The organism is Thermosyntropha tengcongensis, assembly GCF_055381335.1.
Genome location: NZ_AP042437.1, coordinates 2,104,273 through 2,219,615, shown reverse-complemented (window position 1 = coordinate 2,219,615; position 115,343 = coordinate 2,104,273). Strand labels below are relative to the sequence as shown.

At 45.1% G+C, this 115,343-nt stretch carries 103 protein-coding genes, 3 tRNA genes and 1 riboswitch (2 of these 107 only partly in view); of the genes, 85 read left to right on the top strand and 21 right to left on the bottom strand.

The window, feature by feature from the left end; all coding sequences use genetic code 11:
- On the top strand, positions 1 to 450 hold the 3' portion of the coding sequence (locus ACZ42E_RS10805) for a ParB/RepB/Spo0J family partition protein (protein ID WP_464892325.1). 399 nt of this gene lie to the left of the window's left edge; the window shows 450 of its 849 coding nt (coding positions 400-849); the start codon falls outside the window, past its left edge; the stop codon is at positions 448 to 450.
- Between the two features lie 29 nt (positions 451 to 479).
- Here ACZ42E_RS10805 and ACZ42E_RS10800 read toward each other — a convergent pair whose 3' ends face one another.
- The 4 genes from ACZ42E_RS10800 to ACZ42E_RS10785 all read right to left on the bottom strand — a co-directional run bounded on the left by ACZ42E_RS10800 (position 480) and on the right by ACZ42E_RS10785 (position 4,537).
- Positions 480 to 1,262: a CoA-transferase subunit beta gene (locus ACZ42E_RS10800; RefSeq protein WP_464892324.1), complete on the bottom strand. Its 783-nt coding sequence runs from the start codon at positions 1,260 to 1,262 to the stop codon at positions 480 to 482.
- Positions 1,263 to 1,274: 12 nt separating this feature from the next.
- Entirely contained in the window at positions 1,275 to 2,324 is a 1,050-nt protein-coding gene (locus tag ACZ42E_RS10795; protein ID WP_464892323.1) for a CoA transferase subunit A, read from the bottom strand.
- Positions 2,325 to 2,636: 312 nt separating this feature from the next.
- Positions 2,637 to 3,422 (bottom strand): CoA-transferase subunit beta, encoded by a 786-nt coding sequence (locus tag ACZ42E_RS10790; RefSeq protein ID WP_464892322.1) that lies wholly within the window; start codon positions 3,420 to 3,422, stop codon positions 2,637 to 2,639.
- A 14-nt stretch (positions 3,423 to 3,436) separates the two neighbouring features.
- Positions 3,437 to 4,537, bottom strand: a complete 1,101-nt coding sequence (locus tag ACZ42E_RS10785) for a CoA transferase subunit A (protein WP_464892321.1) — start codon at positions 4,535 to 4,537, stop codon at positions 3,437 to 3,439.
- Between the two features lie 348 nt (positions 4,538 to 4,885).
- On the opposite strand from ACZ42E_RS10785, the gene ACZ42E_RS10780 reads away from it, so the two are divergent.
- From ACZ42E_RS10780 to ACZ42E_RS10765, 4 genes are all read left to right on the top strand, one after another.
- Entirely contained in the window at positions 4,886 to 6,394 is a 1,509-nt protein-coding gene (locus ACZ42E_RS10780; RefSeq protein ID WP_464892320.1) for a M14 family zinc carboxypeptidase, read from the top strand.
- A 36-nt stretch (positions 6,395 to 6,430) separates the two neighbouring features.
- Positions 6,431 to 7,114 (top strand): copper amine oxidase N-terminal domain-containing protein, encoded by a 684-nt coding sequence (locus ACZ42E_RS10775; protein ID WP_464892319.1) that lies wholly within the window; start codon positions 6,431 to 6,433, stop codon positions 7,112 to 7,114.
- Between the two features lie 155 nt (positions 7,115 to 7,269).
- Positions 7,270 to 8,052 (top strand): ParA family protein, encoded by a 783-nt coding sequence (locus tag ACZ42E_RS10770; protein WP_464893533.1) that lies wholly within the window; start codon positions 7,270 to 7,272, stop codon positions 8,050 to 8,052.
- On the top strand, positions 8,024 to 8,863 hold the full coding sequence (locus ACZ42E_RS10765) for a ParB/RepB/Spo0J family partition protein (RefSeq protein WP_464892318.1): 840 nt from the start codon (positions 8,024 to 8,026) through the stop codon (positions 8,861 to 8,863). The genes ACZ42E_RS10770 and ACZ42E_RS10765 overlap by 29 nt, the downstream gene beginning before the upstream one ends.
- Positions 8,864 to 9,104: 241 nt before the next feature.
- Here ACZ42E_RS10765 and ACZ42E_RS10760 read toward each other — a convergent pair whose 3' ends face one another.
- The 3 genes from ACZ42E_RS10760 to ACZ42E_RS10750 are packed head-to-tail and all read right to left on the bottom strand — an operon-like array spanning position 9,105 to position 11,250.
- A complete protein-coding gene (locus tag ACZ42E_RS10760; protein ID WP_464892317.1) occupies positions 9,105 to 9,887 on the bottom strand; it encodes a hypothetical protein in 783 nt (260 codons plus the stop codon).
- Between the two features lie 51 nt (positions 9,888 to 9,938).
- On the bottom strand, positions 9,939 to 10,169 hold the full coding sequence (locus ACZ42E_RS10755) for a hypothetical protein (RefSeq protein WP_464892316.1): 231 nt from the start codon (positions 10,167 to 10,169) through the stop codon (positions 9,939 to 9,941).
- 37 nt (positions 10,170 to 10,206) lie between these two features.
- Positions 10,207 to 11,250: a copper amine oxidase N-terminal domain-containing protein gene (locus ACZ42E_RS10750; protein WP_464892315.1), complete on the bottom strand. Its 1,044-nt coding sequence runs from the start codon at positions 11,248 to 11,250 to the stop codon at positions 10,207 to 10,209.
- A gap of 409 nt (positions 11,251 to 11,659) precedes the next feature.
- Between ACZ42E_RS10750 and ACZ42E_RS10745 the strand changes: the two genes are divergently transcribed.
- Both ACZ42E_RS10745 and ACZ42E_RS10740 read left to right on the top strand, forming a co-directional pair.
- A complete protein-coding gene (locus ACZ42E_RS10745; RefSeq protein WP_464892314.1) occupies positions 11,660 to 13,222 on the top strand; it encodes an ATP-dependent DNA helicase in 1,563 nt (520 codons plus the stop codon).
- A gap of 59 nt (positions 13,223 to 13,281) precedes the next feature.
- Positions 13,282 to 14,031 carry a hypothetical protein gene (locus ACZ42E_RS10740; protein ID WP_464892313.1) on the top strand — a complete coding sequence of 250 codons (750 nt, stop codon included), beginning with the start codon at positions 13,282 to 13,284 and terminating at the stop codon, positions 14,029 to 14,031.
- Between the two features lie 102 nt (positions 14,032 to 14,133).
- Here ACZ42E_RS10740 and ACZ42E_RS10735 read toward each other — a convergent pair whose 3' ends face one another.
- Positions 14,134 to 14,355, bottom strand: a complete 222-nt coding sequence (locus ACZ42E_RS10735; RefSeq protein WP_464892312.1) for a hypothetical protein — start codon at positions 14,353 to 14,355, stop codon at positions 14,134 to 14,136.
- 447 nt (positions 14,356 to 14,802) lie between these two features.
- Here ACZ42E_RS10735 and ACZ42E_RS10730 point away from each other — a divergent pair, with 447 nt between their 5' ends.
- Together ACZ42E_RS10730 and ACZ42E_RS10725 are read left to right on the top strand one after the other, a co-directional pair.
- Positions 14,803 to 15,735, top strand: a complete 933-nt coding sequence (locus ACZ42E_RS10730) for a peptidoglycan DD-metalloendopeptidase family protein (RefSeq protein ID WP_464892311.1) — start codon at positions 14,803 to 14,805, stop codon at positions 15,733 to 15,735.
- 23 nt (positions 15,736 to 15,758) lie between these two features.
- Complete coding sequence (locus ACZ42E_RS10725) at positions 15,759 to 16,148, top strand: bactofilin family protein (protein ID WP_464892310.1); 390 nt, start codon at positions 15,759 to 15,761, stop codon at positions 16,146 to 16,148.
- Positions 16,149 to 16,205: 57 nt separating this feature from the next.
- Here ACZ42E_RS10725 and yyaC read toward each other — a convergent pair whose 3' ends face one another.
- Positions 16,206 to 16,811 (bottom strand): spore protease YyaC, encoded by a 606-nt coding sequence (gene yyaC, locus ACZ42E_RS10720; protein WP_464892309.1) that lies wholly within the window; start codon positions 16,809 to 16,811, stop codon positions 16,206 to 16,208.
- A 98-nt stretch (positions 16,812 to 16,909) separates the two neighbouring features.
- Here yyaC and ACZ42E_RS10715 point away from each other — a divergent pair, with 98 nt between their 5' ends.
- The 13 genes from ACZ42E_RS10715 to ACZ42E_RS10655 all read left to right on the top strand — a co-directional run bounded on the left by ACZ42E_RS10715 (position 16,910) and on the right by ACZ42E_RS10655 (position 29,894).
- Positions 16,910 to 17,950, top strand: coding sequence for a YkvI family membrane protein (locus ACZ42E_RS10715; protein WP_464892308.1), 1,041 nt, complete (start codon positions 16,910 to 16,912; stop codon positions 17,948 to 17,950).
- Between the two features lie 24 nt (positions 17,951 to 17,974).
- Complete coding sequence (selA, locus tag ACZ42E_RS10710) at positions 17,975 to 19,378, top strand: L-seryl-tRNA(Sec) selenium transferase (protein ID WP_464892307.1); 1,404 nt, start codon at positions 17,975 to 17,977, stop codon at positions 19,376 to 19,378.
- A 34-nt stretch (positions 19,379 to 19,412) separates the two neighbouring features.
- Positions 19,413 to 21,311 (top strand): selenocysteine-specific translation elongation factor, encoded by a 1,899-nt coding sequence (gene selB / locus ACZ42E_RS10705; RefSeq protein ID WP_464892306.1) that lies wholly within the window; start codon positions 19,413 to 19,415, stop codon positions 21,309 to 21,311.
- A 43-nt stretch (positions 21,312 to 21,354) separates the two neighbouring features.
- The gene (locus ACZ42E_RS10700; protein WP_464892305.1) at positions 21,355 to 22,347 is read left to right on the top strand and encodes an acyl-CoA dehydratase activase-related protein; all 993 of its coding nucleotides are present in this window, start codon (positions 21,355 to 21,357) and stop codon (positions 22,345 to 22,347) included.
- Positions 22,344 to 23,441, top strand: a complete 1,098-nt coding sequence (locus ACZ42E_RS10695; protein WP_464892304.1) for a CoA protein activase — start codon at positions 22,344 to 22,346, stop codon at positions 23,439 to 23,441. Before ACZ42E_RS10700 ends, ACZ42E_RS10695 begins: the two co-directional genes overlap by 4 nt.
- Entirely contained in the window at positions 23,438 to 24,400 is a 963-nt protein-coding gene (locus ACZ42E_RS10690; protein WP_464892303.1) for an acyl-CoA dehydratase activase, read from the top strand. Before ACZ42E_RS10695 ends, ACZ42E_RS10690 begins: the two co-directional genes overlap by 4 nt.
- Before the next feature lie 55 nt (positions 24,401 to 24,455).
- Positions 24,456 to 25,634, top strand: coding sequence for an ABC transporter substrate-binding protein (locus tag ACZ42E_RS10685; RefSeq protein WP_464892302.1), 1,179 nt, complete (start codon positions 24,456 to 24,458; stop codon positions 25,632 to 25,634).
- A 69-nt stretch (positions 25,635 to 25,703) separates the two neighbouring features.
- Positions 25,704 to 26,585: a branched-chain amino acid ABC transporter permease gene (locus ACZ42E_RS10680; RefSeq protein ID WP_464892301.1), complete on the top strand. Its 882-nt coding sequence runs from the start codon at positions 25,704 to 25,706 to the stop codon at positions 26,583 to 26,585.
- Between the two features lie 12 nt (positions 26,586 to 26,597).
- Positions 26,598 to 27,548, top strand: coding sequence for a branched-chain amino acid ABC transporter permease (locus tag ACZ42E_RS10675; protein WP_464892300.1), 951 nt, complete (start codon positions 26,598 to 26,600; stop codon positions 27,546 to 27,548).
- The gene (locus ACZ42E_RS10670) at positions 27,545 to 28,309 is read left to right on the top strand and encodes an ABC transporter ATP-binding protein (protein WP_464892299.1); all 765 of its coding nucleotides are present in this window, start codon (positions 27,545 to 27,547) and stop codon (positions 28,307 to 28,309) included. The genes ACZ42E_RS10675 and ACZ42E_RS10670 overlap by 4 nt, the downstream gene beginning before the upstream one ends.
- A gap of 2 nt (positions 28,310 to 28,311) precedes the next feature.
- Positions 28,312 to 29,016, top strand: a complete 705-nt coding sequence (locus tag ACZ42E_RS10665; RefSeq protein ID WP_464892298.1) for an ABC transporter ATP-binding protein — start codon at positions 28,312 to 28,314, stop codon at positions 29,014 to 29,016.
- Positions 29,017 to 29,091: 75 nt separating this feature from the next.
- Positions 29,092 to 29,748, top strand: a complete 657-nt coding sequence (locus tag ACZ42E_RS10660) for a CBS and ACT domain-containing protein (protein ID WP_464892297.1) — start codon at positions 29,092 to 29,094, stop codon at positions 29,746 to 29,748.
- 48 nt (positions 29,749 to 29,796) lie between these two features.
- Positions 29,797 to 29,894, top strand: a tRNA-Sec gene (locus tag ACZ42E_RS10655).
- Positions 29,895 to 29,955: 61 nt separating this feature from the next.
- On the opposite strand, the gene ACZ42E_RS10650 is transcribed toward ACZ42E_RS10655, so the two are convergent.
- A complete protein-coding gene (locus ACZ42E_RS10650; RefSeq protein WP_464893532.1) occupies positions 29,956 to 30,555 on the bottom strand; it encodes a TVP38/TMEM64 family protein in 600 nt (199 codons plus the stop codon).
- Positions 30,556 to 30,898: 343 nt separating this feature from the next.
- Between ACZ42E_RS10650 and ACZ42E_RS10645 the strand changes: the two genes are divergently transcribed.
- From ACZ42E_RS10645 to rlmH, 21 genes are all read left to right on the top strand, one after another.
- Positions 30,899 to 31,534 carry a CvpA family protein gene (locus ACZ42E_RS10645; RefSeq protein ID WP_464892296.1) on the top strand — a complete coding sequence of 212 codons (636 nt, stop codon included), beginning with the start codon at positions 30,899 to 30,901 and terminating at the stop codon, positions 31,532 to 31,534.
- 40 nt (positions 31,535 to 31,574) lie between these two features.
- A complete protein-coding gene (locus ACZ42E_RS10640; RefSeq protein WP_464892295.1) occupies positions 31,575 to 32,951 on the top strand; it encodes an aminopeptidase in 1,377 nt (458 codons plus the stop codon).
- 36 nt (positions 32,952 to 32,987) lie between these two features.
- A complete protein-coding gene (gene selD / locus ACZ42E_RS10635; RefSeq protein ID WP_464892294.1) occupies positions 32,988 to 34,025 on the top strand; it encodes a selenide, water dikinase SelD in 1,038 nt (345 codons plus the stop codon).
- A 31-nt stretch (positions 34,026 to 34,056) separates the two neighbouring features.
- Entirely contained in the window at positions 34,057 to 34,257 is a 201-nt protein-coding gene (locus ACZ42E_RS10630) for a DUF951 domain-containing protein (protein WP_464892293.1), read from the top strand.
- Positions 34,258 to 34,404: 147 nt separating this feature from the next.
- A complete protein-coding gene (locus ACZ42E_RS10625) occupies positions 34,405 to 34,620 on the top strand; it encodes a hypothetical protein (RefSeq protein WP_464892292.1) in 216 nt (71 codons plus the stop codon).
- A 128-nt stretch (positions 34,621 to 34,748) separates the two neighbouring features.
- A complete protein-coding gene (gene rpsF / locus ACZ42E_RS10620) occupies positions 34,749 to 35,045 on the top strand; it encodes a 30S ribosomal protein S6 (protein ID WP_464892291.1) in 297 nt (98 codons plus the stop codon).
- A gap of 30 nt (positions 35,046 to 35,075) precedes the next feature.
- Positions 35,076 to 35,513: a single-stranded DNA-binding protein gene (locus tag ACZ42E_RS10615; RefSeq protein ID WP_464892290.1), complete on the top strand. Its 438-nt coding sequence runs from the start codon at positions 35,076 to 35,078 to the stop codon at positions 35,511 to 35,513.
- A 24-nt stretch (positions 35,514 to 35,537) separates the two neighbouring features.
- Entirely contained in the window at positions 35,538 to 35,762 is a 225-nt protein-coding gene (gene rpsR / locus ACZ42E_RS10610) for a 30S ribosomal protein S18 (RefSeq protein WP_464892289.1), read from the top strand.
- A gap of 89 nt (positions 35,763 to 35,851) precedes the next feature.
- Complete coding sequence (locus tag ACZ42E_RS10605) at positions 35,852 to 36,832, top strand: DUF2232 domain-containing protein (RefSeq protein ID WP_464892288.1); 981 nt, start codon at positions 35,852 to 35,854, stop codon at positions 36,830 to 36,832.
- A complete protein-coding gene (gene rplI, locus ACZ42E_RS10600; RefSeq protein ID WP_464892287.1) occupies positions 36,829 to 37,275 on the top strand; it encodes a 50S ribosomal protein L9 in 447 nt (148 codons plus the stop codon). Before ACZ42E_RS10605 ends, rplI begins: the two co-directional genes overlap by 4 nt.
- A gap of 160 nt (positions 37,276 to 37,435) precedes the next feature.
- Positions 37,436 to 38,719, top strand: coding sequence for an adenylosuccinate synthase (locus ACZ42E_RS10595; RefSeq protein ID WP_464892286.1), 1,284 nt, complete (start codon positions 37,436 to 37,438; stop codon positions 38,717 to 38,719).
- A gap of 80 nt (positions 38,720 to 38,799) precedes the next feature.
- Positions 38,800 to 38,875, top strand: a tRNA-Asp gene (locus tag ACZ42E_RS10590).
- A 24-nt stretch (positions 38,876 to 38,899) separates the two neighbouring features.
- Positions 38,900 to 38,974: transfer RNA gene (locus ACZ42E_RS10585), tRNA-Gly, on the top strand.
- Between the two features lie 99 nt (positions 38,975 to 39,073).
- Positions 39,074 to 39,217 (top strand): six-cysteine ranthipeptide SCIFF, encoded by a 144-nt coding sequence (gene scfA / locus ACZ42E_RS10580; protein WP_464892285.1) that lies wholly within the window; start codon positions 39,074 to 39,076, stop codon positions 39,215 to 39,217.
- Between the two features lie 86 nt (positions 39,218 to 39,303).
- Positions 39,304 to 40,710, top strand: coding sequence for a thioether cross-link-forming SCIFF peptide maturase (gene scfB, locus ACZ42E_RS10575; RefSeq protein WP_464892284.1), 1,407 nt, complete (start codon positions 39,304 to 39,306; stop codon positions 40,708 to 40,710).
- Between the two features lie 71 nt (positions 40,711 to 40,781).
- Positions 40,782 to 42,164, top strand: a complete 1,383-nt coding sequence (locus tag ACZ42E_RS10570) for a peptidoglycan DD-metalloendopeptidase family protein (protein WP_464892283.1) — start codon at positions 40,782 to 40,784, stop codon at positions 42,162 to 42,164.
- Between the two features lie 81 nt (positions 42,165 to 42,245).
- The gene (gene trxB / locus ACZ42E_RS10565; protein WP_464892282.1) at positions 42,246 to 43,151 is read left to right on the top strand and encodes a thioredoxin-disulfide reductase; all 906 of its coding nucleotides are present in this window, start codon (positions 42,246 to 42,248) and stop codon (positions 43,149 to 43,151) included.
- Positions 43,152 to 43,220: 69 nt separating this feature from the next.
- Positions 43,221 to 44,060 (top strand): peptidase MA family metallohydrolase, encoded by an 840-nt coding sequence (locus tag ACZ42E_RS10560; RefSeq protein ID WP_464892281.1) that lies wholly within the window; start codon positions 43,221 to 43,223, stop codon positions 44,058 to 44,060.
- A gap of 17 nt (positions 44,061 to 44,077) precedes the next feature.
- Complete coding sequence (gene murA, locus ACZ42E_RS10555) at positions 44,078 to 45,334, top strand: UDP-N-acetylglucosamine 1-carboxyvinyltransferase (protein WP_464892280.1); 1,257 nt, start codon at positions 44,078 to 44,080, stop codon at positions 45,332 to 45,334.
- Between the two features lie 112 nt (positions 45,335 to 45,446).
- Positions 45,447 to 46,526: a S1C family serine protease gene (locus ACZ42E_RS10550; RefSeq protein ID WP_464892279.1), complete on the top strand. Its 1,080-nt coding sequence runs from the start codon at positions 45,447 to 45,449 to the stop codon at positions 46,524 to 46,526.
- A gap of 18 nt (positions 46,527 to 46,544) precedes the next feature.
- Complete coding sequence (gene rlmH, locus ACZ42E_RS10545) at positions 46,545 to 47,024, top strand: 23S rRNA (pseudouridine(1915)-N(3))-methyltransferase RlmH (RefSeq protein WP_464892278.1); 480 nt, start codon at positions 46,545 to 46,547, stop codon at positions 47,022 to 47,024.
- A gap of 62 nt (positions 47,025 to 47,086) precedes the next feature.
- Here the strand turns inward: rlmH and ACZ42E_RS10540 are convergent, their stop codons facing one another.
- From ACZ42E_RS10540 to ACZ42E_RS10525, 4 genes are all read right to left on the bottom strand, one after another.
- Complete coding sequence (locus ACZ42E_RS10540) at positions 47,087 to 49,084, bottom strand: methyl-accepting chemotaxis protein (protein ID WP_464892277.1); 1,998 nt, start codon at positions 49,082 to 49,084, stop codon at positions 47,087 to 47,089.
- A 299-nt stretch (positions 49,085 to 49,383) separates the two neighbouring features.
- Positions 49,384 to 51,351 carry a methyl-accepting chemotaxis protein gene (locus ACZ42E_RS10535; RefSeq protein WP_464892276.1) on the bottom strand — a complete coding sequence of 656 codons (1,968 nt, stop codon included), beginning with the start codon at positions 51,349 to 51,351 and terminating at the stop codon, positions 49,384 to 49,386.
- Positions 51,352 to 51,608: 257 nt separating this feature from the next.
- Positions 51,609 to 53,309, bottom strand: a complete 1,701-nt coding sequence (locus tag ACZ42E_RS10530) for a methyl-accepting chemotaxis protein (protein WP_464892275.1) — start codon at positions 53,307 to 53,309, stop codon at positions 51,609 to 51,611.
- Positions 53,310 to 53,596: 287 nt separating this feature from the next.
- A complete protein-coding gene (locus ACZ42E_RS10525; RefSeq protein WP_464892274.1) occupies positions 53,597 to 53,809 on the bottom strand; it encodes a hypothetical protein in 213 nt (70 codons plus the stop codon).
- A 483-nt stretch (positions 53,810 to 54,292) separates the two neighbouring features.
- Between ACZ42E_RS10525 and ACZ42E_RS10520 the strand changes: the two genes are divergently transcribed.
- Positions 54,293 to 55,033, top strand: coding sequence for an MCP four helix bundle domain-containing protein (locus ACZ42E_RS10520; RefSeq protein WP_464892273.1), 741 nt, complete (start codon positions 54,293 to 54,295; stop codon positions 55,031 to 55,033).
- 88 nt (positions 55,034 to 55,121) lie between these two features.
- Here ACZ42E_RS10520 and ACZ42E_RS10515 read toward each other — a convergent pair whose 3' ends face one another.
- Positions 55,122 to 55,880 carry a histone deacetylase family protein gene (locus tag ACZ42E_RS10515; protein WP_464892272.1) on the bottom strand — a complete coding sequence of 253 codons (759 nt, stop codon included), beginning with the start codon at positions 55,878 to 55,880 and terminating at the stop codon, positions 55,122 to 55,124.
- A gap of 117 nt (positions 55,881 to 55,997) precedes the next feature.
- Positions 55,998 to 56,843, bottom strand: coding sequence for a YitT family protein (locus ACZ42E_RS10510; protein WP_464892271.1), 846 nt, complete (start codon positions 56,841 to 56,843; stop codon positions 55,998 to 56,000).
- A 133-nt stretch (positions 56,844 to 56,976) separates the two neighbouring features.
- Here ACZ42E_RS10510 and ACZ42E_RS10505 point away from each other — a divergent pair, with 133 nt between their 5' ends.
- The 7 genes from ACZ42E_RS10505 (at position 56,977) to metA (ending at position 65,777) form a co-directional block, all read left to right on the top strand.
- A complete protein-coding gene (locus tag ACZ42E_RS10505) occupies positions 56,977 to 57,645 on the top strand; it encodes an HDIG domain-containing metalloprotein (protein WP_464892270.1) in 669 nt (222 codons plus the stop codon).
- A gap of 64 nt (positions 57,646 to 57,709) precedes the next feature.
- Positions 57,710 to 59,443: a glutamine--tRNA ligase/YqeY domain fusion protein gene (locus ACZ42E_RS10500; protein WP_464892269.1), complete on the top strand. Its 1,734-nt coding sequence runs from the start codon at positions 57,710 to 57,712 to the stop codon at positions 59,441 to 59,443.
- A 424-nt stretch (positions 59,444 to 59,867) separates the two neighbouring features.
- Positions 59,868 to 60,470, top strand: coding sequence for a TetR/AcrR family transcriptional regulator (locus ACZ42E_RS10495; RefSeq protein ID WP_464892268.1), 603 nt, complete (start codon positions 59,868 to 59,870; stop codon positions 60,468 to 60,470).
- On the top strand, positions 60,445 to 62,004 hold the full coding sequence (locus ACZ42E_RS10490; RefSeq protein ID WP_464892267.1) for an aldehyde dehydrogenase family protein: 1,560 nt from the start codon (positions 60,445 to 60,447) through the stop codon (positions 62,002 to 62,004). Before ACZ42E_RS10495 ends, ACZ42E_RS10490 begins: the two co-directional genes overlap by 26 nt.
- Before the next feature lie 16 nt (positions 62,005 to 62,020).
- Positions 62,021 to 63,223, top strand: a complete 1,203-nt coding sequence (locus ACZ42E_RS10485; RefSeq protein ID WP_464892266.1) for an iron-containing alcohol dehydrogenase — start codon at positions 62,021 to 62,023, stop codon at positions 63,221 to 63,223.
- A 114-nt stretch (positions 63,224 to 63,337) separates the two neighbouring features.
- A riboswitch (SAM riboswitch) is annotated at positions 63,338 to 63,442 on the top strand.
- An 85-nt stretch (positions 63,443 to 63,527) separates the two neighbouring features.
- On the top strand, positions 63,528 to 64,808 hold the full coding sequence (locus ACZ42E_RS10480) for an O-acetylhomoserine aminocarboxypropyltransferase/cysteine synthase family protein (protein ID WP_464892265.1): 1,281 nt from the start codon (positions 63,528 to 63,530) through the stop codon (positions 64,806 to 64,808).
- 45 nt (positions 64,809 to 64,853) lie between these two features.
- Entirely contained in the window at positions 64,854 to 65,777 is a 924-nt protein-coding gene (gene metA, locus ACZ42E_RS10475; RefSeq protein WP_464892264.1) for a homoserine O-acetyltransferase MetA, read from the top strand.
- A gap of 39 nt (positions 65,778 to 65,816) precedes the next feature.
- Here metA and ACZ42E_RS10470 read toward each other — a convergent pair whose 3' ends face one another.
- The gene (locus ACZ42E_RS10470; RefSeq protein ID WP_464892263.1) at positions 65,817 to 68,465 is read right to left on the bottom strand and encodes an S-layer homology domain-containing protein; all 2,649 of its coding nucleotides are present in this window, start codon (positions 68,463 to 68,465) and stop codon (positions 65,817 to 65,819) included.
- Positions 68,466 to 68,665: 200 nt separating this feature from the next.
- On the opposite strand from ACZ42E_RS10470, the gene ACZ42E_RS10465 reads away from it, so the two are divergent.
- Both ACZ42E_RS10465 and ACZ42E_RS10460 read left to right on the top strand, forming a co-directional pair.
- Positions 68,666 to 69,679 carry a serine hydrolase gene (locus ACZ42E_RS10465; protein ID WP_464892262.1) on the top strand — a complete coding sequence of 338 codons (1,014 nt, stop codon included), beginning with the start codon at positions 68,666 to 68,668 and terminating at the stop codon, positions 69,677 to 69,679.
- A gap of 15 nt (positions 69,680 to 69,694) precedes the next feature.
- Positions 69,695 to 69,991 carry a DUF503 domain-containing protein gene (locus ACZ42E_RS10460; RefSeq protein ID WP_464892261.1) on the top strand — a complete coding sequence of 99 codons (297 nt, stop codon included), beginning with the start codon at positions 69,695 to 69,697 and terminating at the stop codon, positions 69,989 to 69,991.
- A gap of 28 nt (positions 69,992 to 70,019) precedes the next feature.
- Here ACZ42E_RS10460 and ACZ42E_RS10455 read toward each other — a convergent pair whose 3' ends face one another.
- The gene (locus tag ACZ42E_RS10455; protein WP_464892260.1) at positions 70,020 to 71,408 is read right to left on the bottom strand and encodes a radical SAM/SPASM domain-containing protein; all 1,389 of its coding nucleotides are present in this window, start codon (positions 71,406 to 71,408) and stop codon (positions 70,020 to 70,022) included.
- Between the two features lie 79 nt (positions 71,409 to 71,487).
- Positions 71,488 to 71,832, bottom strand: a complete 345-nt coding sequence (locus ACZ42E_RS10450; RefSeq protein WP_464892259.1) for an ArsR/SmtB family transcription factor — start codon at positions 71,830 to 71,832, stop codon at positions 71,488 to 71,490.
- A 433-nt stretch (positions 71,833 to 72,265) separates the two neighbouring features.
- Here ACZ42E_RS10450 and ACZ42E_RS10445 point away from each other — a divergent pair, with 433 nt between their 5' ends.
- From ACZ42E_RS10445 to ACZ42E_RS10400, 10 genes are all read left to right on the top strand, one after another.
- Positions 72,266 to 74,101, top strand: coding sequence for an adenine deaminase (locus ACZ42E_RS10445; RefSeq protein WP_464892258.1), 1,836 nt, complete (start codon positions 72,266 to 72,268; stop codon positions 74,099 to 74,101).
- Between the two features lie 35 nt (positions 74,102 to 74,136).
- Positions 74,137 to 75,633 carry a purine-cytosine permease family protein gene (locus ACZ42E_RS10440; RefSeq protein WP_464892257.1) on the top strand — a complete coding sequence of 499 codons (1,497 nt, stop codon included), beginning with the start codon at positions 74,137 to 74,139 and terminating at the stop codon, positions 75,631 to 75,633.
- A gap of 64 nt (positions 75,634 to 75,697) precedes the next feature.
- Positions 75,698 to 76,441 carry a cyclase family protein gene (locus ACZ42E_RS10435; RefSeq protein WP_464892256.1) on the top strand — a complete coding sequence of 248 codons (744 nt, stop codon included), beginning with the start codon at positions 75,698 to 75,700 and terminating at the stop codon, positions 76,439 to 76,441.
- 168 nt (positions 76,442 to 76,609) lie between these two features.
- A complete protein-coding gene (ftcD, locus tag ACZ42E_RS10430; RefSeq protein ID WP_464892255.1) occupies positions 76,610 to 77,512 on the top strand; it encodes a glutamate formimidoyltransferase in 903 nt (300 codons plus the stop codon).
- A 141-nt stretch (positions 77,513 to 77,653) separates the two neighbouring features.
- The gene (locus ACZ42E_RS10425) at positions 77,654 to 78,790 is read left to right on the top strand and encodes an HD-GYP domain-containing protein (protein WP_464892254.1); all 1,137 of its coding nucleotides are present in this window, start codon (positions 77,654 to 77,656) and stop codon (positions 78,788 to 78,790) included.
- Positions 78,791 to 78,853: 63 nt separating this feature from the next.
- On the top strand, positions 78,854 to 81,724 hold the full coding sequence (locus ACZ42E_RS10420; RefSeq protein ID WP_464892253.1) for a hypothetical protein: 2,871 nt from the start codon (positions 78,854 to 78,856) through the stop codon (positions 81,722 to 81,724).
- A 16-nt stretch (positions 81,725 to 81,740) separates the two neighbouring features.
- A complete protein-coding gene (locus ACZ42E_RS10415; protein ID WP_464892252.1) occupies positions 81,741 to 87,956 on the top strand; it encodes an IPT/TIG domain-containing protein in 6,216 nt (2,071 codons plus the stop codon).
- A gap of 4 nt (positions 87,957 to 87,960) precedes the next feature.
- Positions 87,961 to 89,658, top strand: coding sequence for a hypothetical protein (locus ACZ42E_RS10410; protein ID WP_464892251.1), 1,698 nt, complete (start codon positions 87,961 to 87,963; stop codon positions 89,656 to 89,658).
- A 19-nt stretch (positions 89,659 to 89,677) separates the two neighbouring features.
- Positions 89,678 to 91,186, top strand: coding sequence for an S-layer homology domain-containing protein (locus ACZ42E_RS10405; RefSeq protein ID WP_464892250.1), 1,509 nt, complete (start codon positions 89,678 to 89,680; stop codon positions 91,184 to 91,186).
- A 39-nt stretch (positions 91,187 to 91,225) separates the two neighbouring features.
- Positions 91,226 to 92,728, top strand: coding sequence for a M1 family metallopeptidase (locus tag ACZ42E_RS10400; protein WP_464892249.1), 1,503 nt, complete (start codon positions 91,226 to 91,228; stop codon positions 92,726 to 92,728).
- A 2-nt stretch (positions 92,729 to 92,730) separates the two neighbouring features.
- Here ACZ42E_RS10400 and ACZ42E_RS10395 read toward each other — a convergent pair whose 3' ends face one another.
- Positions 92,731 to 93,087: a hypothetical protein gene (locus tag ACZ42E_RS10395; RefSeq protein WP_464892248.1), complete on the bottom strand. Its 357-nt coding sequence runs from the start codon at positions 93,085 to 93,087 to the stop codon at positions 92,731 to 92,733.
- A gap of 122 nt (positions 93,088 to 93,209) precedes the next feature.
- On the opposite strand from ACZ42E_RS10395, the gene argS reads away from it, so the two are divergent.
- From argS to ACZ42E_RS10375, 4 genes are all read left to right on the top strand, one after another.
- On the top strand, positions 93,210 to 94,895 hold the full coding sequence (gene argS / locus ACZ42E_RS10390) for an arginine--tRNA ligase (RefSeq protein WP_464892247.1): 1,686 nt from the start codon (positions 93,210 to 93,212) through the stop codon (positions 94,893 to 94,895).
- 12 nt (positions 94,896 to 94,907) lie between these two features.
- The gene (gene rpoE, locus ACZ42E_RS10385) at positions 94,908 to 95,141 is read left to right on the top strand and encodes a DNA-directed RNA polymerase subunit delta (protein WP_464892246.1); all 234 of its coding nucleotides are present in this window, start codon (positions 94,908 to 94,910) and stop codon (positions 95,139 to 95,141) included.
- 3 nt (positions 95,142 to 95,144) lie between these two features.
- Positions 95,145 to 95,780, top strand: coding sequence for an MBL fold metallo-hydrolase (locus ACZ42E_RS10380; RefSeq protein WP_464892245.1), 636 nt, complete (start codon positions 95,145 to 95,147; stop codon positions 95,778 to 95,780).
- A gap of 64 nt (positions 95,781 to 95,844) precedes the next feature.
- Positions 95,845 to 97,461 (top strand): CTP synthase, encoded by a 1,617-nt coding sequence (locus ACZ42E_RS10375; RefSeq protein ID WP_464892244.1) that lies wholly within the window; start codon positions 95,845 to 95,847, stop codon positions 97,459 to 97,461.
- A gap of 20 nt (positions 97,462 to 97,481) precedes the next feature.
- Here the strand turns inward: ACZ42E_RS10375 and ACZ42E_RS10370 are convergent, their stop codons facing one another.
- Positions 97,482 to 98,849, bottom strand: a complete 1,368-nt coding sequence (locus ACZ42E_RS10370) for an acetyl-CoA hydrolase/transferase family protein (protein ID WP_464892243.1) — start codon at positions 98,847 to 98,849, stop codon at positions 97,482 to 97,484.
- 255 nt (positions 98,850 to 99,104) lie between these two features.
- On the opposite strand from ACZ42E_RS10370, the gene ACZ42E_RS10365 reads away from it, so the two are divergent.
- The 18 genes from ACZ42E_RS10365 to prfA all read left to right on the top strand — a co-directional run.
- A complete protein-coding gene (locus ACZ42E_RS10365; RefSeq protein ID WP_464892242.1) occupies positions 99,105 to 100,190 on the top strand; it encodes a lipid II:glycine glycyltransferase FemX in 1,086 nt (361 codons plus the stop codon).
- A gap of 4 nt (positions 100,191 to 100,194) precedes the next feature.
- Positions 100,195 to 101,379 carry an alanine racemase gene (gene alr / locus ACZ42E_RS10360; RefSeq protein WP_464892241.1) on the top strand — a complete coding sequence of 395 codons (1,185 nt, stop codon included), beginning with the start codon at positions 100,195 to 100,197 and terminating at the stop codon, positions 101,377 to 101,379.
- A 3-nt stretch (positions 101,380 to 101,382) separates the two neighbouring features.
- Positions 101,383 to 102,279 (top strand): signal peptide peptidase SppA, encoded by an 897-nt coding sequence (sppA, locus tag ACZ42E_RS10355; protein WP_464892240.1) that lies wholly within the window; start codon positions 101,383 to 101,385, stop codon positions 102,277 to 102,279.
- 21 nt (positions 102,280 to 102,300) lie between these two features.
- Complete coding sequence (locus ACZ42E_RS10350) at positions 102,301 to 102,936, top strand: Yip1 family protein (RefSeq protein ID WP_464892239.1); 636 nt, start codon at positions 102,301 to 102,303, stop codon at positions 102,934 to 102,936.
- A 68-nt stretch (positions 102,937 to 103,004) separates the two neighbouring features.
- Positions 103,005 to 103,394, top strand: coding sequence for a response regulator (locus ACZ42E_RS10345; RefSeq protein WP_464892238.1), 390 nt, complete (start codon positions 103,005 to 103,007; stop codon positions 103,392 to 103,394).
- Between the two features lie 12 nt (positions 103,395 to 103,406).
- Positions 103,407 to 104,261: a class II fructose-1,6-bisphosphate aldolase gene (locus tag ACZ42E_RS10340; protein ID WP_464892237.1), complete on the top strand. Its 855-nt coding sequence runs from the start codon at positions 103,407 to 103,409 to the stop codon at positions 104,259 to 104,261.
- Between the two features lie 107 nt (positions 104,262 to 104,368).
- Positions 104,369 to 105,010 (top strand): fructose-6-phosphate aldolase, encoded by a 642-nt coding sequence (gene fsa / locus ACZ42E_RS10335; RefSeq protein ID WP_464892236.1) that lies wholly within the window; start codon positions 104,369 to 104,371, stop codon positions 105,008 to 105,010.
- 27 nt (positions 105,011 to 105,037) lie between these two features.
- On the top strand, positions 105,038 to 106,027 hold the full coding sequence (gene glpX, locus ACZ42E_RS10330; protein WP_464892235.1) for a class II fructose-bisphosphatase: 990 nt from the start codon (positions 105,038 to 105,040) through the stop codon (positions 106,025 to 106,027).
- Positions 106,028 to 106,087: 60 nt separating this feature from the next.
- Positions 106,088 to 107,362: a transcription termination factor Rho gene (rho, locus tag ACZ42E_RS10325; protein ID WP_464892234.1), complete on the top strand. Its 1,275-nt coding sequence runs from the start codon at positions 106,088 to 106,090 to the stop codon at positions 107,360 to 107,362.
- An 87-nt stretch (positions 107,363 to 107,449) separates the two neighbouring features.
- Positions 107,450 to 108,313, top strand: a complete 864-nt coding sequence (locus ACZ42E_RS10320) for a LysM peptidoglycan-binding domain-containing M23 family metallopeptidase (RefSeq protein ID WP_464892233.1) — start codon at positions 107,450 to 107,452, stop codon at positions 108,311 to 108,313.
- 155 nt (positions 108,314 to 108,468) lie between these two features.
- On the top strand, positions 108,469 to 109,401 hold the full coding sequence (locus tag ACZ42E_RS10315) for an Rpn family recombination-promoting nuclease/putative transposase (protein ID WP_464892232.1): 933 nt from the start codon (positions 108,469 to 108,471) through the stop codon (positions 109,399 to 109,401).
- A 390-nt stretch (positions 109,402 to 109,791) separates the two neighbouring features.
- A complete protein-coding gene (locus tag ACZ42E_RS10310) occupies positions 109,792 to 110,805 on the top strand; it encodes a copper amine oxidase N-terminal domain-containing protein (RefSeq protein WP_464892231.1) in 1,014 nt (337 codons plus the stop codon).
- A 44-nt stretch (positions 110,806 to 110,849) separates the two neighbouring features.
- A complete protein-coding gene (locus ACZ42E_RS10305) occupies positions 110,850 to 111,125 on the top strand; it encodes a hypothetical protein (protein ID WP_464892230.1) in 276 nt (91 codons plus the stop codon).
- Positions 111,126 to 111,322: 197 nt separating this feature from the next.
- Positions 111,323 to 112,570, top strand: a complete 1,248-nt coding sequence (locus ACZ42E_RS10300; protein WP_464892229.1) for a radical SAM family protein — start codon at positions 111,323 to 111,325, stop codon at positions 112,568 to 112,570.
- 23 nt (positions 112,571 to 112,593) lie between these two features.
- On the top strand, positions 112,594 to 113,559 hold the full coding sequence (locus ACZ42E_RS10295; protein ID WP_464892228.1) for a 3'-5' exoribonuclease YhaM family protein: 966 nt from the start codon (positions 112,594 to 112,596) through the stop codon (positions 113,557 to 113,559).
- Between the two features lie 144 nt (positions 113,560 to 113,703).
- On the top strand, positions 113,704 to 113,904 hold the full coding sequence (rpmE, locus tag ACZ42E_RS10290; protein ID WP_464892227.1) for a 50S ribosomal protein L31: 201 nt from the start codon (positions 113,704 to 113,706) through the stop codon (positions 113,902 to 113,904).
- A 100-nt stretch (positions 113,905 to 114,004) separates the two neighbouring features.
- A complete protein-coding gene (locus ACZ42E_RS10285; protein ID WP_464892226.1) occupies positions 114,005 to 114,892 on the top strand; it encodes a DUF1385 domain-containing protein in 888 nt (295 codons plus the stop codon).
- Positions 114,893 to 114,945: 53 nt separating this feature from the next.
- A protein-coding gene (prfA, locus tag ACZ42E_RS10280) for a peptide chain release factor 1 (protein WP_464892225.1) crosses the window boundary here: on the top strand, positions 114,946 to 115,343 show its 5' end (the start). Its footprint extends 670 nt past the window's final position; only the first 398 of its 1,068 coding nucleotides appear in the window; the start codon lies at positions 114,946 to 114,948; the stop codon falls past the right edge of the window.

Below are 115,343 nucleotides of genomic sequence, written 5' to 3'. Positions count from 1 at the left end.
GATGAAATAGGAAGAAAGGTTGGAAAAAAAGGGAAAAGGGTAGCTGATATGCTGCAGCTTCTCAAGCTTTCCCCGGAAGTGCAGAAAAAGATAGTGCAAAATGGGATTGGCAAGCCGTATGTCCGGGTTTTGATGAAGTTAAATTCACCCCTGCTGCAGATGGATGTAATAGATGAGATAACTGCCAAAAACCTTGCGGTTCGAGAAACCGAAGAACTGGTGGAAAAATTGCTGAAGATTTCTCCTCTGCGGGGAAATCGGGATAGGTACGGGGAATCAGTTATTATCAGAGATGAGCGCATATTTTTAAACACTATAAAAGAAACGGTAAAAAGAGCAAGGCAAACCGGAATTGATATATGTATGGATGAAAACGATACAGACGAGGGCTATCAAATAGTTATAAAAATTTCCAAAAACCGGCCTTTTTTAAGAGAAATTGTAGGATAAAAAAAACCGGGGATTTATCCCCGGTTTTTTTATCTGGCAGGCATTTTGATAAATACCCCTCTTGGATCTACCTCTTTGCGCAGTATTTCAAGTACTTCGTCACTGGGTGGCTCTACGAAAGGCACTTCCTCAGGGACCAGAAGCTCAAATCCTGTGCAGGCCTGGGCAATTTCTACCGTCATGCCGGGATTCAGGGCTTTTATGCGCATGCGTTTGGTCACCGGCTCAAAATCATATACCCCTACCTGGGTGATTACTGCGATAGGACCTCCCATAAGCCCTGCTTTTTCCCGCGAATCTCCGCCGTCCAGGTAGCCGGGGGTAGTTATAAAGTCAACTCTGGCCGGGAAGCGGTCGGGGGTTTGCAGGCCTACCAGAACAGATTTCTGGGTCAGTGAGCCTATGTCGTTTCCTCCCCCGCTGCCGGGCAGGATGGATTTAAGATTTTCGTAGGATCCTATTACAGAAGTATTTACATTGCCGTACATATCGATCTGGGCGCCGCCCTGAAAAGCAATGTCTACATATCCTAATGCACACTGGCCGAAAGATACGGACATTTCCAGAGTCATGGGAGATTTGCGGTAAGTAAAGGGACATCCTACCGACCAGGGCATCTGGCCTTCCAGCGGATCCTGCCCGCCGCTTTCATAGACCAGGGTTATGTTGGGAGCATGGGTTTTTTTGGCCAGGATGGCTCCTACCATGGGAAGTCCGGTACCGACATATACTATCTGGTTGTCTTCAATCATCCTTGATATATTGTAAGCCAGCATTTCCAGCGGGTTAGGCGGTGCTACTTTACTCATCATATCCCCTCCTTTTTAGTCCCATTTGGGAATTACTTCCTGATAGTCGAAGCTTACCAGTGAATCATCTATGTTAGCCTGTGCAGCTTCCATGAGGCGGGTAGCCTGGTCGATGAAGCGTATGCCGCCCAGTTTTTCAATAAAGTCAAACTGGTCTTTGCATTCAAATACCCAGTACCTCATAACGTCTTCAACATTTTCTTTTTTGGGCGTACCGATTCTTACCAGCCACTCCCACCATTCACGGGCCCAGTAGTAGCATCCGGGACAACAGCCAGGAAGGGCTCCATAAGGCAGTTCAACTACTGCATCTACATACCAGAAAGGTATGCAGGCATTGCCTAACTCACGGATAGTCATTTCGGGAACTATTTTTTCGGCGGTGATTATTACTTTGCGGCAGGCAGCGGCTAAAGCTATGTCATTTACAGCGGGGCCTTCGATAACTGCATTGCCGTAGCGGTCAGCTTTCTGGACATGGATTATGCACACATCGGGGAAAAGGGCAGGGATCATGACTACTGGCTCACTTTTGTCCAATCCTACGGGGTTTTCAATAACTTTTACATAAGGATTGTATTTCAGCATGTCTGAACCTAAAAGCTGTTTGGAACCTATAAAGGGAGCTCCCAGCTGGGCAGCTTTAAATCCCAGAGCCATACTGCCGTGGCTCCATATGGATAATATTTCCGCCTGTTTTGTCTTTATAACACGGGCAAAGTTTTTGTCATTACCTCTCATTTCTACTCCTATGTAGGAAAGATGGATGGCATAGACACATCCCATAGACATTAAATACGATGTATTGGACATCGGGGACCCTATGCTGACCATATTTTTTTTGCCCTGTCTTATTATTTCAAAATAAGCCTGAATAGGAGACCTTACATAGGAAAAGCCAGTTTCGGCCAGGATGTCGCCGTCTTTTACGAATTCGGCTATCGCTTCGCTTAGAGACATGCGTTTGTCCCTTTTCCTGCGGTCTTTGCTCAGGTGGTATTCACGTGCCCCTTTAAAGTCAATCAAGCGGTTAAACTGTTCTTCAGTTGCATACATAAATCCCATTTATCCCGCCTCCTTATTTTTTAGTTTAATTTATAGGATTATTAATTATCACCCCCGTTTGAAAGGATGAGATAGCTTCAAAATTTAAGCATAAAACATATTTATTACGAAATAATATATATTTATGTGATATTTATATTATATAGTCATAAAGATTGCAGGACAATATCAAATTTGAAATATTTTTTGAGAAAAAATCAGCTTTAAAAAATTTTTTTAATATTCCTTACAAATCACAACTTGTTAAAAAATTGTGGAATAAAAAAGGCCGTCTTTTAAGACGGCCTTTTTTATGGTTTTTTGTATTTTTTATTATTGTGGCGGGAAAGCGATGAACATTTTCTGCGGATCGACCTCTTTGCGCAGGATTTCTAAAACATCAGGGGGAGGAGTTTCGGTTACCGGGATTTCTCCTTCCGGAACCAGAAGCTCAAATCCTGTGCAGGCCTGGGCAATTTCCACGGTTATTCCGGGATGCAGGCTCTTTATCCGCATCCGTTTGGTTACCGGTTCAAAATCATATACCCCTATCTGGGTTATAACGGCTACCGGCCCATTACCCAGAAGGCCAGCTTCTTTACGGGAGTTCCCTCCATAAAGGTGGCCCGGGCTGGTTATAAAGTCCAGCTTGGCCGGGAATTTTTCCGGGGTTTGCAGCCCTACAATTATGGTGTTTTCCGTAAGGGAAATGAGGTCATTTCCCCCTCCACTGCCAGTTAAACGGGCTTTGGGGTTTAAAAAGTCATCGCCTATTATATGCGTGTTGAGGTTGCCGTACATGTCAACCTGGGCAGCTCCCTGGAAGGCAACATCAACATATCCATTGGCTGCCTGGGCAAAGGATAGTGCCATTTCCATAGTTATGGGAGATTTTCTCCAGGTAACCGGGTCCGCTACTGACCAGGGCATGGGCCCCTCAATCGGATCCTGTCCGCCGCTTTCATAAACCAGGGTTATGTTAGGGGCATGGGTTTTTTTGGCCAGGATGGCTCCTACCATAGGCAGCCCGGTCCCTACATAGACTATTTGTTTGTCTTTTATATGTTTGGATACTACATAAGCCAGCATTTCAAGCGGGTTAGCAGGTGCAACTGACATTATGGACCACCTCCTTATTCTTCATCCCATTTGGGGATTACGCTTTGATAGCTTAAATCTATGCCGTCATCTTCATTTATTCCATTCAGGGCTCTTTCAATTACCTGGTGTTTATTCAGCCAGCGCACTCCGCCCAGTTTTTCCAGGAAGTCAAACTGGTCTTTACAGCTGAATACCCAGTAGTCCCAGAAGCTTTCCAGATATTTGTCATCCCGTCCGGATAAGGCGATTCTTATTCCCCATTCCCAGAATTCGCGAGCCCAGTAGTAGTAGCCGGGACAGTTGCCGGGCAGTGCCCCGTAAGGCAGGTGTACTACGGCATCAACAAACATGAAGGGGATGACATTGGTATTGGTAGTATTGCGCAGGTCAGATTCGGGAACGATTTCTTCAGCCGTGATTATTACCTTGCGGCAGGCAGCTGCCAGGGCTATATCGTTTACGGCAGGGCCATAAATGCGGGCATTGCCGTATTTATCCGCCCACTGTACATGTATGAAAACTACATCCGGATAAAGCGCAGGTACCAGACATACGGGGTCTTTTTCTTTCTTGAAAGGATTGTCTACCACTTTTACATAAGGGTTATATTTTACCATATCACTGCCTATCATTGATTTACAGGCCAGATAGGGAGCACCAAGCTGGGCAGCCTTGAATCCCAGAGCCATAGCTCCATGGCTCCATTCCGAAAGGATTTTTACTTTCTTCTGTTTGACTGCTTTGCTGTAGCTGCGGTCAGTACCGCGCATTTCTGCCCCTAGATACGAGTTGTGGGAATAGGTGAAAGTTCCATAATGGATGCCGTAGCTGTGGTTGGTGTTGGGCGAACCTATACCCTGCAGATTTTTCTTCCCCTGGCGCATTACTTCAAAAAGTGCCTGCAGAGGGGTGCGCACATAGCTGAAGCCGCTGTCTGCATAAATATCCCCATCTTTTACAAATTCCTGAACAGCTTCTTTAAGAGACATGCGCTTATCTACCTTGCCGCGCTCTTTTTTAAGATGGGCTTCTCTGGCAGATTCGCCGTCGATGAGGCGGTCCAGGATGCTGGGGTCATCAATCTGCAGGTTTTTGAGCGCTTCCTGGTTGTACTCAAACTTGGTTGCCATCATAATCCCCCTTACCCTCTCCAATTTTAGTTAATAATTCGAAACAGAATAATTATGAGGCTAAGTGTTCAAATATAGTAGGATGTGTAATATTAAGACGAATTATAGTGTATTGTGACATAATTATAATATAAAAAAATATATTATTACATATGAAATTAAAAAAAAGTAAATTCAATATATTTGATTAATTTGATATATGCGAAAATTAAAATAATTGGAAAATCGTAAAATAAACTTAATTTTGCAACTCATTTTGACAGAGAAGGGAAAAATTTTTTTATGTAGAAATTTTTTGTTGTTCTTATACTGGTTTACAATTTTTACTTAAAAAGGAGGGGAGACAGGTTTTTGTTTTGCAGAAGGAAAGGGATTATATTGTTTTGTTTATTGCTTTGCAACCTGGTTTTTACATCTGCAGTGCTGGCTGCTGGTGATATTGTAAATGACAGGCAGATGTATACCTATGATATCATGAAGCAGGATATTGCCGAATTGAAGCAGGTTTATGGAGATTTGATGGAGGTAGAGATTTTAGGTTATTCAGAGCTGGGCCGTGAAATAATCGCTGTAAAAATAGGCAGAGGCATGGGAAAAATTTTTATAAACGGGGCTCATCATGGACGGGAGTGGATAACCAGCATTTTGTGCATGAAAATGCTGGAATACTATCTGGATGCCTATAAAAATAATAAAATAATTGATGGGTACGATGTAAAATATCTTCTGACCTACAATAGCATATACTTTGTTCCCATGGTTAATCCGGATGGTGTTACTATAAGCCAGACAGGACTGGCGTCTTTTACTCCTGAACAGCAGCAGGTGATAAGAAAAGCAGCTGCCGGCCTGCGGGATTTTCGAAAGTGGAAGGCTAATGCCCTGGGAATTGACCTCAACCGCCAGTATGATGTAAATCATGGCAATGCATTTCAAAATCCGAACAGGCCGTATCCCTGGAACTGGCCGGGGAATTATCCGGAGCAGGCCAGGGAAGCTAGAGTTATAGCTGATTTCTGCCGCCGGATAGTGCCGGATATCGCTGTTTCTTATCATGCCTTCGGGGAAATTATGTATTACGACCAGTATATAAAGGAAGAAAATTATGTGCGGGACTTAAGCTATGCCCGGCTGATATCTTCTTTGACCGGCTATAAGCTGGCTACGACGGGAAGGCCTGCGTCTGGAGGCTTTAGCCCCTGGCTTAGAAAAGAGTTTGATGCTATTGCTGTAACTCCGGAAGTAGGCAGGATGAGCGGAGAGTATCCGGTAGCCTTATCCCAGTTTTCGCGTATATGGCAGCAGAACAGGCTGGTGGGGCTTGCCAGCTGCCGGTTTAACCTGGATTTATTGAAGGCCAGCCCTGACAGGGTAAATGCCCGGATAGCTGAAATGAAGGAATTTTTAAGGGGAGAGACAGGAAAGGAAAAACCGGATTTGGATAAAATAGCTGCCTGTTTGGAGGAGATTTACAGGTATAATGCCCTGCTCGGACAGAACCCGGATACCGTTTACATTTCATATGGAGAAAAATTTTACGCCTTTCCTTCGGTTTTTATAAATAACCGAAATTATATCCAGCTGAAAGATTTTATATCCCTGCTTGATGTCCTGGGAATAATCTACAGTTATGAGTCCGGGGAGGATGATAGTGCTGTCCTTAAAATCGGAGATGGAAAGGAGATACATATCGGGGAGGGAATGGTTGAACTGAGAGATGGCAGAGGTAAGTACAGAGAAACAGTTTTTGGAGGTTGGGCGGGACAGAAATTGATTCCTTTGGGATTCATTTTAAATAATGTGCTGGATTTGCCCTATGAATATAAGGGCAGTAACTGGATAAGGATAATGGCGGATTGAATTTATATAATATTGATTTTTCAAGGAGGCAATAATGTGAGGAGAAAACTGGCGCTGGTTTTGTTTTTGTCTTTTATGCTTACTTTATCTGGAGTTTTTCCAGCTGCTGCACAGGCGGACAAAAGCATAAAAATACTCTGGAATGGGAAAATTGTAAAATCTGACGTTTCCCCTGTGATAAAAGAGGGCAGGGTTTTGGTCCCCCTGAGGGCTATAGCTGAAAACTTTGGGCTTAATGTTGAGTGGGATGCAGAAAATAGGCTTATAAAAATTGAATATGAGGGTATAGAATTTATGGAATTTAAAATAGGGGTCAATAGTGTATATCATACTTATAATTATGGTTATGAGGGGGGAATGAAGGGAATTTATTTTGTAGATGTTGCTCCGGTTATTGTAAATAATCGCACAATGGTACCCCTGCGGATAGTGGCAGATGCTCTGGGATTAAATGTGGAGTGGGATGCTGCTGCCCGCACGGTCAGGCTGAGCGGAAATATCACGGATGGTTTTTTTGTAGATTATAAAGGAAAAGAGGTAAGACGTTATAGCCTGGAGGATTGGATAAAGGAAAAAGGAAAGCAGCCGCCATATATATGGGAAAAGAAATTTGATTGTGGAGATAGAGTGGAATGGTATAAAGAGGTATATACTATTTATGACCCGCTGACGGGGGAAGAGCATATTGCTCCCCGGGGGATGAATTTTGATGTTTGGTGAGAAGCTTTGTTTTTGAAGGGTTGGTTGATGTACCTGGTGCTCAAACCAGGTACATCGATTTGTTTTTTTACCCTTATATGGGTTAGAATAAAGAGGATAAAATGTTTTTGTGCAGAAATTTAACTGGTATTAGAAACTGCAAAAGGGGCTTGAAGATGGGGAAAATAATTGCGGTCGCCAATCAAAAAGGTGGGGTAGGAAAGACTACCACGGCTATAAATCTGGCAGCTGCTCTGGCGGAAATGAAATACCGGATACTGCTGGTGGATCTGGATCCCCAGGGAAATGCCACCAGCGGGGTAGGGATAGAGAGGAACCGGGTTAAAAAATCTATATATGATGTAATTTCCGAAGAAGCTGCAGTTGAAAAGGCGGTTGTCAGCACACCTATCCCGGGGGTCAGGATTATTCCTTCCACCATTCAGCTGGCAGGGGCGGAAGTAGAAATAGCCATGCAGGAAGAAAGGGAAAGGATATTGAAGAACAGGCTGTCAGCGCTGGTTTTTGATTATGACTATATTTTTATCGATTGTCCTCCTTCCCTGGGTCTGCTTACCATAAATGCCCTTACGGCAGCCCATTCAGTGCTTATACCCCTGCAGTGCGAATATTATGCCCTGGAAGGCTTAAGCCAGCTTATAAATACGGTAAACCTGGTTAAGAAGCGGCTTAATCCCGGGCTTGAGATAGAAGGCATAGTATTTACCATGTTTGATGGAAGGACCAACCTTTCTATCCAGGTGGTTGATGAGGTGAAAAGGCATTTTAAAAAGGAAATATACCGCACCTTGATCCCCCGCAGCATAAGGCTGAGCGAGGCGCCCAGCCACGGAAAGCCGATTACGGTTTATGATCCCCGCTCCAGAGGGGCGGAGGCTTATCGCGAACTGGCCCGGGAGGTGGTAGAACGTGAAAAAGAAAGAAAGAGGATTAGGTAGGGGCCTTGATGCCCTTTTTGGGGATGCAGGAGCTATAAGCGAGGAGGAAGCCAGGATTGTAGAAATCCCGCTTAAGGATATTTTCCCCCGTGCTGATCAGCCCCGGCAGGTATTCGATGAAGAGAAACTCCATGAACTGGCTGCTTCTATAAAGGAGAACGGGATTCTGCAGCCTGTACTCCTGCGGCCAGCAGAAGGCGGGTATGAAATAATAGCCGGGGAAAGGAGATTTAGAGCTGCCATAATAGCCGGGCTTGATACTATCCCGGCTCTGGTAAGGGAGCTTGATGATGAAAAAGCGGCCGAAATCTCTTTGATTGAAAATCTGCAGAGGGAAGACCTTAATGTGGTGGAAGAGGCCAGGGCGCTTAAAAGTATGCTGGAGCGGTTTGGCTATACCCAGGAGGAGCTGGCCGGGCGCATCGGAAAAAGCAGGGCTTATATTGCCAACACCGTAAGGCTTCTCAACCTGCCGGAAGAGATTATAAAGCTTCTGGAAGCAGGGAAGCTTACCGCCGGGCATGCCAGGGCCATACTGGCACTGGAAAGCCCGGAGAAACAGATTAAATTGGCCCGAGATATTGTAGAAAATAATATGTCGGTGCGGGCAGCGGAAAAAAAGGCTTCCGGGAAGGCTAAAAAAGATAAGAGAGAGATACCCGAGATTATAGATATGGAAGAAAAGCTGCAGAATTATCTGGGAACCAGAGTAAAAATAACCAGAACCCGCCGGGGAGGCAAGATTGAAATAAATTACTACAGCCAGGATGACCTGCAGAGGATTCTGGAATTATGGGGAATACTTGATTGATGCAGGTAAAAGAAATTATGGGCTGGGAATAAAGAGAAAGGAAAAGCCGGCAGTGCAGGAATACTGCCGGCTTTCGCTGTTGTTTCACGTGAAACATGATGTTTAATCTCGAAGCGCCTTTAAGATAGCCAGGAGCTTTTCAGCCGCAAGTGTAAAGAGCAGGTTTTACTCTGGCATATAGGGAAAGCGGCCCTAAAATGCCAAAAGGAAACAAGATTTGTTTCACGTGAAACAATTTGGGCTAAGCTAGGGAAACTACCAGCAGGAAGCCCAGGAGAAAACCCAGGATGCCAAAAAACAAAGAATGATTAGCCTTTCTCTCCAGATCCAGAAACAGGGTAAGGAAAATGTCAGGACGATTTTGATTGAGGTAGTAGTTTAATATAAGGGATTTTTTGTTTAAAACAAATTGATTGATACTTGAATGAAGAGGGTAGCATATGGCCAGGAAGCTCAAAATAATAGTTATCCACCCAATAATCATGGAATTATCAGGTATGGGATTAGCTGAAAAAATTTTGGGAAAAGAAACCAGCACGAATAAAAAACCGATCACGAAACTTATAGAAAAATTCAAAAAAACCATTAGTACACTGCGCCGTTTTTCCTCGCGATACAATATGGCAATCAATTCCCTCTCGGGTTCACTGAGCTGGGAAGCAAAAGAAACGGAAGGAGGCAGGTTAGTTTTTTCAGTTATAAGCGTCTCTGCTGCCCTGTTACAGAAACTGCTTTTTATTGCCAGCTTTTTGAGAGTAAATGCCAGTACCAGGCCTAACGAGGTGAGAAAAATTATATATATAAAACTGCCGCAGAAAATAGATGAAAAGGATTTTAAGGGAATTTTTCCGACGATGCAGACAAGGACAGCTGTTATAAGATATAGGAAACCGACTATCCAGAAAACCCCTTTTTTAGTATCCTTAATGTAAAAACACAGTTTTGCTGGCAAATGGCTGTAGTAAAGGCATGCCAGAGCGATAATCAATAAAGCGGAAACAGATAAATTATACCAGGTTACCATACTTATACTACCTCCAGGATAAATATTTTAACCAAAATAGTTTTTTGTTTTTCAGTGCTGGTTGTTGGTTTTCCAAAACTCAAAATACCCTATTGCTACATCCCTTACTTCCTTGTACCCATCTTTCTCTGCTGCTGTATCCCATACTATCTTTGTCTTCTCCCCCGCACACCTCAAGCCAGCTTCTTCTCCCACAACAGGCTTTAAAAAGCTTGCCAAAAATATCACCATACAGGCTGCCAGAAGGCTCAATTTGAAGCTTTTTTTGTGCGGGTAATACATTCTATTCCCCCTTTATTTTTTCTTCTCTATGAGGCTTTTATTTGCCTGTTACGAAGGAGAAAAACTCGTGCTTGCCCGTATTTATGTCGTAAATAGACCTCCATTCACCATTCCAGGGTGGGGTTTCTGGAACTATGTCGAATATCATTAATGCCTCTCCCTTCGACTTCTCCGGTGGTATGTTGAAGGTGTATTTCTTGCCGGGAATTATATATTCATGCCACTCCAATAAAGAAGTAGAATGCATTATTGTAGGCTTCGTGTTGTAATAAAGAGTTATGCTCCACTTAAATCCCTTCGGCAGTATGGGGGCAATAAACGAAAACTCACCCGTCTGGCGGTTGTTCACTATGGTGTCTACCAGAGCCTTGTGGGCCATGTACGCTTCCTGCCTGTCTGTTATCGTCCTGTATTTGTCTATACTCTTGAATTCAGGTATCACTGGTGCATTCGGCTCCCCTTTTGGCTCTATCAGCTCTAATACTTTACTCATGTCAGGCTTTGCACTTCCCTCAGGATATGCTATAACCAGCTTTTTTGCTTCGTCCCACTCAACCTTAAATCCCAATCCTTCGGCTACATACCTGGCTGGAAGCATGGTGCGGCCCGGAGGGACTATCGCTGGTGCTGCATCTATTCCCTGTGCTTTGCCGTTTATTACCACTTCTTTCCTGCCTATGAAAAGCTCCAGCACCCTTCCCCCTTTAAGGGTTGCCTTCCTTGACGCATTGTCCCATACTATGCTCTCATCATTTACTCCCAGTGCGTTGGCAAGATACCTCACAGGCACAAAGGTTCTTCCAGGCGGCATTATTTGTGCGTAAGTGTCCATCTTCACTTTCTTTGTTGCCCCGGTATTAAGGTCCTGCTCATAATAGTTGAAATCACCTATCTTGAATACCACCAGCTTGTTGGGTACGGCTACAGCCTCGTCAGCAGCTGCCATGTGACCGGGTACTAAAAACATAAAGCTTGTTATCATTACCAAAGCTATCGCTTTCTTCAGGATTTTAAACATAAAACCATCCTCCTTTTTTAGAAAGTTTTTTGAAACGTTTTTAAAAAGCGTTTTAAAAAGCAAGGATTTTTAAATAAAGCTTTAAAAGCGCTTACCCCGCCCTTAAAAAGCCCGCTTATTCCAATAGGGCAAAATCTATCAAGGCAAGGTCCGGTGGCTCTTCTCAAAGGTTAAAAGGCAATTTTTTAAAGGTCTCCAAATAAGCCGGAATTTTCAGCTTGCTAAATCCAGGGCAAGGATTTAGCTTCAGGAAAATATTTCTTTAAAACAAAAGAAATTTCTTTTTTGGATGAGCCTTAATTTTACAGGCCTTGATTTTAGGTAAAAAAAGCGGTGCTGCAGGCTTGCTCGGGTTTTACAGCCTGGTTAAGGGACAATGGCAAATTAAAAAATTAAAAATTTTATTTATAATAATTTATAATAAATAATAAAGAGGGAAAATTTTTGAATTCTGGTTATATGAGGGGAGATTATGGGGGATTTTTTGGTTCTGCTGGCAGCAGGGTGGGTTTTGTGGCAGCTTTATAAATGGTGGACAAAAGAGCCGGCTGTAAAGGATTACAGGCCTGAAGAGCTGTTTCCTGAAATGGAGAAAGAAGATGATGAAGAAGAGAAGAGTTATGCTGAAAAAAACACGATTGCCAGAATTTTAGAATCTTCATCTGCCTGTGAAGAAGGGATGCATGATCAGGAAAACAGAATACCCCTGAAAAAGACAAAGGAAAGGCTTTCTATCGTTGAGCGCATAAAAAGGGCAAGAAGCGACCTGGAGCTTAATGAGCAGCTAATTCATACTTTAACCATGATGGAGGAAACAAGCCAGAATATTTTTGTAACCGGCAAGGCCGGGACAGGAAAATCTACACTTCTAAGGCTTTTCAAGGAGTTTACGGACAAAAATGTGGTGGTAGTAGCGCCTACAGGGGTAGCAGCGATAAATGCAGGGGGAATGACTATACATTCATTTTTCCAGCTTCCCCTGGGAGCAGTAAATGAAGATGATGTAAAGATACTGTCCAGGAAAAAAGAGGTTTTTGAAAAAATGGATACCCTTATTATCGATGAAATATCTATGGTAAGGGCGGACCTGCTCGATGCGATTGACATGTCCATGCGCAGGAACCGCAGAAACTGGGAGCCATTTGGAGGGGCGCAGGTTTTACTGTTCGGGGACCTTTACCAGCTGCCTCCGGTGGTGGATGACAGGGAAATAAGGCGTTATCTGGATGACAAATATAATGGGTGCTATTACTTTTTTGGCTCCAGGGCATACCGGGAAACAGCTTTTCAGAGGATAGAGCTTATGAAAGTTTTCCGGCAGACAGATGCGGATTTTATTGAAATCCTGAATAAGATAAGAAAGGCAGAGGTTGCGGATTATGTGCTGGAGGCGATAAATAAGAGGGCAGGCATCCTGCCTCCTGAAAATATGCCGGTTATTACCCTTACGACAAGAAGGCTGCAGGCGGAGATGATAAATAAAAGCGAGCTGGAAAAGCTTCCCGGGGAAGCAAAAGTTTACAATGCGGAAATAAAAGGGAGGTTTGATGCCAGGCATGCCCCCGCTGACTATCAGCTGCGGCTGAAAGAGGGGGCGCAGGTTATGCTGGTAAAAAATGATTCCCTGGGCAGATGGGTGAACGGCACTTTAGGGGTGGTGGAAGAACTGGGAAGCAATCAGGTAAAGGTGGCTGTAGATGGCCACAGCTACTGGGTAAAACCGGCTGTTTGGGAAAACCTGGATTACTACTATGATGAAAACGAAAAGAAAATAAAATCCAGGATAATAGGGACATTTACCCAGATACCCCTCAAGCTGGCCTGGGCAATCACCATACATAAAAGCCAGGGGAAAACCTTCAGCCAGGTGGTGGTAGACCTGGGGGAAGGGGCTTTTGAATACGGGCAGGTATATGTGGCTTTAAGCAGGTGCCGCTCATTGAAAGGGCTTTATCTAAAAACTCCCGTAAGACATCATGAAATAAAGGTCCATCCGCAGGTTGTGGATTTTGAAAAAGAATTTGCCCTGTTATGATGAATGACCTTATGCGCTATAAGGAGTTTTAAAAAAATATATAAAGGAGGAAGATGAAGGTGCTGGAGAATATATTTCTGGTGGAGGTGCCGGAAGACTACCAGGTAGAAGTTGTAATAAAAGAGAGGGCTAATAAACCGGAAAAGGTATACCTGCTTAAAGGGGATAAGCCTTTTGTAATTTATGCCAATTCTGACACGCTTGGAGATGAAGATGACGAGATTTATATATGCCGGTGGCCCGAAAAAGACAGGGAGGAGTGGATAAAAGAGGCAGGGAAGGCAGTGCTGGACGCTATTCGCACGAACTACTGGTCCTCCTTTTTTGTGGGTGAGTTTGATGAAATGATTTACAGGCTGGTTGCTGTCCACCTGGATGATGCTTTGCGGGTGACAGAAGGGATGGCAAGCGGGTTGCAAGAATACCGCCAGAATTATGAAAAGTTTGAACAAAAGAGCGACCGGGAACTGGAGGAGGAATGGGAATTTTACAGGGAGGATATCTTGAGCGCCGGGCGCTACACCAATGGGCAGATAAAAATATACAGCGATGAAAAAGTGGAAGCTACTAAAATTTATGATTTCATGATAGTGGGAATGGTTATGCAGGGAAAGCGGGGGATAGAGGTTGTGACTACCGAAGAGTGGGGTATGAGAGCGAGGCAGGAACTGCTCTACTACCTGCTGGCTGCGGCCAGGGAAGAAAATATGGATGTTGCCAGAATTGCGAAAGAATGGGCAGAATTTGTTGAAAATCCTTCTAAATTCAGAAAAGCCTGGTTTGATTTTGGTGAGGAAGAAGATTTGTAGAATACCAGAAAAGATGGAATAAAGAAGAAATTTCAGGAGCGGATTTTATCCTGGAGAGGGGAAGGCCTATAAAACCAATAGACAATAGCAGGCAAGAGTTTTTCAGCGCGAAATAATCTTGCGGCTGGGATTGTTTTTGGGAAGGGGAAGCGAAAAGGCGTAGTTATAGATTTCAAAAAAGTCATAGTCTTCCGGACGGATGTAGTCCGGATCTTCCCCGGTAAAATACAGCCAGTATTCATAGGCTGACATAGCGGCATGTTTGAAATAAGACCTGCTTATCACTACCCGGCGCGGCCAGGAACAGTCATCACGGTTCAACATGGGAATTCACCAGCTCGTAATTTTCATGATATTATAATTAAGATTCGCCATAAATTTGCAAAATCCTGCCAGAAGCGCAGGGTTTTTATTTTGAGGGCTGCGAAAGGGGGGGCTGTTTTTGGAATGTGGCAAGTGGTTTTAAGGTAAAGGTTTTCTGCCGGAAATGCAGCCATAAAACAGGCATTTAAGCAGGAAAGATGCTGAAAAACATTTACAAAAAACATGCATTATTTAATCAGGCGAATTTTAATATGAGGGCTTAATAAAGAAAAAAGGTAGGGAGGGCATTTTATTAACTGGCAATGCTAAAAGCAATAGATAAAATTGTAAGAAATCGGAAAACAGTTAAAAAGCTTGATAAAAAATAGGAAAAAGGTAAATAATTTATTAGGGTTTGTGTTGTAAAGAATTTGCATTATAAATCTTTTGGCTGATGTGGGGTAGAGTATGAAGCAGAAGCTTAAAATAAATTTTGGCAGAAAGAAGCACGGAAAAAAGAATAAACCTTTTTATATGACGGTTCTTTTTATTCCCCCGGGAGGAGAAAGCGCAAGGCGCTTCAGCATTTCCTATGAATTTATCAAAGGGGCATTTGCCGGTTTGGCCCTGCTGGTGATGACAGCGCTCATTTTTGCCGGGCTTTATTTTGGCAGCCAGTACCAGATAAAGCAGGTGAACAAGCTTAAAGCGGACAACAGGGCTAAAGAAGAGGCTATAATGCAGCTGAATGAGGAGATTCGGAAAATAGAAAAGCAGAAGGAAGAGATAAGGCGCAAACAGGAAGAGATAAGAAAGCTGATGGGAATAAAGGAGACGTCGCAAAAAGAAAGCCTGCCTTCCCGCGGAGGGCAGGGGGGGCGCGATATGGCAGCCGGGAATGAGGATGACATCTGGTACCGTGTGCAGGATATAAAGAATTATTTGAGTTATGAAGAACAGGCTCTGGATGAGATGCTGGCACAGGTGAAGAAAAAGGAGGATTATTTCCGCAGTGTTCCCAACCAGTGGCCGGTGAAAGGGGAGATAACGTCTCCTTTTGGTTTCCGCAAATCCCCTTTTGGCGGCAGAAGGGAGACTTTTCATGAGGGGATAGATATTGCCAATAATGTGGGAGAGACGATAGTGGCCGCTGCTGATGGCAAGGTAGTCTTTGCCGGCTGGCGGCCGGTTTACGGAAAGACGGTGGAAATCCAGCATGGATATGGCTTTGTGACTATTTATGCCCATAATTCAGCTCTGCTGGTGGAGGAAGGCGATACGGTAAAGAAAGGACAGCCGATTGCCAGGCTGGGGAATACCGGACGGAGTACCGGTCCGCACCTGCATTTTACGGTTAAAAAATACGGGGAGCTGAAGGATCCGCTCATATACCTGCCATAAATATATAAAAGGAGTGATTATCAGTGCTGCGCGGAAAAAAAGAGGTTGCTTACGGGGATATTGATACCTTTATCTCTCATCATGTGGAGATAAAGGGAGAAATACATACCAAAGGCTCGGTAAGGCTTGATGGGAAGGTGGAAGGGAAAGTAAATGCCGAAGGGGACGTAGTTTTGGGGGAAAAGGGAATGGTAAAAGGCGAGATAAAAGCCAGGAATATTAGCATTGCCGGGCAGATGGAAGGGAATGTAAATGCTGCCGGCCGGCTTGAGGTCTCCCCTACCGGGCGGGTTAACGGCGATGTGGCCTGCGATATGCTTATAGTGGAGGAAGGCGGCATACTTAACGGCATGACGAAGATGAAAAGGGCAGAAAGTAAAGGGAAGGAAGAAAAAGAGAATACAAAACGGTAAAGGCTGATTTTCTGCTTTATACAATCATTTTTTATGACATAGAAAAAGGGAGAGGTTTTATTTCTCCCTTTTTTCCATTTTGCGGGTAAAGCGGTGGTGGAAGAGGTAGAGGCCTTTGGCGATGGTGTCTGCCATGCGGTAAACGGTATAAAGCCGTGTGTTCTGCAAAACCATGTGCTCTAAAAAGCCTCCCACATTTACCACTCCTGAGATGTGGAAATCCCCGACCGGAGGAAGGTCTTTTTTCAGGGCCGTTCCGGGTTTAATAGCCCCTTTGCGGATGTTTATGTAGCCTATCCGGTCTTTATTTCCCAGCGAAGCGTCGACAGCAATTATCAAAGGGTTAGAAAAGTTTTCTTTTATATGTAACAGGGTATCATTGAGATTTACGGCATGAACAGGTTCTTCCAGGGTGCCGTAAATATAAGCGGATGAAAGGTAGCTTTTAAGCTTGCTGCCGGTAAGTGGGCCCAGGCAGTCGCCGGTTGCCCTGTCTGTTCCTATGCACACATAGATTACCTGCCGGGAAAAAATATCCTCCAGTTCCATTAAAAACTGATAAATTGTTTCTTCAATTTTACTAAAACAGTAAGGATCATCATAATGATAGGAATAAGATGTATTTTCTACAGGCTGGATAACAGACAAACCTACAACCTCCATTATGCTGGTTTTACTTCGTATTTTTGCCGCTTTATACAGGTTTTATGCAAATATGAGGAGAGGGGAGAAAAACCATAAAGCGAAGTCTTATGGTTGTAATGGGATATTTGGGGGCGGTAATCGGGGCCGGGTTTGCTTCCGGACAGGAAATCATGCAGTTTTTTGTAGTTTATGGGGCTTATGGACTTAAAGGGGCTTTGGTAGCCACTTTCCTGTTTTCCGTTCTGGGGATGCTGCTTATTTACACCGCCCACAAGGAAGGGATAGACAGCTATCAGGAGATGCTGAATTTTTTCTTTGGCGATAAGCTGGGTGTATTTGTAGATTTTATGCTTACATTTTTTCTTTTCCTGGGCCTCAGCACCATGCTGGCAGCCAGCGGGGCCGTTTTTTATGAACATCTTTATTTATCAAAGGATGCTGGCATTTTAACTGCCTGCGTACTGGTGATAGTTTTTCTACTGGCCGGGCGAAGAGGTCTTTTTTTGTCTTACAATCTTCTGGTTCCGGTAAAGCTTTTGTTCCTGTTCCTTATATCAGGTTACGCGGCTTTTGTTTTTAGAGCTGACCAGATTGAAATTTACACTTCTTTCATGCAGTATGATAATGTAAGCTTTTGGTTAGCATCCAGTTTTCTCTATGTAGCCTATAATTTTTCCCTGGCTCTGGTAGTCCTGACTGAATATAGGGCAGTAACTTCCCCGCTTACCGGTATGCTGGGAGCTGGATTAGGAGGAGCTGTGCTGGGGGTTTTAATCGTCTTTACCTATTTTGCTCTGGGCAATTTCCTGCCCCATGTCATGTACTACCAGGTGCCTATGCTTTATATAGCAGGAAATATAAGCCTTAAGGTAAAATATGTGTATACTGTTGTTTTATGGCTGGGAATACTTACAACAGCTTTAGCCAATGCTTATGGTTTTGCTTTAAGGTTTTCGAATCTTACCAGCCTTAGCTACAGTTTTTGTCTGGTTTTATGCATGATACTGGCAGTGCCGCTTTCTTTTTTCAGCTTTTCGGGCCTGGTAGGCAGAATATACCCGGCTTTTGGGCTTTTAGGGCTTTTGATTATCGCTGCTTTATTTTTTAAAGCGGGAAAAGACATGCTAGAACAGATATACTATAATATTAGGAAGTAAAAGAAGATGGCCAGGAGGTATAGAATGATTAATCTTAAAAAAATTCCGCCGGTAGATGAGATTTTGCAGTATGAGGAGCTTGCGGCTTTTTTTCAGGTTTATAACCGGGATTTTGTGGTAGCAGCCGTGAGAAAAGCCCTGGACCGGATAAGGCAGTATTTAAAAGGTGTAGAAGAGGAACTGGAAAGAGAAGATATTGTAGAGAAAATTATAGAGGAGTTCAGGCAGGTCATCGAAGAGGAAGCCAGCGGGACTCTGCGCAAGGTTATAAATGGGACAGGGGTAGTTCTGCATACCAATATGGGAAGAGCCCCTTTGGGGAAAAGGGCTCTTGCCTATATGCAGGAGATGGCCGTAAACTACAATAATCTGGAGTTTGACCTGGAAAAAGGAGAACGGGGGAGCAGGTATTTTCATGTCGAGGAATTGTTAAAAAAACTTACGGGAGCTGAGGCAGCCCTGGTAGTAAACAATAATGCAGCTGCTGTTTTGCTGGGCTTAAATACCCTGGCCAAAGGAAAAGAAGTGATAGTTTCCCGGGGGCAGCTGGTGGAAATAGGAGGGGCTTTCAGGATTCCGGAAGTTATGAAGCTGAGCGGGGCCAGGCTTGTGGAAGTAGGGACTACCAACAAGACATATATAAGGGATTTTGAGGAAGCCATAACCGAGAATACCGCTCTTCTTTTTGCTGCCCATACTTCCAATTACAAAATAATAGGGTTCAGCAAAGAGGTGGAGCTGTCAGAACTGGTAAAGCTGGGGAAGGAAAAAGGGCTTCCGGTTATGCAGGATCTGGGGAGCGGAATACTTTGTGACCTTTCTTTCTGGGGGTTTAAGGATGAACCGACAGTGCAGCAGTGCATAAAAGCAGGAGCCGATGTGGTTACTTTCAGCGGGGACAAGCTTTTGGGCGGGCCGCAGGCCGGGATAATAGTGGGGAAAAAAGAATATATAGAGGCTATGAAGAAAAACCAGCTTACCCGTGCCCTGCGGGTGGATAAGCTTACTATATCAGCACTGGAAGGAACTCTGCTTGAGTACCTGTGCGGGAATCCCTATCAGGATATCCCGGTTATAAATATGCTTACCCTTTCTTCCGAGGAATTGAGGGAAAGAGCCGGAAAGCTGGAGGAACTTTTGCTTTCCAGGTTTAAAGGCGATAAACGGGTAAAAAGGATACAGATTGTTGAACTGGAAGATATGGTGGGGGGAGGGGCTTATCCAGCTACTTTAATCCCAGGTTATGGAGTGGAAATAGAGTTTGACGGCTTAAAGGTAGAGGAAATAGCATCCTTTTTGCGGCGGGGAAAACCGGCCTTGGTGACCAGGGTGCAGGAAGATAAGCTTCTCATAAGTGTGCGCACCCTGTTTGCCGGTGACTATCCTCTGCTGGCAGAACTGCTGGCAGGGGCAGTAAGCCGGAGTTAAGCGTTTAATCTTTAAGATCAAGGGGGAAAACAGCTTGAAGCGGGTTATAATTGGAACCGCCGGACATATTGACCATGGGAAGACAACCCTGGTTAAGGCTTTAACCGGTATAAACACTGACCGCCTTAAAGAAGAGCAAAAACGGGGCATATCTATTGAGCTTGGATTTGCTCCTTTTGTGCTCCCTAATGGGCAGAGGGCAGCTATTGTAGATGTGCCTGGACATGAAAGATTTATAAAACATATGCTGGCGGGGGCTTTTGGCATAGACATGGTGCTTTTTGTCATTGCCGCCGATGAAGGCATTATGCCCCAGACACGCGAACACATGGATATTATTGAGCTTCTGGGGGTAAAAAAAGGGATTGTAGTACTTACCAAAAAAGATATGGTAGATGAGGACTGGCTTCTTATGGTAGAGGAAGAAGTCAGGGAGTATGTGGATAAGACTATTCTTAAAGGGGCTCCTATAGTAAGCGTTTCTTCTGTTACCAGGGAAGGGCTCGATAAACTCGTGCAGGAGATAGAAAAAGTGGCCGGGGAGGTGGAGGAAAAGCCGGCATTTGGACAGGCGAGGCTCCCCATTGACCGGGTTTTCAGCATGCCTGGTTTTGGCACTGTTGTTACCGGCACTTTATGGTCGGGACAGTTTAAGGTGGGAGATACGGTAGAGCTTTTGCCAAGTGGAAGGCAGCTTAAAATCCGCAATCTTCAGGTGCACAATGAAAAGGTGGAAACTGCCTATGCCGGGCAGAGGGTAGCCGTGAACCTGCAGGGCATAGAAGTAGCTGATATAAAGAGAGGATACTGGCTGGCTACGCCTGGCTACCTTACCCCCAGCTACCGGGTGGATGCCAGGCTCAGGCTTATAAATTCCACGGACCGCATTTTGAAGAACTGGAGCCGGATTCATTTCCATCTGGGAACCGATGAAGTCCTGGGGAGGGTAGTCCTGTTAAGCTGTGATGAGCTTAAGGCAGGGGAAGAAGCTTATGTGCAGATAGTGATGGAAGAACCGGTGGTATGCCATAAGGGAGATCCTTTTGTTATCCGCTACTATTCACCGGTTGCTACTATCGGGGGGGGAATAATAATTGATGCCAATGCAGTTAAACAGAAGAGGTTTAATGAAGAGGCCCTCAAGGAGATGGCGGTAAAAGAGGAAGGAAGCCTGTCTGAGATGCTGCTTCTGGAACTGGAAGGCAGAGCGGTGGAAGCTTTGACTCTGGAAGACCTTATGAAGGCTGCCGGGGTAAATGAAAAAGAAATAAAAGAAGAACTGGAAAAACTTGAAAGAGAAAATAAGGTTGTCGAAATCGCCAAAGGGGTATATATTAGTAGTTATGGACTAAGGATTATAGAAGAAAAGATTGTCGAAAACTTGAAGCTTTATCACCGCAAATATCCGCTGCGGTTTGGATATCCAAAAGAAGATATGCGCAGCCGCTTTTTCAACCATATAAGCGGCAAGGTTTTTAACCAGATATTAAAACTTTTTGAAGATAAAGGGAGCATTGAGAGCAGGAACAATATTATAATGATAAAAGGATATGTTCCTGCCCCTTCGGAAAAGGAAGCAGCAGTTATAGAAAAAGTAAAGGATGAATTCCGCTCTCATCTGTTTACACCCCCGGGTGTGGAAGAACTGAAAGAAAAGCTGGCATTAAATGATGAAATGCTGGAGGAAATCATAAATTATCTTCTGGAAACCGGGTATATAGTAAAGGTAAGTTCAGATATGTTCTTTGCCCGGGAAGCGGTGGAAAAAGGGAAAGAAATTTTAAACGAGTATTTTGCCAGGGAGAAAGAGCTGACTTTGGCTACAGCTCGCGATCTGCTGGGGACTACTCGCAAGTATGCGCTGCCTCTGGTAGAATATTATGACAGGATTCGTTTTACAAGGCGGATAGGCGATATAAGGGTGAAGATGTAATTTTTCAAAATGAAGCCGGGGATAAGCAGGAGGACTTTGTAAAGTGGCTAGAATAGGAATACCGCGCACTTTGGCTTATTTTCTGTATTTTCCATTCTGGAAAACTTTTTTTACGGAACTGGGGCATCAGGTGGTAGTTTCACCTCCTACTACCAAGGCTATACTGGATAGAGGGGTAGAGGATGCGGTAAATGATGCCTGCATTCCGATAAAAATATATCACGGGCATGTAGCCAGGCTCATAGGGAAGGCAGATTTTATTTTTGCGCCTCGCCTGGTGAGCCTGCGCCGGCATGGGGATTTTGGCACCGAAACATTTTGCCCCAAATTCCTGGGACTTCCAGACATGATAAAGGTAGCGATTGAAAAACTTCCCCCGGTGATAGATACCAGGATAGATTTAAAACCGGGCAAAGAAGAACTTTTGAAGGCCTGCCGGGAAGTAGCGGAAATATTAGGTAACGGGGGAAAAGAGGTTTTAGATGCTTACAGGAAGGCGCTTGCGGTGCAGAAAAATTTCAGCAAACTTCTAAAAGAAGGGATTCTGCCTCACCTGGCTTTAGATATAATAGAAGGCAGGAAGAAAAAAGAAGAGTTAGAAGAAGGGGACTTTGACCTTAAGGTAGCGGTGGTAGGCTATCCTTATGTGATATATGACCCTTATGTCAATGTAGGCCTTTTAAAACTGCTGGAAAAAGAAAAGGTAAAGGTTTATACCCAGGATATCTTGAGCAGCAGGGAGTTAAACCGGCAGCAAAAATATATACCTAAAAGCCTGTTCTGGTACTTTTCCAACCGGGCAGTCTACGGCGGGCTGCATTTTATGAAGAGGAAAGACATTGACGGGATTATTCATGTAACAGCCTTTGCCTGCGGTCCGGACTCGATGGTGGACAGGCTCCTGGAAATAGAATGCGGGAAGCATAATAAGCCTTATCTTACTGTATCAGTAGATGAGCACAGCGGAGAGGCAGGAGTAAGGACGCGCATAGAGGCCTTTATCGATATGCTGCGGTACAGGAGGGATAAAAGATGAAGATAAGTTTTCCCCATATGGGGCATTCATATATTGCTTTTAAGTGGCTGGTCGAAAATATAGGCCATGAGTGTATAGTACCTCCTGAACCGAGCAAGAGGACCCTCGACTTAGGGGTAAGATATGCCCCGGAATTTGCGTGTATACCTTTTAAGATTTTGATGGGAACTTATCTGGAGGTTGCTGAAAAAGGGGCAGAAGTTATTATAACCTCCGGAGGGATGGGGCCCTGCCGGGCTGGATATTACTGGGTTATGCACCAGTACATACTCAATGAGCTGGGAAAAGATGTGGAGATAATAGCTTTTGAGCCTCCTTTGTGCGACCTTAAGGATTTCTGGCGCAAACTTCACCGCCTGCGGGTAAGTGGAGGGCTTTCGGTAAAAGAGTTTATTCAGGTTATAAAAACGGCCTGGGAAAAAATCAAAGCCATTGATGACATTGAGATGAGGTCACATGAGGTAAGGCCTTATGAGATAAACCGGGGGGATACTACCCGGGCTTTATGGAAGGCTTTGGATATGATAGACAGGGCAAATTCGATAAAAGAAATTGAGGAAGCCAAAAGGGAAGGGCTTAAAGTCATAAATGGGGTTCCGCAGGATTTAAGCCGCAACCCCCTCAAGGTAGGCATTATAGGTGAAATTTACGTGGTGCTGGAACCGGCTGCCAACCATTATATCCAGATAATGCTGGGAGAGATGGGGGTACAGACCGACCGCTCCATATATCTCACCTCTTATACGCGCAAAAATACTATTGTCAATCTGGAAGGGGATATTTTTGCGGTTGCCCGTCCTTATATAAAGGAAGCCCCGATAGGGGGACATGGAGTGAACAGCATCGGGGAAACTATCCTTTATGCCAAACACGGATTTGATGGAGTGGTACAGCTGGCACCATTTGCCTGCATACCGGAAATCGTGGCCAAAAGCATCCTGCCCCAGGTAAGCAGGGATTATGATATACCTGTCCTTACCCTGTTTATTGATGAGCAGACAGGGAAAGCCGGGGTGCAGACCAGGCTGGAGGCGTTTATAGATCTTCTGGAAAAACGACGGGAAAGCCGGAAGCGGGAGAGATTGGTAGTATGATAACAGGTTATTTAGGTGTGGATGTAGGTTCAGTAAGTACCAATATAGTAGTGATAGATGAAAAAGGGGAGGTTTTAGCTTCCAGGTACCTTCGCACGAGCGGCAAGCCTATTGAAACTGTGCAAAAAGGGCTTTTTTCCGTAGGCCAGGAGGTAGGCGAGGGGGTTTCCATTGCCGGAGTGGGGACTACCGGGAGTGCCCGCTACCTTATAAGCATGATTGTGGGGGCTGATATTGTAAAAAATGAAATAACTGCCCATGCGGTAGCAGCTTCCAATGTGGTTAAAGGAGTACAGACTATAATTGAGATCGGCGGCCAGGATTCCAAAATAATAATCCTGCGCAATGGAATTGTTACTGATTTTGCCATGAATACTGTTTGTGCAGCAGGTACCGGATCATTTCTTGACCAGCAGGCTAACCGGCTTTGCATACCTATCGAAGAGTTTGGGGATTATGCCCTTAAGGCTAAAAATCCGGTGCGTATTGCAGGAAGGTGTGCGGTTTTTGCCGAATCAGACATGATACATAAACAGCAGCTGGGATATAATATTGAAGATATTATCGCCGGGCTCTGTGAGGCCCTGGTCAGGAATTATATGAACAATGTGGGCAAAGGGAAAGAAATTTTGCCGCCGGTAGTTTTTCAGGGCGGAGTAGCTGCCAACAAGGGGCTGGTAGCGGCTTTTAACAAGTACCTGGGGATGGAAGTGATTGTTCCCAAAGAACATGGGGTTATGGGAGCTATCGGAGCTGCCCTTCTGGCGCGGGAGGCTACCAGAAAGACCGGCAGGACCAATTTTAAAGGGTTTAATATAAAAGATATAAGTTTTAAAACAGACAGTTTTGAATGCAACGGCTGTTCCAATGCCTGTGAGGTAGTACAGTTTTATGAAAATGATGAGCTTATTGCCCGCTGGGGAGACCGTTGCGGCAAGTGGGAGATGAGTGTGAGATAAAAGGTTTCACGGTTTAGTCCGTGATGGAAAATAAAAATAAAAAGGAGGAAGGTAGATGCGAGTAAGCAGGAAGGTAGTTTGGCTGGTTATGATGTTGTTTGTATTCGGCATGCTGGCTGGATGCGGCGGAAAAGCGGGAGGAGGGAAAGAGGCTGCTTCTTCTGAGATACTGGTAGGCATAAATGCTGAACTCTCAGGGGCAGTTGCCAGTTATGGAACTAATGCCCGCGATGGCGCAATCCTGGCTATTGAACAGGTTAATGAGCAGGGCGGCGTTTTAGGGAAAAAGATTAAGGCTATTGAAAGAGACAACAAATCATCTGCTGATGAGGCCATGAGCGTAAGTGCCGATCTGGTAACCAAGGGGATTGTTGCCCAGATTGGACCGCTTACCAGCGGTAATGTGCAGGGATGTACTCCGGTTATGATGGACAACAAGATTCCTCTCATCGCTCCGGCAGCCACAGCAGTAAATGTAACGGTTAATGAAAAAGGGGAAACCCTGGACTACATCTTCCGCGTATGCTTTATCGATCCTTTCCAGGGAACTTTGATGGCCCAGTTTGCTTATGAAAATCTGGGAGCCAGAAATGCTGCTATTTTGAAAGATGCTTCCAATGATTACAGCAAGGGGCTTGCAGATTACTTCAAGAAGACCTTTACTGAAAAAGGCGGCAAGATAGTAGCGGAAGAAGGGTTTATAAAAGGCGATCGTGATTTCAGGGCTACTTTAACCAAGATAAGAAGCTTGAATCCTGATTTTATTTATGTTCCCGGCTATTATGAAGAAGTAGCTCCCCTTATCAAGCAGGCGCGTGAGTTAGGCATAAATGTAGCTATTGGTGGCGGTGATGGCTGGGATTCTCCGGATATGGTAAAAGTAGCCGGGGAAGCAAACCTCAACAACACCTACTTTACCAACCATTATTCTGTAGAAGACCAGAACCCGAAAGTGCAGGAATTTGTAAAAGCTTACAAGGCCAAATACAACAAAGAACCGGATGCCTTTGCAGCTCTGGCTTATGATGCAGTACAGCTTCTGGTTCAGGCAATAAAAGATGCTAACAGCACCAATCCGGAAGATATCAAGAACGCTCTTTCCAAAATCAAAGATTTTGAAGGCGTAACCGGCAAGATGACCATTGATAAACAGCATAACCCGGTTAAAGCTGGGGTTATTATTGAATTTAAAGATGGCAAACAGGTAATGAACACCAGGATTGAACCTAAATAATGGCAGTTGGCAAGAGAGGGGAGGTATCCCCTCTCTTTACGGTACCACTAATAGGAGGAAGTGGCTAAATTGCTTGAATTAGTGCAGCAGATAGTTAACGGCTTATCTTTAGGAGCTATATATGCCCTTATTGCTCTGGGATACACCATGGTTTACGGGATAATAAAGCTTATAAACTTTGCCCATGGCGATGTTATGATGGTAGGTGCCTATGTGGGGTTTTTTTCGGTGAGCATCCTGGGGACCAATATAATAGTGGCTATGGTTTTTGCGATGGTGGCATGTGCCCTGCTGGGGGTAATTATTGAAAAGGTAGCCTATAAGCCTTTAAGGCGCGCAACGCGTATAGCAGCCCTGATAACGGCTATTGGGGTATCTTTGTTTCTGGAATATACGACCATATTTTTCTTGACTCCTCAGCAGAGAATATTCCCTAAAGGGGCTTTCCCGGTACATGATTACAGCCTGGCGGGAATTTCGGTTTCCAACAAAGATGTGTTTATATTTATTTCAGCCATCCTTTTGATGATTATACTGCAGTTTATCGTAAAAAATACTAAAACAGGCAAGGCTATGCGCGCGGTATCTGAAGATAAAGATGCTGCGGTATTGATGGGGATAAATGTAGATAATACCATATCCGTGACTTTTGCTATCGGTTCTGCTTTGGCCGCAGCAGCGGGGGTGATGATAGGGGTATATTACAACACTATAAATCCTCTTATGGGAATCCTCCCCGGACTTAAGGCTTTTGTAGCTGCGGTGCTCGGAGGTATTGGCATAATTCCTGGTGCTATGGTAGGAGGTTTTATTTTAGGAATTCTGGAAACCCTGGTCAGCGGATATGGCAACAGCCTTTACCGTGATGCGGTAGCTTTTGGGGTGCTTATTTTGATATTGCTTATTAAGCCTACCGGTATATTTGGCAAAAATACCGGTGAAAAAGTGTAGGTGAAAATGGTCATGAATGTATTGGAAACGCGATGGGGAAAATTAGCAGCGGAAGTTTTGATTCTGGCCGTTATTTTTCTTGTGGTGCAGTATTTTATTGCGGTAGGCGTACTTAACCAGTATTATCAGATAATTATAACTTCTCTATGTATAAATGTTATTCTGGCTGTCAGCCTCAATCTCATAAATGGATTTACCGGACAGCTTTCTCTGGGACATGCAGGATTTATGGCGGTAGGGGCTTATGTTTCTGTAGTTTTGACCAAGTTTATGGGGCTGCCTTTTATAGCCGGAATAATAGCAGGATGCCTGGCAGCAGCTGCTGCTGGCTTTGTAATCGGAGTTCCTACTTTAAGGCTTAAAGGGGATTATCTGGCCATTGCCACTTTAGGGTTTGGGGAGATAATTCGGGTAATTCTGCAGAATATTGAATATGTAGGCGGCCCGGCTGGAGTAGTAGGTATTCCCAAGCTGACTACCTGGGGATGGCTTTTTGGCGGGGTAGTGATTACCATATTTATTATTCAGAACCTTATCAATTCCAGCTATGGCCGGGCTATAATTTCGGTAAGGGAAGATGAGATAGCTTCCGAGGTAATGGGAGTTAATATTACCAACTACAAAGTGCTGGCCTTTGTAATAGGTGCTTTTTTTGCTGGTCTGGCCGGGGTTTTGTATGCCCATTATTTCTATATAATAAAACCGGAAACTTTTAATTTTCTCAAGTCTTTTGATGTTCTGGTAATGGTAGTTTTAGGCGGATTGGGCAGCACGACCGGAGCGGTAATAGCCGCCATATTTATAACGGTGCTTACTGCAGCCCTGCAGGCTTTTCCAGCTGTACGCATGATAATTTATGCCCTGATTCTTATACTGGTCATGATTTACCGCCCGCAGGGGCTTATGGGAAACAAGGAACTGTCAGTCAAAATCCTGGGTAAAGTTTGGAGTGGAAAAAAATGACACTGCTTAAGATAAATAATTTGTGCAAGTCGTTTGGTGGACTTAGTGCGGTTTTGAATTTTAACCTGGAAATAAGGGAGCATGAGCTTATAGGCCTTATTGGCCCTAATGGTGCCGGCAAAACTACGGTTTTTAACCTTATAACCGGGGTATATAAGCCAGACAGCGGGGAAATTATTTTTAAGGGGGAAAATATAGGCGGGCTTCCCCCGCATGTTATATGCAAGAAAGGGATAGCCAGGACTTTTCAGAATATAAGGCTTTTTAACAATCTAACCGTTCTGGAAAATGTCAAGATTGCGCTGCATAAAAATGTTCCCTACAGTTTGCCGGCTGCTCTTTTCCGGTTAAATTCATTCTACAGAGGGGAAAAAGAAATAGAGGAAGAAGCTTTAAAATGGCTTAAGCTTTTCAACCTTGACCACCGCAAATATGAAAGGGCTTCCAGTCTGCCTTATGGAGAACAGAGGAGGCTTGAAATAGCAAGAGCACTGGCAACTCATCCTACCCTTTTGATACTGGATGAGCCGGCTGCTGGCATGAACCCCAATGAAACCCTGGAGCTTATGGAACTCATCCGCCGCTTGCGGGATGAATTCAAACTGGCTATACTGCTCATTGAGCACGATATGTCGCTGGTTATGGGTGTGTGTGAACGTATTTATGTCCTGGATTATGGACAGGTTATAGCCGAGGGAAACCCGGAAGAGATTCGCAACAACAAGCGGGTTATCGAAGCTTATCTGGGAGAGGAGGTATAGAGATGCTTAAGGTAAATGAAATCGATGTATATTATGGGGCTATTCATGCTCTAAAAAAGCTTTCCCTGGAAGTTGAGCAGGGTAGTATTGTAACCTTGATTGGTGCCAATGGTGCGGGCAAAACGACTACCCTTAAAACTATATCCGGCCTCCTGCGTCCCAGAAGTGGAAGCATAACTTTCAAAGGGACTGATATTACCAGGGTTCCCCCTGAAAAAATCGTAGCTATGGGAATATCCCAGGTCCCGGAAGGCAGGCGCGTTTTTGCGGCCATGACCGTTTTAGAAAATCTGGAAATGGGTGCCTATCTTAGAAAAGATAAAAAAGAGATAGCCAAAGATTTAGATGAGGTATTTGACCGTTTCCCCCGTTTGAAAGAGAGGAGAAAGCAGCTGGCTGGCACCTTGAGCGGCGGGGAACAGCAGATGCTGGCTATCGGAAGAGCCCTGATGGCCAGGCCTTCTCTTTTGCTCATGGATGAACCTTCCATGGGACTGGCTCCCCTTCTGGTTAAAGAGATATTTGAAATAATAAAGGATATAAACAGCAGGGGGACTACCATCCTGCTGGTTGAACAGAATGCCCATATGGCTCTTTCTATTGCCGACAAGGCGTATGTAATCGAAACCGGGGAGATAGTCCTTTCCGGACAGGCAGGAGAACTGATGAAGAGTGAAGAAGTAAAGAAAGCATATCTAGGCGGCTAATGAAACAGGGGACGGTTCTCTGTTTCACCTTTGGTGAAACAGAGAACCGTCCCGGTAGAAGGGGGTTTTAAGCAGGTGAAAGTAAGGGATAAAATGACTACCCGGGTAATAACGGTGGAGCTGGAAAGTTCGGTAAATGATGCTTTCCGCTTGATGAAAGAAAATAATATACGAAGGCTTCCGGTTATGGATCATGGGAAGCTGGTAGGGATAATAACTTTAAGCGACTTGAACCATGCCATGCCTTCATCGGCAACTTCCCTCAGCATTCACGAATTGAATTATATTCTGGCCAAAACTACGATAAAAGATATAATGCCGAAAAAACAGAAGCTGGTTACAGTAGATGCCGAAAGCTATATTGAAAGGGCAGCCAAACTGATGAGGGAACATACCATAAGCGGCTTGCCGGTAGTGGAAGACGGGAAGCTGGTAGGCATAATAACAGAAACTGACATATTTGACGCTTTTATTGAAATACTGGGGGTAAACAAGCCCCATACCCGTATTGATGTGTTTATAGAAAACAAGCCGGGCATCCTGGCAGATATTACCGCTGTTTTTGGCCAGAGGAAGATAAATATCCTGAATACGGTAGTTTACTATGATAAAGTGCGCGATCTGTATAAAGCCATCATCAGGGTGGAGGCTTTAGACTGTGAAGAAGCCATTGAAGAATTAAAGAGGAAAGGCTATCCTATTGAATCAGTCATAGTAAGGCCTGAAAATTAGTAAAACCTGCATTTGACAAGTATAATAAAAAGTTATATACTCTTTAGCGGAAGCGGATCGGTCCTGGTGGGCCGCCTGGACTTCAAATCCAGTCGTGCGGCGGTGGTCCCGGCGCAGGTGAGTTCGATTCTCACACGCTTCCGCCAGAATAAGAAAATGATAGACCGCAGCCTTTTGAGGGGATGCGGTTTTTTATTTAGAACAATTTTATTCAGGATATCTGGATTTAATGAAAGAAAGTTTCCCGCTTTTTCTTATCAAATGTCCACCCAGGGCAAGGCCTGCAACTGCTGCCATAATAGCAATTATGAGTTTTATATCCCGGGTATTAAAAAGGCATATCCCGAGCCCTGTATAGAGGACAGCGGTAGGAATTTTGCCAATCGCCGAGGACAGGAAAAAATTCCAGAAGGGGACTCCGCTTACTCCAGCTGCCACATTGATGACCGGAGTAGGGAAAACCGGGAGCAGCCTGGTTAAGACAATAGTCCAGAAGGCCATGCCGTTATCTATTTGAGTAAGGTCGTAGCCGAACCTTTCTTTAATCTGCTCTATCACCCAGTCGGATGCTACATAGCGGCTTATCCAGTAGGCTAAACATGCTCCCGCCAGGGCGCCGGTCCAGGCCAGAAGAAAGCCTGTCTTAAAGCCAAAAATGATGCCTCCAGCAGAAGCCAGTATTATATAAGGGACTAAAGGCAAGGCTGCCTGCAGGGTAAAAAGCATAAAAGCGATGAGTGGGGCCCACATGCCGAAATTTTTCATAAATGAAGTTACGGCTGCCATATCTTTAAAAGTGGCCATCATTTCCACAGGCTTTCCCTCCCTTGGCTTTGCTGCAGGATTATTATATCATTTTCCAGTTATTGCAGCCACCTGTTTCTGGCTGTACGGGACATAAGTCGAACAACCAGAACCCATGTCCTGGCAAAAAATTTTTTTAAAAAGGGTATTTATTTTTTTTATTGCATCATTTATACTTATTAGTAATAAAGCTATTTTATGAACGGCATAACAAAAGAAATATACTCACGGGGGAGAGGGAATGTTTGAATAGAAGGAGCCTTAGGCTCCTTCTCTGTTTATGGGTTAATTTTCCTCTGGATATGTTATAATTTTAAAAGCAGTTTTACACCCATCGGGGGAGCTTATGCAGTTAAACCTGCTGGATTACATAATCGCTATTTTTTTGGCTTCAGGCTTAATTTCCGGTTTCCGTCAGGGATTTGTCAGGGCTTTGGGCGGAATTGTAGGGGCTTTGGCCGGTATTATACTTGCTCTGGCTTACTATGATAATCTGGCACTGTATATGGAAGATTACTATGGAGTAATAACCTTGATTGCTGATTTTATAAGGGAAAAGCTTTTTTTAACTTCTATCCCTGCTATGTATATTTTTGACAGCCTGCCCTTTTGGCATGGGGGAAAAGAAGCTGATGTTGCCTATTACCTGGCTTCTTTCCTGGTTTTGTTTTTGTCTTTTGTAATCCTTTTTGTAATTTTAAGCAGGCTGGCTGGTTTTTTGTGGAACCAGCTGGATATAGTTTTTATAGCCGGATTTTTGGCGGGAATAAACCGGTTAGCCGGGATGCTGCTGGCCCTGGCTAAAAATTTTGTTATTCTGGCCGTTTTTTTAAGTTTTTTAACCCCTTTTATAAATGCTGGAGCTGACATAGGCATAAGCAGTTTGTTTATATTGAGGCAAGGTATAGAGAATTCTTATTTTGCCAACATTATATTTAAAGTTTTAAACGAGATTAAGACCTGGTGGTTTTTAAAAGGCTAGAATGAAGCCCTCAAAAACCTGTTTTAAAGGAGGACAAAGGATGGGTAAAGAGGATAAAATTATATGGGAAAAAATCGCTGAAGGGGAAATGAGCCTTGTTGAAGGGTTTAGCAGAGGATATGTAGATTTTTTGAACCGGGCTAAAACGGAACGGGAAACCGTGGATTTTATAATTAATGAAGCGGAAAAAGCCGGGTTTAAGAATTTAAAGAGCAGTGACGCTATTAAGCCGGGACAAAAATTTTACTTAACGGAAAAAAATAAGATAGCTGCCCTTCTGGTGATAGGGGAAAAACCAATCAGTGAAGGCATGAATATGGTAGTTTCCCATATTGATGCACCGAGAATCGACTTAAAACCCTGGCCTTTATACGAAGAAGACAACATGGCCCTTTTCAAGACCCACTATTATGGAGGAATAAAGAAGTACCAGTGGCTGAGCATTCCTCTGGCTCTGCACGGGGTAGTAGTCAAAAAAGACGGCCGGGTTATAAATGTAAATATAGGGGAAAGAGAAGAAGACCCGGTTTTGACCATATCTGACCTGCTTCCCCACCTGGCTAAAGAACAGATGGAGAAAAAGATGGGTGAGGCAGTAAAAGGGGAAGACCTTAATGCCCTTATAGGAAGCAGGCCGCTGAAAGGGGAAGAAAAAGAGAAAATAAAAAGGTATGTCCTTATGATTTTAAAATCGCAGTACGATATTGAGGAAGATGATTTTACCAGTGCCGAGCTGCAGCTGGTTCCTGCCTTTAAGGCCCGGGAAGTGGGGCTGGACAGGAGCATGGTGGGAGGCTATGGGCAGGATGACCGGGTTAGTGCCTATACTTCTTTAAGAGCTGTTTTGGAAGTGGAAAAGCCTGAACGCACCGCTTTATGCCTTTTTGTCGATAAAGAAGAAATAGGAAGCACAGGGAATACCGGTTTGCAGTCACTTATTATAGAAAACCTGGCTGCCTTTTTGCTGCACAAAACCGGGGAAGACAGCTATTATGCCGTAAGAAAAGCACTTTCCAGTTCCTTTGCCCTTTCTGCTGATGTGAATGCAGCAGTTGACCCTAACTATCCGGAAGTTTTTGAAAAGATGAACTGCAGTTTTCTGGGCGGAGGCGTAGTTTTAACCAAGTACACCGGTTCCCGCGGCAAAGCCGAGTCTAATGATGCAAACCCGGAATTTTTAGGCCGAATAAGAAAGCTTTTTGATGACCACCAGGTTTTGTGGCAGGTGGGAGAATTGGGCAAGGTAGATATAGGCGGGGGAGGAACGGTTGCCCAGTATATGGCTTATTACGGCATGGAAGTCGTGGACTGCGGGGTAGCTGTTTTAAGCATGCATTCACCGTTTGAGGTGGTAAGCAAAGCCGACCTTTATATGGCTTACAAAGGATATAAAGCTTTTATGCAGGCATTCAAATAACCTTCATGGCTTAAAAACGGGGAAAGGGGTGAGAAGATGGAAAAGGTAAGGCTTACCCAGATGGTAAGGGCGGCAGGCTGAGCAGCCAAAATAGGTCCGGGGACCTTGGAAAAGATTTTGGGAGATTTCGAGCTGCCGTATCATCCTGACCTCCTTGTAGGATTTGATACCAGGGATGATGCCGGGGTTTTTAAAATTAGTGAAGATACTGCCATTATCCAGACGCTGGACTTTTTTACCCCCATGGTTGATGACCCCTATGTTTTTGGTCAGGTAGCAGCGACCAATGCGATAAACGATGTTTATGCCATGGGAGGAAAGCCGCTTTTAGCCATGAATATAGTATGTTTTCCGCAGTGCGGGGATCTAGGTATATTAAAGGAAATACTGCGGGGGGGCCTCGACAAGATAAAAGAAGCCGGCGCTTTGCTGGTGGGAGGCCATACGGTGGATGATAATGAACCTAAATACGGCCTTTCGGTTACCGGCGTGGTTCATCCAGAGCGTATAATCGGCAATGCGGGGGCCAGGCCGGGAGATGTGCTTTTTTTGACTAAACCGCTGGGCAATGGGGTTATTGCCACGGCCATCAAGGCAGAAATGGCTTCCCGGGAGGCTTATGAGGAAGCGGTTTACTGGATGACCATGCTTAATAAGGAACCTTGTGCAGCCATGCAGGAGGTGGGGGTTAATGCCGCTACAGATATCACAGGCTTTGGCCTCATAGGGCACCTTTATGAAATGGCTTCTGGCAGTGATGTCAGGGTAGAGGTTTATGCGGGCAAAGTAGGTTTTATGAAGGAAACCCTGGAGCATGCGGGAATAGGTTTGATTCCCGGAGGGGCTTATACCAACCGGGAATACCTGAAGGATAAGGTAGAAATAGATTCCCGGGTGGACGGTATAGTTGCTGATCTCCTTTTTTCGCCGGAAACTGCAGGGGGTCTGCTCATAGCGGTGCCGGGAGAAAAAAGGGATAAACTGGCAGAAGCTTTGGAAAAACGGGGATGTGCTTTTTTTGAGATAGGGAAGGTTACCGGTGCAGGTTATGAACGGATAAAGGTGCTGCCTTAAACAGGTATAAAAGGGGGAGGTTAAGAAACAGGTGCAGCGCAAGGAGTTTCAGCTGGGAGATATTGTGCGCATGAAAAAGCCGCATCCGTGCGGAAGCTACAACTGGCAGGTCATAAGGATGGGGGCGGATATAAAAATAAAGTGTCAGGGCTGTGGGCGCATAGTTATGCTGCCGCGCCTGGAGTTTGAGAGAAAGATGATAAGGGTAGAAGAACGTTCTGTTCAGCCATGATACCTGGCTATAACATGCATCTGCCTTGATGACCAAACTTTTAAAGCCTTCATATAATATTATTAGAGCGAAGGGAAGTGAAACAGAGAACCGTCCTCTGTTTCGGGGGAAGTGAAACAGAGAACCGTCCCTGGGAGGGTGAGGCAGATGCGGATGAAAATAGTAAAGAAAAATACATTCAGCAAAGGGGATTTGGTAAAGGTAAAAGATATGCCGGGTAATGAAAGGTTTTGCATTATAGGATTTAAAGAAGGCAGCCATGATGAGCCAGTTGCTGTATTAAAAGCCTTATTTAATGAAACATATATCATCGAAAAACCGGTCAGCAAGCTGGAAAGCCTCCTTATAAAAGGAAAGCTTTAAAAAATGCGGGCAAAAAACTTGCACCATTTGTAAAATATTGATATACTTTCATATGTGTCCCTGCTCCGTTTTTCTTAACGGAGCCTGTACCCGTTTTTATGGGTTAGACCGTAGGGAGGAGGTGCGAGATGATGCGCGAATATGAAATGATGTTTATCTTGAAGCCGGATTTAACCGATGAACAGATCGCTGAAGTGAAAGAAAGGCTTAAAAAGATTATTGCTGATTTCGGCGGCGAGTTCCTCGGTGAGGCTGAAGGATGGGGCAGAAAGCGCCTGGCTTATGAAATTGAGAAGTACAATGAAGGTATTTACTCAGTATGGAACTTTAAAGGTAAGCCGGCAGTTGCCCATGAGCTGGACAGGGTTATCAAGCTGTCTGACCGTGTTCTGCGCCACATGATTTTGCGCAAGGATGAGAAGTAGAAGGGCCTTACAGGTTGGGGGGAGTACAAATTGCTAAACCGTGTTATTCTTATAGGCCGCCTTACACAGGATCCCGAGCTTAGATACACCCCAAATGGCGTGCCGGTGTGCCGGTTTACCCTGGCAGTAGCCAGAAAGTTTAACCGTGAGGAAGCTGATTTTATTGATATACTGGTCTGGAGAGGAATGGCTGAAAATTGTGCCCAGTACTTGAGCAAGGGACAGCTGGCAGCTGTGGAAGGAAGGCTCCAGGTCAGGACTTATGAGGGACGTGACGGCATAAGGCGCAAAGCGGTAGAAGTAGTGGCTGATGATGTCCGTTTCTTAACCAGGAGCGGAAGTGCAGATAAAGGGGCTTACGCTGGCCGTGCTGCGGAAAATGATCCCTGGAGTGACATAGCAGAAGAAATCAGCATAGAGGATCTGGATATAGTTGACAGAAGTGAAGATGATGAAGTTCCTTTTTAGGTTTGATAAGAGGAGGGACAAGGTTTGAAAAAGGAAAAGCGGAAAAAGAAACGTCAGTGCAATTTCTGCGCTGACAAGATTGATGTTATAGATTATAAAGATGTACCCAGGCTTCGCCGCTATATTACGGAAAGAGGCAAAATAATCCCCCGCAGGATTAATGGAAATTGTGCCCGCCATCAGCGGCAGCTTACCAGAGCTATAAAGAGAGCAAGGGTTATGGCTCTTTTGCCGTTTACAGCAGAATAAAATAAGCCCTCGTATGAGGGCTGTTTTGCATTTTAAAAGGTTTTTATAAAATTATTTTAAAGAGCTGCCACGGAAAGAAGGTGAAAGGGTTGCCAAAGCTTTCCCCTTTTTGGAAGTTTCTTTTGCTGTCTCTTTTGCCGGTAGCAGTTATGAGTGCAGTGCCGGCGCTGGTTTTCTTGCTGGCTGTCCTCTGGGGAGCTGTAGTCATTTTGAGCGCATTTTACCTGAGCAGAAAACAGGTGTTTATAATATTTATAGCGGATATGGTGCTGTTTTATTTTATGGGAGGCCTTATTAATATAGCTTTTTACCTCTCTTTTATCGGTATAGCAGTTTTGATAATGGCCTATCTGGCTTCCCGGGGCAGGGGCTATTATGAACTGCAAAAATGGGGAATATTGACGGCTGTTTTGTCAGTATCTGCTTTTCTCGGGTTTTTATATATAACAACCGGGGATATAGGTATTAAAGAGATTGAACAGGAGTTTACAAAGAATTTTGCCGAAAGCATAAAGGCTTATGAAGAAAGTGACTTTTCGGAGATATATGCCCGTCAGGGGATAACTAAAGAAAAACTGGAACAGGAATTTATGAGAATAACCGGGATAGTAGCCAGGCATTTGCCTGCCTTTTACTACCTGCAGGCAGCGGTGGGAGTGTTTTTTAGCCTGCTTCTGGCCTCCATCTGGAGCTTAAGGAGAGGCCTTATAATATTAAAAAGAAAGCCTTTTGCGGAAGAGGTTATGCCCTGGCAGCTGGTATGGATAGTTATTTTAGGATTGGCCTTTATGCTTGCAGGGGACAGGAGCGGGGAAACTTCTTTTCTGTATTATGCAGGCTCCAATATGCTGGCTATTATGTTTCCGGTAAGTGTATATTATGGAACAGCAGCTCTGGTTTATCGTATTCAGAACCTGCCTGTAAGTACCAGAAGGTGGGTGATAGTTTTTTTGCTTATAGCAACTCTGCTGTTTTCCGTTTCGATACTGGTCTTTGCCGGTTTGGTGGGAATTTTCGATGCCCTTCTGGATTACCGAAAAATTAATAGACTGAAGGAGGATGGCAAATGAAAGTAGTGCTCATTCAGGATGTCAAAAATTTGGGGAAGGCTGGCGACATAAAGGAAGTAGCTGACGGATATGCCCGCAATTTTCTTATTCCCAAAGGACTGGCAGTAGAAGCTACTTCTACCAAAGCCAAGGAGGTAGAAGAAAAGAAAAAGAGCCTGGAAAACCAGAAAAAGAAGGAAATGGCCCAGGCGGAAAGCCAGAAGGCCAAAATTGACGGCAAGGTTATAGAGATTAAAGCCAAGACAGGTGAAAATGACAAGCTTTTTGGAGCAGTAACCCCCAAGGAGATAGCGGAAGCAATAGCTAAGGATTTAGGAGTAAATATCGATAAAAAGAAAGTTGAAATAGCTGAGCCTATCAAGCATCTGGGGGAATATGATGTCAGGATTAAGCTTTATCCGGGCATACAGGCAGCGATAAAGGTAAAGGTAAGCCGGGCTTAGAAATTTATCAGGCAGGGCAAAGAATAGTACAGAAAAAAATATAGAAAATATATATAGGTTTGTATACAGCATATTAAGTTGACACCTTAAATTTGTTCTGCTAATATTAGTTTGCTGTTTTAGAGCTGGTATTTTAAGGATTAAGCCAGGAGGTGGGCGAATGTCAGCAGTAGTGTTGGTAGGTGCTCAATGGGGTGATGAAGGAAAAGGGAAAATAACTGATTTTTTGGCAGAGAGGGCAGATTGTGTCGTAAGGTATCAAGGCGGCAGCAATGCCGGGCATACAGTGGAAGTAGGAAAGGAAAAGTTTATGCTCCACCTCATACCTTCTGGCATTCTGTATCCTGATACCCTTTGCATTATAGGCAATGGTGTAGTAGTAGATATGGAAAAGCTTTTAGAAGAGATTGACGGCCTGGAAAAGAGAGGGATAGATACTTCTAACCTGCGCGTAAGCTATAGGGCACCGCTGGTGATGCCTTATCACAAAAAGCTGGATGAACTGGAGGATAAGCACAGCAGGATAGGAACTACCAGGAGAGGCATTGGCCCTGCTTATGGGGATAAGATAAAAAGGGTTGGATTCCGGCTCATAGACTTAATCGAGGACAGCCCTTTTTTCCGGGAAAGGTTTAAGGCACAGGTAGCATATAACAATGCGGTTATGGAAAAGGTATACGGTGAAAGAGGTTTTGATGCTGATATTCTGCTCAAGGAGCTTAAGGGACAGGCAGAAAGGCTTCAAAAGTATGCTGCTGACACTTCCCTTTTAGTATACCAGGCAGTAAAAGAAGGAAAAAAAGTTTTGTTTGAAGGAGCCCAGGGGACTTTGCTCGATATAGACCACGGCACCTATCCCTATGTTACTTCTTCCAATCCTACTGCCGGGGGAGCCTGTACCGGAGCAGGAATCGGGCCTACCTTTATAAACCGGGTTATAGGCATAGCCAAGGCTTATACCACCAGGGTAGGAGAAGGGCCTTTCCCGACGGAGTTAAATGATGAGCTGGGAGAACTCCTGCGCCAAAAGGGGTATGAATTTGGGACTACTACCGGAAGGCCCAGGCGCTGCGGCTGGCTGGATGCGGTTATTCTCCGCTATGCGGCAAGGATAAATGGGCTTACCGATCTAGCTGTTACAAAGCTTGATGTGATGAGCGATTTTGACACGCTCAAAATATGCACGGGATACAAATATAAGGGACAGATTTTGCAGGAATTTCCGGGCAGCCTGGAGGCCCTGCAGAACTGTGAGCCTTTGTATACCGAACTTCCCGGATGGAAGGCAGATGTAAGCGGGATAACCAGCTTTAAAGACCTGCCGAAAGAAGCGCAGGCTTATATAGAAAAGATAGAGGAATTAACAGGGTTAAAGGCTTCCTTGATTGCAGTGGGGCCCAGGCGTGATCAGACCATTGTAAGGGAAGATATTTTTGCCTGCTAAAAATGACCGCTTATGAAAAATACAGAAAAGCTCTTGCCAAAAGGCAATATTTTTGATAATATATCTATTGCGAGTGATGCGGAGCTGTGGTGTAGCGGTTAACATGCCGGCCTGTCACGCCGGAGATCGCGGGTTCAATTCCCGTCAGCTCCGCCATTATTTATTGGTGGGATAAAGGATGCGGGAGTAGCTCAGGGGTAGAGCACCGGCTTCCCAAGCCGGGTGTCGCGGGTTCGAATCCCGTTTCCCGCTCCATTATTTTATGTATTATGTATAAGGATGATGATATTAGAAAGGGCAAAAGCATATTCTTTTAAAGGGAATCTTTTATAAAGGACAGGGAGGTTATTTTATATGAAACATATATTTACGGTGGTAAACCCTAATTTAAAAAGAGAATTAAACGCGATAAACTGCCGGGAATGTGCAACTTCATGCCAGTCTGCATGTAAGACCTCCTGCACAGTAGGAAATCAGGTTTGCAAGAATGAAAAATAATATTTAAGGTACATAAAAGGGGGTAATCCCCTTTTTTTTATGCCTTTAAAGGGGCAGGGGAGATTTTAAAAGGAGAGATAAGGGATATGGAAATGCTTAAAGATTACCGTTTTGAAGCTGATGTTCATCTGTATCAATTTGACGGCATGAATATACTTCTGGATGTTAACAGCGGCGCTGTACATCTGCTGGATGATGCAGGCTTTGTTTTTGTAAAGAAGCTGCTTGAGAACAAGGGGGATTTTGCGAAGACATCAAACGAGCTTTCTTTTTTGTACTCTCCGGAAGACATCAGGGAGATAGAAGAAGAAGTAAAACAGAAGATACAGGAAAAAAGCCTTTTTACTGCCCGGCAAAAAATCGAACTTGATTTTTCCGGTATGTATATAAAAGCTTTGTGCCTTAACGTTGCCCACACCTGCAATATGAAATGTACTTATTGTTTTGCCAAGCAGGGTGATTTTGGCGGCCGGCCGGGGCTTATGCCCCTGGAAACGGCAAAAAGGGCGCTGGATTTCCTGGCAGCAAAGAGCGGAGAGGTAAGAAATCTGGAAGTTGACTTTTTTGGAGGAGAGCCGCTTCTCAATTTCGATGTAGTGAAGGAAACTGTGGCTTATGGGCGGGAGCTGGAAAAATTATGGGGCAAAAGATTTAATTTTACTTTAACTACCAATGCCCTGCTTCTTGATGAGGAGGCTCTGGATTATCTTATAAGCCATGACATAAGCCTTATTTTGAGCCTGGATGGGCGCAAGGAGGTTAATGACCGGCACCGGGTTTTGAATAACGGGCAGGGTTCTTATGACCTTATTGTCCCCCACATAATAATGACCCGGGACAGGAAGCCGGCAAGCTTTTATGTGCGGGGGACTTTCACAAGGGAAAACCTGGATTTTGCACAGGACTTCAAACACATTGTGGATTTGGGGATAGATGCCTTATCTTTGGAGCCGGCAGTAGGAGAGGATGAGGTTTTTGCCATCCAGAAAGAAGACCTCCCTTATGTACTCAGGGAATATGAAAATTTAACCCGCCTGCTCTTAAAATATCATGAAGAAGGAAGAGATATTTTATTTTTCCATTATAATCTGGATTTGCAGAAAGGACCATGCCTGGCCAAGAGGATTACCGGCTGTGGGGCAGGCTATGAATATCTGGCGGTAACTCCGGAAGGGGATATTTATCCCTGCCACCAGTTTATAGGCAACCATCTTTACCTTATGGGAAATGTGAAAGACGGGGAGATAAATGAGCAAATAAGAAATATTTTTGCTTCCAACAACCTGAATAATAAAGAAACATGCATGGAGTGCTGGGCCCGCTATTTTTGCGGGGGCGGCTGTCATGCCAACAATTTGCGGCGCAATGGCGACATATCAGTGCCGGATGAAGTATCCTGCATCATGCACAGGAAGAGGATAGAAGGAGCTATTTATTTGGATATAAGGAAAAAGATGGCGAGAGAAAATTTGCTTATAAGGAAGGATTTTTAAAAAATTTGCAGAAATCAATATACTGGGTTTATGTCTTAATTCTGAAATAATAATGGGATGGAGAGTTTTGTATGCAGGAATATATATGGAAAAAGTGGGAGGAATTATATCGGGATAAAAGGTTATTCATCTTAAGCTTGTCAGCGGTTTTTTTAATTTTATTATTTATAATCTGGGGATGGGCGGTAAGGACACCGGCTTATACGGTTTATGCAGATGGAAAGGAAGTTTTTAAAATAAAACATGCAAAAGATGTAAAAAATGTCCTTGCTCTGCTGGAACAGGAAGAAGAGAAAAAATATAAGAAAGATGTGGTTTTAGGAACCAAATTTGATTTCAAACGGAGCTTTGTCAGGAGAGATGAGCTGGTTAAAGAAGATGGTTTAAAGGAAAGGCTGCGTAAAGTGGCTGTTTTCAGCACTGAGGGAGCTGTTATCCTGGTAGACGGCAAAGCAAAAGTATTTCTGGCCAGCAAAAAGGATGCAGATAAGGTATTAAACCGTATAAAAGAAGAAGGGAAGAATCTGGAAGAAGGGGAAAAGCTTCTTTCCATTGCTTTTGAGGAAAAGGTAGAGATAAAGGAAAAGCTGGTTCCCGTAGATAAGGTATTAACCCCAGATGAAGCATACACACTGATAAAGACCGGGACCAAAAGTCCCGAAAAATACATAGTCAAAGAGGGGGATTCCCTCTGGCTTATTGCCAGACAGCACGACATGTATGTAGATGATATAGTGCAGGCCAATAACCTGAAGTCAGAGGACCTGATGCCTGGCGATGAGCTTATCCTGGTAAGGAGCAAACCGCTTATAAATGTTATTGCCCGGGTGGAAGGGGAAAAGATTGAACAGATACCTTATGACACCAAAGTGGTGGTAGACAGGAATGCCCCCTGGGGCGTAAGGGTAAAACAGGAAGGACAGAACGGGGAAAAGAAAGTAGTTTATGTGGCGGTTAAGAAAAACGGCACTACCCAGGATAGGGAGATAAAGGAAGAAACTATCATAAAGAAAGCGGTAGACAAGATTGTTGTAAAAGGAAGCAAGGTCACGATTGCTTCCCGCAGCCGGGGAGGAAGCATAGTAGGGAGCGGGAACCTTATATGGCCGGTATATGGGACTATTACCAGCCCATTTGGAGCCAGAGGGGGGAGACATACCGGGGTGGATATAGCTGCCCGCACCGGTACCCCCATAAAGGCAGCTGACAGCGGAACGGTGATCTTTGCAGGCTGGCAGGGCGGTTATGGGAAGCTGGTCATTATCGATCATGGTAATGGAGTTGTTACCCGCTATGCCCACTGCAACAGCATCTATGTCTCTACCGGCCAGCGAGTAAGCAGAGGAGAGGTAATCGCATCGGTAGGTTCAACCGGAAATAGTACGGGGGCCCATCTGCATTTTGAAACTTTAAGCTATGGGTCATTCCGCAATCCGCTAAGTTTCTTGCGCTAGCTTGAGCTTTAATAACCCCTGACCGTTAAGGTCAGGGGTTTTGCTTAAAATATAAAAATCAAATGGGGAGGGGTTAACTATATGTATGATGTGATAATTATTGGCGCAGGTCCGGCTGGCCTTACAGCTGCCATTTATACCGGAAGGGCCGGGCTTAAGACTTTAGTTTTGGGCGGACAGGTAATGGGAGGGAATGCCGCTTTAACCGATAAAATAGCCAATTATCCAGGGTTTCCCGAAGAGATAGAGGGATTAGAGCTTATGGAAAGATTTAAAAAACAGGCCGAAAATTTTGGGGCTGAGGTAAGAATGGAGGAGGTTTTAAGGATAGAAGATTTGGGAGATAAAAAGAAGGTAGTCAGCGAAGCTGGTGAGTATACCTGCCGGGCAGTTATCCTGGCGATGGGAGCAAGGAGGAGAGAGCTTGGTGCCCCAGGGGAACAGGAGTTTCTGGGACGGGGGGTATCCTACTGTGCCACCTGTGACGGAGCCTTTTTTAGAGGAGTTCCCGTGGCGGTAATTGGCGGGGGCGACTCGGCAGTAAAAGAGGCACTGTATATGGCAGATATAGCTTCCCGGATTTACCTCATAACCATAATGCCTGAATTTACAGCCAATAAAACCGACCTTAACAAAGTGCTGCAGAATGATAAGATCGAGCCCAGGGTAAACAGCGAGGTAGTTTCTATAAATGGAGAAGATCTGGTTTCCAGCATAACCTTGAGGAATACCGCAACCGGGGAAGAAGAAGTCCTGCCGGTGGAAGGGGTGTTTGTAAGCATAGGGCTGGTTCCTGCTTCTGATCTGGTTAGAGACCTGGTCAAAACAGAAGATGGCTATGTAATAACTGATGAAGATATGCATACATCTGTACCGGGGATTTTTGCAGCAGGGGATATACGCAGCAAAAAGTGGCGGCAGGTAGCTAATGCGGTAGGAGATGGGGCAGTGGCAGGAATAGCCGTTGTTGAATATTTAAAGGAATAATACCACTATTTACTTCCCCCTTCCTGGTTAAATCCCTTGTATAATAGGCTTGGGGAGGAGGGGAGAAGTATGCAAAGCTTTGTGCGTTTGGTTGGGGAAGAAAAAAACTGGGGATTAATTGTTATACTGGTTATTTCCCTCCTGGTCCTGGGTTTTAGAAACTTCTCGCCTATTCTGCGGGCAGCAGTTAACCAGGAACTGGCTTTAAAGACCAGGGATTTTAAAACTATAGAAACCGAACATTATATTATAAAATATACCGAACACGATAAAAATTCGGTCCCTGTAGTTGCAAGGACAGCAGAAGAGGCTTATAATGAAGTTTGTGCCTGGTTTGGGACAAAACCTTCGTTCAAGACAACCGTGGTAGTTTATCCGGATACCGAAAGTTTGGCAGCCAGCTTCGGATGGGACAGGGATGAAAAGGCCATGGGGGTATACTGGGCAGGGACTATCCGGATTTTGGCTCCTGAAGCCTATCTTTTGCCGGGTGAAATAGAAGAAAGGTTTAGAAAAGAAGGCCCCATGGTGCATGAATTTGCTCATCTTATGGTAGATGAGATGACGAAAGGAAATTATAACCGCTGGCTGACAGAAGGAATTGCCCAGTATGTGGAGAAAAAAATAACCGGGTTCCAATTTGAAAAGCCTTTTAAAGGAAAAGAGATTAAATATTATGAACTGTCAGAACTAGGCAGGAACTTTGACCGTCTGGATCAGGACATTGCTTACTGGGAGTCTTTGCAGATAATTGAATATATAGCTGGGATTTATGGTGAGGATAAAATTTTTTCCCTTTTGCACTACCTGGGGCAGGGTTATAATTTAAACCGGGCTATTGAAAAAGCCCTGGGTGTTTCCTACGAAGTTTTTGAACAGGGACTTTATGAAAGATGGGAAAAAAATTAGGGCGAGAGGTGTAAACTTTGGAAAATACATTGATTGTAAGGGGAGGAACCCCTTTATACGGAAGCGTCCGGGTAAGTGGGGCTAAAAATGCGGGATTAGTTTTAATGGTGGCTGCCATTATGGCAGAAGGGGAAACTATCCTTGATAATATGCCCCGGATAAGGGATGTAGAAGTCATGAACCTTATCCTGAATGATCTGGGGATAAGGACGGAGTGGAAAGGCAACAACAGCCTGTCCATACAGTCGCCAGCAGGCAGTATAAAGACCAAGACATCTTATGAGCTGAGCCGTATGCTCAGAGCTTCCAATCTTTTTTTGGGGGCTCTGCTGGGGAGAGAAAAAGAGGCAGCCATTTCCCTCCCCGGCGGATGTGATATCGGTTCCCGCCCTATGGATTTACATTTAAAAGGGGTACAGGCCCTGGGGGCGGAAGTAGAGATTGAACACGGATATATTTATGCTGTAAGCAGAAATCCCCGGGGAAATAATGTATACCTTGATTTCCCCAGCGTAGGCGCCACGGAAAATATAATGATGATGGCGGCAAAAACTCCGGGGCATACTGTAATTGAAAACGCCGCCAAGGAACCTGAAATAGTTGACCTGGCCAATTTTTTAAACTCTATGGGGGCCAGAATAAGAGGAGCCGGAACCGATGTAATAAAGATTGAAGGGGTAGAAGAATTAAAGCCGGTACGTTACGCCATTATCCCTGACCGCATAGAGGCTGGAACCTTTATGGTAGCAGGCGCTATTTCCGGAGGAGAAATAGTGGTGGAAAATGTCATACCTACTCACATTTATCCGGTTATAGCCAAACTGCAGGAGGCAGGGGCAGCAGTAAAAGAAACTGAAGAAGGGATACTGGTAAAGGCGGGCAAAAAAATCCGCCCGGTAGATATAAAAACCCTTCCCTATCCGGGATTCCCTACCGACATGCAGTCCCAGATGATGGCCATGCTTTGCCTGGCTGAAGGAACCAGTGTGATAGTAGAAAATGTGTTTGAAAACCGTTTTCAGATAGTGGATGAGCTTAAACGCATGGGTGCTGACATAAAGGTAGAGGGACATACCGCGGTAGTCAAAGGGGTAAAAAAACTTTATGGAACTAAGGTGAGGGCTACTGATCTCAGGGCAGGTGCCGCTTTAATCCTGGCTGGGCTGGCAGCGGAAGGAGAAACTATTATTGAAGAAGCTGTCCATATATTCCGCGGTTATGAAAATATAGCCCAAAAACTGAACAATCTGGGAGCAGAGATAACTATAAGATAGGATGACAAGAAGGCAGGGTTATTTTTATCCTGCCTTTTTATGTTGAATATATATACTCCTCCCCGCTCAAAATAAAGATAGCTGTTTTAACATGGATGTGAGGAGGAGTAGGGTGAAAAGGGAAACCGCCAAAGGTTTTTTATTGTTTGCAGTCTGCTTTTTTCTGGGATTAGGCACTTTTGCCGCTATAAACCACTATTTGCTCCCTTTTAGCAAACCTATTGCAGGGGAAAATGCTCCTCTGGCAGATGGAAAAATAAGCGATGTAGCAAAACTGGTAAGCCCGTCAGTGGTAGGAGTGACCAGCCTCCACAGGGAAAACGATGTTTTCAATCACCGGACCGTAGAAAGTACAGGTTCCGGTGTTATTCTGGACCATGAAGGTTATATAGTAACCAATCATCATGTTATAAAAGGGGCGGAAAAAATTATTGTTACCCTGGCGGACGGCAATGAGGAAGAAGCCAAAATAATAGGAACCGATCCCAAAACCGACCTGGCTTTGATAAAGGTCAAGGTAGACAATCATGTAACCCCCATAGTGTTTGGGAATTCAGACAAGCTTGAAGTAGGGCAGCAGGTAGTGGCTATAGGAAACCCCCTGGGACTTCGTTTTGCAAGGTCAGTAACAGCAGGGGTAATAAGCGGGCTTAACCGGCTTTTGACTACCGAAGAGGGCTTTCCTTTCCGGCTTATCCAGACTGATGCCGCAATAAATCCAGGCAACAGCGGGGGGGCGCTCGTAAATTTAAAAGGAGAGCTTATTGGCATAAATACCATAAAAATAGCTGCTGAAGGCTTTGAAGGCATGGGGTTTTCTATCCCCTCCAACCAGGTCCAGAGGGTAGTTAGGGACTTAAAAAAATATGGAGAAGTAAAAAGGCCGGTTATAGGGATAAGGATTTTATCGGACTTTTCATGCGATGCGGCCCACTTTTTCCGGCTGCCGGCAGATTGCGGGGTAGCGGTGGACCCTGTACCCGGAGGACCAGCTGCCAAGGCAGGTATCAGGAAATATGATATAATAACCAGGGTGGATAACGAATTGGTGGAAAACGGTTTAGACCTGCAGGAGAGAATATATAGAAAAAATATAGGGGACAAGGTAGAAATTGAATTCATACGTATGCCTGCAAATGGCCAGGGAAAAATGCAGCTGCATACGGTTACCGTTACTCTGGAGCAAGATTGATGCAGGGGGAAGGGAGAATTGAAGTACCGCATAATATCGGTAGGCAGAATAAAAGAGCCTTTTTATGCAGAAGGGATAAAAGAATATATAAAAAGGCTTACTTCCTACATCAGTATAGAATGGGTGGAGGGGCTGGAAGAAAAGGTGAGCCCGAAAGCTAAAGAAGCGGAAATTCAGAAGGTACTGGAGAAAGAAGGGGAAAAGATCCTTAATTTGCTGGGAGAGCAGGATTTTGTAGTGGTGCTGGATGTAAAAGGGAAACAGATGACTTCTGAAGAGCTGGCTGATTTTATAGAAGACATAAACTTATCCGGCAAAAGCCGGATAAGTTTTGTTATCGGAGGGGCTAACGGATTGTCTTCCAGAGTAAAAAAGCGGGCTGATTGCCTGTGGTCTTTCTCGCTCCTCACTTTTCCCCACCAGATGGCAGCTCTTATTTTAGCCGAACAGCTGTACCGGGCTTTTAAAATAATTAAAGGAGAGCCTTACCATAAATGATAGATAGGGCGGAATTTTTTGGCATCCAGCAATATGCTGAAGTCTGCCTATCTTTAATTATCCTATATTTTAAACTGCCTTACCTGATTCTGCATCTCTTCCGCCAGGGCAGCCAGGCTGTGGCTGGCTCTGGTTATTTCCTGGATAGCGGCGGTTTGTTCCTCTACAGAAGCTGCTGCTTCTTCAGTTCCAGCAGCATTTTCTTCTGCTATGGCAGAGAGATTTTGGATAATTTCCACTACATGTTCTTTCTTCTGATTCATTTCCTGTTCCAGCTGGGTTACCTGTGCGATTATTCCAGCTGTTTTTTCCACTGCTCTGGCAATGCCGTCAAATTTTTCGCGGGTATCTTCTACGCTGGCAGCCTGAGCATCTACAATCTTCTTGACTTCCAGCATGGTATTTACAGCACTGCTGGTTTTCAGGGAAAGTTCATTTATGATATTTTCAATATCCTGTATGGAATTGGCTGATTCTTCTGCCAGTTTGCGCACTTCTTCGGCGACCACGGCAAACCCCCGCCCGGCATCTCCGGCTCTGGCTGCTTCAATAGCTGCGTTCAGGGCTAAAAGGTTGGTTTGTTCAGCTATGCTTCTTATTACCTGGCTGGCTTTCTTTATGCCTTCAGCGCTCTGGCTGGTTTCCTGAATGACTGTGAAAATCTGGCCGGCTGCCTGATTGCTTTCATCTGTTTTGGAAAGCAGGGTTTTTAGGACTTCCAGCCCTTCATTCTTGAGTTTTTCGACTTCTTCTATGCTCTTTATAAGTTCCAGAATATTCAGGCTGCTGGCTTCAATGATACTGCCCAGGGCAGCTATTTCAGCAGCTCCTCTTTCGGTGTCCTGGGCCTGGCTTACCGCCCCTTTAGTTATTTCCTCAATAGTGCGGGCGATTTCTTCGGCGGTTCTGGCAGTCTGTTCGCTTACTGCCGTCATTTCCTGCGAGGAGGCAGCCAGCTGTTCGGAAGCCTGATTGATACTTATTAAAGTGCTGCGGAGCCTGACGGTCAGTTCCTGGAATGCCCGTGCCAGGTCCCCGATTTCATCCTGCCGTTTAAGGAGGTTTCCCGGCATATCTTCAGAAAGGTCCAGATTGGCAAAGTGCCGAGCCTGTTTTATAGCGCTTAAAATGGGGGAAGTGAAAAGGCGGCCCATGCCGAAACCAATACCTGCGCCCAGCAGGGAGAGGATCACGGTCAGGATAAGGATATTTCTCTGCAGTTTGTAGGATTCCGCAAGGATTTCATCTTTGGGGATGGATACGGCTATAAGCCAGCGGTCGTGGTTGTCCATGGCATTGTAAGCCATTAATATGTCACGGCCGTTAAAATGATATTCCCGGGAGCCTCTTTGTTTTTGGAGCGCTTCCCTGATCGCATCAGCCAGCTCCCGGTATTCCGGCTTTTGAGCAGCTGCCTGTATGGGGTTAAACCTGTTCTGCACCAGCTCCCAGCTGGGATGAGCGATGCAGGTGCCTTCATTATTTCCAATGTAGATATAACCGTTCTGCCCGAATTTTATGCCTCTTACCATGTCGGATAACAGCCGCCCATCTTTAAATCCCAGGAATAATCCTATAATTTGGCCATCGCGCTTTACGGGAACGGCTATGGCCAAATCATGGGTGCCGGTGCCTTTGTTCACAACATAGGAAAATGAAGGTTCTCCAAGGGAAGCGTTTTTAAAATAGCTGCGATCGCTTATATTGGCAGAGGTTTTGGATTTGTTAAAAAGAAAGGCATTTCCATCAAGATCGCTGAACCCGAAATATTTAAACCCGGTGCGTTCCGCTTCTTTTTGCAGGATGGAGACTTTTTCTTCCCAGGGAGTGCTGTCGGTAATGATGTCTCTTTCCGAGATGGCTTCCAGAATAGCGGTATCTTTTTCTAATTTGCTTTTTATTACCTGAGCAATCTGGTCAGCCACCATAAGCATGGAGTTTTGAGCGCTTAGAAGGGATGATTTTTTGCTGGAGGAGATGGCGATGATTCCAAAAATAATGCATATGATGATGATTGTGCCTGTAGAAATAAGGATAAACCGGGTGCGCAGGGAATTCATCTTTTATTACCTCCTAATTTATTAAATATGGCTTTTGAAGTCGGGATAAATATATTTCCCGTATGGTTTCCGTGGGGTGACTGCTGAATAAGAGAGTAAAAGGCAGGTGCAGTATTTGCTGAAAAACTTTTAAATTAAAAAAATAGCGGCAGATAATGCTGTGAAGCTGCAGATCAATCAGCATTTTGCCAGGAAAATTTCCATTCTGATTTTATTATAACTAACAGAAGCAAAAACTGGAAGACAAATGAGAAAGAAGAAAAAGATTGCTTTATTTTAAAGATATGCCAGGAAACTTGTTATACGCGGAAAACAGAGGCTTCTTCCCGCAGCTTTTTGGCTTCTGAAAGGAGCCTGCCGGCATGTTCGGAGATAAGCTGGATAGAAGCGCTCTGTTCTTCGGTAGCTGCGGCGGCTTCTTCAGTTGAAGCAGCATTTTCTTCCGCGATGGAGGCCAGGCTGGAAATAGTGTCGGATACTTCAAGGGTGCTCTTATTTATTTCTTCTACCGCAGCTGCAATCTGCTTGATCTGGGCGGCTATTTCCAGGGTTCTTTCTTTTATCTGGTCAAAGAAGGTTTTCACTTCCTGTACGGATTTTTCCTGACTGCCGGCAAGTTTCTGGGTTTCTTCCATCTGCTTGACCGCTCTTTCCGTGCTTGCAAGGTTTTCCTGAATAAGAGAAGCGATTTCGCGGCTGGATCTGGCGGTTTCCTCAGCCAGCTTGCGCACTTCGTCGGCAACTACGGCAAAACCGCGCCCCTGCTCACCGGCACGGGCGGCTTCGATAGCTGCATTTAATGCCAAAAGATTGGTCTGTTCAGCAATAGAACTTATTACCTCAACAATCTTTTCAATCCGTTTAGATTTTTCTGCCAGCTCCTGGATGCTGGAAGCGGCCAGAGAAGCTGCCTCCATATTTTGGCTGGTTATGGCCAGCTGCTCTATGACAGCCTGGAATCCTTTCTCGACTGCTTCCTGTGCTTTATCGGCCAGCAGGGTGGAGTTTTGCACATTATCAGCTATTTTCTGCATTGATTTGTGGATATTTTCTATCATAAAGGCACCTTTTTCCACTGCTTTGGCCTGTTCGGAGGCTCCCTGAGCCAGATCGGAAACCGTGGCAGCCAGCTGCTCGGAAACCTGGGTAGCCTCCCGGGTGGAGTTTTCCATTTCCACTGCTGATTTTTCCACTTCAAAGGTGGAAGCGATTATTTTTTGCACAAGGCTGCGCAGGCTGGAGCTTATATGGTTAAAAGAGTCAGCCAGCTGTTTGATTTCATCATTGCCACCAAAATTTACTGCAACTGTAAAATCTCCGGAAGCAATGGCTTCTGATTTTCTGGATAGTATATTTATAGGCCTGGTTATCCGTTCAGCTACGATAAAAGTGGCGGCCAGGGCCAGCAAGAGCATGATGAGGGCAAAAATTATATATTTTGCCTTGAGTTTGGAAAGTTCCGCATAAGCCGTTTTTTCCGGCAGCATCACGGCTAAAGTCCAGCCGGTGGAAGGAATCTTCTGGTGGACGACAATCATGTTTTCCCCTTCTATGTTTTCATTAAGCTTGCCCCGGGGTGTATTAAGGAGATTTTCTGCTATATGCTTATAATGCTGGGTTTCGGATATGTTTTTGCCCAGGAAATCCTGGCTGGGATGGGCAAGGAAGGTGCCTTTCTGGTCTAAAAGAAAAGCAAATCCATGATTATCGATATTTATTTTTTTAACCTTTTCGGTCAGGGTGTTGAGCAGTATGTCTTCACCCAGCACGCCGCGGATGGAGCCGTCCCGGTTTCTTATAGGGATACAGGCTGATACGACAAAATGTTTGGTTATTAAATCGATATAGGGTTCAGAAAAAGTGAGCTTGCCGTTTTGTGCCGTCTGCTGGTACCAGACGCGTACAGTGGGGTCATAGTCAGCGGGGGGAACCCAGTCGCCTCCGTCCAGAAAGCTTTTGTCGGCAAAACCTATGTAGATGTCGGAAATATCCGGGTCATTTTTGAAAACCTGCAGATATGATTTGGGGATAGGCTGCTCTCCGAGGGTGTTTTCGATGGTGGGAGCCAGGGTAGCTACAATCTGGGCTTTCTGCATGAGCCAGCCGTTGAATTCGCTGGTGCTCCCCTCCACTTTGGCCAGCATCTGGCTGTCGACATTTTTTATAAGCTGGCTTCTGGCAGAGGAATAGCCCAAATATGATATAATAAGCAGCACCAGCACAGTAAGTGATACGAAAATGGCGATAAGCTTGCCTTTCAGCTTCATAATTCACTCCTCCTTCGTATACCTGCCTGAAACGAAAGTCCTAAAAAGTATTTAGACCTAATATTCTGCAAAAAAGTATATATTCCTGTTAAATTCTAAAAAGTGAAAAAAATAACAAAATTAACTGCTAAGTGTCGTATGTTATATAAACTAGCTAATAGAATTGCAGATATTAAAATTACATAAAAAGCTCCCTGTTTTCATAGGAAATGAAGCAGGGAGCTTTAATGTTTAAAACAGAAATGATTTATATTTTTTCATATTTTAAATCGGCCAACGCTGTTTCCCAGTTTGTACATGGCTTTATTTAAATCCTGCAGTAATTCATTTATATTGGTAATTAAGGCAGCCATTTCTTCTGAAGATGCGGAAACTTCTTCGGAAGAAGCCGAATTTTGCTGGGTTATGGCTGAAATAGCTTCCAGGTGAGCTACCAGCTGTCTGCTGGCGGTTTTAGTAGTGTTTATATTTTCATATATATCCTGAATTAAAGGAACTGCTTTTTCAACCGACATAACTATCTGGCCGAAGTTTTCAATAGTATATTCAGCAGCTCTTATTTGTGCTGATATGGAATCACCTGTATTTCTCAGAGAATGGCTGGTAATATCAACAGAAGATACAATTTCATGGATTAAACTGGCTATTTCCTTGGCTGATCTCTTTGAATTTTCAGCTAGCTTAGCTATTTCGGCTGCTACTACGGCAAATCCCCGGCCGTGTTCGCCGGCACGGGCTGCTTCAATGGAAGCATTGAGCGAAAGCAGGTTAGTTTGTTCGGCGATAGCCGTCATTACTGAAGTTATGTTGTTTATCTGGGAAGCTGCTTCCCTTAATTTATCCATCAAACCTGCTACCTGATTATAGTTATTGCTTATATTATTCATACAGTCGCGAAGCTGAAGCATATGCTCATTGCCGTTTTTGACATGGGCATTTATTTTTCCCATATATTTATAAATAGTGCCTGTATTTCCAGCTATCTCTTCTATGCTTCTGGAGAGTTCATCGATTTCTTGCAGGGATGCCTGCAGATCCCGGGCCTGTTCGGAAGCTCCTCTGGCTACCTGTTCTATGGAGGATGCCACCTCGCTGGAATTTATTTCTAGATCATAAAGTGATTGTTCAATAATTTTTTTCTTTTGGATTCCTTCTTCAGTGTTGGATTTTACTTCGTTTATCATGTTTTTCATGCTGATTAAGGTGTTGTTCAAAGCGCTGGCCATTTGAGCCAGTTCTGCTTCTGCCTGCAGAAAGTCACTACATATAGTAAAGCTTAAGTCTCCCTGGCTGATTCGATCCAGAGCAGCATAAGTATTTTTAGCTGTTTGCATAACCTTTTTTATTATAAAAAGCCAGACGAAAACACATAGAAGAGAAATAACTGCCAGCAGCACCAGAGTTATAAGCAGGGCGCTTTTGAAAGCAGTAGCCTTAATTAGACCTGAAGGGGTGCCCAGAAAGAACATCCCTATTATATTGCCATTTTTGTCTTTTATAGGGGTATAGGCGGTAAGATATTCCATGCCTACTACCTGAGCAGGTTTTATATAGGTTTCCCCCTTTTTTAGCACAGCCCGTACCACATTATCGTCAGCAGAGGTATTTGCTTTTCTCTGGCCATTTACCTGTACGGTAGTGGCTATTCGCGTATCCCCAAGAAAAATAGTGCAGTCATCTCCAGTTAGCCGTTTGATTTTGTCGACTAATTCATAGTTATTGTTAAGGATAAATTCGCCTTTTTTTAGTTTACCGTTTTCAACTGACCAGTCACCAGGGTACATATTCCCCGCGATGTCCAGGGCCAGACTGGTATTGGAGACCAGCTTTTTTTCCAGAAGGCTGGAGGATAATGACTTAATCTGATAATAAGCTATGCAGTTAATGGAGAGAGCCAGAATTATGGATGTGATTACTAATATGAAGATAGCCTTGCCTTTTAGGGTTTTAAAGTGCAAATTAATCTCCTCCTCTATTTATCAAAAGAATGTAAGATTTATTTAAAGATTTAGGAATATAATGCCGACCTCCTTTCTTGTATGTATTATGAACTTAGAGTTTATAAGCGCAGGCAAAAGTTAGCTTAAAATACAGAATATTTTAATTTTTCGACAAAAACTGTACAAATCCCTTTTTTCAGGCAGATTCTTATAGAGGTAATACATGGAAAAAGGGAAAAAGGAAGTATTAGCGAAAGGCAAATATAAAAAGCGGCAGCTTACAGGCTGCCGCTTTATCTGATTTATTAACCGCAGGTGGTGCAGGAAGAACATCCGCCGCCTTCTATCTGCTTGTCGGGGGTGATCATGAGGCGGATCATGTCGCCGGAGCGGAAGGATTTAATGGTAAAGCCGCCGAAAAGGTTTACCAGATCTTCTTCCACTACAAAGGTTAAGCCGTCAATCTTTTCTTTTACATCATCGTCTTTTGGCCCATCCAGGACCAGTATAAAACTCATGCCGCCTCAGCCGACCTGGGCATCAATGCGCAGGGTGTCGGTATCTATATTCTGCCTCTTTAACAGGGTCTTGATGTCTTCCAGGGCTGAGCCTTCCACTTTTATTGCCATAATACTACCACCTTTCCTTTTGAAGTAGGGTTTATACCCCCTATGGGTAGTATATATTATTCTTTTTTATTTAGCAAGCGAACTTTTAATAAATAAAATAAAGTTATAGAAAATATAATTTATTTATGATCCGGCTTTGTGATATCATGTGCATTCTGTAAGGTAACCTTGCCAGATTTTATTAGGACAGCAGATTTAATAGCGGGCTTTTGTGTTCCTCTTCTTTCGCCGCTAATAGCTTTTAAATCCTGCTATTTTATTTCTGCTGCCAGCTGATTTGCCAGGCAAATCTAAGAAACTTTTTGGAAAATGGCAGTTCAAACAAACACCCCTCCCAAGGTATTCCATATATTGTTAATGGGAGGGATGAATATGGAGCGCAGCTGGCTTTTTAAACCTGCGGTTCCCCGGATATGGATGCTGGCAGCTATACTGCTCATTGGCTTTCTGCTCTGGGTTATGAATGAAAACTATAAGGCGATAGAGGATATTTATATTTACCGCATAACCCCGCTTAAAATGATCATTCAGATGCAGAAAGCAGTTTCCGATCTTAATGCTGATGTACAGGGGCTTATGGCGGACCAAAGCCCGGCAGACAAGAAGTACCGGCTGCAGAAGATTGATCGCAGCATCAGCCAGATGAGAAACATACTGGAAGAAGCGGAGAAGCTTTCTAAAAGCGAGCAGGGACAGCGGCTTTTTTCTGAACTTAAAGAGCTCTGCGATGACAACATAAGCTTGAGCAAGGAAGTTATAGCCCTGGCGGCGCAGGGAAAGTGTGATGAGATAAGGGAAAAACAAAAGTATATAGCTGAAAATACTGCCAGCATCCTGGCAATTATGGATAAGCTGGTCCTGGTTATTGAAATAAGGGCAGCGGAAAAAATGGCGGATAACAAGATGCTTACGATCGCCTCCCAGATCAGCTCATTTTTGGGATTGATACTCCTGCTCATAGCCAGAACGGCAGCGGGGAAGAATGTATCTTTGAAAGATATTGCCGTTTTGATGCAGGACATGAGGAAAGAAAACAGCCGCCGGGATGAGAGGGAAAAGGGCGAAGAATCGGGAGCTGAAGGGACAGAGGATAAAAATGAAAACCGGGTTTAAAAAGAAGGCATATTAGTTTGTTAATAAAAAATGGGCGCTGTTTTTGCAGGCAGCGCTTTTTTGTTGTGCAGTGGCTGTTCTGCAAGATTTAAGCCCCTTCTTCCAGCCCTTGTATAAAAGCCTTAATACTTTCTCCCAGGGCTATGCGGTTATAGCCCCCTTCCAGGACAGCAAAAAGCCTGCCCTTGCATTTATCCCGGGCAAAGCTTCCCAGTATTTCCCCTAATTCCCGGTAGTCTTCGGTAGAGAGGACTCCTCCCCAGTCGTGTTCGTGCCTGTCAAATCCGGCTGATACAGCTGCCATGTCGAAGGATTTATCTTTCAGGAAGTTCTGCAGGTTTTCTTTCACATCTTCCGGGGTGCGCCCGGGAATATGGAAATATTCGACGTGCGGGCTGGCCTTGAATATCTTGTCGGTGCCGTCCCCGAAGTGCAGGTCGAAGTCGATGATGGCTGCTTTTTCTATCTTGCCCTCTTCGATGAGCTTCTGCACGGCGATAGCTATGTTGTTGAAATAGCAGTATCCCCACTGGTAGTCTTCGCTGGCATGATGTCCGGGAGGGCGGCACAGGGCAAATGCGAATTCCCCGTTTATGGCATACCGGGAGGCCAGGATAGCTGCTCCAGCTGACAGTTTGGCGGTATGGTAGAGGGTGGGGTCGGTCTGGGTAAAATATATGAGATTGGGGACATGAACGAGCAGGATGTCTTTTTCGTCACAGGGCTGGGGCTTTACAAATTCATACCTGTTTTTGAGCAGCCTGTATGCGTGATTAAGCCTTCCGGGGTCAGCAGCTGGCTCTATGGCATAGGAAACGAAAAATTCCTCGGAGAAGATTATTTTCATATTTATAAACTCCTTTGCCTAAGGTGTTTAATTTTATTTTAGGCCCTTCATCCATATTTTGGCAAGATATTTGTGGGTAGGAGGAAGCGAATTTTGAAATGAAAAAGGGAAAGGGTTTTAAAGCGGTTTAAACCCTTCCCCCAGCACTTCGTGGATGTTCTGGACGGTTATGAAGGCACCTGGGTCGGTTTTTTTTATGAAATCCCGCAGCTTTACGAATTCCTGCCTTTTCAGGATGGTCATGATAACTTCTTTTTGTTCTCCGGTAAAAGCCCCTTCTGCTTTGTAGACAGTAGCCCCCCTCATAAGTTCCCGGGTTATAAAGTTTTTGACTTCTTCACTGCGGGGAGTGATGATGATAACCTGCTTGCTTATAGTTATCCCTTCTACTACATAATCTATTATAAAGCCGTAGAGGATTACTCCCAGAAGGGCATACAAGCCTTTCTGCAGCCCAAAAACATAGGTGGCAGCCAGGGTTATTATGAAGTCTACCAGGAGAAGGCCTTTTCCTATGTCAAGATGATAGAACTGGTAGATTATGCGGGCAATTATGTCTGTCCCTCCGCTGGAGGCGTTCTGGTTAAACAGGATAGCCAGACCAATGCTGGATATTAATACCCCGAAAAAGAGCTGGATTAAAAGGTCATCAAGCAGAGGGTAAGACAGAGGATAGATTTTTTCTAAAAACCATATGATGACTGGGATCAGGATGCTGCAGTATACGGTTTTAAAGCCATATACCGGGCTGATGGTTACGAAGCCCAGGATGAGCAGGGCTATGCTCAGGAACAGGATTATCCCTCCCAGGGGAAGGGACGGAAGAAACTGGTTTATAACCAGCGAAAGGCCGCTTATGCCGCCTGCTGCGATATGGTTGGGAGCCAGGAAAAAGTAAAAGCCTGAAGCATCCAGCAAAGCCCCCAGGTTGAGCAGAAGAAAATCTTTTATTTTAGTGGCCATAATTATTCCCCTTTTTGTTGATACAGTAATAGTTTGTGAAGAATGCTGTTTTATATTAGTTTTTAACCAGGCTATTTAAAAGTATAATATATGCTTAAAATAGAAGAAAGATTTGCTAAAGGAAAAGAGGGAAATGATGAAGAAAGAAGAGGTTTTCAGGGTTTTGGAACAGCATCTGCTTGAAGATGAGCAGCCTTCGGTTTTTATAGATAAACTGGAAAGGGAAGGGATATTAAGGAAGACGGAGCCTTTTGACATGCTGTCCAAACTTAAGGAAATTGAGCAGGATTTGCGCCATCACCCGGAAGGGAATGTGTGGAACCATACCCTGCTGGTAGTTGACGAGGCAGCCAGGAGAAGGGATTTAAGCAAAAACCCCCGGGCTTTTATGTGGGCAGCCCTTCTGCACGACCTGGGAAAGATTAAGGCTACAGCGGTGCGCAGGGGAAGGATTACTGCCTATGACCATGACAAAATAGGAGGGGAAATGGCAGGGGAGTTTCTTGCCCATTTTGCGCTGGAAGAAGAGCTGGTAAGGAGGATAGTAAGCCTGGTCAGGTGGCATATGCAGGTTTTGTTTGTGGTGAAAGGGCTTCCGTTTGCCGACCTTCCTGGTATGTTAAAAGAGGTGGATGAAGGGGAGGTGGCTCTTCTGGCCCTGTGCGACAGGCTGGGAAGGGGGAGGCTTACCGAGGAGATTAAGGAGAAAGAGGAAAAAGATGTAGAAAAGTTTCTGGCTGCCTGCCGGAAGTTAAAAATGGATGGAAAGCCGCAAGTTGCCAAAGAGAATATAATAAAGTAATATTATTGTTATCGGGAGTATATGGTAATGGGCATTTTGAAATAGACACAGGAGGAGGAATAAAATGGGCAAGGAGGAAGAAAAGATTCTGCCAGCGGAAGAGGAAAATAAGGGCGGCAATTTTATAGAAGATATTATCCGGGAAGATTTGCGGCAGGGGAAGAATGGAGGGCGGGTGCATACCCGCTTCCCCCCGGAGCCTAACGGTTATCTCCATATAGGACATGCCAAGGCTATATGCATCGATTTTGGCATGGCGGAAAAGTTCGGCGGCCTCTGCAACCTGCGCTTTGACGACACTAATCCGACCAAGGAAGATGAGGAATATGTGGAGGCTATAAAAAGGGATGTGAAGTGGCTGGGCTTTGACTGGGAAGACCGGCTTTATTACGCTTCCGACTATTTTGACAAGATGTATGAGTATGCCGTAGAGCTCATAAAGAAAGGCAAAGCCTATGTATGCGACCTCAGCGCGGAGGAGATAAAGGAATACCGGGGCACTTTGACTGAGCCGGGAAAGGAAAGCCCCTACCGCAACCGGAGCGTGGAGGAGAACCTTGAGCTTTTTGAGCGCATGAAAAATGGGGAATTCCCGGATGGTTCCCGGGTATTGAGGGCCAAGATTGATATGGCTTCCGGCAATATAAATATGCGGGACCCTGTTATTTACCGCATCCAGCACGCAGCTCACCACCGCACCGGGGACAAGTGGTGCATATATCCCATGTATGATTATGCCCATCCGATAGAAGACGCGCTGGAAGGGATTACCCATTCCCTGTGCACCCTGGAGTTTGCCGACCATCGGCCGCTTTATGACTGGGTGCTGGACAATATTGACTACCAGAAGGATGTGAAGGTAGAAGGGCGTCCCAGGCAGATTGAGTTTGCCCGCTTAAACCTTACTTATACGGTTATGAGCAAGAGAAAGCTCAAGATTCTGGTAGATGAAGGCTATGTGAAAGGCTGGGATGACCCCCGGATGCCTACCATAGCCGGTTTGCGGAGAAGGGGGTATACCCCGGAAGCGATCCGCGACTTTTGTGAACGGATAGGGGTAGCCAGAAGGGACAGCGTGGTAGATATTGCCCTTCTGGAGCACTGTGTGCGGGAAGACCTTAATAAGCGGGCTCCCCGTGCTATGGTGGTATTAAACCCGCTCAAAGTGGTGATTACCAATTATCCGGAAGGACAGATAGAATGGCTGGAAACGGAAAATAACCCGGAAATGCCGGAAATGGGCACCCGCAGGGTGCCTTTTGGCAGGGATATTTATATAGAAGCGGAAGATTTTATGGAAGATCCCCCGAAGAAGTTTTTCCGCCTGAAGCCGGGAGGGGAAGTAAGGCTTAAGAGCGCGTATATTATAAAATGCGAGGAAGTGGTAAAAGATCCGGCAACCGGCAGGATAGTGGAGCTGCGCTGCACTTATGACCCGGAATCCAGGAGCGGGGGGGCCAACGCTTCCCGCAAGGTTAAGGGCACCCTGCACTGGGTGGAGGCTTCGCATGCAGTTCCCTGTGAGGTAAGGCTTTATGATTACCTGTTTACAGTGCCGGATCCGGATAATGATGAAGACGGCTTAAGCTTTACCGACAAGATAAACCGGGATTCGCTGACGGTTTTGACAGAATGCCTGGCAGAACCTCTCCTTAAAAATGTAAAGGTGGAAGAACGGTTCCAGTTCCTGAGGCACGGCTATTTCTGCGTAGATCCGGATTCTGCGCCGGAGAGGCCGGTTTTTAACCGCATAGTGGGGCTTAAGGATACCTGGGCCAAGGTGAAGGATAAGGAATAGAAGAGAAAGCCGGGAGAAAGGGCAGCTTTTTTAAGGCTTTGCGGGAAGGCGTCCGGGTTTTGCCGGGACGGGAATGTCAATATAATTTTGAGATAGGGAGGCTCAACCTTATATTTTAAGCGGCAAATATAAGATAGCCAGGCCTTTTATCTATGTGGTAAAAGGGGAACCCCAAGGGCTTGCCAGGATATTTATAGATTTTGTAATGAGTCCGGAAGGACAGGGGATTTTGCCCAAAGAAGGGGTTGTGCCTGTTCTGTAAGCGGCTTTAACAGAATACAAACTTCAAAAAGGAGGAAGCAGATGTCGTTTTCCTCCTTAATTTTTTATTGAGTGAGAAGTGCTGGTTCGACAATATTTTCAGAATTTTTATTCTATAATAGCTTTAGTCGGGCGGGCGTACGACCGAGAGGAGGAAGTAGAGGTGCCAGCTTATGAAGAAGAAGGAAAAGAGGTGACCAGTCGGCAGAAGATATTGGAGGTGGCTGCCAGGTTAATTATGGAAAAGGGGGTGCGGGGAACCAGCCTGGCTGATATTGCCCGGGAAGCAGGGATAAGCAAGGGAACGCTTTTTTATCATTTCCCCAGCAAGGATGAGCTGGTTTATGAGGTTACAGTAAGGCATTTTGATGAGCTTATACAGGGATTTTTGAAAGGCATTGACTATATGGATGGGGAGAAGCCGGAAAAGATTGTTTATGAAGGGCTGAACCTGGTCCTGCAGGCCAAAGAGAGGGGAAAGCTCAACCTTTACCTCCTGCAGGAAGCTTTTATGGGCAATGATGAGCTTAAAGCGAAGTTTAAGGAAACTTACAGGGATTATCACAACCTGATGCGGCAGTTTTTGCAAAAGCTTAACGGGAAAGAGGATGAAGAAGACCAGGTTAAGGCGGTTATGCTGGTAGCCCTGCTGGATGGCCTTATTATCCAGTGGCTTATGCACCCTGAAGAGGTCAGGGTAGAAAAGATAGCAGGGATTATTGCCCGGGACTTTTTGCAGTATGCCTGCCTGGATAAAGAACAGTAAAAAAGGAGGGTTTGTCATGGCGGAAGTTATGGAGTACGGCATGTTTATTGACGGAGCTTTTATGCCTGGCGACAGCGGGGACATGATGGAAGTTATAAATCCATCTACCCGGGAAGTGGTGGCCAGGGTTCCCCGGGGAAACAGGAATGATGTGGATAAAGCCCTGGCATCGGCCAGGCAGGCTTTTGAGTCCGGCGTGTGGAGCGATAAAAAACCGGAAGAAAGGGCGGAGATACTTTTTAATGCGGCCCTCATGGTGGTGGCCAATAAGGAAAGGCTTGCTTACCTGGAGTCCTTGACATCCGGCGGGACCATAAGGCGCACAAGTACGGTGGATGTGGCGTCGGTGGCGGCATCCCTGGCTATTTCGGCAGCTCTTATAAGGGAACTCCCTAAAATAGAACATGCCATGTGTCCTCCCTGGATTGCCCCTATGCACAGCTATATAAAGAGGGAACCGATAGGGGTATGTGCAGGCATAACCCCCTGGAATTTTCCCATGATATTGGCTGCTTTTAAATTTGCACCGGCTCTGGCTATGGGAAACAGTATTGTCATGAAACCAGCCAGCATAACCCCGGTTACTACCCTGGAGCTGGCCAAAATCCTGCATGATGCGGGGGTTCCTGCCGGGGTGTTTAATGTAGTTACCGGGCCAGGTTCCAGTATGGGGGACTACCTGGCTGGACATCCGGAAGTGGATAAGATTGCTTTTACCGGTTCAACGGCAGTAGGGAGAAGGATTGCCGAACAGGCAGCCAAAGGTATTAAAAGGGTAACTTTGGAGCTGGGAGGAAAATCTCCGCTTATCGTTCTGGAAGACGCTGACCTGGATGTGGCCTGCAATATGACCCTTTTTGCATTTCTTTTTCATTCCGGGCAGGTATGTGAATCGGGAACCCGGCTGATTGTGCCGAGAAAATTGCATGATGCCCTGGTTGATAAGCTGATTGCCAAGATAAAGAAGCTTACTATCGGCAACCAGCTGGATATGGCAACTGATCTGGGGCCTATAGCTTCCCAGGAGCAGCTTAACACGATTAAGGAGTATGTAAGGATTGGCCTGGAAGAAGGGGCAGAGATAGCTTATGGCGGAAATGTTTTGACAGGCGGCATTTATGATAATGGGTTTTTCTTTCAGCCCACCATATTTGTCAACTGCAACAATTCCATGCGACAGGTGAGGGAGGAGATTTTTGGCCCGGTACAGTGCGTCATACCTTATGATGACCTGGATGAGGCAATCAGTATTGCCAATGACAGCCCCTATGGGCTGGGAGGCGGGGTATGCAGCCGGGATGTAGCCAAAGCCCAGAAGGTAGCCTCACGGATGCGTACCGGCACGGTATGGATTAATACCTGGCATGTTTTGAGGCCGGATGTACCGTTTGGCGGTTACAAGGAAAGCGGATACGGACGGGAGAACTGGTACCATGCCCTTATGGCCTACAGTGAAGTCAAGCATATATGCCAGGATTTGACACCGGATGCGAATGACAAGATTATGTTCAGCCTGATTGGGCTTAACAAGTAGAGGGGAGGGGATTTTTATGGCTACACCTAAATATTTTGTGTGGGATTTCCGCACCATTGTGGAAGTAGGCTCTGGCTGCCGCACCTTTGCCCCCCAGCGGTTTATGGAGATGGGAGCGAAAAGGGTGGCTGTTATTACCGACCAGGGGCTGGTTAAGGCAGGTATAGCTGACCAGATAAAGGAGATTTTTGAGGTACAGGGGGAACCTAAGCTTGTAGGCATATATGACGCGATTGAACAGGATGCGGTTATGCGGGTTATCAACGACTGTGCCCGCTGGTGTCGGGTAAATGCGGTAGATGGCCTTCTGGGACTGGGAGGGGGAAGTGTTTTAGATTCGGTAAAAGGCGTAAAGCTTATGCTGGGTATGGGAGCAACGGATATAAAGGAACTTATGCCCGGCAATGTGGGACCTTATATCAGGCCGCTGGGCAAGCCGCTTAATATTCCTAATGTGTCTATCCCGACGACTGCTGGCACCGGGTCGGAAGTTTCCCCCATTGCTGTTATATACAATGAAGAAGCCAGGGTAAAGGGAGACCTTCTGCACCCTTATATCGCGGCTGATTATGCCCTTTTGGACCCGGACCTTACGGTAAGCCTTCCTCCCCATATGACAGCCTGCACCGGGTTTGACGCTTTAGGCCATGCTGTGGAAGGGCTTACTTCTCCGGGGGCCAATCCCATGATTGACAGCCTTTCTATTCAGGCGATAAGGCTTATTTTAAAGTACCTTCCCCTGGCGGTTAATGAAGGGGCTAACCTGGAGGCCCGCACCTGTATGCTGATTGCCAGCAACCTGGCTATTATGGGGTTTGCCATGTCCGGCATGTTTTATCCGGTGCATAATATAGCCCATGCGGTAGGAGGACAGCTGAGAATTCCCCACGGCCAGGCAGTAGGGGTAGCCCTGCCGGCGGTGATGAAGTACTATCCGCAGCATTTTGCGCGCAAGGCTAAAGATCTCGCTTTTGCTTTTGGGGTAGATGAAAACGGGGATGAACTTTCTATAATTGAAAAGGTGCGGGAAAAAATCCTCAAGCTTATGGAAGACTGCGGTTTTAAACCTTCTTTCGATATAAACGATGTGGAAGTGAATGAACAGTTCCTGGATTTGATGTTCTGGGCAGTAAAACTGGATCCGAGCGGTATAGCCTACCCGCTGCCTGAAGAACAGGTAAAGCCTATTTTAAAGGAATGTTTTGGCTGCCAGCCTTAAGACAAAAGGTAAAACAAGGGGATAAAAAAATCCATCCCCTTGTTTTATTTTTTTGATGACAAAAAGGTTTTTATCGTATATAATCATATCTAATCAAAATTGAAGAGGAGAAGCTTCTTATCAAGAGAGGTGGAGGGACGGGCCCGATGAAACCCGGCAACAGCTGGTTTATCCAGAAATGTGCCAATTCCTGCAGGGATTTTCCCTGAGAGATGAGAAGTGCAGGCTTAGAGGATGGCCACTTCTTGTCGCGGGGAAGTGGTTTTTGTTTTTATTTTAAAAAACAAGGAGGAGAGCATATAAGATGACCAGGGATTGGAAGTTTGAGACCAAGGCGGTACAGGCAGGCTATGAACCCAAACCTGGAGAACCCAGGATTTTGCCTATATATGAAAGCACCACTTTTTATTATGACAGTACCGATTATGTGGCAGGCCTTTTTGACCTTAGGGAAGAAGGCCATATGTACAGCAGGATAAGCAATCCTACCCTGGAGGCGTTTGAGAAAAAGATGGCTGCCCTGGAAGGTGGGGTAGGAGCCCTTTCTACTTCTTCCGGCCAGGCAGCTACTATGGTTTCCCTTATAAATGTATGCCAGGCAGGGGAACATATTGTGGCTGCCAGCACCCTTTACGGGGGGACTTTTACCCTGCTTTCGGTTACTTTTAAGAAAATAGGCATAGAGGTTACTTTTGTAAATCCGGATGCTGACGAGGAAGAGATTAAAGCGGCTTTCCGGCCGAATACCAAGGCTCTTTTTGCTGAAACTATCGGCAATCCCGGACTTAATGTGCTTGATTTTGAAAAGTTCAGCAGGATTGCCAGGGAGAAAGGGGTGCCTTTGATTATAGACAATACCTTTGCTACCCCCTATCTCTGCCGGCCCCTGGAACACGGCGCTAATGTAGTTATCCATTCCACCACCAAGTATATTGACGGTCAGGCGAGGAGCGTAGGAGGGGTAATAGTGGATGGGGGCAATTTCCCCTGGGATAACGGAAAATTTCCGACTTTTACGGAGCCGGACCCGGCCTATCACGGCTTGCGGTATGTGGAAACCTTCGGCAATCTGGCTTATATAACCAAGGCCCGGGTGCAGTTTATGCGGGATATGGGGCTTACTATGAGCCCGTTTACGGCTTTCCTCCTGCACATGAGCCTGGAAACCCTGGCTTTGAGGATGAAGAAACATAGTGAAAATGCCCTGGAGCTGGCACGTTACCTTAGAAACCATGATAAAGTGGCATGGGTAAATTATCCGGGATTGGAAGACAGCCCCAGCTACCAGCTGGCTCAGAAGTATCTGCCTCTGGGCTGTGGCGGCATTTTAACCTTCGGGCTCAAAGGTGGGCTTAAGGAAGGCAAGAAGTTTATGGAAAGCCTTAAGCTGGCAGCTCTGGTAGTACATCTGGGCGATACCAGAACCAGTGTTCTGCATCCGGCCAGCATGACCCATCGGCAGCTTACGGAGGAAGAACAGCGTATAGCCGGGGTAACTCCGGATCTTATCCGGGTATCGGTGGGGATTGAAGATATAGAAGATATTATCGCTGATTTTGAACAAGCTATAAATAAAGCGGTTTAAGCATAAATATGAGGTAAACCTTCGTAAGAGAGGATGTGATAGGAGATGCCGATTATAATTCCGGAAAATCTGCCGGCTGCTGATATACTGGCAAGCGAGAATATATTTGTCATGAATGAATACCGGGCTCTGCACCAGGATATAAGGCCTTTAAGGATTGCCATCCTCAACCTTATGCCGATCAAGACGGTTACAGAAACCCAGCTTTTGAGGATGCTTTCCAATTTTCCGATTCAGATTGAGATTGACCTTTTGACAACCGAGACCTATCAGTCCAAACATACGCCGGCGGAACACCTGAAGACTTTTTACAAGACTTTCAGCGACATAAAACATCTCAAATATGATGGGATGATAATAACCGGAGCCCCGGTGGAAAAAATGCGCTTTGGGGATGTGGCCTACTGGAAAGAGCTTAAGGAGATTATGGACTATACGGTGGAGAATGTTACATCTACTTTTCATATATGCTGGGCAGCCCAGGCAGCTCTTTACCATCACTACGGGATACACAATTATCTGCTGCCGGAGAAGATGTTTGGAGTTTTTAAACACCGCATAAACAATCCCCGCTGTGAATTGATGCGGGGGCTGGATGATGAAGTTTTTATCCCTCATTCCCGGCATACGGAAGTGCACCGGGAAGAGATAGAAAAGGTGCCGGAGCTGGAAATACTTCTGGAATCTGATGAGGCCGGGGTAGCCCTGGTGATAAGCAAAGACGGGCGTCAGGTTTTTGCTATGGGACATTCGGAATATGACGCCTATACCCTGAAAGAAGAGTATGAGAGAGATATAAGAAAAGGGGAACCGATAAATATTCCGCGCCATTATTTTATAGATGACGATCCGAATAAAGATGTGATTGTACGCTGGCGCAGCCATGGAAGCCTTATTTTTACCAACTGGCTCAACTATTATGTATATCAGCTCACTCCCTATGATCTGTATGCAGATAGCAATAAATAAGCCCGGGAAGAAAGCTCTTCCCGGGCTTTTAAGTTAGGCTTATATTTTTTCTATTTCGTAGACGGTGTTGTCAAGTACATAAATGTCAAGCCAGTCGTTTTCGACAATGTCCCGATAGCTTAAAATGGTGTTCCCTTTGTGGATATAGCAGCTGGGAGCGAGATTATAGCGATCATAGGTATAGCCGGAGCTCCTCTTGGCCAGGAGTTCGGTGTTGTTGCCGGCAAACTCAGCAAAACGGATGCGATTTTTGGCCATGAGGTATATGTTTATGCTGCCATCAGCATTTTCCATGATTTTTACCCGGTCCCCCGTGCTGAGATAGCGCAGGTTGTAGTAGTTTTTGCCGCTGTCAATTATTCTGGAACCGCTGGCAAAGGTAGAACGCACCGTTTTGCCTTCAAAGGTGCTTAAGGTTATGGTGCCGGTATAGGTGTCTATATCGGTTATCTGTCCGGCCATGGCCGATGCCAGCTCTATTTTTTGCACCTTGAATCCTATAAAAGTTACTTTGATATTATCGCCTTTTCTGAAATCGCTTAAGCGCGGATAGCTGATGCCGGGGATAATTATTTCCGGCCGGTCGCTGTCCTCAATGTAAGAGGAGTTTCCGTTGCTGTCGGTGACCCGCAGATAGCTGCTGCTTACCGAGGTTATTTCATAATTTATCACTCTCTTTACTTTTATTTCGGTTATTATTTCTTCACTGTTGAGCTTGAACTCTATATAGTCATCTGCCTTAAGGTCGTTCAGCCTGGCCCTGGTTATGTTCTGGATCTGGATATCCGCACTGCTGCTTACTTTGTAGGTATTGGTATAGCCGCTGTCTTCTTTGACGGACAGGAGGCTGCGGTCAGGATTTACGGAAATAATCCGCCCTGCCTGCTGGCTGGTGTTCTCAATGTAGATTATCTTGTTCCCCAGAAGCTCTATCTTTATTTTCATGTCTTTTTTGACATCTGACAGAGAGGCGGTTTTACTGTCAATTTTTATGTCAGCAGCTTTGCTTACCTCATAGGTTATGAGGCTGCCGGCGCTGTCTTTCAATACCAGGGTGCGGCTTACTATGTCTACCGCGATTACCGTGCCGCTTAAGCTGTTTCCTGTATAGCGGTTGTTTACTTTTATGGAGGTTATTTCTCCTCCTTCTACCACGGCTTCAATACTGTCCCCTTTTAATATATCAGCGAGCACAGGGGATTTTACCCCGTCTATCGTTATCCTGACTCCCGAGGCTACCGGCAGGGCCTGGATTTTTTTGTCGCTGGTTTCGATGACCAGCAGCTTCCTTTCATACAGGTTTTCCACTACCTGGCCTTTCAGGCTCATTTCCTGTTTGGCCTTGATAAGTTTTATCCTGGTTATAGTATTGTTTTCCAGGCTTATCTTTACTTCGTCTCCGGGCATAAGATCTTCGACCGAGGCGAAGCGAACCCCTTCTATTACTACTTCTGTCAGGTTTGAATATTTGAAGGCCTGGTAGCTGTCCCCGTTTTTCAGGATGAGAAGCTTTTTGTTCTGGTCTATTTCCGCGATTATGCCTTGATCAAAGCTGCTATTTGCAGAAGTAAGGACAGTTATGCCGGTTACTTCACCTTTAGCATCCAGGGTTAATTCTAGCTGAGCATTTTCAGGGATAGCTGAAAAATCCAGATTTTTGCCCTGACTGTCGGTTACGGCTGTCTGGGGAGACACTATTTTGGTGTACAGGGTATTTTTGTCATCTTCCACCACCAGCAGCCTGGTTTCCGGATTTATTTTCACCGCTTTGCCGGTTATTTTTATAGTTAGCGGGGAAGAGCTGGTTTCTTCCACGAGCTCAATCATTTTAACCTGATTGTTCTTGAGGGTAAGCACAGCCTGGGTATCCGGCCTTATACCGTTTATGTTTATAAGGTTCCCGTTTTTGTCAAAGGCTAAAACCCCTGGAGCCAGGCTAAAGGTTTGCCTGCCGCTATCGGTAGCGAGGACAAGGCTTTGGTTGTTGAGGCTGGCTATTTTGCCGGATAAACTGCTTTTAAGGTTCATGTATCTTTCGCACTTGCTCAGCATTACTACACTCTGGGCTCTGGTTACGATGGCGTTAGGCTTAAAGGTCTTGTCCGCAAATCCCGCGATGATTTCGTAGTTTACTGCTGCGTTTATATAGCCTCTGTACCGGGAAGGGATAGAGGTATCGTCATTGAATCCGGAATGCTGGTTGGCATAAAGTTTGGCTTCTTCGTCTTTGCCGATCATGCGTATCATGAGCTGGGTCATCCAGGCCCGGGTAGCCAGGGAGGAGGCGTCAAAATTTTTTTCTGCCGGCACGATGAGGCCTTTATCTATGGCGAAAAGGAGCTCTCTTTTGGCTTTGGCAAGGGCCCAGTCCGGGACAGCAAAGGGAAGGCTGCGCGACGCATCGATTCTGGCTATTTCGCTTTCTTTTTCCATATTGCGCACCGCCATCAGGACTGCTTCCAGCTGGGTCACTGCATTATCTGGCTTGAAGGTTCCATCCTGGTGGCCAGCCACCACTTCCCGGCTGTTCATTTTAAGCACATGTTTATATGCCCAGTGGGAGGAAGGAACATCTTTAAAGAGGCTGGCAGCCAGAACGGCTGGGGTTTCGTTAAAGGGAAAGAGGGCTGATAAGAGAAAAGCCAATGCTAAAAACAGGCTGATTAACAGTTTGTGGTTTTTTGACACCTGGTATCACTCCTTTAGTTTTTAATTTTTGCGGGCCGGTTTATTTAAACTAATATTAATTCCATATCCGGCCATAAATTTCCTCTAAAAGCTGATACGCTTTTTTATTTATTTTCTTGCAGGCAGTTTATAAAAAGTATAAATTCTGCCTTACCCGGTAATAGTCAAAATGGAGGCTTAAAGGAAAGGCAGGATACAGAATGAAAAAGAAAAAGCTTTTAGGAATCATAATCATCTTGTCTACCCTTGTCGTTATCGGCAGCTGGGGGAGCAAGGAAGTTATTAGATGGCAGGCAGAAAAGCTTTCTAAGCCTTTAAAGGTGGAAAAAAAGGATGGCAGGGAAAGCATGCCTGATAATAAAACAGAACAGGTTTTGGCCAGCAGAGGCGATGGAAAGGAAGTGAGGCCAGATTACAGCAGCGAAATGCTGGCCGGGATAGTGCAGAAGTATGTAGCAAACAGCGGTTATGAGATTTATATAGGGTTATATGATTTTAGAAGGGGAAAATATTTGGGCTATAAAGATGAGGAGCTGTTTTATCCAGCCAGCCTTACCAAGGCTATATATCTGGCGGTTCTTTTTAAACAGGAGAGGGAAGGGAGAATAAACCTTGACGAAAAATATGTGCTAAAAGATGAGGATAAATATGTAAGCGGGACAGCAGTAGGAGGAGCCGGGATACTGCAGTATGCTGAGCCTGGCAAAGTTTACAGCTATCGCGAGCTTGCCTATTTGATGATTACGGCCAGTGATAATGTGGCGGCCAATATAGTTCTTGACAGGATAGGGATAGAAGAAGTAAATGGATATTGTCAGGAGATAGGTCTAAAAAATACCTCCATTTACCGCAAATATTATGAACTGGGAGGGGATAAGCCTTTTAACCGAACTACTGCCCGGGACTTAACCTGGTTTCTGGTAAAGGTGGCCGAAGATGCTATCAGGGGAGATAAAGGGGCAGGTGAAATTATAAGGATAATGCAGGCTAATCCTGATAAAAGGATAGGAAAATATATCAGCCATTCCTTCAAAACAGCCAATAAAACCGGAACGGTGGAAAAGATGGCAGGGGATATGGCTTTGATTTACAGGGAGGGAAAGCCGGTTTTGGCTGTGACTGTCATTGTTAAGGGGAAAGGACAGGAAGCGGTAGAAATGCGGGAAGGGGAAGAAATAATAGGCAGGATAGCTGAAGAGCTTTTGAAAATGTGAAAAGGGGATGCTGCCATGTATGTGATATACGGGAAGATAGAATTTTTTCTGCCCTACTGCCATTCGCTCAAGGAAAAGAGGAAAGTAATAAACAGTATAGTTGACCGGATACGCAGGAGGTTTAATATATCTATATCCGAAGCGGGGTACCATGATTTGTGGCAGCGGGGAAGCTTGGGCTTTGCGGCGGTGGCAGAAAGCGAAAAGAAGGCCCGCCTGCTGGCTGATGTTATTAAGGGGACGGTGGCAGACATCGATGACAATCTGCAAATATTGGATTTTGATGTAAAAATAGTTTCTTATAATGATTAAAAGGGAAACCATCCGGTTTCCCTTTTAATCAGCTTACTTTGGAGCAGGAGGCACTGCACTGGCTGCAGTTTAACCTGGCCTGGCTTTCCTGCCACAGGCGGTCAGCGGTTATAGCCCATTTTCGGGATATTTCTTCACACTTGGCAGTAAGGTCATCTACGGATTCCAGGTCCATAAGCTGGGTGGAATGAGCACCTGCTTTGTGCACCATTTCCCGCAGCCGGTGCGGATTGTCCAGCAGGGGACAGGGACGCAGATGATTGTCATTAAACGGCTGTCCGGCCTGGTACTGTTTGAAAAGATCGCATTTTAAGGCTTCAAGAAGGCTTACCTCTTTTATGTTCACATTGGAGTAATGTATAAAAGCACATGGTTCTACATCGCCGTTGGCGTTGATATGGAAATACCTGCGCCCTCCTGCTATGCAGCCGCCGGTAAATTCCCCGTCATTCCAGAAATCCATAAGAAAGATAGGTTTGGTATCCCTGAGCTCCCGCACCCGGTGATACATCCATTCTCTCTGCTCCGGTGTAGCCAGAAGTTCCAGCCTGGCATCTTTTCCCAGGGGTATATAGGTAAAATACCAGCCGAATATGCAGCCTTTTTCAATCATAAGGTCAATATACTCATCAGAACCTACTGCTTCCGTGTTCTTGCTGTGGTAGCAGGTGGAAAACCCGAAAGGAACGCCGTATTTTTTGAGAATATCCATGGCTTCCATGACCTTTTTGTAGGTCCCTTTGCCTCTGCGCATATCGGTTTCTTCTTCAAAGCCTTCCACACTTATAGCCAGGGCAAAATTGCCGACTTTTTGCATCTGCCGGGCAAGTTCTTCATCTACCAGGGTGCCGTTGGTGAAAGACAGGAACATACAGTCATTATGCTTGCGGGCCAGTTTAATAAGGTCTTTTTTGCGGATAAGAGGTTCCCCTCCTGAATATATGTACATGTATATGCCGAGTTCCTTGCCTTCTTCTATAATCCGATCCAGGGTTGCATAGTCAAGAGAGGAAGTTTTTTCGTATTCTGCTGCCCAGCAGCCGGTACACTTCAGATTGCAGGCAGCGGTAGGATCCATAAGGATGGCCCAGGGTATGCTGCAGCCGTGTTTGGCACCTATTTTTTCAGCCAGAGGCATACCGGCCAGGCCTGAATTTACCACGAAGTTTTCCAGCACCTTTTGGCGCACATGGCTGTCAAGTTCGGTAAAAAGACGTTCCACATAGTTCCTCCAGTTGTTGCCTGGTTCGTTGAGGATGCGCCGGAAATTGCGGGCATATTCCTTGTGATTTTCTTTTACTGCCAGTTTTTCACCCCAGTTTATGAGTTTGTTGAGGTTTTCCATGGGGTTTTTTTCTACATAATGCAGGCCTTCCTTGAGTACGACGGAGCTTACCAGTTGTTTGGCGGATTTCATGTCGATTCCTCCTTCCCCTTATTTGCAGAAGTTTTAAGGATGCCGAATAGTACAGGTAGCAAGAACCCATAGAAATGGGCTAGCCTTCAAAAGAGAGGTTTTTGGCTTTCCGGTACTCCCGGAGCTTTTCCAGATCCCTGCGAAAAGCTTCCACTTTATCCAGTTCCTTTTCCACGAGTTCCCTTATAAGAGGGTATTTATCCATAAGCGCGTGATTTATCCCATAGTAAATCCACTGGGCTTTTCTTTCCTGGGTTATAATGCCTGCTTCCCTCAATTTGCCCAGGTGTTTGGAAACATTGGACTGGGTTAATTCCAGGATATGTTCAATCTCTCCCACGCTGAGGTGGCCTTCACGCAGTATGTTGATGATTCTCAGGCGGCTTTTATCGCCCAGGGTTCTTAGTACCTGCACTATTTCCACAGGTTTTTACCTCCTCACTTATATTACTCATCGGTAATATTACCGAATAGCAATATTACCGTCTGGTGATATACTAAACCTGATGCCCTTTTTTGTCAAGACGAAAATTTTATTTTTTATACAGAAAATGCAGAAAAAGAAATTAAACCATCGTAAGAAAGGAAAAAAACTCCATCAGCCTGCAGGAAGCGGAAAAAATTTCTCCAGCCAGGAGAAAAAAATTCCGCTTCCTTTTTAAGGAAAGGAGAAGAACTGCTTTATAACCCGTATGCTTTCGAGGTTAAAAAATTTATTTATGCCTGGCATGTTTTTTGCATTATGGAAAGAGTGGAAAAGAATAGAGAGGAGGGAAAAGAAAACCAGGCTTATCCATTAACCAGGGTAATTTAAAGGGTAAGTTTTGGCCCATTATAAATAGATAGGAGGAATGATAATGGCAGAAGGTTTAACCTTGGGCATCAAAGACTTAAAACTGGTATCCGAGAGGCAGAAGCTGGTAGATGTATTGATGGATCCCAACCAGTATGCCGAAAAAGTTTTAAAAGGCGGAAAAGTGGTAAACGTAATTACCCGGGAGATTTACGAAGCAGATGTAGCTATCCACGGGGAATACATCTTAATGGTAGGGGATTGTTCTTCCCTTATCGGACCGAACACTGAAGTATATGACATGAAGGGCAAATATATATGCCCGGGATTTATCGATTCCCATATGCACTTTGAGAGTGCCATGCTCACCATCACTGAATTTTCCAGATTATCCATACCTACCGGAACAACCTGTTTAATATCTGACCCGCATGAAATAGGGAACGTATTGGGCCCCATGGGAATAAAGGCTATGTGTGAAGAAGCAGCCTTAATGCCCCAGCATGTATTTTCCAGAGTACCAGCCTTAACTCCTGATTCACCTGGTCTGGAGACTGCAGGCTACAACATAACCTCCAAAGACCTGCCGGAAATGCTTAACTATCCGACCGTATCCGGGATAGGGGAAACCCAGGGAGTAAGCGCTGCCAAAGATGTATACAAACACAATCCGGCTGTATTCAGGGATACCATAGTATCAACTGTATATGCAAAAAGCCTGGGCAAAAAAGTGGACGGGAATGCGCCGGAACTCTTTGGGCCGCACCTGGCAGCACACATCATAGCAGGCGGAACCGATGTATCCTGTCATGAAACCACCACCAAAGAAGAAATGATGGAAAAACTGCGCTATGGTGTATATGTGCTGATGAGAGAAGGTTCAACCCAGAGGAACATGCCGGAATGCATAAGGGCCATAACCGAGGAAGGCATGGACTCCCGCCGTGCGATACTGGCAACCGACGACATGCTGGCCGAAGACATAGCCAAATACGGGCACATGAACGACATCATAAGAAGAACCATCAAACAGGGAGTAGACCCGGTAGAAGCCATCCAGATGGCCACCATCAACCCGGCAACCTGGCACGGCCTTGATGAACTGGGAGTACTGGCACCCGGCAAGCTTGCAGATATAGCCGTAATCGAAGGCAAACTGGAAGACATGAACGTATCCGAAGTATTCCTGAAAGGGCAGCTGGTAGCCAAAGACGGAAAACTGTTAATAGATCTTCCCAGGTACACCTATCCTGACTATGTAAAACACTCCGTAAAGAGAGCGCCGGTAAAACCGGAAGAACTCAAAGTAAAATGCGACAAAGAAGGCAAAGTAACCGTAAGGTGCATAGGGCTGATAGTAGACCAGAACCTGACTGATGCAGTAGAGGCAGAAATGGTAGCCGAAGGAGGCTATGTAAAACCGGACCTTCAGAATGACCTTCTGCCGATAGCGGTAGTAGGGAGACATGGACAGCCTGATATAGGAGCCACCTTTGTCAAAGGATTTGGCTTAACCTCCGGGGCTATAGCCGAGACCGTATCCCACGACACCCACAACATAATAGTAATGGGAACCAACTATGAAGATATGGCACTGGCTGTAAACCGGATAATAGAATTGCAGGGAGGATTAGTATTAGCCAAGGACGGAAAAGTGATCGGGGAGCTGCCGTTAAGGATAGGGGGCTTAATGACTGATGAGCATACTGCAGAAGAGCTCACAGAGATCATGAGCAACCTGACCCGGATGGCAGCAGAAGAACTTGGCTGCAAGGTACATGCACCGTTTATGCACCTGGCATTCCTCTCCCTGTCTACCAGCCCGAAATGGAAGATAACCGACAAGGGAGTAATTGATGCCAACAACTACTGTGTAATCCCGACTATCAAAGAAGACTAAAAATAAGGCAGGGATTGGAAAGGGGTTGTGAGGAAGTGGCGGAAAGAGATATTGCTTTAGAAAAAGAATCTGTTGCCTATAATGAAGTAGGGCAAATTGAGCAAAATAACCTGGAGCCTATCCCCCTTAAATATCGCCATGGAGATCCCAAGGATCTCTATGGCATGTGGATAGGTGCCAATACCAACTATGTAGTTCTATTAAATGGGGTATTGATGATAAGCCTGGGGCTCAGCTTTACCCAGGCAGTAATGGCTGTCCTGGTGGGCAACCTGCTGGGATGTGCGGTTCTGGGCATGGCAAGCATTATGGGACCCCGAACCGGGACAGCGGGCATAGTTACCACCCGCACTTCATTTGGCCATCTGGGAGCCCTTATTCCTACCTTTATAAGCACGATATCGGTTTTGGGATGGTTTTCTATAAATTCAGTAGTGGCCACCATGGGACTGCAGGAACTGTTTAAACTGGCCGGTGCGCCTGACACCCACCTCCTTATGTGGATATGTTTGGCGATAGTGCTGGCTGGAGAAATGCTGCTGGCTATCTACGGGCATGCCACTATCCTCAAGGCAGAACAGTGGATCGCAGTAGTGCTGGCTGCCATGTTTGTAGGACTGTTCCTCTTTATGCTGCCCCATATGGATTGGAATTTTGCATCGACCATAGTAGAAGGCGAAGGGGTAACGGTCTGGGGAACCTGGCTTTTGGCCATGGGAATAATATTCTCCTATCCTATATCCTGGACCAACTTTGCCAGTGACTATTCACGCTACTTCCATCCGGATGTGGACTGGAAGAAGGTGGCTTTCTTTGCCGGGGCAGGACAGTTCACAGCACTCGTTTTGACTGAATTTATAGGTATAGTGGTAGGGGTAGTAGCCCTGACTACTCTGGGCCATCTGGCTGATGACCCGGTAAGCCAGCTGCCGCAGCTTTTACCGGCCTGGTTCTTTGCCATATTCATGCTGGCAGTTATATTTGGCTGTGTGGCTACCAATGTTCCGAACGGATATACAGCCGGGCTTTCCCTGCTGGCTTTGAGGATACCGCTTACCAGGGTACAGGGGGTTCTGGTAATAGGGGTTTTCACCCTTATATTCCGGATAGTAACCCTGCTTTATGGTCAGTTCTTCGAGCTTTATGAACAGTGGCTGATTTATATAATTATCTGGACCTGTCCCTGGATAACTATCGTGCTCACCGACTACTTCCTGCGGGGACGCAATTATGACACCATTGAGCTTATGAAATGGGGCGAAGGGGAGTACTGGTATAACGGCGGGGTATTCTGGCCTGGACTGATAACCTTTATTATCGCTATCGCCGTGTCTATTCTGTTTACCAACTCCAACCTTTATGCCAGCCCCTTGATGACGAAATATTTCGGCGGAGCAGACCTGAGCTACTTTGCCGGTATGATTACGGCCTTTATCATCTTCTACTTCTGGGCTAAAAACCATCCTACTTATGAAAGGGCAAGGGCTATGGGCGAAAGCCGCTTCCCCGAAGAGATATTGCGTTTAAAATAGTTCAAACAGTAAAAAATAAAATCATAGTAAAAAATAGAATTAAGGAAGGAGTGTTTTTTAAAAAATGCGGAAGATTGAAGTCGACCCCCGGAATTTTAACCAGCAATACGAGATTATTGATTTATCGCAGCCTATTTACCAGGGAATGCCGCTCTTCCCCATCCATCAGAAGACCTTTATCATGGTGAACCAGACCCACGAAGAGAACCAGAAGGCGACCGGTTCTCCGACCCTTGGATTCTCAGCCCGTAATCTGCTCCTCAGCGAGCACGCGGGGACTCATGTTGATGCGGTTTGGGAATACGAACCTAATGGGCCAACGATTGACCAGATGGGATTCGAATTCTTCATCGGGGATGCCATCTGCGTAGACCTGAGGCATGTACAATACCCCAAATATATTGAACCGGAGGATATTCAAGAAGCTCTGGACAAGGCTGGACTCGAGATCCGCAAGGGCGACATTTTTATAATGTGGACGGGCCATTACGATCGCCACTACCCGACCAAGGAATATGCTGAAGGGCCGTACACTGGTGTGTCCGAAAGGGCAGCTGTATGGCTGGCGGAGCAGGGTGTCGTCAATATTGGTATCGATGCTCCGGCCATCGACCTGACTCCGGACGATCTCAACTTCTCGGGTCACTGGGTATGCGGCCGGTACGGTATAACCAACAGCGAGCACTACTGCAATCTGGACAAGGTAGCAGGCAAGCGGTTTATATACATCGGTCTGCCGCTCAAAATCAAGGATGGGTCCGGTTCTCCCATCCGGGCTATTGCTCTTCTGCCCAAAAATCAGAAATAAGCTGTCTTTGGACCATGGGTTAGAAAAAGTAGCTTGTCAGCAACAATTAGAAGCAGCAGTCTTTATGGAAAAAGAGGATGAAAAATAAGTAAAAACAGGGATTAAGGTTTCGCCTTAATCCCTGCTTCATGTGTACCAAAAATAATATAAGCAAGGAGGAGACCTTAATTGAAGAAGTATATTCATGCCGTACCTAATTTCAGCGAAGGAAGGCGCATGGAAGTAGTAGAAGCGATTGTGGCACCCTTAAAAGGGGTACCGGGAGTAAAGCTTATCGACTACTATCCGGATTATGACTTTAACCGCACCGTAGTAGAAGTGATAGGAGAGCCGGAACCTTTAAAAGAAGCTCTTTTGCAGATGGCCGGCAAAGCCTATGAACTTATCAATATGGAGGAACAGCAGGGAAGCCATCCGCGCATAGGGGCCCAGGATACTATTCCCATCTTCCCCCTGGCCAACATAACCCTGGAAGAGTGCGTACAGCTGGCAGAAGAGATTGGACAGGAAATATACAACCGCTATAAAGTGCCGGTATATTTCAGCGGCGAAAACGCCCGCAATGAACAGAGAAAAGACCTGGCTTTCATAAGAAAAGGGCAGTATGAAGGATTAAAAGAGGTAGCCCATACCCCGGAAAGGGCGCCGGACATTGGGCCTGCCGCTCTGCATCCGACAGCGGGGGCAACTATTGTCAGTGCAGCCATGAGAGGGCTTACCGCAGTAAACATAATCCTGAACACCGACAATTTAGAAATAGCCAAGACCATAGCCAAGATGATGAGAGGTCCGTCTGGCGGATTCTCCACCGTACGCGCGGTAGGATTCCGTCTGGAAGACAGGAATCAGGTGGCAGTATCCATGAACATGTTCGATACCGATGCTACACCGATATACAGGGCTTTTGAAGTAGTAAAATTCGAAGCAGCCAGATATGGCCTGGAAGTAGTGGGAACCCAGATAGTAGGGACTGTACACCTGGATGCCCTGCTTAACTGTGTAGAATACTACCTGCGGCTGGTAGACTGGGACCGCAAGCAGATTATTGAAAATCACCTGATTGGGCTGTAATTGCATATAAAAATAAAAAGGAGGCGAAAATTTTTGCTGCCTCCTTTTTGTATTGTAATAATTTTCTTGCCTGTTCCCGGTAGGATTTCTGAATGACAAAGTCGAAATAAGGGGGGAAAGGATGGAAGGTGAGGTAAGATAATGAAAAGAAAGCATATACTTCTTACCGGGGCAGTTTTGACATCACTGGTAGTCGCGATGGATCTTATGTGGAATCTGCCGGTATGGGTAAGAACCCCTCTTTTTATTCTGGCCGGGCTGGCTTTAACTTATTATGCTGCTTTGAGCTATAAGCTGGATCGGGAAAAAGACAGCCTGGAAGAATTGCTGGCGATAGAAAAGGAGATAGAAAAACAGCCGGGAGAAGATGCGGAACACTTTAAGCAGCTCATAAAAAGGCTGCTTCCCTGTGAAGAGGTTTTTTACGGCAGAGAATTGACCAGCCTGGGTTTGGTTGACGAAAAGGCTTTAAACAGGCTTAAGGAGATGGCAGAGGAAAAAAGGGGTCTAATATTAAACCAGCCTGATAAAATAAGAGAGCTGGGGATTGACCGACACATTAAATCCCTGCTTTTCCTGCATAATGGAAAAAAGGGTCCTGATGAAAGGCTGGTTTTATGTATAAACAGTGAACCAGATATGTTTGGCAGATATGATCTGCAGATAGTCATGTTTTTGCTGGATAAGATAGTCAGGGAAGAAAGGAGGCATGAACTGATGAAAAATCAAGCAGGATGCTGGCAGGAACTTGTATATATCCTGGTTGATGCCCTGGAGAAAAACAGCCCGCTTTTTATCGGGCATGGGAAAAGGGTGGAAAGGATTGCAGCTTTGCTGGGCGAAAGGCTGGGACTTTCTGATGGGGAAAAGGAGGTGCTTGCCCTGGCTGCCCTTTTGCATGATGTGGGAAGAAGCATCCCCCACGAGGAAGATGAAGAAGGGAAAGATAAACATGCGGTGTATGGGGCAGAGCTTTTCCCAACCGAGGGGGTGCTGGGTGAGGTAAGAAAGGCTATTTACCATCACCATGAAAGGTATGACGGAAGCGGTATGCCTGAAGGCTTGAAATATGAGGAGATTCCTTTTATCTCCCGGATAATAGCGGTAGCTGACGTGTATGATGCAGTTGTTTACATAAACCGGGAAGGTGAAGAGCTGAATCATGCCCTGGGAAGAGCAGTTATTAAAAAGGCTACCGGGACTCTTTTTGACCCGCTGGTGGTGGCAGCTATGGAAGAAATAGAAAAAGAAGTGGAAGATATTTATCTTAAAGGGTAAAGAGGCAGAGGTTTTACATCGATAAAAATTAAAGGGAGATTTTGACGCAGGGAGTAGAAATTTATGCCTGAAAAGGGTTGCAGAAGGAAATTCTTTTTTATAATTCTTGCCCTGCTGTTTATAGGCGCAGGAATGGCGGATAACCGGGAATGCCTGGCAGCTGCTGCTGATGAAGTGCTTAAGGAGGCTCCTTTTTATACAGGACAGCTTACCATGGATGCAAGGCATTTCAGCAGTACCGGCCTCCTTCTTAAAGAATGGGGAGGAAGCGGCCTGGTGCAGAACAGCGAAGGGGGCTATATAAGCAGAGATGCCCTCCTAACCTGGAAAAACGGGAACCTTACGGTAAATTACGCTGATCTCCTGGGAAGCCAGAAGCAGGCTGTTGATGCGAGTGTCTACGGAAGGCTGGTATTCAATATGCCTGCTGATGCAGTAAGTGCTGACGGCAATTACCGTTTTATAATAAAGGCTGGCTCTGATGAGGCTGTATTCTACCGGGATTTGCCGGAAGGCAAGTTTTTCATCCCGCTTACCCGTTATAGCGACAGGCCATATCATCCCGATTTTAACCCCCTGCAGAAATCAGCCATTGCCTGGCGCACAGCAAGCGGCTGGGTAAAGATATATATTAACCCCCGTACAGAAGCAGAAGATAGGCTGGATTATGCCCTGCCCTTGAGCCCCTTAAACCGGATCCCCCTTGATGAAAGCCATTATGATGCGAATACAGGGGTGTTATATGCGGATGCCATTTCAAAAACCGGGGAACTTGCTACCCTGGATGGGGTAAAGCTAAATAAGGATGAGCTTTTAAACTGGAGTACCGGAACGGTGCTCGTAAAATACGCCGACACTTTTGGCAGACAAAAGCAGGATGATGGAAGCGGCCATCCGGTTTACGGGGTACTAAAGCTTAAAATGCCAGCCGGGGCAGTTGGGCTTATCCTGAAAAAAGGGGATAAAGATGCTTATTTTATAAATCCGGGAAGTATTCTGGAAGTACCCCTTTTGCAGGATATTTCCAGGCCCTATGATCCAAAAACTAACCTGCTGGTTAAAGCAGTGGCTGCCTGGAAGACAGCAGAGGGGGTATGGAATAAAATTTCCTTTATGCCTGTATCCCAGGCGGAAAGCATAGTAAAGGGGGCAGCTCCCGGCCAGGTTGAGATAAGTTTATCCCCGGTTATTTATGATGCCAGAGGGCAGCTTTATGCTGATGTGATAAATAAGAGCGGCACCCTGGTGGCCAAAGATGGGAAGACTATCCTGTCCAGGGATAACCTGCTTGCCTGGAGTGCTGGGCTTCTGGAAATCAGGTACGCAGAGACTCTGGCTGGCCAGGTTACCGGTAAAGGCTACGGATATCTGGGTTTAAGCCTGCCTTCCAACCTTACCGGGGATAAGACAGCACCCCGCTTTATTGTAAAGATAGGAGAAAATGAGGCGGCTTTTTACGGGGAAGAAGGGGATGTGATATGGGTGCCTTTTATCGCTGACCCTTCCCTGCCCTATCATTATCAAAACAATCCGCTGGTGGAAGTGGTGCTGGCCTGGCGGACAGAAAACGGCTGGCAGAAGGCGGTTTTAAAGCCGGCCAGGGAGTACAGGAAGCCTGTGCTCAAAAGCAGGTTCCCTTATGGGCCTGATGATACCTGGTTTGATGAAAAAAGCCTGTATCCGGCTACTGTAAACAATAAAGAAAGATACTTTGTGGGGGCGGTTTTTGCTGATGAGGACGGAAGCCTCAAAATAGCAGAAGATATAACAAGCCTCATAAGGCAGTGCGAGGTTATAGTGGCAGGCGGCAAGACTTCCCTTCTGGATGATGAACTCCTTGACTACCTGCAGGGGCTGTCCGGGACAGGAAGAGAAGACTTTATCAAAAAGTATATTTTTATAAAAGATAGTTCCAAAAAGGAAGCGGTTTTGCGGATTCCGATAAAAAAGCCGGTGAGCCAGAGCCGCTGTGAGGTAAGGCTGGCCTCCGGGCTGGTATTTTATGAAAACGGGGAAGGAAATGAGGAGGTAAGCTGGTTTTTCAATACCATGGCGGTGCCCCAGGTTACTGATATCTATGTGGGGAGCATCGGGGAAGATTATGATGAAAAAGAACCTTTACTTATAAAAGGAGACTTTTTCTACAGCAAGAATGTGAACGTAAAATTTGGCGATGTTTTTGCCTCCCGGGTGGAAACAGCCGCGGGAAGCGATGGAAAGATGTATCTCAAGGTTTACCTGCCAGCTGGCAAGAGCCGGTTAAAGCCGGGGGTATATGATATAACGGTTATAAATAACAATAATCCCGCTTACCAGACTGTGCTGGCCGGTCGGCTGAGCGTGGTAAAGGCAGGGAAAGGGGATCCTCCTTCGGAAGGCTTTAAAAAGCGGCAGGATGCTTATTATGGTGAAATAAGGGAAGAAAGGGAAAAGAGCGAAGCAGTTCTGGTTTTAAAATCTTCCTTCCGGGAAAGGGCTTATATCTATCTCCCCCTGGAAGAAATCATGCCCGGCAGCTGGCGGGAAAGAAAGGTAAAATTTTCCGGCTACGGCTGGCCGGTTATAAGGGAGCTTTCCCTTAATACCGAAAAAGGGGAAGCCGTTTTTAAGGATGTAGAAATTAACCGGCAGGCGGAAGATACTGTTTTGACGATGGGGACACTTTCCCCGGCCGCAGTAAAAGGGATAGCCTATCAGGTGCCTTTTTATAAGTTAAGATCGGATATGATGGTGGTAAAAGGGGAAGGAATAAGGTTTGGCAGTGTAGATGTAAAGCTGCGCTTTGGCCATGTATCTTTGGGCAAGCTTAAACTGATGCGCTATGATGAAGCTGAGCGGCGCATATATGAGATGCCGTGCCGGATAGATTATCTGAACGGGGAAGCCTTTTTGACGAGCCGCGAAGGCGGGGTATTTTTCCTTTTAGAAGAATAAAAGGGGAGAGCTAGCGGTGCGAAAGAGATATTTAAAGATTTACAGCTTGATAACTGTTTTCATATTTATATTTACCGGCCTTATCGCTCCACTGCTGCCGGTTTACGGTTTTGACCCGGACAGGTTTACCGTTGCCAGCATAACTATAGGCAAGACTTTTAACCGGGACCGCAACCTTATAAGCAGCTATATACTCATAAGAGGTGAATATTTGAAGGATGCGGAAGTAGGGGTAATAACAGATGAGGCAGGCTATAAGCCCCTTAGAAACCGGACTGCCAATTCTGACAACATACTGCAGTTTGAATTTACCGAAGACATAAAGATTTCTTCCCTGATTATCGGCAATGGGGAGATTGCTGTACAGGAAACAACGGCCATGCCTGCTTTAACCGGCATTGACCGCAAGGTTAAGGTAGGAGAATGGGTAAATTTAAGGGGAACCAACCTGGATGAGCTTACAAAGACTGAGCTGACAGTAAAGCTGAATGGAACTGAAGTTAACAAAAGCAGGATTGAAGTGCTCTCTGCCGAGAGCGCCAGGATAAATATGACAGGCGGACAGCCGGGGCTGCAGCAGCTGGTGTTTAGCCGCAGGCAGGATGGAGAGCTGAAGGTAGGAAATACGGTTAGATCAACACCTTCTATAAATGTAACCTATACTTATAATGACCAGTTCCTGCTGGTACAGGACCTGGATATTTCAAATGACCTGGAAATGTTCCCTAACCGGGGAATAAAGGGAGATACGGTGTTTTTCCGGGCTGCCAAGCTTGACGACTATGATGTGTTTTTTGTGAAAGCCCTGGATGGGACAGACCCTTATACTTTAAACAACCGGGGTCAGAACCCTACCTTTAAGGCGGATGCCGAAGATGGCCGGGACATCCTTACCGTACAGGTCCCGGATATACCAAGAGGGGAATATTATGTGGTGCTCACCAACAAGGTGTTGAGCGGGCAGGATCCCATGAAAGCGGTTATAAGCGAATGGGTGGTAAAAGACAAGGAAGGCAGGCCGGAAATTTTTACTGTTATCGATGCCGCAGCCAGGGCGCGCATCTTGAGCATCCAGCCGTCTGAAGGTCCTGATTCGGGTTCTCCCGCTGTTATTTCCGGACAGTTTCTGGGGACTTTGAATATAAGCGACCTTAAGGTCAATGATGGGATAATCCCTTCAACCCGGATAGAAGGAAATGGGGAACTGCTGGCAAGGACCTGGGGAGATGGCAGCACGGCCGTAGGCAAATACAAGAACAATATCGATATAACCAGGGTGGAACGGCAGATAGTAGTAATCATAGGGAATAAGGCGGTTTTCAGGGAAGAGTCTTCTTTTACCCGGGATCTGGATCGGCTTAACATAACAGTTCCTATGGTGACTGATGCGGCGGAAAACCCGGTAAAGGATGTGGTGGCAGAGATTACCACCGTTCTCCTGGACAGCGGCGGAAAAGAATATGTGTTTAAGGAAAGGGCAGTTCTTAAAAATGGCTATAAATTTATACCCAGCATGGTGCAGCCTAATATCCAGAGCATAGTGCCGGACAAGATCGAGGTGGTAAAAACAAGCGGCGACCGCTATAAACTGCCGGAAGAAAGGATTGTTGCCATTCACGGGCAGAACTTTATGATCACCCGCTTTGAAAAAGAAGGTACACTTATTACCCGCTACCCGGCTGTAAAACTGGGCGAAATCGTGCTGGATAAAAACGCGGAGCCTGAACTGAAGCTTTTTGTCCTTAATAAGGATGGGCAGATACTGGATGGAAGCAAAGGCAATGAAATAGGAAGCAAAATTATCGTTTATGTGCCCTCTTCTGATGCCCTGGATAAGACGATACCCGGCACTTTGCTGGGCAAAAATCCGGTAGAAGTAATAAATCCGGTGCGCAATTCGGAAAATATGGGCTTAAGCCACAAAGTGCCCGATCTGGTAGAGTTTGTAGAGATAAATCCCAACAAAAGGCCGGTTATAGAAAAGGTAGTTCCGGATGTAGTCACAGTTGACGGGGGAGAAGAAGTAGTTATAGAAGGGAGCAATTTCGCGGAAGGGGTTAAGGTTTTCCTGGACGGCAATATAGTGCCGGGGATTAAGAGGCAGGGGGACGGAAAGAAAATAACCTTTACCGTCCCTAAAGGCAGAGAAGGGGAAACCCAGCTGCAGGTCATGAATCCGGAAGGGGGCATGGCTGTCTGGCCGTTTACGTATGTAAAGGTTTATACCAACCCCAGGATTACCGATTTTGCTCCCAAAAGAGGCAATACCGGCACCCTGGTAGTTGTAAAAGGGGATAATTTCTTGAAGCCGGATCCGACAGCCGGCAGCGATGCGGTTTTGAGGCTTATTGGGACCCGTGTATTTCTGGAGAATATTGAGGTTAATGATTATAACATAACTGCTGGCAGGATAACCCTGCAGGATTATAGGCCAGCCAGCCAGGTAAAGCCGATATTAGGCGTGGAAGATGGCAGCCTCAAGATAGCAGACTACTATTATGCCCTTATTTATGAAGAAGATGTGAGCAAGCGCTTTTTTACCCTGGATGTAAATGCCAGAGGAGAAATAGTGTTAAGCGACGGAGCTGGCAGTGCTTATACCATCAAGGCAGAAAATGGCAGGATAGCTGCCAATAAAGCAGGGGGAGGAGTTTTTGAAGTAGAGGTAAAAAGCGATAACCAGGCAGCTTTTCAGCTTAAGGATGAGCAGGGAAATATCCATCTTGATTTGAATGCCAAGACCCTTTATAAAGTGGAAGACGGGGTTATAACCGGTTCGCGGGTTAAGGTGCTGGACCGCAATACCCTGATCTTTACGGTACCGGTGCTGGAAGCTGACGGCTATTATGATGTGACAGTCATGAATCCGGATACCAAAAAAGACAGCAAGAAAGACCAGCAGGGATTTTATTATTTTACCCAGCCCCAGTCCAAACCGCGCATAAGCGAGGTTGTCCCTCCGGAAGGCTCAGTAAGCGGAGGCTATGAAGTGGAGATAAGAGGGGTTGATTTTGTAGACAACGGGCAGGAAAAGACCCGGGTTTATGTAAACGGAATAGAGGTAAAGGCAGAAGATACCCAGGTTAATCCCCATGGGACGGTAATAACTTTCAAGATGCCTCCTTATCCCGGCAACCTGTTTGAGGAAAAGGGGACTGACCGGCTGGCAGTGCCGCTGGTAGTTGTGAATCCGGATGGGGGGACTGACAGCCGGGAAAAAGGGTTTACCTACATAGTGCCGCGCAGCTATCCCAAAATAACATCAATCATTCCGGTTAAGGGAAGCGCGGCCGGCAATGATATTGTGGAGATTACCGGCAGCGATTTTCGTTATTTCGAGCCTTATGACGACAAAAACCGCAATCAGCTTTGGGATGCTGGCGAACCGTTTAATGATTTAAACGGCAATGGGGTATGGGACAGCATAACTGCCGGCAGCAGCCTGGCCCAGCCGGTGCCGCTGGATCATCCGCGCTACCAGTATTATTATGCCTCCCCCATACTTCCCCGGGTATATTTTGGGGATAAACAGGCCAGGATTGTGGAATTTGGACGCGGATTCATAAAGGTTATTACTCCCCCGGGCAAGGCGGGGACAGTTGATGTATATCTGGTAAATAACGACTCCGGGGTTTCCAACAAGGTAAAATTTACTTATGAGGGCTCCCAGCCGTCTGTAAGCAGGATAGTGCCGGCGGAGGGGCGCAAGCAGGGGCGGGAAAATGTAGAGGTTTACGGCTCCGGTTTTGCAAACAGCACGCTGGAAGTATGGCGCGACGGGATTAAATACACAAAGCAGATGCCGCTTATACAGTTTGGCAGCATTTCCAATGCCTCTATCCCCAGAGAACAGGAAAATTCCGGAAGGATAGACAACGGCCGGGCTGCGGTAAAGCTGGAAGGAGGCCTAGAAGTTGAATATACTTCCCTGGGGACTTCTGCCAGCCTGGCGGTAAGGATAACCGAAGGCGGAAAGATATATGAGGCTGTATTTGACGGCTATGATGATACGGTTAAGTATATTGATGTGGAAAGCCTCATATCTACATCAGACGGGGTAAGCCGCTATCCAGGCTATGAACTTGTAAAGGTACAGGTGGAAGACAGAAGGCTCATAGTGGAAAGGGGTTATGCACCGGAAGCTGCCCTTTTGAACTCCACCCAGATGACGGTTAAAACGCCTTCCTATTATAAAGTAGGCAAGGTGCCGGTTACCCTCTACAATCCGGACGGCGGCAAGGCAGCCGGGGAGTTTACCTACAAAAACCCGGACAGCAAGCCCCGGATAATAAATATAACCCGGGACGGGAATAATCCGAAGGAAACCAGGGTAAATGGGCAGGATATAAGGCTTCTGGAAGTAAACCATAAAGGGAAAAGCCTTATAACCGTGCTGGGCGAGGATTTCAGGGAAAATGCCCGTATTTTGATAGGGGATTTCCTCACTATCGAACCAAAGGATATCGTCTATACTTTGCCAGGCAAGCTGGCTTTCACCATGCCGGTGGTAGATGAAAACAAGGTAGGAAAGCTTTACAAACTGGTAGTAGTAAATGAGGACGGAGGAGTAGCCTCTTCTGACAGCCTGCCTTCCGGGCAGAAGCCTATCTATATACAGTTTACCAAAGGGGAAACCAGCCCGCAGGGAACTAAAGCAGAACCTGTAAGAGGGCCTGCTACCGGGGGAACGGTAGTCAAGATTGAAGGCAAAGATTTCCGCGCCAGCATGGAAGGCTATGAAGGCAAAAAGCTGAAGGTGTTTTTTGGAGGCAAGGAAGCTTCCAGTGTAGTGGTGGCCGATTATAAGACGGTTTATGCAGTAACTCCTGCCCATGAAGCAGGCAAAAAGGTTATCAGGATTGAGAATCCCGATGGGGAAAGCACAGAACTTAAGGAAGGGTTTGAATATATAAGCATGCCCAGCATATCCGCAGTAGTTTCCCCTTCTGATCCCTCCGAATCTGTGCGGATACGGGAAATTTCGGCAGAAGGAGGAGAAGAGATAAAGATAAAAGGCGCTGGCTTTATGCCGGGAGCTAAAGTAGTGTTTGTTCCGGTGGTTAAGAAAGCGGAAAATGAAGATAAGGCAGATATCTACCGGGTAAAAGAGGTGGTAAAGGAAGTAGCCGGAACCAGGCTCACAAGCAAAGAGATTGACTATTATATGCTGGAATCCGGCATCGCTGCCGGGGAAGCCAGGTATATCGACAGCCAAACCCTTACGGTAAAAGTTCCCAAAGGGAAGCTGGAAGGCAAAGGTATTATAGTGATAAATCCGGATAAAGGGGCGAGCAGCGTATATGAAGACATAACCTATACCCTTCCGGGAGTCAGTGCGCCCCTTAATGTAAAGGCGGAAGTGGTAGTCGACAGGTATAATGATACCGACCTCTATATAAAAGTAGTGTGGGATAAGGTAGATAAAGCTTCCCAGTATGAGGTTTATGTGATAAAAAATGGCAAAAACCCGGAATTTATAGGTTCCACAGATTTGACTTCCTTTATTTATAAAGATCTGGAGCCGCGCACCCTTTACAAATTTGTGGTTACTGCGGTGGGGGACTTTGGCTCTTCCAAATATTCAGCGGAAAGTAATGAAGTAAAAACCGGAAGCAGGGTAGGTTATCCGGATACTGATGGAGGCCTGGCGGAAAAGACAGAACTTAAGCGCAAAGGGCAGACTGCTGAAATAGTTATAGGCATTAAAGATTTTGATGCCAGGAATATGGTTTTTGACCTTACAGCGGTGGAATGGGCAGGAGTGCGGGAGGTAACGGTAAGCATACCTGCTCAGGTGGTGAACAGTACAGGAGCTAAAGATGTAGAAATTAAAGGGAGCGATTGGGTGGTAAAATTTAACCCCGGGGTATTTAGAACCAATCAGGTGTCAGAAGCAGGGAGCCGCCGCGATGCCGGGGTAAAATTTACCCTCAACTTAAATCCCTTTATGGAAGTGCCAGGAAACAGCCTATCCCGCACGGTAGAACTCAAGGCAGAATTTTTCAAAGGAGCCCAAAAAAATAGCTTTGGCTACCTGGCTCGCAATATGTCGCTGGTTCTGGATTACGACATGAATAAAGCCTCTTTAAGGAGGTTAAGTGCGGTAAGCCTGGCACGTTACAACCCTGTTCGGGGAAGCTATGAAGAGATTGGACAGCCGAAAAAGGTTACCGGAACAGCAGGAGAGAGCATCAACCAGCTGGGAATTTACACGGTAACAGGCAGGAGGTAAATATATGAAAAAAATAAGGCTTTTATTGGCTGCCTTTTTGCTTACTGTCTTTGCTGCATCTGTTTGCCCGGCGGAAGCTAAAGCAGCAGATCCTTTCCGGCAGGGATATATAGAAGGCTATCTTCTGGAGGTAACCCTTCCTGCGCGGGCGGAAGGAGGAACTGTTTCCTACGGCAATATAGTGGTGGAAACTTATGAAGGTGAAAAATACCGGATTAACCTGCAGAAAAATGCTGTCACTACTATTGACAGGCAAACGGCAAAACTTGCTGATTTTAAGCCCGGGATGGAGGTTTATGCCAGGATCGTAAACCGGCAGATAAGCCTTTTAGAAGGATACTCCACCCTGGTTGCCGGTTATATAACTCCCGGCAGCCGGGTGAGGAGAGGCATTATTTTTGATATCGAGGGGGATCAGCTGACAGTAAGGAATTATGCCGGGGAAAAAGAAACCTACTATATTTCTCCTGCTACTCTGGTTACAAAAAAGGGAAAAGCCATAAGGCCCGATTTTCTGTATCCCGGTGACCGGATAAAGCTTTATTTTGATGAAGTATATACGGATATAGCAGGGAAAATAGAGGTAGAAGGCGATTCTGTCCTGGTAAACAACCTGTATAAAGGGAAACTGGAAGGGATGGATTTTAAGGCGGAAAACCTGGTTTTAAGCGGGGTTTCTATCTGGCGCAATGGAAGATGGCAGGATTATGAAGGGATTTTGCGCATACCTTATGACAGCGGGGCAAATGCTTTTGCTGGCGGGCAGAAAATTGCCGAGACCAGGATTCCTTATTACAGAGGGAGAGATGTCTACCTGGTTACTAAAAATGTGCTGGGGCGGGAAACGGCAGTGAATATTATCCTTAAAAACCAGTATGAATCAGTATTTGCAGATAAAATAGCTGATATAAACTGGTATGCTGACCGCTTTGAGCTTAAGGACCGGAATAATTTCCTTCTGCATGAGGGAAGTGTGGTAATAAGGGACAGCAGAATCCAGGATAAGATGATTCTGGGCATCGGTGATGATGTCCTGGTCATAGCGGACGGCAGGGGGCAAAGCCGTCTGGCCAATATAGTATATATCTATAACCAGGGGATTAATAATTCAAAACGCGGACAGTATTATCTGTATGCCGGCAGGCTGGACCAGGTTAGCGAATACCGCCTGTGGCTCAAGGATTACTTCCTGCTGGGAGGCAATAGCTGGGAATCTTTCAGCAAAACCAGGGAATTTTTCTTTGACCGCGATACCTGTTTTTATGACAGCAAAAACCGCATCTTCTTAAATACGGATGCGTTTATAGCTGGCGACTACGCGGTGGATGAGAATAGCGAAAGGGTAAAAGAAAAAGGGCTTCAGGACTGGTATGCCTACATATATGCTGATGGAGACCGGGCAGCAGCTGTCCTTCTGCAGGAGAAAATGGACTCCCTTGCTGTACAGAGGATAAGCAGCGGGATAGTAAATAAGGTAGAAAAAGATGAGCTGGCAGGATGGACAGTTACCCTGCGGGATGTGGCTGACTGGAGCCAGGCCAGGGAACAGTGGATGCCGAGAAATGCTTTATTAAGGGTTAATGTGGAAAAAGCCATGCTTATAAAAGAGGATAAAGTTATCTCTCCGGAAGATTTAAAAACGGGAGATCGGCTTTATTTGGTAAGAGATGATTTTTACGCCAGGGTGGTAATTGTAAAATAAAAAGTTGGGGAGACAGGGCATGAGAAAAAGATCAGTTTTTATAAGTACAATGCTCATATTCTTGTTTGTTTTTCCGGCAATGCCCCTTAAAGCAGGCTATCCAGACATAAACGGCGGGGTATATAATGAATATGAATATGAGGAAGTAGTGTTTTTATCAGGAGAACCGGTCAAATTTACCGGCAAGGTTGATGTAAGCTACAAAGAAAAAGATACCGGCGCTACCGTAAAGTACACCATGGATTTAAAGCCGGAGAATGTGAGTATTAAAGGCAAACTGAGCCGGCAGGTTACCTATGAGGTAAGTTATGACAAACGCACTGACAGAGGACAGACGATTGCTGATATTAAAGTGGTTTCCTTTAAGGAAAGCATAGACCTGGATAAGGATAAATACAAGCTGGAAGATTTCCAGTTTTCTGCTTCCCGGATAATCGACAACCGGCCAGCTTCTGATTTCTATTCCGGCACTTTAAGTGCGCGCAAATATTACACCATTAATAAAACAGACGGAACCGCCGTTGTCGATATAAGCGGGGGAATGGTTGGGTATGCCAATTTCTGGGGAGAAACAACTACCCAGCTTATCGAAGAGGTGATAACTGTAAATAGAACTTTGCCGGCTCAGAAAAAAGGGGAAAGCGGGGAAAAGATAAACTGGCAGGGAACGGTGAAGATTGATTTTTCGGACAGCATGCGCAAGACTTTGAAGTATGAGGAAAATAAGGCTGACCTGTCCAGTTTCAACGGCGGGCATATGCGCATTACCGGATATAACATGTATTCCCGCTATGAATATGACCTCCCCGCCATGAAAGAAGGCAAGCCGGAAAACAGCCGGCGTAGCCGGGGGAGTATAGAGCTGGCCAGGGATAAGCTGCCGCAGATAGAAAGGCTTATTATACCCAAGTTTTACGATACCAGAGGGCACTGGGCCCAGGACAGCATAGAAAAGCTGTACTCCCTGGATGTTTTTGCCGATAATTCTTCTTTCTTCATACCTGATGCACCGATGACCCGGATGGATTTTGTGCGGGCAGTTATGAAGGCCTGTGATATAAGGGTAGATGAGGGAACGAAAAAGAGGACCAGCAGCAGAAAAAAACAGGTGGAAGTCTCTCCTTTCCTTGATGTGCCAGCTGAAAGTGATGACTATAAATATGTGAAAAGTGCGGTAGGAAAAGGCATTATAAGCGGCCTGGCACCCGACTTTTTTGGAGGCAAGCAAAACCTTACCCGGGCCCAGGCAGTCACTATCCTTATAAGAGCCCTGGGATTTGAACATAAGGCCCCCAGTCCGGGATTTTATACCTCCTTTGCTGATGATGAAAAGATTCCGGATTGGGCCAAAAACAGCATATATGTAGCCCGGGAGATTAACCTGGTAAGCGGGGATGATGAAAACCGCTTTAATCCGGATAAGGTTATGACCAGGGCAGAAGCTTCGGTTATGCTGGTAAAGTTTCTGGAGTTTCTGGAAAAGGATCTGCAGAAAAATTACCGGGAAGAGATTGTTCTTTACAGGTAGCAGGTGAAGGGGTGCTTTTTTAAGGCAGGTGAATAAAGTTTGCGCGGGAAGATAATTTGGGCAGCAGCTATCATAGCCGGGGTTATATGTGCTGCCTATTTTCTTTATATAAATGAAAATGTAATTTCTGCCCGGGAAGAGAAAGCCCTGGCACGGGTAGGGGAAAGGGAAAAAAGAAGCCTTTTCCCGCATCCGGACAGGACCTGGTATAACATGGAGCTTATGCTGGATACAAAAAGCGGCATAATTTATGGCAGAACTGTCCTGACTACCAGCAATACTTCGGATACAGCCCTTAAAGAACTGTGGTTTTCGGTTTATCCCAATGCTTTCAAAAGCCGGGAAAAAACCCCTGCTCCGCTTAATGCGTATTACAAAGGATTTGATGAAGGCTGGCTGAAGGTAGAAAAGGTAAGGGTTAATGGGATTACCACCGTTTTTGTAGAGAAAGATGTGAATATAGTAGTTATTCTGTTTGAAGAAGTAAAAAAAGGAGAAGATATAAAGATAGAGATGGAATGGAAGGCCAAAGTCCCGGAGGTTGCCTATCGCTACGGAAAGAGAGATGGGATTTTTATGCTCAGCAATTTTTATCCCGCTCTTAATGTGCTGGATGAAAAAGGTTGGCACCAGATGGAAAATTATCCTTTTGGCGATCCTTTTTATTTCCACAGTGCGGGCTATAAAGTAAAAATAATGGTGCCGGACAGGTATGATGTAGTCGCTACCGGCTCAGAAGTGGGAAGGGTGATAAAAAGCGGAGGGATTAAGGAATATTTCCTGGAAGGGGAAAATATAAGGGATTTTTGCCTGGCTGTCCTTATTAACTACCAGGAGTTTAAACTTAAAGGTCAGGCAGCGGATATAAAGCTTTGGATGCCAAAAGGAAATGAAAAAAGAGCCGGGGATATTTTAAGAGAAGCTTCTTCGATACTGGATTTTTATTCGGCGCGGTTTTGTTCTTATCCTTATCCTGAATTCAAAATTGTTTTTGTGCCTATGCAGGGATTTGAAGGCATGGAGTATTCAGGGCTCATATTTTTGCAGGAGAGCTTTTTGAAGAATAGTTTTAGGGGGGATAAAAAGGCGCTTTTTATTTTAGCCCATGAAATTGCCCACCAGTGGTGGTACAGCCTGGTAGGAAATGACCAGATAGCAGAACCCTGGCTGGATGAGGGGCTGGCTGATTTCAGCGCTTTTAAGTATATGGCTGTGGTAAAAGGTAGTAGCTCTTCTGATTACCGCGTAGAGGGGGAACTTAATCTGGCTAAAGGGCTTAAAGACATGAAGTCCCGGCAGGACTACTACCAGACTGCCTATTATGGGGGAGAGGCTTTCTGGAGAGGTTTAGAAGAGGAGGTAGGCGAGGATGTAGTTTATAATATACTTAGATCTTACCTCGCCTGCTATAAATATGATATTGCTTCCCGCCAGGATCTTTTTTATATTATTGAAATGGAGTCGAAAAAAAATCTGGATAATTATCTGGCTCGCTGGTTTGCAACAGGGGACGGTTCTCTGTTGCACCAAAAAATGGAATAGAGTTATACATAAGCTCCATATTCCCGTAAAATCTGGAGGGCTTTAGCTGCCTTCTCATTTTCTGTTACCAGGGTTACCAGATAGGGGTAACCGCCAGCCATGTCGCCGCTTGCGCTTCCGCTTACCGAAGGGTCAGCGGCTAAAAGAACGCCTAATGAGCGGTCATATTCCTGGCCTATTACCATGGAAGAAAGGCTGCCTGTCAATCCCCGACCTGCTTTGCCAGAGGGAAAGCGGGATATGGTGTCGATTTGGATGTCGGAAAATCCTTCCAGTTTAAGTTTTTCGGCAGCCATTTGGGCGCTGTTTTCATCTGCAAAATAGGCTAATATAGATCTTTGACCTGGATTTAACTGCATATGCGGCCTCCTTTTCATAATAATAATCTGTTTTATTTTGCACACTTTTATACTTTTTTATAAGTTTTGCCATTTTTGTGACATAATAATTAGGGAAAAATAAATTGGGAGGATGTTTTTGGATGAATCCGATACAGGAATTAAAGAAAAATTTAAGTACCCTGGTGGTAAATGCATTAAAAAAGGCTAAAGAAGAAGGCCTGGTGAATTATGAGGAAATTCCCGATTTTGTAATAGAAGTTCCCCGGGAAAAAGAACACGGGGATTTTGCGTGTAATGCAGCCATGCTGCTTGCCAGGCAGGCGCGCATGGCCCCCCGTAAGATTGCGGAAGTTATAGAAAATAAAATGGACTGGCAGGAGTCTGGTTTGATAGAAAAGGTGGAAGTGGCGGGAGCTGGATTTATAAATTTCTTTTTAAGCCATAACTGGCTGTATGAGGTTCCTTTTCTGGTAAAAAAGATGGGGGACCGGTACGGCTATAATGAGGAAAAAGGGGAAAAGGTGCAGGTTGAATTTGTAAGTGCCAACCCTACAGGGAATTTGCATATGGGAAATGCCAGGGGAGGGGCTCTGGGTGACAGCCTGGCTAATATTTTGCAGCTGGCTGGCTATGATGTGGAAAGGGAGTTTTATATAAATGATGCCGGCAACCAGATTGAGATTTTTGGGGATTCTCTGGAAGCCCGCTACCTTCAGCTTACAGGACATGATGTGCCTTTTCCGGAAAACGGGTATGCCGGACAGGATGTTATCCAGACGGTAAGGAACATAATTGCTCATTATGGAAATACCTTGCTGGATTTGCCAGCAGAGGAAAGAAGAAAAATACTCATCGATTATGCCCTTAAGGAAAAAATTTCTTATATCAGAAAAACCCTGGAGGATTTTGGGATTCGCTATGATGTCTGGTTCAGTGAAAAGACTTTGCATGAATCGGGAAAAGTAAAGGAAGTTATAGATTATCTCAGGGAAAAAGGCTATATATATGAGCATGAAGGGGCTTTGTGGTTTAAATCTACCCTTTTTGGTGATGAAAAAGATGAAGTAGTGATGCGTTCCAACGGTATTCCCACCTATTTTGCCGCTGATATAGCTTATCATAAAGACAAGTTTGAGCGCGGTTTTGATCGGGTTATCAATATCTGGGGCGCTGACCATCATGGCCATGTAGCCCGTATGAAAGGAGCCATGCAGGCTTTAGGGTATGATCCGGAAAGGCTTGACATACTTCTTATGCAGCTGGTGCGGCTTTACCGGGGCGGCAACCTGGTGAGGATGTCCAAAAGAACAGGTACCACGGTTACCCTGGATGAGCTTATTGAAGAAGTAGGGAAAGATGCGGCGCGCTTCTTTTTTGTAATGCGCAGCCCGGACAGCCATCTTGATTTTGACCTGGAACTGGCCAAAAAACAGAGCCAGGATAATCCGGTATATTATGTGCAGTATGCCCATGCCCGCATCTGCAGCATTTTCAGGCAGGCAGAGGCCTGGGGAATAAAAATGCCTTCTTTGGAAGAGATTGATGTAAAAAGGCTTAAGGAAGCGGAAGAGCTGGAACTCCTGCGCAAGATTGCTGATTTCCCGGAAGAGATAAATATTGCTGCCAGGAGTATGGCTCCCCATCGTATTGCCAGATATGCGCTGGATTTAGCTGCTCTTTTCCACAGTTTTTATAACAGCCACCGGGTGCTGGGGATTGAAGACAAAGGCCTGCAGGATGCCAGACTTTTGCTGATGGAAATAACCCGTATTACCATAAAAAATGCGCTGAATGTTTTGGGAGTCAGTGCTCCTGAACAAATGTAGGAGGTGCAGGTTATGGTTCAGAAGAAAAAGAGCGAAACTGACCTGGCAGTAGATATTTTGCTGGAAAGGATGGAACCGATGTATTATGCGGATTTGCTGCGGGAGATTGTAAACCGCATGGGCAGAAATGCAGATCCAGAAACGATGACTTCTATTTACAGCCGGCTTAATCTGGACCACCGCCTGGTTTATCAGGGGGAAGGGTACTGGTATGTTGATACTAACCGGGTGCGCAGGGAGGGGTAAGGTGTGCTGATAAAATGGCTGGGGCATGCTTCATTTGTTATTGAAACAGAGGGAAAAAAGATAATTACCGATCCTTTTGAGGAAAAGGTAGGCTATCCTCTGTATGAAGGGGAAGCTGATATTGCTACTGTAAGCCATGATCACTATGATCATAATGCCGTGCATCTCTTGAAAGGGAGCCCCCTGGTAGTTAAGGGAACCGGTGTTTTCCAGTTTGATGGAATAAAAATAACCGGGTATCCTTCCTACCATGATAAAAATGAAGGCAAAGACCGGGGAGAAAATACAGTATATAAAATATGTGCTGAAAACATAAATATCCTGCATCTGGGGGATCTGGGACATATACTGGAAGATAGAATGGTTAAAGAAATAGGAGAAGTCGATGTCCTTCTCATTCCAGTAGGGGGAGTCTATACTATAAATGCAGAAGAAGCTTTTGTGCTGGCCAGGAAAATCAACCCCCGTATAATTGTTCCGATGCATTTTGCTACTCCTGCTTTAACTTTTTCCCTGGCCCCGGTAGAAGAGTTTACCAGCAAATTTGCCTGTACGGTAAAAAAACCTTATCTGTCTTTAAGCAGGGAAGATTTACCCCCGGAGGAGAAAGTTATCGTTCTTGATTATGTAAATAGTTGATTTTCGAAAATAAAGAAGGTAAAATTCTAAAGGATTTGCACACAAGAAAGAGAGGGTCAAAAAAGTGACTAAATATATATTTATTACTGGAGGCGTGGTATCTTCACTGGGGAAGGGTATTACAGCTGCTTCGCTGGGAAGGCTTCTAAAGAGCCGTGGGCTTAAGGTTTATCTGCAGAAATTTGATCCTTATATAAATGTAGACCCGGGGACCATGAGCCCTTACCAGCATGGGGAAGTGTATGTTACTGATGATGGGGCCGAAACAGACCTGGATGTAGGGCATTATGAACGCTTTGTCGATGAAAACCTTACCCAGCATGCCAACTGTACTACCGGACGCATATACCAGGCAGTTTTAGATAAAGAACGCCGGGGAGATTATCTGGGGCAAACGGTACAGGTAATACCTCACATAACCAATGAAATAAAGGAAAGGATAACCCTTATCGAACAGCAGTCTAATCCGGATATTGTCATAACTGAGATAGGAGGCACTGTAGGGGATATAGAATCCCTGCCTTTTCTGGAGGCCATAAGGCAGCTTAAGGTAGATTTGGGGAGAGAAAGGGTCTTATATATTCATGTAACCCTGGTTCCTTATATAAAGGCAGCTGGAGAGCTGAAGACCAAACCTACCCAGCACAGCGTAAAAGAGCTGCGGAGTATTGGAATACAGCCAGATATACTGGTATGCCGTACTGAGAAGGATTTGTCAGAAGATCTTAAGGCCAAGCTGGCTCTCTTCTGCGATGTAGATAGAGAAGCTGTAATACAGCTAAAAGATGCTTCTTCCATTTATGAAGTTCCGCTTATGCTGGCCGAGGAAGGGCTTGATGAACAGGTAATCAAAAGGCTTAATTTGAAGTGCGGAAAAGCGGAACTGGATGAATGGAAGGAAATGGTACAAAGGATACATCATCTGGATCGCAAGGTGCGTATAGGCCTGGTGGGCAAATATGTTGAACTGCCTGATGCCTATATAAGTATAGTGGAATCACTGAAACACGCTGGTTTTTGTTATAATGCTGAAGTAGAGATAAAATGGATCTATGCGGAGAAAGTAGAAAAGGAATCTCCTGAAAAGTTCCTTAATGATGTAGATGGGATTTTAGTACCGGGTGGATTTGGAGAAAGGGGAATTGAGGGCAAGATAGCAACTGCCAGGTATGCCAGAGAAAATAACATACCTTATCTGGGCATATGCCTGGGCATGCAGTGTGCGGTTATTGAATTTGCCCGCAATGTATGTTCTCTTAAAGGGGCTAACAGTTCGGAATTTGACATTAATACCCCGCATCCGGTTGTACACCTCATGCCTGATCAGGAAAACATTGAGCAAAAAGGTGGAACTATGCGGCTGGGGGCTTATCCCTGCCATATAAAAGAAGGGACCAAAACCTATGCCGCCTACAAAACAGGGGTTATAAGCGAAAGGCACCGGCACCGCTATGAATTTAACAATGCTTATCGGGATATCATGGAGGAGAAAGGGATGATAATTGCCGGGCTTTCCCCCGATGAGAGACTGGTCGAGATAATAGAGCTAAAAGATCATCCCTGGTTTGTGGCCTGTCAGTTCCATCCCGAATATAAATCAAGGCCCAACCGGCCTCATCCCTTATTTTTGGGGCTTATAAAAAGTTCTCTTGATTATGGGAAAAACAAAAAGCAGGCTTAGAAGGCCTGCTTTTTGCAGCTTTAGAAAGGAATGCGGTTGGTGCGCGACCAGATTTTCATTTCCTTGGCTGCTTTTACCAGGTCATCCCGGAAATCCGGGTGGGCTATATTGATTAACGCCTCGGCACGGCCCCATATGGATAGCCCTTTTAGGTTAGCTTTACCATATTCAGTTACTACGTAATGCACAATAGTGCGAGGAACAGTCACTACCGCTCCTGGAGTAAGCATGGGCTTAATACGGGAATGCAAATTGCCTTCTTTGTCTTTATAGGTAGAGGTAAAGGCCAGGAAACTCTTGCCGTTTTTGGAGTGGAAAGCTCCGATTACGAAATCGAGCTGCCCGCCGGTGCCTGATATCTGGCGCAGGCCGAATGTTTCGGAGCATACCTGGGATAAAAGGTCGATTTCCAGTATGTTGTTTATAGAGATGAAATTGTCATGCATAGCTATCCGTTCCGGGGCATTGGTATAATAAACGGTGCAGGATGCGGTAAGCGGGTTGTCATCCAGAAAGTCATAGGTTTCCTGGGTACCCAGGCAGAACGAATAGGTGGATTTGTTTATGTCATATGCTTTTTTGGCGTTGGTTATTTTGCCTTTTTCGTACATTTTGACGAAAGCATCGCAGAACATCTCACTCTGGATGCCCAGGTCTTTTAAGTCAGATTCTGCAATCATGGTACCTATAAGGTTGGGCATGGCCCCTATTCCAAGCTGCAGGCAGGCCCCGTCAGGGATTTCTTCCACGATTAGTTCAGCAATGCGTCGCTCCGCCGGGCTGGGTTCCGGGGCAGGCGGTATGGTAAAGATGGGAGAATTGGAGCCTTCTATGATATAGTCAACTTCGCTTATATGGATATATTCGTCATTGCCTCCCAGGCACCGGGGCAGGTTTTCATTTACTTCCACAATGGCTATTTTAGCGTTTAGGGCTAAACCTCTGCTGTGAGAATTTGCAAGGCCGAAGTTAAAGCACCCGTGCTTATCCATAGGGGTAACCTGGGCCACCCATACATCAGGCCATAGATGAGAGAAATTGGGATCATAGGCTATCATAGTAGCTTCATGATAGTTGAATGGATTGTGGGTAACCAGGCCAAAATCGCCGGCTTTGCGATCCAGGGCTGTGAAGTACCAGCTGAAATACTGAAAGGTTTTCTGTTCCGGGTCGTTTTTGATAACCTCGGGCACAGGAAGCACGGTGCCGGTACCTCTTATAGCTACATTTTGCAGGTCAGTTCCTGCCCGTTTGGCCAGAGCTATGTCAAAGTCTATCGGTTTGGTAGCGAACATGCCGTAGTCGATGATGGAGTTTGATTTTACCAGCCGGGCAGCTTCTTCAGCGGTTATAAGCTTGCGCTTATATTCCTCTAAATAAGTTTTCAAGCGGATCCCCCCTAAAACATGGATTGTCAATACAGAGTGTAATAATAAATATTCACCAGAGAAGATTTTTTTGAAATATTGTGATAAATATTATAGATAGAAATATTCGCAAAAAAATTTTAATATCCTGCTTATCTGGTGGTACTTTAATAAAAGTATTTAAAAGGTTATATTGTGGTAAAATGATAGTGGTTTTAAATATAAATTTTTCTCCATGGTTTCCCATAAACTAAAAATAGTAAAAAGGAGCAGAACATGTATACAACAAGGGTAATTAACATAAGAGAAAAGGCAGATTTTAACAGATTTGTTGAAAATCATCCCAAGGGTCACTTTTTGCAGCTTTGGGAATGGGGACAGGTAAAGAAGGGTATGGGATGGGACATGCTTCCCCTGGTTCTGGAAGATGATGGAGAAATAAAGGCTTCCCTTTTGATACTGAAGAGAAAACTTCCTCTGCCGGGAATAAATAGATGTATTTTTTATGCCCCCCGCGGACCGGTTGTTGACATTCATGATGAGAGGCTAAATCGGCTTTTGTTTGAGGGGGCAAAGAGGCTGGCCAGGGAACATAAGGCAATTTTTTTGAAAATTGACCCGGATGTGCCTAAAGATGATGCTGTTTTTGCCGATATTTTGAAAAAGAATGGCTTCAGGAAAAATGAAACCGGTATGGATTTTGAAGGTGTACAGCCTAATTTTGTCATGCGCCTTGATATAACCCCGGATGAAGAGACTTTGCTGGCCAATATGCATTCCAAATGGAGATATAATATAAGGCTGGCTGAGCGCAAAGGGGTTAAAATAAAAATGGGGGAAAATAAGGAAGACTTAAAGGTGTTTTATGAAATCCTCAAGGAAACTGCCATAAGGGATAAATTTTTAATCCGGGGCTATGAGTATTTCGAATGGATCTGGGACTACATGGTGCAGGCTGGTTATGCCAGGCTTTTTATGGCAGAATATGAAAATGAGGTTATTGCTGCTGCTTTGGCTATGAAAGCAGGAAATAAGGTGTGGTATCTTTACGGGGCTTCCAGCAACAAGCACCGCAATGTAATGCCCAATTACCTTTTGCAGTGGAGCATGATAAAATGGGCCAGGGAGATAGGCTGTACTCTTTATGATTTTAGAGGAGTTTCAGGCGATCTGGATGAAAAAAATCCCTTATACGGGCTATATCGCTTTAAGAAAGGCTTTGGAGCCCAGCTTACGGAGTTTATAGGAGAATGGGACCAGGTCTATGATTCCTTTTTTTACTGGTTGTGGACGAAAGCTTTGCCTATCTATCTCAGCCTTGCACGCGATATGGTAAGAAAACTCAGGAATAAGGAGGCATAAGAAAGTGGCCTCTTATGACAAGTGGATTGAAATTGACCTGGATGCAGTAAAACATAACTTACAGGCGGTAAAGGAAAAGCTGGGTGAAGAGGTAAGGCTTATCGCGGTAGTAAAAGCGGACGCTTATGGGCATGGAGCGCCGGCGGTAGCCCAGTTTTTATACGGGAATGGAGTAGACTTTTTTGCGGTAAGCTATCTTAATGAAGCCTTGCGGCTTAGAAAAGCCGGGATAAGAGGAAGCATCCTGCTTTTTTGTCCGCTTATATGCCTGGAAGATATGATGGAAGCCCTGGAAAACAACCTGGTAGTAAGCATAACCTCTCCTTATGAAGCCTTACTTGTTAAAGAAGCAGCTAGCCGGCTTAACAGGATGGCGCGGGTACACCTGAAGATCGAGACAGGACTGGGAAGGTTTGGCCTTAATGAAGATGAGGCAGTGGAAGTTTGCCGTTCTTTGAGGGAAAATCCCGGCATATATATAGAAGGCGTATATACCCATATGGCTCATGCCCTCAATAAAAAATATACGGAAAAGCAGTTTAAACATTTTCAAAAAATAGTTTCCGGACTGGAAAAAGAAGGTTTTAATATACCTTTGAAACATTGTGCAAACAGTGCCGTGTTCCTGCTTTATCCTCATATGCATTTGAATGCGGTGCGCATAGGAACCCTCCTCTCCGGGCAATATCCCCTGGGGAACTTTAAGGCAGGCTTTTCTCTCAAAGACCCTTATAGATTTAAGGCGCGGGTTATATCAGTAAGAACCAGGGAAAAAGGGAGCTACCTGGGGTATTTTAGGACTTATCGACTAAAGAGGGAAAGCAAGATAGCAGTTATCCCGGTAGGATTTGTTGATGGGCTGGCTCTGGAAATAGCCAATCCGCCTTTAAACTGGCTTGATTTTTTAAAGATTCAGGTGAAGCGATTTTTAGCGTACCTTAATGTAAAAGGTTTTAATCTGCAGGTGAAAATAAAAGGCAGGCTGTATCCGGTGCGGGGCAAGGTTTTTATGCAGATGGCCCTGGTGGAGCTGCCGCCTGATGCTGACATTAAAGTGGGGGATGAAGTTGAGGTGCCGGTACGCAAAACCCTGGCTAGGCCTGATGTCCCGCGGCTTTATACAAGTGAGGGGGAAGCAGGAAAGCTGGATTTTGAAAATAAGATCACTTATCTGGTTGAGGAGGGTTAAATAGTGAAGAAGAAGCTGGTAGTAGCGTTTATGGTGGTTTTTATTCTGGCAGTAGGGGGGCTGGCCTTAAAAAACAGCAGCTCGGCGGAAAAAAGCTTTTCTTCCGGGGAAGTGATTGGGGTTATTAATATTGATGGGCCGATTACCGGGAGTTCTACTACTGGCATTATGGAAGCCAGCGGGGTAAGCGCCCTGGATATAATGGAAAAAATAAAGACTGCCCGGGAAAGGCCGGATGTCAAAGCGGTGGTTTTGCGGATCAACAGCCCCGGTGGAACTGCAGCTGCTTCCCAGGAAATCGCTGAAGAACTGGACAAGCTGAGGAAGGAAGGAAAACCGGTGGTTACTTCCATGGGTGATATGTGTGCATCCGGAGGATACTGGCTGGCCTGCAGCACGGATTATATCATGGCCAATGGAGGGACTTTAACGGGAAGCATAGGGGTTATAATGGAGATTGCCAATCTTAAGGAATTGTACGACAAGCTGGGTATAGAAATGGAAACCATAAAAAGCGGGGAACATAAAGATATAGGTTCCTCCTCCCGGCCGCTTACGGAAGAGGAAAGAAGACTCCTGCAAGCATTGATAGATGATTCTTATGAACAGTTTTTAGACCAGGTAAAGAAGGGAAGGAAAGGGAAAATTAGAGAAGAAGAACTTTTGAGGATTGCGGATGGACGTATATTTTCGGGAAGACAGGCGTTAAAATTAGGCCTGGTAGATGGTTTGGGCAATTATTATGATGCTATAAGGCAGGCAGAAAAAATGGCCGGCATCAAAGAGGGAACCGGCAAGGTGGAGGTTCTAAACCAGCCTGATTTCTGGAGCCGCCTGGGGTTAAGCAGGGTTAAGGCAGGGAATATACTTTTTAGAGATAAATGGATAGAAATGAGATAAATTAACAGGGGAGGAGAAATTTTGAGCCTTACGGAAGTTATATATGGGATTTTGTTTCAGCCGGTTAATACCTTTCGTTATTTAAAAGAAGCCAAACCTTTAGGCCTAAGCCTTGTTATATTTGCATTAGTCATGGTATTGGGGCTTATAATAGGGCAGGGGGAAGCTTCCCTCAATGCGGAAATGACTGATCTGGGGCTGCCTGCCAGCATAACCTGGATGATAAATATAATAGCTGCCGTGTTTGCTTTTGTTATGCTTTTTGTAATGGCTGGCTTTTACGGTCTTATAGCTGAAATCGTATATGATAAAAATAATGCCAAGGGGCTTTTAGTATGTATGGCTTTATCTTTTCTGCCTGCTCTATTGGGTTCTGCTTTCAGCTATGTTTTTGTCCTGGCCAGCATTAAGTGGCTGGGAACCCTTTTTAGTTTGGCTGCCGGGATATGGGTTATAGTACTGCAGGTTTTGGCTCTGCGCGAGGCTCTGGAATTGACTACTTCCGGGGCTATTATAGTATATCTTATTCCCCTTTTGCTCATGATCCTCCTTCTGGTTTTATTAGCTGGAATAATAGGTGCAGCTGGTTACAGCACTTTCACATCCTCCTGGCTTTTGTTGCCGTTTTTGTCGAGTTATCAGGTAATTTTGTCCTAAAAATGAGCAGGATAAATATTTTTTAAAGAGAAGTATTTGTCAGATATGGGGGCAGGAGGATAAAAAGAATGACGTGGCGTATTCTGGTAGCTGATGATCAAAAGGGGATAAGGAAGCTTTTGGGGGAACTTTTTAAACGAGATGGCTGGGAAGTTATACTGGCAGAGGATGGAGAAGAAGCAGTGGACAGGGCGAATGAGTTTAACCCTGATGTGGTGATAATGGATATGAAAATGCCCAATATGAACGGCCTGGAAGCTGCAGCCAGGATATTGACGAATTGTAAAGATATAAATATTATTATGATGACTGCCTATGGGGAAACCCGGGTGGCGGAAGAAGCCCTTAAAATCGGTATAAAGACATGTATAACCAAGCCTTTTGATATATTTGAGCTGTTGTCCCTGGTTAATAAAACAGCAGGGAAAAAGAGTAATTATGGACAAAAAATTGGTTAAGAGGTGATAGTAATGCCTTTGGTAGCGGTAAGTGAGCTTTTATGGAAAGCAGAAGAAGGAGGTTATGCAGTAGGGGCATTTAATGCCAATAACATGGAAATAGTGCAGGCCATTGTAAAGGCAGCTGAACTGGAGAATGCACCGGTAATCATGCAGGCCAGCCAGGGAGCCTTGAGCTATGCCGGCCTTCGCTATATTACAGAAATGGTAAAAATAGCTGCGGAATCTACTCATGTACCGGTAGCTCTTCATCTGGATCACGGCACCGATTTTGCCCAGGTGGTCAGGTGTATAAGAAGCGGTTTTACCTCTGTCATGTATGACGGTTCTAAACTTCCCCTGGAAGAAAATATTGCCATGACCAAAAAGGTTATAGAGATCGCAAAGCCTATAGGTGTATCAGTAGAGGCTGAACTGGGGAAAATAGGCGGTACCGAGGATCATATACATGTAAGCGAAAAGGAAGCTATGTATACGGATCCTGATGAGGCTAAATATTTCGTGGAACAGACCGGGGTGGAAAGCCTGGCTATAGCTATAGGGACAGCACACGGCCAGTATAAAGGGGAACCCAAGCTGGATTTTGAAAGATTAGCCAGGATAAAAGAACTTACCAAAATTCCTATCGTTTTACACGGTTCCTCCGGCGTTCCGGATGAACAGATAAGGAAGGCTATCGAACTGGGGGTACGCAAGGTTAATATTGATACCAATATAAGAGAAGCTTTTGTAGGGGCTATGCGCAGGGTAATAGCTGAAAAGCCTGATGAGATCGACCCGCGCAAGATACTGGGACCGGCCAGGGAGGCAACAGTAGAAATTATACGGGAAAAGATAAGGCTTTTCGGCAGTGCAGGAAAAGCTTAAGAAATAGCAGAGAGAGGAGTTGTTTTTATGGGGGGATCAAAAGGATCTCCCCATAAAAATAGGTGCCGTGAAAGCCTTTTTAATATGAAAGGAGGTTCTTTTAAGTTTTGCGCATTTTTATAGATTCTGCTAATATAGAAGAGATAAGGGAGATAAATGATCTGGGGTTTTTGGCCGGGGTTACCACCAATCCTACCCTTATTGCCCGGGAAAAAAAGGACTACCGCGAGGTTATAGGACAGATTTGCCAGATAGTATCAGGGCCGGTGAGTGCCGAAGTAATAAGCACCGACTTCACTTCTATGCTTAAAGAAGCCGAGGAGTTAGCCTCCATTCACCCTCATGTGGTCATAAAGATTCCCCTTAATGAGGTTGGGCTCAAGGTTATAAAGGTATTAAAAGAAAAAGGGATTAAAACTAATGCCACCCTGGTTTTTTCAGCCAACCAGGCTTTGCTGGCAGCCAGGGCGGGAGCCAGTTATGTAAGCCCTTTCATAGGGCGTATTGATGACATAAGCCATGATGGACTGATTCTTTTAAGGGATATAATGGATATCTTTGATAAATATATTTTAGAAACGGAAGTCATTGCAGCCAGCATAAGACATCCAATCCATGTGCTGGAAGCTGCCAGGATAGGGGTGCATATCGCTACCATTCCTTATAAGGTGATTAAACAGATGATAGCTCATCCGCTTACTGATGCGGGGATAGCCAAATTTCTTGCTGATTACAAGGCTGCTTTTTAGTCCAGATTAGAATTGGAGGGTTTGAATTTGGAACGTGAACTGGCACTTGAATTTGCGCGTGTTACCGAAGCGGCAGCTCTGGCGGCTGCCTGCTGGGTAGGAAAAGGTGATAAAGAGGCGGCTGATGATGCAGCAGTTACCGCTATGCGGGTTATGTTTGACACCGTTTCGGTAGACGGCATAGTAGTTATAGGGGAAGGCGAAATGGATGAGGCTCCTATGCTTTATATCGGTGAAAGGGTGGGGACAGGAGTTCCGCCCGAAGTAGATATAGCTGTTGATCCCCTGGAAGGAACTAATATAGTAGCCAAAGGGCTTAATGGCGCTATTTCAGTTCTGGCGGTTGCTCCCCGGGGAGCGCTTCTGCATGCTCCTGATATGTATATGGATAAAATTGCAGTAGGCCCTGAGTGCAAGGGCAGGGTGCATCTGGATGCCAGTGTAAAGGAAAATATAAAGGAAGTGGCTAAAGCGCAGGGGAAGCTGATAAGTGAGGTTACGGCAGTAATCCTGGATCGGCCCAGACATGCTCAAATTATAGAAGAGGTAAGGAGAGTGGGGGCCAGGATAAAACTTATAAGTGATGGCGATGTTTCTCCTGGTGTTGCTACTGCCTATCGTGATTCAGGGGTAGATATCCTGCTTGGAATAGGAGGGGCTCCGGAAGGAGTCATAACTGCAGCCGCTTTAAAATGTATGGGAGGAGATTTTCAGGCCCGCTTATGTCCGGAAGATGAAGAAGAGATTAAACGCTGCCATGAGATGGGGATAACTGATGTAAAAAAAATATTTACCCTTGATGAACTGGTAAAATCTGAGGATGTTATTTTTGCTGCTACCGGGATAACTGACTCTTTCCTGCTCAAAGGGGTAAGGTATTATAAAAGAAGGGCAGTTACCCAAACTATTGTTATGCGCAGCACCTCAGGAACCATAAGGATAATTGAGGCCGACCATTGTTTGGATAAAAAGCCGCTTTTCAAAGATAACCGGATTAAATTGATGATGGATTGGTAAATAATTTTTAAAAAGGGGAAACTTTAAATTTCCCCTTTTTACCAAGGAAGGAGGGCTAAATTGAATATAGCAGATCTGGAAAAAAAGACGGTGGCTGAGCTTTACCAGCTGGCTAAAGAACATAATATACCAGGTTATTATAAACTGCGCAAGAAAGAACTGGTAATGGAACTTACCAAGATACTCACCCAATCCGATGAGGTGCTGCAGGCTCAGGGGATACTGGAGATAATGCCGGATGGATACGGATTTTTAAGGCCTTTTCACTACCTCCCCAGCCAGGAAGATATATATGTATCCCCTTCGCAGATCCGCAAATTTGAACTTAAAACCGGGGATTTGGTGTTTGGGCATGTGCGTTCTCCCAAGGAAAACGAACGGTTTTTTGCCCTGCTCAAGGTAGAGGCTATAAATGGATTCCCGCCAGAAGAGGCAGTAAAAAGGATACATTTTGATGAGCTCACTCCTCTTTACCCTACGGAAAAGATTGTCCTGGAAACAGATTCCAATGAAGTTTCTACCCGGGTTATTGACCTTTTTGCCCCCATAGGCAAAGGACAGAGAGGGCTTATTGTGGCTCCTCCCAAGGCAGGCAAGACTATTCTTCTGCAAAAGATTGCCCAGGGGATAACCAAAAACCATCCCGAGATAAAGCTTATCATCCTGCTGGTAGATGAAAGGCCGGAAGAAGTTACAGATATGGAGAGGAATACCCAGGCGGAAGTAGTAGCTTCTACATTTGATGAGCCTCCGGAAAACCATGTAAAAGTTACGGATATGGTTCTGGAAAGGGCCAAAAGATTGGTTGAACACAAAAAAGATGTGGTAATACTTATGGATAGCCTTACGCGTTTGGCCAGGGCCTATAACCTGGTGGTACCTCCCAGCGGACGCACCCTTTCCGGTGGCATAGACCCTGCTTCCCTTGATAAACCTAAGAGATTTTTTGGAGCTGCCCGCAATATAGAAGAAGGGGGAAGCCTTACCATTATCGCGACTGCTTTGGTAGAAACCGGCTCCCGCATGGATGAGGTTATTTTTGAAGAATTTAAAGGCCGCGGTAATATGGAGCTGGTGCTGGACAGAAAACTTGCGGAAAGACGCATTTTTCCGGCCATTGACATCAAGAGATCCGGTACCCGTAAGGAAGAACTGCTTTTAACCCCTGAAGAGCTGGAGCTTACCTGGAATCTGCGCAATGCCTTCAATGAGCACACGCCGGCAGAGAGCATGCAGATAATAAGGGATACCATGCTGAAAACGGCTTCCAATGCGGACCTTTTACGAGCTGCACCTATAGTTTTTGGCAAACGCGACCTGTCTAAAAACTCCTGAAGATTTGATGCGAATAAAAACCTCATTTCCGGGCAAGAATAGATAAAAGAGGTTACTTATGCCTTTAAGGAAATGAGGAGGAATAAAGTGAAGTCAAAAACGATATCTTCACTGCTTTTGGGCGCTTTTTTATGTCTTTTAGCCCAGGTACCTGCTTTGGGGGCTATGTATGAAGACAGTTTTATACCGGCCTGTAAGGCAGGAAGTATTCTTACCGACCGGGGTATAAAATATTATAAAATAAAAGCAGGCGATACTTTATGGGATATAGCAGCGAGAAATGGCGTAGATGTAAAGATGCTCATGGCTATAAACAATTTGGATGATGACAGCATTCTGGCTGTGGGACAGGTAATTTCCATTCCGTATGCGAATGCCCGGGTGCATATTATAAAGCCGGGCGAGACTATGTGGGATATAGCCATGCGCTATGATATAAGTGTAGATGCCCTTATCAAGGCTAATCCGGATAAAAGGCCGCACCTGCTTAAGATAGGGGATGCCCTGAAGATACCTGATGACAGCCTGGGGGCAAGCAGGGTTTTAAAAGAACAGCCGTCGCGCTCATTGATTGCAAGCGGTTTATCTTATGCCTGGCCCCTTGTAGGTACCATAACTTCATCTTATGGATGGCGACAGAGCGGATTCCATCACGGTTTGGACATTGCAGGCGATAAAGGGGATCCTATTCGGGCTGCTTATCCTGGAGTCGTAGTTTTTAGTGGATATAAGCCTGTATATGGAAAAATGGTCATAATAAAACATGCTGATGGACGGGAAACGGTATATGCGCATGCTGATAGCCTGAGAGTCAGGGAAGGGCAGAAGGTTAAAAAAGGGCAGATTATAGCTACGGTAGGGACAACTGGAAGGACTACCGGACCTCATGTACATTTTGAGGTAAGGGAAGACGGAAAAACGCTTAATCCCTTAAAGTTTCTGCGCCATTAAGAAAAATCTTTACAAAGCCGCCTTTTTGACAGGGCGGTTTTTTGGTTTCTGGAGTTTTATAGGTAAATATATTGGTTTTTTTAGCGATATCATCTTGTCATATAAGGAATAATTCCATATAATGTAAGGCGAATCTGTAAAAGGAGAAAACCTTAATGAGCGACATAGCAAACCTCCACGACAGATACTTCAAAGAATACCTGGAAAACCCCGGGATAGCGGAAAAATTCCTTAATGAAATCCTTCCCGAGAGGATAAAAAACATAGCTGACCTGAAAACCCTTACCTTCCAGAAAGAAAGCTTCATAAGCCAGGAACTGAAAGAAGCCTATTCCGACCTCCTTTTCAAAGGCAGGTTAAAGAGCGGTAGGGATATATACATATACTTCCTGATAGAACACAAAAGCTACCTGTATGAACTGACCCCCTTTCAGCTCTTAAAATACATGGTAAACATCTGGGAGAGGGAGATAAACAAAGAGAAAAAGAAAAAACTGACCCCCATCATCCCGGTAGTCTTCTACCACGGGGAAGAGAAGTGGAGGTCCTCTTGCGAATTCACAGAGCTTATAGAAGGGGAAAGGGAAAAAGGGGAGCTAGAAGAATACCTTCCCCGCTTCAGGCATATATTATATGAGCTGGGGGAAAAAGAAGCAGTAGAAAAAGCGGGGGACGCTGTCATAAGGGTATTCTTGAGGAGCCTGTTTTTAAAAAAGGTAAAAGGGGAAGAAGAGGTAAAGATTTTGTTGAGGGAGACCTTAAAAGAGGTAAGGGAGATAGGAGGAGAGTACGGCTATTTATTAAAGAGCGTTATTTTGTATATAATAAAGACAGCAGAGAAGCTGGAAAAAGAAGTGCTGTTTGACTATGTGGAAGAGCTGATCCCGGAGAGGAGGGGTGAGATAATGACGATAGCTGAGCAGCTTATAAAGGAAGGCATGGAGAAGGGTATAGAAAAAGGTCGTGAAGAGACCTTAAAGAAGACAGCGATTACAGCTTTAAAAGAAGGTCTGGATATAAAGACCATAGCTAAAATAACCGGTTTGTCCCAGGAAAAGATAGAGAAACTAAAAAAAGAATTAACCTGATAAAATAGAACAAATTATTGCAGGGGGAATAACCTTCCTGCTTTTTTATTTTTTAAGGGAATTATCTAGTTTTTAGAGAAGATTTTTTATAAGGGCTGGTTTTTATATACTGAAATTAAAAACTTTAGTTTAGCGGGGAAAAATAGGATAAATAAAAATTATTGCTGCTAAAAGGGGAAAAAGATTTGTATGAATCGGGGAATTCACCAGTAAACGACAAGCTGTATCAAGGAAAATAAAATACGAGCTTAAATTAGTGTAAGATAAATCCTTCCGCTAACCGGCGAAACCGCAAGGACAAATAAAAATTGCGGATGACAGAGGAATTCTCTTATTTAAGCAGTAATTTTATAATTAAAGAAAAAATTAAAAAGATGGAGAGTGATAAAAATGCTGGCAGGAAAATTTAGAAAATTAGGCATATTTGGTTTGTTATCATTATTTTTATTAAATATTTTAGGTAGCACCCTATTTAAGACAGAAACAGCCTGCGCTGACGATGTAGTTGTGACTCCGTCCAAGATGATAGTTTTCAAATTAAAAGACTATGGATATTATGTGCAGGATTTAAATACCAATCAGGTGACGCGGGTAGTAATGGATGTACCTCCCATGATATATAACAATCGTACTTTTGTGCCGGTAAGGTTTTTAGCAAATGCATTAGGGGCAGCAGATGAGAATATAAAGTGGGATGAAAAGAACAGGATAGCAACTATACAGGGGAGGAACAGGATTGAATTAAAGATAGGGAGCAAAATAATGAAGAAGAATGGGTCGAATGTGCAGATGGATGTATCGCCGAGAATAGAGTCGGGAAGGACGATGCTTCCGGCGAGGTATGTGGCAGAGGGATTAGGATATAAGGTAGACTGGGATGGGGGGAAAGGATATGTAATAATTTATCCTGAAGGGATGAGCCGTCCCAGTTTAACTGAAATAAACAAGGCAGCAGACATACCGTTAATAGATTTGAGCAGTGGATTGACGGATGAAGCTATAAGGGCAATACAGATCCAGCTGGAGCGGCGGTTCGAGGGTTCTGAGTATCACAGAAAGTATTTTGTAAAGTGGGGGAGTTTTGAGGTAATAGATGAAAACGGGAATCCTAGAAATATGTTTATTCAGTGTTCCAAGCTTGTAAGGAAGGATTTTCCCAATGCCATGATTTCACCGATGCTGACCACACAATATGGGAGGCTTGAGGACGGCGGCATAAAAGAAACGGAATGGTTTTTTGTTGTGCCGACCTCTACGCCAGGAAAGTATAAGCTGGGTGAGGTAGCAAACTTTGGGTTGACCCCTGATATTAATTTGAAGAAGAATGTTTATTTTGTAGAGTATCAATTGGCGTACTATATAATCAATGGGAAAATTTACCATATAAATGAGGTTGAGAAATAGTGGTTTAGTATAGTATTAACCTGCAGTTTATAAGGAGGGGCAGCATGGGGAGAATAAGGGTTTTTGCCGCAGGGGCGGCAGTATTATGTATATTATTGGGTTTGTTTTTGTCTCTGGCAGGGGCTGCCGATGATTATTCCAACTGGACGCCGTTGAGTAAAGAATTAAAGGAAATATTACAGGGGAAAACTATAGAATTTAAAAATGTGCAATTAAAGCCTTCTAGTATCGTCCAGGGGGATGATTTAAAGGTTATGAAAGATGAAAAAGGAGAAGATCCTATTTATATAGTACCTTCGGAGGATAAGGTATATTTATAGTTATTGTATTGTATCCTTTATGATTTCGGTATTAACTTGGATTAGATGTGCCGCACATGCTCTTTTGTTTTTCAAAGCTGAAGGCGTTAAAAAACTTGCGCCGCCTTTTTGACAGGGCGGTTTTTTGGTTTCTGGACTTTGATTTTATATTGTTCTATTATTATAAAGAAAGTCATAAAGAATGAGGGTAGGAGTTTATGTATCTTACACTGTATGCCAACTGCAGGGGAGAAGTTTTGGAATATCCTGATATGATTATGCTGGGGCGCAGCGGAAATACCTGGCTGCTTCCTGAAGATACAGAGATGATACCGCTTCCTAAAGGAGCTTCCCTGGTAGCCCTCCCTTCCTGTCTGCCAGTGGGGTTAAATGATAGGGAAGAGGTTTTTGCCCGGGAGAAAGATGAGGAGGGAAGAGAAGTTACTGCCGTAGCGGCCCTCCTGCCGCAGGGCTTTACCCGTACTTTATTGCCGGCTTTTGTAAAAAAGGATAAAGGTGTAAATCTTCCTCTGCTGGGTTATGCAGCAGTAGGCTTAAAAGACGACAGGATATATGTGGCGGCTGTGAAAACAGATGAGTACAGGAAATGGCACCCAGCCTACTATAATACGGAAGGCCTGGGAGCCAGAATAAATAAAATGCTAAAAAAATATCCCGATAACCGCATATTAAGGCAGCTGGCCCGCTGTTCGCTGGAATACAGCTGTTTTACCGCTCAGAACATTTTTTATCAGCGCTGGGAAGGCGGAATTCCTACTATGCCAGCCTGCAACGCGGGGTGCCTTGGTTGTATTTCGGAAGCTCATGCCGGGGTTAAATCACCCCAGAACCGGATTATGTTTAGACCTTCTGCGGCAGAAATAAGCCAGATAGGGATAGAGCATCTTGCCAATGCCCGGGAGGGGATAATAAGCTTTGGACAGGGATGTGAGGGGGAACCTTCTCTGAATGCAAAAGTGCTGGCAGAGGCAGTACGGATTATCAGAGAGCATACGGACAGGGGAACGATAAATATTAATACCAATGCTGGATATACAGAGGGGATAAAGATGCTTGCTGATGCCGGGCTTGATGCTATGCGGGTTACCATATTTTCCTGTATAGCCGATAATTATAACCGCTATCACTGCCCCCGGGGCTACAGCCTGGAAGATGTAAAAAAATCGATAAGGTATGCAGTGGATAAAGGGGTAAAAGTGTCTTTAAACCTGCTGGCCTTTCCGGGGATAACGGATAGGGAAGAGGAGATGGAAGCGCTGCTGCATTTCATAGAAGAAAACGGCATTTATATGGTGCAAATGCGCAATTTGAATATTGACCCTGATTATATAATGGGTTATTTCCCGTCTAATGACCACGGTATAGGTATGGCAGGCTTTATAAGCACTATCAGGCAGGAACTTCCACATGTAAAAGTAGGTTCCTATACCCATCCTGTCAGATAGCCTTAAGGAGAGGAGAGGTTTTTTTGGATAAGAAGGGCCCTTATATGATTAAAGATATAAAGAAAATGGGACAGGGGGTTCAGGTCTGGGGGAAATTTTTGATTACCGAAAAAAACAGCCGTAAAACTAAAGATGGAAGGGAAGTTATAAATCTTAAAATAAGCGATGCTTCCGGGGAAATTGATGTTGTTGTATGGGACAACTGCCAGATAGGTGGCAGTATTGAAACGGGAAAGGTAGTAGGAATACTGGGAGATACCGGAAGCTATAACAATCGTATTCAGCTTACGGCAAAAAAATTAAAAGTGCTTAATGAGGATCCCGCTCCTTATCTTAGGACTCCGTCAGTAAGCATAGATAACCTGAAAGACAGGTTTGATAATATAGTCGGCATGGTGAAAGACATCTATTTGAAAGAACTGCTGGCGCTTATTTTTACTGAAGAGGTGCGGGAAAAATTTTTTAAGTCTCCCGCAGCCCGTAAAATACATCATAATTATGCGGGCGGGCTTTTGGAACATACCGTAAGGGTAGCGGAACTTTGCATAGAGGCTGGCCGTATTTATCCCCAGTTAAATCTGGATTTGCTTATAACCGGAGCCCTTCTGCATGATATAGGCAAAATGAAAGAATATGAGATAAAGATAGTACCTGAATATACGGTTAGCGGAAGGCTGATAGGCCACATAGTATTGGGCCATGAGATGGTAGAGGAAGCTTTAAAGGAACTTGCGGAGAGAAGGCCGGATATGCCGGAAGAATTGAAGGGTATGGTCAAGCACATGATCTTAAGCCACCATGGGAATTTGGAATATGGTTCCCCTGTCAAGCCGCTCTTCCCGGAAGCTATGCTTTTGCACATGATGGATAATCTGGATGCCAAGATGTATGTTTTTATAAACAAAATCGATGAAGAAGAAGAGGGGGAAGGGTTTTTCACCAGCTATGACCCGTTTTTTGAACAGTATTTTTTCAAATACCGGTATTAGGGTTTATATTTTTCAGGCATCTTGTTTTTTGTTTTTTTTCCTGCTATAATAGTCTTTGCAGTTTGCCCGGGAGGCTATTTTTGTGTGATTTTGATTTTATTGTCTAAATAGAGTATTATCCTCATTTAAAGAGAGGTGAGAAAGATGAAGGCAGGTATTCATCCGGAATACCATCGGACTACTATCAGATGTGCATGTGGCAATGAAGTAGAAGTAGGTTCCACCAAAAAAGATATCCGTGTAGAGCTTTGTTCTAAGTGTCATCCTTTCTATACCGGCAGTAAAACCAGAGTGGTTGATACTACAGGAAGGGTAGACAAGTTCCGCAAAAAGTATGGTTTATAAATTATAGCAGAGAGCCTTCTCTGCTATTTTTCTTAAATGGGGGTTATAAGGAGCTTTTTGAAGCTTCTTAATTTTTTAATCATGAAAATTGGTGGTATTTATGAAAAAAGATGTAAAGTATGGCGGTATGGCAGTGATTGAAGGGGTCATGATGCGCGGGCCTGAAGAGGTAGCTATAGCAGTGCGCAGGATGGATGGGTTAATCCAGTTAGAAAAAGAAAGGCTTAAAGATCTGCCTTCCTATCTTTCCTGGCTTAAATGGCCTTTTATAAGAGGCACCTATATGCTGATGGAGGCCATGGTTTTAGGGGTTAAAATGCTTAATAAATCAGCTAACATGTCTATGGATGAAACAGAAGAGATGCTTAGCGGGGGAGAAATTTTCTTGACTACTTTTACTGCTTTTGTGCTGGCTATTCTCCTTTTTATAATTTTACCAGCCGGGATGGTTCATTTTGTAAGCCCTTTTCTGGGAGGGGTTTGGGGGCAGAATGTGATTGAAGGGATAATAAGGATTATTTTCTTTTTGCTTTATGTATATTTTATTTCCAGGCTTGATGATATTAAGCGGGTTTTTATGTATCATGGAGCGGAACATAAGTCGATTTCGGCGTTAGAGGCGGGAGAGGAGCTTACGGTAGAAAATGCCCGCAAGTACAGTACCCTTCATCCGCGCTGCGGTACGAGTTTTCTCCTGATAGTAATGGTAGTTTCTATATTGGTTTTTGCCCTTCTGGGAGAAGGAAGCCTTTTCTACCGGGTATGGTCAAGATTAGCAGTTTTGCCGGTAGTAGCTGGCTTAAGCTATGAATTTATGCGTTTTTCTGCACGTTATTATGATAAAAAATGGGCAAAATTTTTAATAGCTCCTGGCTTATGGCTGCAGAAGCTTACTACCAGGGAACCGGATGATGACCAGCTGGAAGTGGCCTTAACAGCATTGAAAGCGGTAATTCCTGAATATAAAAGGCAACTGGCAGTTGAATAAAAAGATGCCGTTTGCAGCATTATATATCAAATCATGAGGGAGGAAGTTTTGCTATGTATGAAAAGCTGGCCAAGCTTGAGGATAAATATGAAGAGTTAACCGGGCTTTTGAGTCAGCCTGAAGTTATAGCCGATCAAAGCAGGTTTCAAAAGTATGCCAAGGCTCATGCGGAACTGGAGGAAATAGTAACTAAATTCAGGGAATATAAGGATGTTTTAAAAGGGCTGGAAGATGCCCGGGAAATGCTGGAAGAGGAAAAAGATCCTGAATTCCGGCAGATGCTGCTGGAAGAGAGGGATAACCTCATAGAACGGCAGAAGAAGCTGGAGCATGAGCTTAAGATACTTCTTCTCCCGAAGGATCCCAATGATGAGAAGAACGTAATTATGGAAATCAGGGCTGGAACCGGAGGGGAGGAAGCTGCTCTCTTTGCCCACGACCTTTTCCGCAT

Bases quoted from the DNA above. Each gene is read 5' to 3' on its own strand.
- ACZ42E_RS10510 (WP_464892271.1), bottom strand. From the start codon at position 56,843: ATGGCCACTAAAATAAAAGATTTTCTTCTGCTCAACCTGGGGGCTTTG.
- ACZ42E_RS10730 (WP_464892311.1), top strand. From the start codon at position 14,803: ATGAAGCAGAAGCTTAAAATAAATTTTGGCAGAAAGAAGCACGGAAAA.
- ACZ42E_RS10690 (WP_464892303.1), top strand. From the start codon at position 23,438: ATGATAACAGGTTATTTAGGTGTGGATGTAGGTTCAGTAAGTACCAAT.
- ACZ42E_RS10650 (WP_464893532.1), bottom strand. From the start codon at position 30,555: ATGATGGCCACTTTTAAAGATATGGCAGCCGTAACTTCATTTATGAAA.
- ACZ42E_RS10460 (WP_464892261.1), top strand. From the start codon at position 69,695: ATGTATGTGATATACGGGAAGATAGAATTTTTTCTGCCCTACTGCCAT.
- ACZ42E_RS10540 (WP_464892277.1), bottom strand. From the start codon at position 49,084: ATGAATTCCCTGCGCACCCGGTTTATCCTTATTTCTACAGGCACAATC.
- argS (WP_464892247.1), top strand. From the start codon at position 93,210: ATGAATCCGATACAGGAATTAAAGAAAAATTTAAGTACCCTGGTGGTA.
- ACZ42E_RS10670 (WP_464892299.1), top strand. From the start codon at position 27,545: ATGACACTGCTTAAGATAAATAATTTGTGCAAGTCGTTTGGTGGACTT.
- ACZ42E_RS10345 (WP_464892238.1), top strand. From the start codon at position 103,005: ATGACGTGGCGTATTCTGGTAGCTGATGATCAAAAGGGGATAAGGAAG.
- ACZ42E_RS10455 (WP_464892260.1), bottom strand. From the start codon at position 71,408: ATGAAATCCGCCAAACAACTGGTAAGCTCCGTCGTACTCAAGGAAGGC.
- rplI (WP_464892287.1), top strand. From the start codon at position 36,829: ATGAAAGTAGTGCTCATTCAGGATGTCAAAAATTTGGGGAAGGCTGGC.
- ACZ42E_RS10685 (WP_464892302.1), top strand. From the start codon at position 24,456: ATGCGAGTAAGCAGGAAGGTAGTTTGGCTGGTTATGATGTTGTTTGTA.
- ACZ42E_RS10715 (WP_464892308.1), top strand. From the start codon at position 16,910: ATGGGATATTTGGGGGCGGTAATCGGGGCCGGGTTTGCTTCCGGACAG.
- ACZ42E_RS10485 (WP_464892266.1), top strand. From the start codon at position 62,021: ATGGCTACACCTAAATATTTTGTGTGGGATTTCCGCACCATTGTGGAA.
- ACZ42E_RS10310 (WP_464892231.1), top strand. From the start codon at position 109,792: ATGCTGGCAGGAAAATTTAGAAAATTAGGCATATTTGGTTTGTTATCA.
- ACZ42E_RS10645 (WP_464892296.1), top strand. From the start codon at position 30,899: ATGCAGTTAAACCTGCTGGATTACATAATCGCTATTTTTTTGGCTTCA.
- ACZ42E_RS10410 (WP_464892251.1), top strand. From the start codon at position 87,961: ATGAAAAAAATAAGGCTTTTATTGGCTGCCTTTTTGCTTACTGTCTTT.
- metA (WP_464892264.1), top strand. From the start codon at position 64,854: ATGCCGATTATAATTCCGGAAAATCTGCCGGCTGCTGATATACTGGCA.
- ACZ42E_RS10480 (WP_464892265.1), top strand. From the start codon at position 63,528: ATGACCAGGGATTGGAAGTTTGAGACCAAGGCGGTACAGGCAGGCTAT.
- ACZ42E_RS10755 (WP_464892316.1), bottom strand. From the start codon at position 10,169: ATGTATTACCCGCACAAAAAAAGCTTCAAATTGAGCCTTCTGGCAGCC.
- ACZ42E_RS10305 (WP_464892230.1), top strand. From the start codon at position 110,850: ATGGGGAGAATAAGGGTTTTTGCCGCAGGGGCGGCAGTATTATGTATA.
- ACZ42E_RS10570 (WP_464892283.1), top strand. From the start codon at position 40,782: ATGCAGGAATATATATGGAAAAAGTGGGAGGAATTATATCGGGATAAA.
- ACZ42E_RS10675 (WP_464892300.1), top strand. From the start codon at position 26,598: ATGAATGTATTGGAAACGCGATGGGGAAAATTAGCAGCGGAAGTTTTG.
- ACZ42E_RS10525 (WP_464892274.1), bottom strand. From the start codon at position 53,809: ATGAGTTTTATACTGGTCCTGGATGGGCCAAAAGACGATGATGTAAAA.
- ACZ42E_RS10785 (WP_464892321.1), bottom strand. From the start codon at position 4,537: ATGATGGCAACCAAGTTTGAGTACAACCAGGAAGCGCTCAAAAACCTG.
- ACZ42E_RS10365 (WP_464892242.1), top strand. From the start codon at position 99,105: ATGTATACAACAAGGGTAATTAACATAAGAGAAAAGGCAGATTTTAAC.
- ACZ42E_RS10465 (WP_464892262.1), top strand. From the start codon at position 68,666: ATGAAAAAGAAAAAGCTTTTAGGAATCATAATCATCTTGTCTACCCTT.
- ACZ42E_RS10490 (WP_464892267.1), top strand. From the start codon at position 60,445: ATGCCTGCCTGGATAAAGAACAGTAAAAAAGGAGGGTTTGTCATGGCG.
- ACZ42E_RS10515 (WP_464892272.1), bottom strand. From the start codon at position 55,880: ATGAAAATAATCTTCTCCGAGGAATTTTTCGTTTCCTATGCCATAGAG.
- ACZ42E_RS10505 (WP_464892270.1), top strand. From the start codon at position 56,977: ATGATGAAGAAAGAAGAGGTTTTCAGGGTTTTGGAACAGCATCTGCTT.
- ACZ42E_RS10625 (WP_464892292.1), top strand. From the start codon at position 34,405: ATGCGGATGAAAATAGTAAAGAAAAATACATTCAGCAAAGGGGATTTG.
- ACZ42E_RS10595 (WP_464892286.1), top strand. From the start codon at position 37,436: ATGTCAGCAGTAGTGTTGGTAGGTGCTCAATGGGGTGATGAAGGAAAA.
- ACZ42E_RS10340 (WP_464892237.1), top strand. From the start codon at position 103,407: ATGCCTTTGGTAGCGGTAAGTGAGCTTTTATGGAAAGCAGAAGAAGGA.
- ACZ42E_RS10735 (WP_464892312.1), bottom strand. From the start codon at position 14,355: ATGTTGAACCGTGATGACTGTTCCTGGCCGCGCCGGGTAGTGATAAGC.
- ACZ42E_RS10420 (WP_464892253.1), top strand. From the start codon at position 78,854: ATGCCTGAAAAGGGTTGCAGAAGGAAATTCTTTTTTATAATTCTTGCC.
- ACZ42E_RS10285 (WP_464892226.1), top strand. From the start codon at position 114,005: ATGAAAAAAGATGTAAAGTATGGCGGTATGGCAGTGATTGAAGGGGTC.
- ACZ42E_RS10790 (WP_464892322.1), bottom strand. From the start codon at position 3,422: ATGTCAGTTGCACCTGCTAACCCGCTTGAAATGCTGGCTTATGTAGTA.
- yyaC (WP_464892309.1), bottom strand. From the start codon at position 16,811: ATGGAGGTTGTAGGTTTGTCTGTTATCCAGCCTGTAGAAAATACATCT.
- ACZ42E_RS10300 (WP_464892229.1), top strand. From the start codon at position 111,323: ATGTATCTTACACTGTATGCCAACTGCAGGGGAGAAGTTTTGGAATAT.
- rpsF (WP_464892291.1), top strand. From the start codon at position 34,749: ATGATGCGCGAATATGAAATGATGTTTATCTTGAAGCCGGATTTAACC.
- ACZ42E_RS10425 (WP_464892254.1), top strand. From the start codon at position 77,654: ATGAAAAGAAAGCATATACTTCTTACCGGGGCAGTTTTGACATCACTG.
- ACZ42E_RS10520 (WP_464892273.1), top strand. From the start codon at position 54,293: ATGGAGCGCAGCTGGCTTTTTAAACCTGCGGTTCCCCGGATATGGATG.
- ACZ42E_RS10535 (WP_464892276.1), bottom strand. From the start codon at position 51,351: ATGAAGCTGAAAGGCAAGCTTATCGCCATTTTCGTATCACTTACTGTG.
- ACZ42E_RS10315 (WP_464892232.1), top strand. From the start codon at position 108,469: ATGAGCGACATAGCAAACCTCCACGACAGATACTTCAAAGAATACCTG.
- ACZ42E_RS10500 (WP_464892269.1), top strand. From the start codon at position 57,710: ATGGGCAAGGAGGAAGAAAAGATTCTGCCAGCGGAAGAGGAAAATAAG.
- ACZ42E_RS10395 (WP_464892248.1), bottom strand. From the start codon at position 93,087: ATGCAGTTAAATCCAGGTCAAAGATCTATATTAGCCTATTTTGCAGAT.
- ACZ42E_RS10760 (WP_464892317.1), bottom strand. From the start codon at position 9,887: ATGGTAACCTGGTATAATTTATCTGTTTCCGCTTTATTGATTATCGCT.
- ACZ42E_RS10800 (WP_464892324.1), bottom strand. From the start codon at position 1,262: ATGATGAGTAAAGTAGCACCGCCTAACCCGCTGGAAATGCTGGCTTAC.
- ACZ42E_RS10770 (WP_464893533.1), top strand. From the start codon at position 7,270: ATGGGGAAAATAATTGCGGTCGCCAATCAAAAAGGTGGGGTAGGAAAG.
- rpoE (WP_464892246.1), top strand. From the start codon at position 94,908: ATGGTTCAGAAGAAAAAGAGCGAAACTGACCTGGCAGTAGATATTTTG.
- scfB (WP_464892284.1), top strand. From the start codon at position 39,304: ATGGAAATGCTTAAAGATTACCGTTTTGAAGCTGATGTTCATCTGTAT.
- ACZ42E_RS10795 (WP_464892323.1), bottom strand. From the start codon at position 2,324: ATGGGATTTATGTATGCAACTGAAGAACAGTTTAACCGCTTGATTGAC.
- rpmE (WP_464892227.1), top strand. From the start codon at position 113,704: ATGAAGGCAGGTATTCATCCGGAATACCATCGGACTACTATCAGATGT.
- scfA (WP_464892285.1), top strand. From the start codon at position 39,074: ATGAAACATATATTTACGGTGGTAAACCCTAATTTAAAAAGAGAATTA.
- ACZ42E_RS10405 (WP_464892250.1), top strand. From the start codon at position 89,678: ATGAGAAAAAGATCAGTTTTTATAAGTACAATGCTCATATTCTTGTTT.
- ACZ42E_RS10435 (WP_464892256.1), top strand. From the start codon at position 75,698: ATGCGGAAGATTGAAGTCGACCCCCGGAATTTTAACCAGCAATACGAG.
- ACZ42E_RS10640 (WP_464892295.1), top strand. From the start codon at position 31,575: ATGGGTAAAGAGGATAAAATTATATGGGAAAAAATCGCTGAAGGGGAA.
- selA (WP_464892307.1), top strand. From the start codon at position 17,975: ATGATTAATCTTAAAAAAATTCCGCCGGTAGATGAGATTTTGCAGTAT.
- ACZ42E_RS10445 (WP_464892258.1), top strand. From the start codon at position 72,266: ATGGCAGAAGGTTTAACCTTGGGCATCAAAGACTTAAAACTGGTATCC.
- ACZ42E_RS10695 (WP_464892304.1), top strand. From the start codon at position 22,344: ATGAAGATAAGTTTTCCCCATATGGGGCATTCATATATTGCTTTTAAG.
- ACZ42E_RS10560 (WP_464892281.1), top strand. From the start codon at position 43,221: ATGCAAAGCTTTGTGCGTTTGGTTGGGGAAGAAAAAAACTGGGGATTA.
- ACZ42E_RS10665 (WP_464892298.1), top strand. From the start codon at position 28,312: ATGCTTAAGGTAAATGAAATCGATGTATATTATGGGGCTATTCATGCT.
- ACZ42E_RS10745 (WP_464892314.1), top strand. From the start codon at position 11,660: ATGGGGGATTTTTTGGTTCTGCTGGCAGCAGGGTGGGTTTTGTGGCAG.
- trxB (WP_464892282.1), top strand. From the start codon at position 42,246: ATGTATGATGTGATAATTATTGGCGCAGGTCCGGCTGGCCTTACAGCT.